The organism is Streptomyces sp. NPDC004435 (assembly GCF_042873895.1).
GTDB lineage: Bacteria > Actinomycetota > Actinomycetes > Streptomycetales > Streptomycetaceae > Streptomyces.
This window is the reverse complement of sequence record NZ_JBIAMB010000020.1, coordinates 1-112834: the sequence shown is the minus strand read 5'-3', so window position 1 is coordinate 112834 and position 112834 is coordinate 1. Positions and strand designations below refer to the sequence as shown.

The window sequence follows — 112834 nt, the reverse complement described above, 5'->3', positions numbered from 1 at the left end:
AAGACGTCCTTGCCGTCGGGAGGGTCAGAACACCACCAGGGCGCGGCCGCCCTTGCCCGCGAGCATGGCGTCGAAGGCGCCGGGGATGCCGTCCAGGGTGATCCGCTCGGTGACGAGCGAGCCGAGGTCGAAGCTGCCGTCCCGGATGTGACCGGCGATGACGGGCAGGTCGGCGGCCGGGTCCGAGTTGCCGTACACGCAGCCGGCGAGGGTGCGGCCCCAGTGGAAGATCTCCAGCGCGTGGAAGGAGACCTGCTGGTCCTTGCCGCCGATGCCGACGACGGTGGTGCGGCCGCCACGCCGGGTGGACTCCCAGGCGGTCCGGATGGTGACGGCGCGGCCGACGCACTCCACGGCCACGTCGACGCCGTGCCCACCGGACAGCTTCCGGATCTCGCGGGCGGTGTTCTCCGAGGCCACGACGTACTCGGTGGCTCCGGCGGCCCGCGCCAGCCCCTCCTTCTCCGGGGAGACGTCCACGGCGACGATCGTGGACGCCCCGGCGATCCGCGCGGCCTGGAGGGTGGCGAGTCCGACGCCGCCGACACCGAAGACGGCGACGGTCTCGCCCTCACGGACCCGGGCGGAGTGGTGCACCGCGCCCCAGCCGGTGAGGACGGCGCAGCCGAGCAGCGCGGCGTCGGTGAGCGGTACGCCCTCCGGCACGGGCAGCAGGCAGCTTTCGGAGACGACCGTCTCCTCGGCGAAGGCGGCCACGTTGAGGCCCGGATGGAGCTCGCGCCCGTCGACGGCGCGGGCGTGTACGTTCGCCGCACCGTTGAGGGCGTTGACGCAGAGCCACACCTCGCCGAGCGAGCAGGGGTGGCAGGCGCCGCAGGACGGCGCCCAGTTGAGGACGACGCCGTCGCCGGGGGTGACCCGGGTCACCCCCTCGCCGACGGAGACGACGGTGCCGGCGCCCTCGTGGCCGAGGACGGCCGGGACGGGGACGCGCATGGTGCCGTTGGAGAGCGAGAGGTCGGAGTGGCAGACCCCGGCGGCGGCGAGCCGGACCCGGACCTGACCGGGGCCGGGCTCGGGCAGTTCGATGTCGGTGATCTCCAGGGGGGCACCGACGGCGGGCAGGACGGCGGCACGGATCACGGGTGTCTCCTGACTGCGGGCGGGGCGGGGCTCAGAACTGGAGCGACTTGGTCTGGAGGTACTCGGTGAGGCCGTGCGCGCCGAGTTCGCGGCCGACGCCGGACCGCTTCCAGCCGCCGAAGGGGGCGAGCGGGTTGAACCGGCCGCCGTTGATGTCGACCTGCCCGGTCTCCATCCGGCGGGCGAAGGCGACCGCCTCGCTCTCCTCGCCCCAGACCGCGCCGCCGAGACCGTATTCGGTGCCGTTGGCGAGGGCGAGGGCCTCCGCCTCGTCCTCGTACCGGAGGATCGAGAGGACCGGGCCGAAGATCTCCTCCCGCGCGATGGTCATGTCGGGGGTGACGTCGGCGAAGACCGTCGGGGAGACGTAGTAGCCGGTCTCCAGCGGGGCCTCGGGGCCGCCGGCGACGAGCCGGGCGCCCTCCTCGACGCCCCGTTCGATGTAGTCGCGGACCCGGTCGCGCTGGCGGGCGCTGACCAGCGGGCCGAGGCGCTCGCCGGGGACGTACTTGGCGGCGGCCTCGGCGGCGAGGGCGACGGCCTCCTCGTACCGCCCGGCGGGGACCAGCATCCGGGTCCAGGCGCTGCACGTCTGGCCGGAGTTGGCCATGACGTTGCCGACGCCGGCGGCGACGGCCTTGGCGAGGTCGGCGCTGGGCAGGATGACATTGGCGGACTTGCCGCCGAGTTCGAGGGCGACCCGCTTGATCGAGCCTCCGGCGAGGGCGCCGATGCGGCTGCCGACGGCGGTGGAGCCGGTGAAGGAGACCAGGTCGACGCCGGGGTGCTCGGCGAGGGCCTGGCCGGCGACCGTGCCGACGCCGGTGACCAGGTTGAAGACACCGGCCGGGATGCCCGCCTCGTGGACGGCCTCGGCGAAGAGCTGGGCGGAGAGCGGAGTGTTCTCGGCGGGCTTGAGGACGGTGGTGCAGCCGGCGGCGAGGGCCGGGGCGACCTTGGCGACGATCTGGTGGAGCGGGTAGTTCCAGGGCGTGATGGCGGCGACGACGCCGACCGGCTCCGCGTAGACGGTGGAGTTGCCGACCCTCTCCACGAAGGGGTGGGTGGCGGCGAGTTCGGCGTACGTGCCGGCCACCGTGACCGGCAGTCCGGCGTGCACGGCCGCGGCGATCTTCGGCGGGGCCCCGAGCTCGGCGGTGACGGTGGCGGCGATCTCCTCTGCGCGGGCGGCGAGCGCGTCACGCAGGGCGTTGATCCGAGCGGCCCGCTCGGCGGGGGGCGTGGCGGCCCAGCCGGGCAGCGCGGCGCGGGCGGCCCGTACGGCCGCGTCGACGTCCTCGGCGGTGCCGGCCGGCACCCGGGCGATGACCTGCTCGGTGGCGGGATCCACCACGGGGATCGTCTCGGAGGAGGCCGCGGGTCGCCACTCCCCACCGATGTACATCGCGTCGTGGGCCTTCATCAGCGCTTCCCCATTCCCGGTCCGCTCGACCGCTCGACCGCTCGCCTGCGGCGGGGCCGATCCGAGCGACCCCGCCCGCCCAAACTAGCGCTGTTAGTTTTAGGGCGCCAGGGTCTGCCGGAGTGGGGCCGATCTCATCGGCGGTGCCGTCGCGGCCCGACTCGGCCACTGCCGCCGGGCGATATCCGCCGCGCGGAGGACCGCCAGGGGGCGCGGAGCGGCCCCGCGCCGGGGCCGTACGGCCCCTTGGGGGCGACGGTACCCGACGCGGGGCCGGTGCCCGGTCCCGCTGGTTCAGATCGTCTTGTCGACACCGGTGAGGTGCGCGAACACGACGATGTTGGCGTCGTAGCCGGCGCCCCGGTCGTAGGCTCCGCCACAGGTCAGCAGGCGCAGCTCGGGACGGCCGGTGGAGCCGTACACCTCCTTGTCGGGGAAGGCGGACTTCGGGTACGTGCGCACCTTGTCCACGGTGAAGACGGCGACCCGTCCGTCGGCGCGGGCGACCCGGACGGTGTTTCCGGGGCCGAGCGAGTCGAGGTCGAGGAAGACGGCCGGCCCGGTGAGCGTGTCCCGGTGCCCGACCACCACGGCCGTCCCGCGCTCACCGGGCGCGGGGCCGCCCTCGTACCAGCCGACCTTCTGTGGGTCGTCGACGGGCGGCACACCGAGGCGACCTTCCCGGTCGAGCCCGATGTCCAGAACGGGCGCCTCGGTGGTGATCGCGGGCACGGCGACGAGGGTGGGGCGGGAGCGGGCGAGCGGGGCGTGCGACGACGGCGGCGCGGGGGTTGCCGCAGGCCGTGGCTTGGCGCGCGCGCCGGCGCCCGCGCGGCTCCCGGCGGTGTCGCCACGGCTCCCGGCCGCGCCGGCGGGGGGCCGGACCGCGTCCTTGCCATCGGCGGCGCGGGGGCCGCCCGCGGGCGCGGCGGTGGGGGCGGGCGTCCCGGCCGGAGCCGCCGCGTCGGACTTGGCATCGGCTCCGGCGACGGTCTGCCGGTCGGCGGGGTCTCCGTCGACACCCCACCAAACGCCCCCGGTCACCAGGACCGCGGCGACGGCCACGGTCCTGGTGAGCCGGGCGAGCCGCCGCTGCCGACGCGTGAGGCGGGCGTTACGCCGCGCCATCGTTGCGGCGGCGCGAACGGCGGATCAGCACCAGGCCGACAGTGCCCGCGAGGCCGGCGGCGACGGCCGCTCCGACACCGAAGGTGGAGCCGTCCTCGGCCGCCGCGAGCTCGGCGCTGCCTCCGCCGCCGGCGCCGACCGGGCCCTGCGGGGGCCGCTGGCCGTTGCCCCCGTTGCCGTTCCAGCCGCTGCCATTGCCCCCGTTGCCGCTCTCGCCGCCGCCGTTCCAGCTGTTGCTGTTCTGGCTGTTGCTGTTCTGAGTGGTCTGGCTGTTCTGAGCGTTCTGACTGTTCTGGCCGTTGCTCTCGCCGCCGCCGTTCCAGCCATTGCCGCTCTGACTGTTGCTGTTCTGACCGTTGGTGTTCTGACCGTCGACGTTCTGGCCGTTGGTGTTCTGGCCGTTGGTTCCGTTGCCGTTGGCCCCGTTGCCGCCGGGGCAGTCGACCTGGAAGACCTTGAACTTGCCCGTCGCCTGGGCCCCTTCGAAGGTCCAGGTGAGCCGGTACGTGCCGTCCGGCAGGGCGAGTCGGCCGGTGCGGCCGGCGCCGGTGGCGAGCCTGAGGGTCCCGTCCAAGGTACGGGCGCTCGCACTGGCTGGCTGGGGGGCGATCTCCCATCGCACCCTCTGGACGCTTTCGAAGTTGGAGGCGGCGAGATAGAAGTCGCACACCTTGGGCTCGTTGCGCTGGTCTTCGAGGGGCGTGCCGACGCTGTGGATCTTCACGTCACCGTTGTCGCCGGGGGCGGCGTACGCGGCGGGTGCCCCGCCGGCGAGGGCGAGGCCGGCGAGGGCGAGACCGGAGGCTGCGGCGAGGGGGCGGGCGGTGCGGGCGAGCATGCGGATTCCTCCACGAGGATGTCGTCAGGTACTTGACCGATAATCCGACTATCCGTCACATCTCGAACACGCACCGTAGCGACATGCGTATGGCGCGCCCACGTCCCCCGTCCGGCTCAGGAGGTCAGACGATCCCGAAGAGGACCGCAGCCGCGAGGACGACCAGCGAGGTCAGGGCCGCCCACTTCACCGTGAAGCGGGTGTGGTCGCCGAACTCCACCTTCGCCATGCCGACCAGCACGTACACGGCCGGAACCAGCGGGCTCGACATGTGCAGGGCCTGTCCGACGAGCGAGGCGCGGGCGATCTCCACCGGCGAGACGCCATGGGCGGCGCCGGCCTCGGCGAGGACGGGGAGGACCCCGAAGTAGAAACCGTCGTTCGACATGAAGTAGGTGAGCGGCAGGCTCAGCACACCGGTCACGAGCGCCATGTGCGGGCCCATCCCGTCCGGGATGGCGCCGACCAGCCAGTCCGCCATGTGCTTGACCATGCCGGTGCCGGTGAGGACGCCGGTGAAGACCGCGGCGGCGAAGACCATGCCGGAGACGTTGAGGACGTTCTCCGCGTGGGCGGCCAGGCGCTCCTTCTGGTCGGCGGGGCGGGGGTAGTTCACGGTGAGGGCGAGGGCGGCGCCGATGAGGAAGAGGACCGGGATCGGCAGGACTTCGAGGATCATCGCGGTGAGCAGCGCGACGGTGAGGGCGGCGTTGAACCAGTACAGCCGGGGGCGGAGGGTGGCGCGGTTCGGGTCGAGACCCTGGAAGCCGGAGACTGCGGAGTCCTCGCCCGGCGAACCGGCGGGGGTGCCGCCCGTGGCCGGGGCGTCGCCGGAGGCGCCGCGCATCCGGTCGGCCCGGCCCGTGACCTCGGCCCCGCCCGCTCCCTTGCCCTTGCCCGCGGCCTCGCCCGCAGCTCCACCGGCGCCGACGAGGACGGTGTCCGTGTCGGTGTCGGTATCGGTGGCGAGGGCCTCGTCGAGGGTGAGGTAGCCGATCCGCTTCCGCTCGCGGCGGCCGAGGACGTACGCGAGGGCGATCACGAAGAGCAGGCCGACCGCGAGAGCCGGGATCATCGGGACGAAGATGTCGCCGGCGTCGAGCTTGAGCGCGGTCGCGGCACGGGCGGTCGGCCCGCCCCAGGGCAGGGTGTTCATGACGCCGTTGGCCGTGGCTGCCACGCCGGTGAGGACGACCAGGCTCATCCCGAGCCGCTTGTAGAGCGGGTACATCGCCGAGACGGTGATCATGAAGGTGGTGGAGCCGTCACCGTCGAGGGAGACGATCGCGGCGAGCACCGCGGTGCCGACGACCACCCGGACCGGGTCGGCCTTGCAGAAGCGCAGGATGGCCCGGACGATCGGGTCGAAGAGTCCGACATCGATCATGACGCCGAAGTAGACGATCGCGAACATCAGCATCGCCGCGGTGGGGGCCAGTTTGCCCACGCCGTCGATGACGTAGTCGCCGAGCTGCGCTCCCTGCCCCACGGCGACGCAGAAGAGCGCGGGGACCAGGACGAGCGCCGCGATCGGCGACATCTTCTTCATCATGATCAGGACCAGGAAGGTCGCGATCATGGCGAAGCCGAGGACGGTCAGCATGGAGGCACCTCACGTTCACCGTTGAACAGCCGCCGAGCGGCGGTCCGGATGACCGTAGGTGCCCCCTTCCGGCCTCAACAAGAGGTCCACGCGTGAGCAATACGAGCAAAACCCCAGGTCACAGAAGTGACACCGGTTCCAGCGGGGTCACCTCCACCGGGAAGCCGTTGAGGACGGCGGTCCCGGAGAGCGGGTCGAGCAGGGAGCCGTCGAGGAGCTGGTTGACGTTGACGCCGGGGTGGGCGGCGGCCACGGTGAGCCGGGTGCCGGGGCGGTCGTGGCCCCAGCCGTGCGGGAGGCTGACGACACCGGGCCGCACTGTGTCGGTGACCTCGACCTCCGCCGTGAGCTCGCCGCCCTCGCCCTTGATCCGGGCGGGGGTGCCGTCGGCCAGCCCGAGCCGGCCGGCGTCCTCCGGGTGCACCTGGAGGGTGCAGCGGTTCGAACCCCCGGTGAGGGCGGGGGTGTTGTGCAGCCAGCTGTTGTTGGAGCGGAGGTGGCGGCGGCCCACCAGCTGGAGGGTTCCGGGCTCCGGTACGGCGGTGAGGGCGGCCCGCAGCCGGGGCAGGTCGGCGGCGATCGGCTCCGGAAGCAGTTCGATCCGGCCGCCGCGGGTCCGCAGCACCTCGTCCAGGCGGGGCTTGAGCGGGCCGAGGTCGATGCCGTGCGGGTGGGCCTTGAGCTCGTCGAGGGTGAGACCGTACGGCCCGAGCCGCAGCATCAGGTCGAGCCGCCGCTCGGCCCCGTTGCTCCCGGTGAGTCCGGCGGCGAACTCCTTGGGGTCGGCACCGTACGCGGGCGAGTACGGCTGGGTGACCGCCTTGGCGACGAGGGTGTCGACAGCGAGGTCGTCCACGGCGGAGGGCGGCGCTCCGTGCATGCCGGACGCTGCGAGGACCAGCCGGGCGTGGATCTCGCACTCGTCCATGGCACCGGCCTCCAAGGGGAGGGCGGCCGGCGTGAATCGGGCCTGGTCGCGGACGGCGAGCCCGTTGAAGGCGAAGTCGAAGTGGGCGCTCCGGGAGGGCGGCGGCGGGGGCAGCAGGACGTGGGCATGGCGGGTGGTCTCGTTGAGGTACGGGTCGACGCAGACCAGCAGGTCGAGGCCGTCGAGGGCGGTGTCGAGCCGGAGCCCGTCGGGGGCGGAGAGGACGGGGTTGGCGGCGATGGTGATCAGCGCCCGGATGCGGCCCTCACCCGGGGTGTCGATCTCCTCGGCGAGGGCGGCGAGCGGGAACTCCCCCTTGACCTCGGGGTGTCCGGAGACGCGGCTGTGGCGGCGGCCGAGGATGAAGCCGCGGCCGGGCCCGGCGGGCCGGGGCGCGGGTGCGGTGGCGGAACGGGGGAAGAGGACGCCGCCGGGCCGGTCGAGGTTGCCGGTGAGGACGTTGAGGACGTCGACGAGCCAGTTGGCGAGGGTTCCGTGGGCCACGGTGGAGCTGCCCATCCGCCCGTAGACGGCGGCGGTGGGCGCGGCGGCGAGCTCCCGGGCGACGGCGCGGATCGTGCCGGGGTCGAGCTCGCAGACGGGGGCGACGGCCTCGGGGGTGAACTCCTGCACGGCGTCCCGGACCCGGTCGATGCCCTCGGTGCGGTCGGCGAGGGCGCCGGGGGCGGTGAGGTCCTCGGCGAAGAGGGTGTGGACCAGGGCCGCGAGGAGGAGGGCGTCGGTGCCGGGCCGGGGGGCGAGGTGGCGGTCGGCGAGGCGGGCGGTGCGGGTGCGTCGGGGGTCGACGACGGTGAGGGTGCCGCCGCGGCGGCGCAGCGCGGCGAGCCGGCCGGGGAAGTCGGGGGCGGTGCAGAGACTTCCGTTGGAATCCAGCGGGTTGGCCCCGATGACCAGGAGGTGGTCGGTGCGGTCGAGGTCGGGCACGGGGATCGCGAACGGGTCTCCGAAGAGGAGGCCGCTGGAGACGTGCTTGGGCATCTGGTCGAGCGTGGAGGCCGTGAAGAGGTTGCTCGTGCCCGTGGCGCGGAGGAGGAGGGGCGGGTAGAGCGCTCCGGCCATCGTGTGGACGTTGGGGTTGCCCAGGACGATGCCCAGGGCGTCGGGGCCGTAATCCTCGATCAGCGGGCGGATTCTCGCCGCGATCGTGTCGAACGCCTCCTCCCAGCTCGCCTCCCGCAGTCGGCCGTCCTCTCCCCGGACGAGCGGGGTGCGCAGGCGGTCCGGGTCGGCGTCGACCTGGGGGAAGGCGGCGCCCTTGGGGCAGACGAAGCCTCGGCTGAAGACGTCGTCGCGATCCCCGCGGGCGCCGGTGACGCGGCTGCCGTCGAGGGTCAGGACGAGTCCGCAGGTCGCTTCGCAGAGGGGGCAGATGCGCGGGGCCGTGGTCATGGCGTCTCCCGTGGACGGCGGCGTGCGGCAGGCGGCGGTGCGGCGGATCGACGCGAGCATACCGACCGGTAGGCACGTCGGGGAGGGGTTCGTCCGAGCCGCGTCCGGCGGTCATGCGGCGAGGGAGGGGGCGAGGTAGGCGTGGAGGAGCTGGCGGGTCTCGTCGATGAGGGCGGGGTCGCCGTCGGGGTCGGTCCGGAAGGCGAGGCGGACGAGGGTGTCGGCGGTCTCGACGCCGACGAGGACCTTGCGCCGCAGCGAATCGTCGGAGGTGCGGCCGAGGTGCGTGGCGAGCAGACCGCAGATCCGCTCGGCGACCAGGCCGTTGGGGTCCTCGGCGGCCCCTCCCCCGCCCTCCTCGGCGGCGGGGACGCCGAAGTCGACGAGGGCGAAGCCGGGCACGCTCCGCTTCATCGCGATGAACTCGTCGAGGACGCCGTCGATGGCGGAGTGCGCGTCGAGGACCGGGGTCCGCTCGAAGCGGGCGGAGATGCGGTCGGCGTACCGGTCGAGGTTGCGGTGGGCGAGGGCGGCGACCATGGCCCGCTTGTTGCCGAAGAAGCGGTAGACCGAGCCGATCGGGACGCCGGCGCGGACGGCGACGGCCCGGGTGCTCAGCTTTTCGTAGCCGGTCTCGTCGAGGAGCCCTGCGCAGGCGTCGAGGATGCGGGCGAGCCGCTCGGCGCTGCGCTGCTGGACGGGGGTGCGGCGGAGCGCGGGCGGCGGGCCGTGCGGGCGGGTCTGGGGCACGGGGTCCATGATGCCGTTCCGATCCTGTTCAGGCGATGAGCAGTCCGATGCCGCCGAGCGTGTACGCGATCATCAGCGCGAACAGCGGGAGTTGGCCGGCGACGGCTCGGGCGGGCGGGAAGAGACGGACGGACCGGTCGTGTGCGGCGACGACGCCGAGGACGTGACCGGTGACGATCGCGGAGACCTGGAGGACCGCGAGGCCCGCCGGGCCCAGCGGTGGAGCCGGCGAGGGGGCGTTGTCAGTGCCGGCTGCCATCATGACGGTACGTGGTCCTTCGACTGCGAGGAGTGAGAAGTAGTGGGCGACGAGATAGCCGAGGGCGATGGGCAGCAGTGAGTGGGCGAAGGAGGTGAGGGGCGTGGTGAGGGCGCGGTTCAGGAGGCGGAGGGTGCCGGCGCAGAGCCCGTAGCAGGCTCCGGCGAGGGCGACGGCGGCGAGGAGGCCGAGGGTGGCGGTGACGGTGGGGCCGAGGGAGGAGGTCTGGAGGGCGGTGATCCAGCGGGGGTTGTCGGAGAGGCCGTCGTAGGCGGTGGTGCCGAGGAGGACGCAGACGGTGGCGACGAGTCCGGGGGTCTCGGGGGTGGAGTCGAGGCCGTTGAAGGGGGAGCGGAGCACGAGCCGGCCGTCGGCGCGGCGGCCGAGCGGGGAGAGCCGGGCGAGGAGGGAGGAGTAGACCTCGAAAGGGTCGGCGTGGGCGAACCAGGCGGCGCCGTGGCGGGCGGCGCCGGAGAGCTGGACGGCGAGGTGGACGGCGAGGGCGGCGAGGAGGACGGAACGGGAGGTGTTGTCGGGGGCGACGAGTTCGAGCCAGGCGAAGAGGAGGAGGCCGGCGGCGGCGGGGCGGATGCCGACGGAGGCGGGGACCGGCCGGGGGTTCGCGGGCGGGCGGAGGGAGAGGAGGGCACGGAGCGGGTTGAGGAGGCGCCAGACGGGGCCGAGGAGGAGGGAGGCGGGGACGAGTCCGACCCAGAGGAGGACGTAGAGGGCGCCCGGCGTGGGGTTGCGGTCGGGGTCGTCGGGGCCGAGGAGGAGGTGGGCGAGGAAGAGCAGGGCGAGCGCGGCACCGAGGAGCCGGAGGGCGGTGCGGGTGGCCGGGGCGTCGGCGAGGCGCTGGAAGGAGGCGGGCAGGGGGCGCCCGGCGCGGTCGCCCCGGAAGCGGGAGGTGGACCAGAGCAGGGCGAGGCCGAGAAAGGAGACGAGGAGGGCGGTGAAGGCGCCGGCGTAGGCGTAGAAGGGGGAGAGGGGCAGGTCGTGCTGGGCGCCGACGCCGTGGGCGAGCGGGAGGAGCGGGTCCTGGACGGCGGTCATCGGACGACCAGCTGGGTGAGCACGAGTCCGGACCCGTGCGTCTCCACCTCGAACAGCCCGGTGCGGTCCGCGGTCAGGGCGAGGACGGCCGGGGCGCCGGGCGCGACGGTCGCCTCGCGGTCGTAGCCGTGGACGTGGACGGTGTCGGCGCGGTCCGAGGTGACGCGGAGGGTGAGCCGCTCCCCCTTCTTCACCTCGACGCGCGAGGGCGCCGGGGTGACCGTCGAGCCGGAGACCCGGATGTCGAGGGTGCGGCCGGTGGGAGCGGGGTCCGGGGCGGTGGGCGAGGCGTGGGGCGGAGTGGGCGTGGGCGAGGCGGTGGGCGTGAGGGACGCGGAGGAGGACGGGGCGGGGGTGAGGGCGAGGGTGGTCTGGACGGGCTTGCCGGCGACGGCCCAGACGGTGTGGTCGTCGGCGTGGAGGCGGACCGTGAGGGAGCGGGCGCCGGGCGGGAGGTGGAACCAGGGGCCGTAGGCACGGGCGGCCTCGCGCCCGTCGACGAGGAGGCGGGCGTGCCCCCGGCCGGTGAGGGCGCCGCCGCCGGTGGACTCGGGGGTGAAGCGGAACCTCTCCACGGTGAGGTGGACGTTCCAGCCGCCCTCGCTGTCCGGGCGCGCCTCGGCGCGGACGGAGGGCGCTTCGTCCGCGGGGAGTTCGCGGAGGCGGTGGCCGGACTCGTCGCGGTCCGCGAGCACGGTGCCGTGGGAGGCGGTGGACTGCTCGTGGCTGGTGCCGGGTTTGTGATGGGTGGTGGCCCGGCCTCCGCACCCGGCGGCCAGGAGCAGGACGCCGGCGACGACGGCCGCCGCGAGCGGGGCCGAACGGCGCCGGACGGAGGGCGCGGAGGCACCACGGGTGCGGGCGGAGGGCGCGGAGAGGGCGGCGGCGCTCGGGGTGGAGGCGGCGGGCGGGGCGGAGGCGCCACCGGTGGGGGCGGAGGGTGTGGCGGGAGCTCCGCCGGTGAGGAGGGCGGTGGGGGTGGAGGCGTCACCGGCGGGGGTGGCGGAGGTGGTCATGCGGGTATCCCCTCGGGGTGGTCCTCGGCCGGGCGTTCGGGGTCGGGGGTGGGAGCGGGTGACGGGGCGGGGCGGGCGCCGGCGGCGACGACGGCCCAGAGGACCCAGACGGCACCGAGGAGGAGGCGGAGCCAGGCGGGGCTGACGGAGATGCCGGGGATCATCAGGACGGCCTTGTCGAAGGCGTCGAGGAGGGTGAGGAGACCGAGGGCGACCGTCGTCCAGGCGAAGACGGGGCGGGTGGGGCGCAGGAGGAGGCCGGTGACCGTCCACCAGGCGCCGGTGAGGAGGAGGGCGAGGGCGGGGACATAGGTGGAGGCGAGGGTGAGGGTGGCGCCGGCGACGTCGAGGGCGAGTCCGGCCAGGCCGGTGGCGAGGGCGACGGCGGCGAGGCGGTGGCCGCGCAGGCGGCGCCACCAGAGGGCGGTGCCGACGAGGGCGAGCAGGAGGGAGGCGGCGAGGGCGATCTGGGTCTCGACGCGCTGGAGGCCGCGGGCTCCGTACCAGTCGCAGCCGGCCGGGAGGCGGCGGGCCTGGACGTTGTAGTCGGCGCAGACGAGGAGCTGGGCGAGCTTCACGGGCTCGCCGACCAGCCGGGCGGTGGCGCCGGAGACCTCGCCGCGGGCGGCGCCGCAGGCGGGGAGGGTGCGGGGGCTGGAGGCGCCGGTGTCGTCCTGCCAGCAGTTCGCGCGGCCCTGGCCGTCCCACCAGACGTCGGTGCGGTTGGGGCGGGAGTTGCCGGCCTTGTCGGTGCCGAGGCGGTTGTTCGCGTAGCGGTTGTGATGGGAGGTGTCGGTCTGCTTGGACCAGGCGGACTCGCCGCGGATGAAGGCGGGGACGGCGTTGAGGTAGAAGCCGGTGCGGTCGTGGCCGTAGATCCAGTTGTCCTCGTAGAGGTTCCAGTTGCCGCCCGCGGTGATGATGCCGCTGCCGGGCGGCATGGAGATCTGTGGGCAGACGACGCCGTTCTCGTAGCCGCGTTCGGCAGGGGGACGGGCGCAGGTGCCGTCGGCGACGTGGCGGTAGTAGTCCTGGTTGTTGTCGTGGATCAGGTTCCGCTCGAACTTCGCGTGGTTCTGCGGGAGTCCGGGGTGGCCGGGGAAGGCGGAGTCCATGGAGGCGCCGCCCATGTTGTGGTCGAACTCGTTGTCGTGGACCCAGACGGAGTCCCCGGCGGTGCCCGAGTAGCCGACCATGTTGTGGTGGCTGCGGCAGCCGGTGATCTCGATGGAGTAGCGGGGGACGTCGTAGCCGCGCCCGTCGTTGATGTTCGAGGCCGAGCCGGGGTAGATGCCGGAGTCGCCGTTGCCGTAGGACTCGCAGTTCTTGTAGAGGCCGTGGTCGGAGGCGAAGGTGAGGAAGCCGTACTCGTCGTTCCAGCGGGTGAGGACGTCGTCGATGACGAAGCCGTCGGCGGCGAGGACGTACAGGGAGTTGAAGGTGGTGCGCTGGGCGGTGAAGTTGCGGAAGTAGACGCCGTCGGACTTGTCGGAGCGGATCGCGTTGAGCTTCGTGTACTTGGCGTCGATGACGACGTCGAGGCGGGAGGCGCCGGTGCCCTCGATCTGGAGGTCCTTCTTGCCGAGGATGGCGACGAGGTTCTGGTTGTGCGGGCAGCGCGCCTGCTGCTCGTACGAAAGGATCTGGTAGCCGAAGGAGGACTTCGGGGCGTCCAGGGCGGCGCAGGCGCCGGTGGGCGCGGGCAGCGAGGGCTCCTCCTCGTACAGGCCGGGCAGGATCGCGATGGTCATGCCGGGTCGGTCGACAGCGTCGACGGCCTGCTGGAGGTGGCGGAAGCCGGAGCGGCCGCAGCGGGCGAAGAGGTCGAGGTTGCGGGTCTTGAGGCCGGCGGGGAAGCCGGCGATGCGGCGGTCGAAGTCGGCCCGGTCCGTCTTGCAGACGAGGAGGTCGGGCTCGCCCCTGCGGAGCTGCGGCACGCTGCCGGAGCCGTCGGGGAAAGTGACGGGCCGCTCCTCGTGCGCCTGGGCGCCGGGGGCGGTGAGCAGGGCCGCGGCGAGCACCGCGAGCACGACCGAGAGCACGGAGACGAGCCTTCTGGTCCACGACATGGCCGCGAGAGTAGAGCATTGTTCATCTTTTTGACCCCGCCGTGCGCGAATCGGCCCCACCCTGCGCGAAGCGATCGCAGGCCCTTCACCTCCGCCCCGTTGACGGGAGCGGTCGCGGAATCCTACGGTCATCCATAGGATTCCTTTCAGGACAGGTTCAGGACAGGAGCGGGCGATGACGACCGAGCAGGCCAGGAAGACGGCCGAGGCCCTCACCTACAGCACCGGATTCGGCAACGAGCACGGCTCCGAGGCGCTCCCCGGCGCCCTGCCGGAAGGCCGAAACTCGCCGCAGCGCGCCCCGCTCGGGCTCTACGCCGAGCAGCTCAGCGGCAGTGCGTTCACCGAGCCGCGGGCGCACAACCGCCGCTCGTGGCTGTACCGGATCCGCCCGTCGGCGGCCCATCCGCCGTTCGTCCGGACCGACAACGGCGCGGTCCGGACCGCGCCCTTCACCGAGACCGTCGCCGACCCGAATCGGCTGCGCTGGAACCCGCTGCCCGACCCGGCACCGGGTACCGACTGGCTGGCCGGCCTGTGGACCCTCGGCGGCAACGGCGACGTGACCCAGCGCACCGGCATGGCCGTGCACCTCTACCACGCCAACGCCTCCATGGAACGGGTCTTCGGCGACTCCGACGGCGAGCTGCTGATCGTCCCCGAGCGCGGCGGCCTCCTCCTCCGCACCGAGCTGGGCCTGCTCGCCGCCCACCCGGGCGAGGTGGCGCTGATCCCGCGCGGGGTCCGCTTCCGTGTCGAGCTGCTGGACGAGACCGCGCGCGGGTACGTCTGCGAGAACTACGGCGCCCCGTTCCAGCTTCCCGACCTCGGCCCGATCGGCGCCAACGGCCTGGCGAACGCGCGGGACTTCCGCGCCCCCGTCGCGGCCTACGAGGATGTCGAGGGCCCCGTCGAGGTGGTCAACAAGTTCTGCGGCAACCTCTGGACGGCGACGTACGGCCACTCGCCGCTCGACGTCGTCGCCTGGCACGGCAACCACACCCCGTACGTCTACGACCTGCACCGCTTCAACGTCATCGGGACGATCTCCTACGACCACCCCGACCCGTCCATCTTCACCGTCCTCACCTCGCCCTCCGACACCCCCGGCCTGGCCGGCGTCGACTTCGTGGTCTTCGCCCCGCGCTGGCTGGTCGGCGAGGACACCTTCCGGCCGCCGTACTTCCACCGGAACGTGATGAGCGAGTACATGGGCCTGATCGAGGGCGCGTACGACGCCAAGGCCGAGGGCTTCGTGCCGGGTGGCGGCTCGCTGCACAACATGATGTCCGCGCACGGGCCCGACCGGGAGACCTTCGACAAGGCGAGCGCCGCCGAGCTGAAGCCGCAGAGGATCGACGACGGCCTGGCCTTCATGTTCGAGACCCGCTGGCCGGTGACGGCGACCGGGCAGGCGGCCGGGGCCGACCACCTCCAGCACGGTTACGACGACGTATGGCAGGGTCTGGAGCGTCATTTCCGGCCGTAGAGTCCTGGCTCAACCGCCCCACCCCGTCGTCGTACGGAGAACGCCGTGACCGCCTTCGCCCCCGACTCGCTGGTCCTGAACCGCAAGCTCCCGCTGTGGTACCAGGTCTCGCAGTCCCTGCGCGCCTCCATACTGGGCCGCACCCCTGACGCCTCGCTGCGGCTGCCCACCGAGGAGCAGCTCGCCGCGCACTACGGCGTCAGCGTGCTGACCATGCGACAGGCGCTGAAGGAACTGGAGGAGGAGGGGCTGATCAGCCGGCACCGGCGGCGCGGCACCTTCATCGAGCCGGGCGCCCGGCGCTCCACCCCGCGCCGGCTGCTCGGCTCGATCGACGCGATCGTGGCCCAGCAGTCCGGCGAGCGGACCACCGTCCTCGGCCACGGCCCGGAGCCGGTGCCCGGCGATCTCGCCGAGTACTTCCCGGACGTGGCCGAGGTCGCGACCTACCGCCGGCTGCGCTCCGACGGGGAGAGCGACGAGCCGACCAACTGGGCGGAGAACGCGGTCCGGCCGGAGTTCGCCACCGCGATCGACCCGGCGGACCTGGAGCGCTGGCCGATGACGAAGGTGCTCCGGGACGTCGTCGGGGTACGGATCAGCCGGATCACCGACACCGTCGAGGCCCGCCTCGCCGACCCGGAGACCGCCGACCTCCTCAAGGTCCCGCTGCTCTCGCCGATCCTCCACTACACCGGCGTCACCTACGGCGAGGACGGGCAGGTCGTCGACGTCGCCCGCATCCGCTACCGCGGCGACCGCTTCTCCTTCACGGTGACGGTCGAGGCGCACTGACCCCGAGCGGGGGACCGGGTCCACCGCGCAGAGACTGCCGGGCACACGTCTGCCGCGCGGAGACTGCCGGGCTCCGGCAGGCGAGGTACCCGCGCGCTGCCCGGCTTCCCCGTTCCCCCGCGCGCCCGTGTCGGAGAGACTCGCCCGGGGGGATCACATGAGACACAAGCCGTTCTTCCGATGGGTAGTGACGCTCGGTTTCGTGCTGTTCGCGTGCGGGGTGGGCATCTCCATCCTCCGGCCGGAACCGGAGCTCGTCGCGACGCGCCAGATCGACCTCACGGTGGTCGAGGAGAAGCCCGACGGCACTTGCCGGGTCCAGTGGAGCGACCCGTACGCGCAGAGGGTCCGGGAGGAGCCCCACCGCTGCGACCCCACCCGGAGCGACCGCCTCAAGGCCCCGAACTACAGCGGCAGCCACGGCTACGGGTGGGAGTCCGGGTTCATGTACACGGAGGGTCCGGACCAGGGGGACCTGGAGGATCTCGACGCGGGGGTGAAGTTCGAGAACGACGGCGACCCCGGCGGGACCGTCCTGGCGCTGGGGATCCTGGCCATCGCGGTAGGGCTGGTGGGCGGGAACCTCCGGGCCCTTCCCCGCACCCTCGGCGTGGAGGCACGGCTTGTGCGCCGTGCCGCCGCACTGGCCGAGGCGGCGGGGTGGACCGCCCGGGACCACGCGCGGGCGATGGAGGCGGCACGGGGTGCCGGACGGCAGGCGGAGTTCGGCGCGGTGCCCGACCCCGAACTGGTCCGTGCCCTGTGGGTGCTGCGGGAGGCCGGGCCGGAGAGCCGGCGGACGGCCCAGGCGGCGCAGGAGCTCTCGGACCGGCTGGCGGTGCTGCTGGAGGAGGCCGCCCCCGCGGCCGGGCTGCGGAACAGGCTCCGGTCCGGGCCCGCCGCCCGCGCCGCGGCCGAGACCGCCGTCGCCGAACTGCGCCGGCTGCTCGCCGAAGCCGAACGGGACGGCCTCCAGGAGCGGTTCGCGCAGACCTCCGTCGACCTGCTCCGGGGCCAGGACCCCGAACGGGCCGCCCTCGCTTCCGAGGCGGACTTCGACCGGGACCCCGAGGTGTACCGCCGCCTTTTCGAGGAGCTGACACCGCGCGAACCGGCGGCTCTCCCCGAGCCCCGCCGCTGACCGGTGCCCATCGGCGCGCTGGCCCCGTACGGACGGCGCTCGTTAGCATGCGGGGCGTGACGGACGCCGACGACATCCCCCTCCTGGACGAGCTGATGCCGTGGTCGGTGGCGCCGCTGCGGTTCGGGCGGGCGTGGGTGGTGGCGCCCGACGCGCGGACGCTGCGGCGGCGTTGGGACCGGCTGGTCGCCGCGGAGGGCGGTGAGCGCGAGGCGCTGTTCCGGCCGAGCCGGGCGCGCACCACGGGTACGGCGGTGGCGGCGCTGCCGGGGCAGCGGACCGGGACCGGCCGGTTCGCCCGCGAGAGCGGGCCCTGCCCCGAGCCGGTGCGGGTGCTGGCCGGACCCTTCGACGAACAGTGGCTCCTCCCCGACCACCGGCTGATCGACACCGCCCGCCCCGAGCTGTGGCGGGTGGCGGGCGATCCGCAGCTCTTCGCGGTGGAGCAGGGGCAGGTCCCGGGGGCGGCGGGGCCGGCGCTGCTCGTGAGCGGGGCCCTGCCGGAAGGGCGGTCCCCGGCGGGCCGGCCGGGCCGGATCCGGCCGCTGTTCCGGCGCCCGGGCGGCGCCGAGCCGAACCTGGCGCCGGGGCTGCCCGGCTTCCTGCGCGAGCGGTACGGGGACGCCGACCCGGTGCGGTGGCTCGCCTGGACCGTCGCGGCGGCGGTCCCCTCCCCCGCCGGCTGCCGGGTGCCGCTGCCCGCCGACCCGGCCGTGTGGGCGGCGGGCGTGGCGCTGGGGCGGGAGCTGCTGGACGTCCAGCTGCGGGGCGCGCTGACGGGGACGCGGCCGCGGCTGCCGGGCGGGCGCCGTCCCTATGTGCGGGCGGCGCTCCCGCCGCGCCCGGAGTCGCTGGCGTACGACTCCGAGGGTGAGGTCCTGAGCGTCGGCGAGGGCCGGATCTCGCCGGTTCCCGAGGCGGCCTGGGAGTACCGGGTGGGCGGGGTGCGGGTCCTGGAGCAGTGGTTCGCCCGCCGTACCGCGCCCGCCGAACCGGGCACCCTGGAGGCGATCGGTCCCTCCGCCTGGCCGCAGGAGTGGACCTCCCAACTCCTCGACCTGGTCACGGTGCTGGCGCTGCTCGGCGCGCGCGAGGCGGAGCGCGCGCCGTTCACGGCGGGCGGCGGGCCCGGCCGTTCGGCGCTGCGCGCGGCCGGGGTGCTGCCGGTGCCGGACCGGGCGCGTCGGCCCGCCTCGGTGCTCGACCATCAGGAGGAGGGCCCGGAGGGCCAGTTCATGCTGGTGTGACGGCCCCACCGGCCCCGCCAGCCACGTCGGCCGCTCCGGCCCCACCGGCCCCGTCGGTCCCGTCGACCTCTCCAGCCCCGTCGGCCCCTCCGGCCCCTTCGCCCCCTCCCGCCGGGGCCGCCGGGGCCGCCGGTGCCGCCGGTCCCGCCGGTCCCGCCGCCGCGAAGGAGTCCAGCAGCCGCGCGATGGTCATCGTGAAGATCTCGTCCGCGTCGGCGGGGGCGGCGGACTCGGCGAGCAGCGCGGCGAGGCGCGGGTAGCGTCCGGTGGCCACCTGACCGCTGAGGTAGGCGCCGCGCACGGCCTGTTCCTCCTCCTCGGACCAGGGCAGGCCCCGGGCGCGTTCGGCGATGGCCTGTTCGTTGCGGACGGTGGCCATCACCGTGCCGTTGACCATGGCGATGAGCTGCATCTTCAGCCCGCCGGGCACGTCGAGGGGCTCCAGGCAGCCGAGGCACCACTCCAGGTAGCGCAGGGCGTGCGGGCTGAAGCCGTAGGCGGTCGTCATCACCCGGGAGAGCCACGGGTGGCGGTGCATGATCGCGCGGGTCTGGCGGGCCAGGCCGGTCATGTCGGACCGCCAGTCGCCGCTGGGCCGCTCCGGGAAGGCGTACTCGGCGCTGACCGCGTCGACCATCAGCTCGTACAGGTCCTCCTTGCGGGGGACGTAGTTGTACAGCGACATGGTGCCGCAGCCGAGGTCGGCGGCGACGCGGCGCATGGAGAGCGCGTCGATGCCGTCGGCGTCGGCGATGCGGACGGCGGCGGCGACCACGTCCTGCCTGCTGAACGCGGGCTTGGGGCCGCGGCCCGCACGCTCGGGGCGCGCCCAGATCACTTCGGGTTCGGCCGCTCGGCCCGCCATCTCATCACCTCGCCCCCCATCGTAGTTACGTACACCGTACGTAGTGAGGTACGGTGCCGCCATGACTACTACGTACGCTGTACTTAGTGAGGGTCTGGAGAAGCGGTACGGCGAGGTCCACGCGCTGCGCGGGCTCGACCTCGCCGTACCCGAGGGCACGGTCTGCGGCCTCCTCGGCCCCAACGGCGCCGGCAAGACCACCGCCGTCCGGATCCTCACCACGCTCCTCGCGCCCGACGCCGGGAGCGCCCGGATCGCCGGCCACGACCTGGTCCGCGATCCCGCCGGGGTGCGCGGGCGGATCGCTGTCACCGGCCAGTACGCCTCCGTCGACGGGGACCTCACCGGCGCCGAGAACCTGCGCCTCTTCGCCCGGCTCCTGCGCCTGCCGCGCTCCCGCGCCGACGAACTCCTGGAGGAGTACGGCCTCGACGGGGCCGGGAACCGGCTCGTCCGCACCTACTCCGGCGGCATGCGGCGCCGCCTCGACCTCGCGGCGAGCCTGCTGGCCCGACCCTCGGTCCTCTTCCTCGACGAGCCGACGACCGGCCTCGACCCGCGCAGCCGGGGCGCCGTCTGGGACGCCGTCCGGGCGCTCGCCGGCCAGGGCACCACCGTGCTGCTCACCACCCAGTACCTGGAGGAGGCGGACCGGCTCGCCGACGACATCGTCCTCGTCGAGGACGGCCGGGCGGCCCACCGCGGCACCCCCGCCGGGCTGAAGGCGCTGGTGGGCAGCCGGGCCGAGGTGGTCCTCGCCGGTCCGGGTCCGCTGGAACCCGCCGCCGCGGTGCTCGACCGGCTGACCGGCTCGACCCCGGTCCTGGACGCCGAGCGCCGCACGGTCGGCGCGGTCACCACCGACCCCACCCTCACCCTGCCCCGGCTGGTCCGCGAGATCGACGCCGCCGGGATCCACATCGTCGACGCCTCACTGCGTCCGCCCACCCTCGACGAGGTGTTCCTGCGCCTCACCGGACGGAAGGAGACCGTCGCGTGAACGCCCTCGCCCTCGAAGGCTCGGCCATGGTCGGCCGGCACCTCCGGCGGATCCGGCACGCCCCCGCCATCGCCGTCATGACCCAGACGATGCCGATCGTCTTCCTGCTCTTCTTCGGGTACGTCCTCGGCGGCGCCCTCGCCATGCCGGGCGCCGAGTACCGCTCCTTCCTCGTCCCCGGCCTGCTGGTCGCGACCGCCGCGGGCGGGCTGATGACCGGCATGTTCCAGGCGGCCCAGGACACCCACCGGGGCGTCACCGACCGGTTCCTGACCCTGCCCGTGGGGCGCGCCGCCGTCCCCCTCGGGCAGGCCGTCGCGGACCTCGTCGTCTGCGCGGTCGGCACGGTGCCGCTGGTCCTGGTCGGTTTCGCCATGGGGTGGCGGATCGAGGGCTCCGCGCCGGCGGCGCTCGGCGCCCTCGGGCTGCTGCTGCTCTTCCGTCTCGCCGCGACCTGGGTGGGCATCCTGCTCGGCCTGGCCTCCGAGAGCGAGGAGGCGGCCGGTCAGCTCGGCAGCGCCACGTTCATGCTGCCGCTGCTGTCCAACGCGTACATCCCGACCGACGGGATGCCCGGCTGGCTGCGCACGGTCGCCGAGTGGAACCCGATCTCCGCCGTCACCACCGCCGTGCGCGAGCTCCTCGGCAACGCCTCCGCGCCCGCCGGCGCCGCCTGGCCCGTCGCGCATCCGGTCGCCGGCTCCCTGCTGTGGTCCCTCGGCCTGATCGCGGTCTTCGCCCCGCTCGCCGTCCGGCGGTACGCGCGCCGCTGAGCCGGTGGTGTGAGCCTGCTCCTGATGACAGGGCCCGTCCGGGCGCGGTAGGCAGACGGGCATGAGCACTCAGCCCCTCCCCCTGGACGGGATCACCGTCGTCTCCGTCGAGCAGGCCGTCGCCGCCCCCTTCGCCACCCGCCAGCTCGCCGACCTCGGCGCGCGGGTCATCAAGGTCGAGCGCCCCGACGGCGGCGACTTCGCCCGCGGCTACGACACCGCCGCCCGGGGCCTGGCCTCGCACTTCGTCTGGTGCAACCGCGGCAAGGAGTCGGTCGCCGTCGACCTGAAGGAGCCGCGCGGACGGGAGCTGGCGGGGCGGCTCGTGGCGGACGCCGACGTCTTCGTGCAGAACCTCGCGCACGGGGCGGCGGCCCGGCTCGGCCTCGACGCGGCCACCCTCTGCGCCGCGCACCCGAGGCTGATCGCCGTCGACGTCTCCGGGTACGGGCCGGACGGCCCCTACGCCCACCGGAGGGCGTACGACATGCTCGTGCAGTGCGAGACCGGGCTCGTCTCGGTCACCGGCACCCCCGGACAGCCCGTCAAGTCCGGCATCCCGGCCGCCGACATCGCGGCCGGGATGTACGCGTACGCGGGCGTCCTCGCCGCCCTCGTCCGGCGCGGCACGACGGGCCGGGGCGGGCCGGTGGAGGTCTCGCTGTTCGACGCGCTCGCGGAGTGGATGGGGCACCCGCTGCACCACGGGGCGCACGGAGGTACGGCCCCGGCGCGCACGGGGCTCGCGCACGCCGTGATCGCGCCCTACGACGCCTATCCGACGGCGGACGGAGGACTGGTGCTGCTGTCCGTGCAGAACGACCGGGAGTGGCGGCGGCTCGCCGAACAGGTCCTGGAGCGGCCGGAACTCGCCGGTGACCCGGCGTTCGCGACCAACGCGGCCCGGGTCGAGGGCAGGGCTGCGACCGACGCGGCGGTGGGTGCGGCGCTCGGCGCGCTGCCCGCGGACGAGGCGGTACGGCGCCTGGACGCGGCCGGCATCGCCTGCGCCCGGCTCAACTCGGTGGCGGAGCTGGTGGACCACCCCCAGCTCGCCGCCCGGGACCGCTGGCGCCCGGTGGACTCCCCCGTCGGACCGCTGCCGTCGCTGCTGCCGCCGATCGGCTTCCCCGGCTCCCCGGAGGCGCCGATGGGCGGGATCCCGGCGCTCGGCGAGCACACCGACACGGTCCTCGCGGAGCTGGGCGTCGGGGCGGCGGAGACGAAGGAGCTGCGGGCGGCGGGCGTGATCGCCTGACCGGGACCCGGGTGCGGGTACGACGAAGCGCCGGACGGGCGGGGACGCGTCCGGCGCTCTCGGTGTGCGGGTGGCATTCGGGCTGCGGGCCCGCCGGTGGACCGCGTCGGGGACGCGGCGCGCGGCGGAACGGCTAGTGACGGGCGCCGAAGAGGGTGCGGCGCAGACGGCGGAGCGGGGCGAAGAGCGAGACCCGCGCACGGCCGGCGTGGCCGCTCTGGGCCGGCGCCTCGTGGCGACGCGTCGTCAGTTCCCGCATCAGCAGGGTCGCCTCGGCCACGTCGCGCTGCGGCACGGCGGGTCCGCCGAGCACCGCGAGATGGCGGTCGAGACGCGAACTGGTCGCGCTGCTCCCGCAGGTGATGGCAGGCACACGCGGCCTGCTTCGCATCGTTATCTGTTCCATGTCACTCCCCACCCGTACGAGGGCACCCGGCCCGGGCAGGTTAACCCTATCGCCCCACAGTGACACCCGTGTATCCCGCCGTCCGGATCGACTGCACTCGTACGGGGGTTGACGGTCACTCTACGAATCCATCTGATTCCAGGGCGAGTTGGACAGGGTTCGAACACCTGCCGAACCGTCATGAACCATCCTGCACCCCGGCCGCCCGCCTGCGGCCCCGGAGGCCGGTGTGATCTACGCCACCGAGGACCGTTCGAGTGGGTCGCCACCCGGCGGGGGCGCGGCTACCGTGGGTCCATGACGCTGATCGCGGGCCGTTACCGGCTGCTGGACGCCCTGGCCGAGGGCGCGGCGGGGATCGTCTGGCGCGCCAGGGACGAGGCGCTCGGCCGCGAGGTGGCCGTCAAGGAGGTGCACGCCCCGCCGGGGACGCCCGAGGCGGAGGAGCGGCTGCTGTACGCGCGGGTGGAGCGCGAGGCGCGGGCCGCGGAGGCGATCAGGGATCCCGGCGTGGCCGAGGTGTACGACGTGGCCGTGGAGCGGGGCCGGCCGTGGATCGTGATGGAGCTGGTCCGCGGGCTGACCCTGGCGGAGACGCTGGAGGCGGACGGGCCGCTGCCGGACCGGGAGGCGGCGCGGGTGGCGCTCGGGGTGCTGGCGGCGCTGCGGGCGGCCCGGGAGGCCGGTGTCCCCTATCGCGGGCTCGCCCCGGACCGGGTGTTGCTCGCGAACGACGGGCGGGTGGTGGTGACCGGGGTGGCCACCGGGACCTCGGCGCCGGACGCGCCGCCGCCGGGGCCCGAGGAGGACCTGCGGTCGCTGGGCGCGCTGCTCGGCGGGATGGTGGCGGATCCGCGGTCGGGGCCGCTGGCGCCGGTGGCCGGGGGGCTGGCCGGCCGGGACGCGGCGGTGCGGGCCGGGGCCGTACGGGAGCTGGAGCGGGTGGCCGGGACCGGGGGGCGGCCCCACGGGAGCGCGCCGGCGGACGGATCTGCGGACGTGCCGGAGCGCGGGCCGGGGCATCGGGAGCGGTCGGAGCATCGGGAGCACGACGGCTCCGCGGGGGTGCGCGGGGCGCGTACGGAGGAGCCCGCGCGCTCCGGCGTGCGGCGGCGGCCCCGCAGGAGCACGGTGATCGCGGCCGGGATCGCGGGGCTGCTGGTGATCGTGGCGGCGCTGGTCTGGCAGGCCGTCAGGGACGAGGGTCCGGGCGCCGGTCCGGGCGGGGGCGGGGCGTCGAGCAACGCTCCCGCCGTTCCCGGCGCCGCGGGTACGGGTGCGGAGGTGGGGGGATCCGCCGCTACGCCGCGTTCCTGAACGTGGGCAGGTAGCCGCCCGACTGGCCGGCGGCCGTCGGGTGGTAGGACTCCCCGATGTTGAGCCAGTTGACACTGTGCAGCCAGGCGGAGCCGGAGCAGATCTCATGGCCGGTGAAGGCCGTCACCACACTGGCGAAGGCGAAGCCGTGGTCGGCGGCGCGCTTGGCGACCGCGGCGTTGAGGTGGTCGGAGGCGCCGTTGATGGCTCTGCGCTCGTTCTCGCTGAGTCCGGCGACGCAGGATCCGTTGAGCTGGTAGAAGCGCGGATAGCCGAGGACGACGACCCGGGCGGCCGGGGCCTTGGCCCGGATGGCGTTGTATACGGCGTCGAGCCGGGCGGGCAGGGTCGAGTCGACGTATCCCTTCGCCTGGTTCACCCGATTGACGCAGGTGGTCTCCGACTGGAGCACACAGGTCGTCATGACGTCGGCGAAGCCCGCGTCGTTGCCGCCGATGGTGATCGAGACGAGGTCGGTGGCGGAGGAGAGGGGGCCGAGCTGCTTGCCGGTGACGTCGGTCGTGACGGCGCCGGAGCAGGCCGTGAAGGCGAAGGAGGAGGGGGAGTTGGCGTTGGCCCAGAGGCGCGGGAACGCCTTGGTGGAGCGCTTGCAGTCGCCGCTGGCGCTGTCGTAGCTGCCGGCACCGACGCCGGAGGAGTACGAGTCGCCGAGGGCCACGTAGTCGACGGCGGCGCTCTCGGCGGCCTGCGCGGCTCCCGCCCCGGTGAGGGCGAGGACGGAACCGAGCAGGAGCGAGGACGCGAAGGCCGCGATGCGCGACAGTTTCATGAAACCTCCCTGTAGCAGGATCTCTGCGCTACCAGGAAGTAGCATCGGATCCGCCCCACCGGAAGTGTTCATGTCAAAGTTGCCTCCGGGGAGCGGGTGATGCCTCCTCAGAAATGGGCACTTTCCGGCCATTCGGGGAACCGGAGGATCCGCTCCCGCTTCTGTCCGGATGTGACACGCCCCACCCGCCCGACCCTCCACAGGAGGGCGGCGCACCCCCTCTGTCCTCATAGCGGAAACGGATTGGTCGAATCCGGTCAGGAAGACAGCGCTTTCGATCACGAGTTGTTCGTCAAAGTGCCAGAAACCGGGCCGTACAAGCGGCACTTGCCATACAGTCCCATTCATCAATACCGTCGTACATCTCACCCGCATCGGTTCATCGGCAAGGCGGCTCAGGGGAGAGCCGCCGTAGTCCCGTTGGCGCCGGAGCGGGGCGCGGTAGGGGGGTGCCGTGCTCGGTGCGCTGTGCGCCGAGTCGCGGGTACCGCGCGGCCAGTCATGCCAACTCACCGATCCCGCAAGGAGATCGCTTCCGTGCGGGGATGGCGAGAACCCCCCTTTCGAACCGGACACACGATCGGGCCGCCCAGGGGTGGCGGCCCACCGGACGAGAGGGAAACCGACCATGAGCTCGTTCCTGCGCCCGGCCGTCACGGGCCATGAATTCACCGAGCCGAGTCGAATAGCGGCCCAGTACCGGGCCATCACTTCGCATCTGGCGATCACTCCGCCGGTCAGCGTCGTCATTCCCGCGATGAATGAGGCGGAAAATCTTCCGTACGTGTTCAAGTCGCTGCCGGAATGGATTCACGAAGTCGTCCTCGTCGACGGAAATTCGACGGACGACACCGTCGAGGTGGCCCGCGGGCTCCGGCCCGACGTGAAGGTCGTCAAGCAGGTCGGCAAGGGCAAGGGCGACGCCCTGATCAGCGGCTTCGCCGCCTGCACCGGCGACATCATCGTGATGGTCGACGCCGACGGCTCGGCGGACGGCCAGGAGATCGTCTCCTACGTCTCCGCCCTCGTCGGCGGCGCCGACTTCGCCAAGGGCTCGCGCTTCGCCAACGGCGGCGGCACCGACGACATGACCGGCATCCGCCGACTCGGGAACTGGGCGCTCTGCGCCCTCGTCAACCGGAAGTTCGGCGCCCGCTACACCGACCTCTGCTACGGCTACAACGCCTTCTGGAAGCACTGCCTCGACAAGATCACCCTCGACTGCACCGGCTTCGAGATCGAGACCCTCATCAACATCCGGGTCGTCAAGGCCGGCCTGAAGGTGCAGGAGGTCCCGAGCCACGAATACCTCCGGATCCACGGCGTCAGCAACCTCAACGCGGTGCGCGACGGCATCCGGGTCCTCAAGGTGATCCTCCGCGAGAAGCGCGTCACCAAGGCCGCCCGGGCGCTCCGCCGCCCCGCCGCCTTCTCCGTGAACGTCCCCCGGGGAGAGGTGTCTTGAACGACCGCACGACCCCCGGTCGCTTCTCCGTGGTGATCTGCGTCTACACGGAGGAGCGGTGGGGGGACATCCTCGCCGCCGTCGACTCCGTCCGGAAACAGTCGCTGGCCCCGCTGGAGACCCTGCTCGTCGTCGACCACAACGAGCGGCTCCTGGACCGGCTCACCGAGGAGTACGCGGACGCGCGGAGCCGCGAGGAGGTGCGGGTGCTCGCCAACGCGGGCCCCCGCGGCCTCTCCTCCGGCCGCAACACCGGGATCGCCGCCGCCCGCGGCGAGTTCGTCGCCTTCCTCGACGACGACGCCGTGGCGGAGCGGGACTGGCTCCACCACTTCTCCGCCGGCTACCGGGACCCGGAGGTCGTCGCCGTCGGCGGGCGCACGCTGCCCGCCTGGGCCTCCGGCCGCCGGCCCGTCTGGTTCCCCGAGGAGTTCGACTGGGTCGTCGGCTGCACCTACCGGGGACTGCCCCCGGGCCGCGTGCGGGTCCGCAACGTGCTCGGCGGCAACGCCTCCTTCCGGCGCACCGCCTTCGACGCGGCCGGCGGATTCGCCACCGGCATCGGGCGGGACGGCGACCGGCGACCGCTCGGCTGCGAGGAGACCGAGCTGTGCATCCGGCTCGCCGGCGCGGTGCCCGGCGCGGTCCTGCTCATCGACGACCGGGCGGTCATCCACCACAAGGTGCCCGCCGTCCGCGAGCGGTTCGCCTACTTCCGCACCCGGGTCTACGCCGAGGGCCTGTCCAAGGCCCTCGTCGCCCAGAGCGTCGGCGCGGGCAAGGGCCTGGAGTCCGAACGGCGCTACACCAGCCGGGTGCTCCCCGCCGGCGTCCTGCGCGGGGTGCGGGACACCCTGCTCGGCCGGCCGGGCGGCGCGGGCCGGGCCGGGGCCATCGTCACGGGCGTGGCGCTCGCCGCCGGGGGCTACGCCCTGGGCACGCTCCGCGCCCGCCGCGGCCACTCCCCCTCGTTCTCCTGGGGGCCGATCACCCCGGAGGGCGTCCCCGGGGAGGACCGGGACGCCGGTACGAAGGAGGCGGTCGCGTGAGCGCGTCCCCCGCCGCCGTACCCGCGCCGCCGTCCGCCGCCGTACCCGCGCCGCCGTCCGCACCCGTACCCGCTCCCGTACCCGCTCCGGTACCGATCCTCATGTACCACGCGGTCGCCCCCGATCCCGCGCCCGCGACGCTCGGGCTCTCCGTGACCCCCGAGGCGTTCGCCGCGCAGATGGACGTCCTGGCCGAGCGGGGCTTCGCCCCGGTCACCACCGCCGCGCTCGCCGCGGCCTGGCGCACCGGCGCGGAACTGCCCGCGCGGCCGGTGCTCGTCACCTTCGACGACGGCTACGAGGGCGTGCACCGGTACGCCCTGCCGGTGCTCGCCAAGCACTCCTTCGTGAGCACCGTCTTCGTCACCAGCGGCTGGCTGCCCGGCCGGCACGCCACCGGCGGCGAACTCGACGCCATGCTCAGCTGGGAGCAGGTGCGCGAGCTCGCCGCCGCCGGCACCGAGATCGGCGGGCACAGCCACAGCCACCCGCAACTGGACCAGCTCGACGCGCGGCGGCTGCGGTTCGAGGCGCTGCGCTGCCGGGAGCTGGTCGGCGAGGAGCTCGGCACCGCGCCGGACTCCTTCGCCTACCCCTACGGCTACTCCAGCCGGCGGGTGCGGACCACCGTCCGGGAGGCCGGCTTCACCCAGGCCCTCGCGGTCGGCAACGCGCTCGCCCGGCGCCGCCAGGGGCCGTACGCCCTGGAGCGGGTGACCGTGCGCCGCTCCACGACGGTCGAGCAGTTCGTCCGCCACGTCGAAGGAAGCTCCGTCGCCCGGGACTTCGCCGCCGACCGGGTCCTGACGAAGGGGTACGCCCTCGCCCGCCGGGCCCGCGGCGCGGTGCGCGGGCACTGGATCTGATCCTCGGGGGAGGAGCGCGGTCCGCCGGGGCAAAACCCGGTGCGCGGCCCGGGCGTGCGGTGGATCATGGCGACATGCCAGACACCCCCGCCGTACCGCCCGGGCCGCGCGAGCCGCTGCCGGTCGTGGTCAACCTCGACGACAGCGACTCGCCGAGCGACGTCATGGACGCGCTCTTCCTCGACCGGTTCACGACCGGGTCGCAGCCGCACGCGCACGGCCTCACCCTGGACCGGGCCCGGTCCGACGCGACGCTGCTGCCGCCGGGCGCCCGCGTGCTGTGGGGGGCCAAGGAGGAGGACCGCAGTTCCGTCCTCGCCGAGGGCGAGGGGTGGACGATCCTGTCCTCCCGCTGGAAGCACCGCGCCGACGTCACCGTGACGGCGACCGATCCGGAGCTGGCCGCGCGAATCCTCGCCGAGGCCACCGACGGTGCCAAGGACGAGCCCGAGCCGGAGCCCGAGGACGTCACCATGGGCTTCTGGTACCTGGCGCCGCAGCGCGGGCCGCGCCGGATGACCCGCCCCATCAGCGCGGACACCTGGGAAGAGGCCCGCCCCAACTACACGGCGCCGGTCGCCGAGTCGATGGACCGGCTGATGAAGCTGACGCCGGAGGACGTCACGGGCCGGCTCCTGCTGCTGCACGGCCCGCCCGGCACCGGCAAGACCTCCGCGCTGCGCACCCTCGCCCGCTCCTGGCGCGAGTGGTGCCAGGTGGACTGCGTGCTCGACCCCGAGCGGCTCTTCAACGACATCGGGTACCTGATGGACATCGCCATCGGCGAGGACGACGGCACCGAGAAGGAGCGGTGGCGGCTGCTGCTCCTGGAGGACTGCGACGAGCTGATCCGGGGCGGGGCGAAGGAGGCCACTGGCCAGGCGCTCTCCCGGCTGCTCAACCTGACCGACGGGCTGCTCGGCCAGGGGCGGAACGTGCTGGTGGGCCTCACCACCAACGAGGACCTGGAGCGGCTCCACCCGGCCATCGTGCGCCCCGGCCGCTGCCTGGCGCGGATCGAGGTCGGGCCGCTGACCCGGGCCGAGTCGGTGGCCTGGCTGAGCCGCGAGGACGGGGTGCCGTCCGGGGGCGCCACGCTGGCGGAGCTGTTCGCGCTGCGGCGCGGCGCTTCCCCCGCCGAGCTTCCGGAGCAGCGCACCCCGGCGGCCGGGCTGTATCTGTGAGCCGTGACGGGTCCGCCGGAGCTCCCGGACGGACCCGTCGTCTCACTCGGAGTCGTACGCGGCCCGCAGCGCGTCCCGCACGGCGGCCTCGGCCTCGTCCCGGGTGAGGCCCAGGCGGTACGCCTCCTCGGCGTACTGGGCGGCCGCGGAGGCGGCCCTCCGGCTGGCGGCGTCGCCGGCCGCCGCGACGAAGGTGCCGTGCCGGCCGCGGGTCTCGATGACCCCGTCCGACTCCAGGGCCTTGTACGCCTTGGCGACCGTGTTCGCGGCGAGCCCCAGCTGCTCCGCGAGTCCCCGGACCGTGGGCAGCTTGTAGCCGACCGGGAGTCTTCCCGACCGGGCGCGCTCCGAGATCTGGGCGCGCAGCTGTTCGTAGGGGGCGGTGGTGGACTGGTGGTCCACGGCGAGTGTCAGTGTCACCCACCCGATTCTGCCCCCACCCCACCGGAAAATGGGAGGCGGCGGCGTGGCCCCGGCCGTAGCGTGCGGCCCCATGACTGTGATCGTCCGTGACGTACGGCCCGAGGACGCCGAGGGTTTCGCCCGCGTCCGCCGCGCGGCCCTCCCCTGCATGCTCGCCACCGCGGAGCAGGTGGTCTTCGACTGGGCGCACGCTCACCCCGAGTCCCACGACCGGCCGCTGGTGGCGGTGACCGAGGAGGGCGAGGTGATCGGGACCGCTCAGGTGTCCCTCGCCCACGACTCCCCGGAGCCCGGCATCGGAAGCCTCAACGTGTACGTGGATCCGGCCCGTCGGGGGCTGGGCGCGGGGGCGCTGCTGGTCCGCACGGCCGAGGAGCACCTGGTCGAGCGGGGGGCGACGGCGCTCTACAGCTGGATCCTCGACGGCCCGGAGAACCGGGCCTTCGCGGAGCGGCGGGGGTACGCGCCGAGCCGGTCGGCGCACTTCCTGCGGCTGGACCTGACGGCGGGGCTGCCGCCGCTCCAGGAGCCGCCGGCGGGCGTCGAGCTGGTGTCCGCCGAGGAGTTCGCGGCGGATCCGCGTCCGCTCTTCGAGCTGGACGCGGCGACCACCGCCGACGAGCCGGGCGACGTGAAGGCGGAGCTGGACGACTACCCGCACTGGCTGGAGTCCACCTGGAGCCATCCGCTGCACGCCCGTTCGCTGACGGTGGTGGCGGTGGTGGAGGGGGTGCCGGCCGCGTTCAGCGCCGCGCGGACCGACGGGCTCGGCCGGTACTCCTCGGGGATGACGGGGACGGCCCCGGCCTTCCGCGGGCGCGGTCTGGCGAAGCTCGCCAAGAACGCGTCGCTGCACCGGGCGCGGGCGGCGGGCTGCACGGAGGCGTTCACCGGCAACGACGCCGGGAACGGGCCGATGCTGGCGATCAACGAGTGGTTCGGGTACACGGTCGACGCGACGGAGGTGCGGTATGTCAGGACGCTCGGTTGAGGTGGCGTTGTGGAAGGCGGGGCGGTTGAAGATCCGTTATCCCGCCGAGGTGGTGGCGGAGACGGCGACGCGGCTCTCGGTGCGGGCGCCGTGGGCGGCGGAGGGGGTGCGGGACTTCGGGTTCGTGCGCTTCGAGCCGGGTGACGTCTTCGTGGAGCACTACTGGACGGACCGCTGGTTCACCGTCAAGGAGGTGTGGTCGGCGGAGGGCCGGCTGAAGGGCTGGTACTGCGACATCACCCGGCCGGCCGAGTTCGGGGCGGCCGGGGTGACGGTCGAGGACCTGGACCTGGACCTGTGGGTGTCGGCGGACGGCAGCGAGGTGCTCCGGCTCGACGAGGACGAGTTCGCGGCGAGCGGTCTCGCCGCCGCCGATCCGGAGGCGGCCGGGCGGGCCGTGGCCGCTCTCGACGAGCTCGAACGGCTGGGCCGGCACGGCCTGGTGGCCCTGCTCGGCCGGACCGCCCCCGCCGTCTGACCCGGGAGGAACTGCTGGGCCGGCGGGATCCGGGGGGGGAGACCCTTAGGCGAGGGTCACCGGGGCCTCCTCGACGGCGAGGAAGCCGGGGGTGGGGAGGCCGCCCTGGGCGGTGAGCTGCATCAGGGTGGCCTCGACGCGGGCGTCGCCGGGCTGGTAGGCGGGGTCCTTCACCACCGCGGTGTTGGTCCAGGTGTGGAGGGCGCCGTCGCAGACCGCGCGGGTGCCGCCGATTCCGGCGGAACGGTCCTGCTGACGCAGGGTGGAGCCGACGAGGACCGGGCCCGCGCTGTCGTCGAGGCAGCGGTAGGTGCCGGAGAGGGTGACCGTGCCGTCGGCGCCGAGGAGGCCGGCCCGGTCGACCGTGAGCAGGTCCGCGAACCGTCCGGCCGGATCGACCGTGCGGCCGTCCGCCCCTCCCGCGTGGGCGAGGGGGGCGGCGGCCGCGGCGACGAGGGCGGTGACGGCGAGGACGAGTCGGACGCGCATGGGGGGGGTGTCCCTTCGAGGTGGGGGGAGACTACGCCCGCCAGGGATACCGGATCCCGCCGCCCGTTGTCCGAAACTCACTCCTTCATCGGCGCGTTGGCCGGGTCTCGCCCCTACCGTCGTATCGTCGTACGCCCCCGGCGCTCACGCCTCGGTCCGCTCGCGGGCCACCGCCTTCCGCAGGAACGGCCACACCAGCAGGAGCAGCACGATCGCGTAGACGGATACCGAGAACGGGGTGTTCACCAGCCCGGTGAAGGATCCGTCGCTGATCTGGAGGGCGCGGCGGAGCTGCTGCTCGGCGGCCGGGCCGAGGATGACGCCGATGACCGCCGGCAGCACCGGCAGGCCGTAGCGGCGCATGCCGAGGCCGAGGAGGCCGACCACCAGGAGGACGACGAGGTCGAGGGCCTCGCCGCCGACCGCGTACGCGCCGACGGCGGCGAAGAACAGGATGCCGGCGTAGAGGTACGGGCGCGGGATGCGCAGCAGCTTCGCCCAGACGGGCGCGAGCGGCAGGTTGAGCGCGAGCAGCAGCACCATGCCGACGAAGAGCGAGGCGATGAGGCCCCACACCAGCTCGGGCTCCCGCTCGAAGAGCAGCGGTCCCGGCTGGATGCCGTACTGCTGGAAGGCGGCGAGCATCACCGCGGCGACGGCGGTCGTCGGCAGGCCGAGGGTCAGCATGGAGACGAGGGTGCCGGCGGCGGAGGCGGAGGCGGCCGACTCGGGTCCCGCGACGCCCTCGACGGCGCCCTTGCCGAACTCGTCCTTGTGCTTCGAGAGCCGCTTCTCCGTCACGTACGACAGGAAGGTCGGGATCTCCGCGCCGCCGGCCGGGATCGCGCCGAACGGGAAGCCGATGAACGGGCCGCGCAGCCACGGCTTCCAGGTGCGCCGCAGGTCCTCGCGGCCCAGCCACGGGCGGCCCACCGGGACGGGCCGGCCCGCGGTGCGGCGCAGGTGGGCGGCGCCCCAGAGGGCCTCGCCGATGGCGAAGAGGCCGACCGCGACGATGACGACGTCGATGCCGTCGGCGAGCTGGAGCGAGCCGAAGGTGAGCCGCTGCTGGCCGGTGAGCTGGTCGAGGCCGACCAGGCCGATGGTGAGGCCGATGAGCAGGGAGGCGACGCCGCGGATCCGGGAGGAGCCGAGGACCGAGGTCACGGCGATGAACGCGAGGACCATGAGGGCGAAGTAGTCGGGGGCGCCGATGTCGACGGCGAGCGCCGCGACGGCGGGGGCGAGGGCGACGAGCAGGACGGTGCCGATCATGCCGCCGGTGAAGTGGCCGATGGCGGCGGCGGCGAGCGCCTGCGCGCCCCGCCCGGCCTTGGCCATCGGGTGGCCTTCCATGGCGGCGACGACGGCCGCGCTCTCGCCGGGGGTGTTGAGCAGGATCGAGGTGGTGGAGCCGCCGAACATGGCGCCGTAGTAGATGCCGGCGAACATGATGAAGGCGCCGGTGGGTTCGAGGCCGTACGTCACCGGGAGGAGCAGGGCGACGGCCATGGCGGGGCCGATGCCGGGCAGCACGCCGATCGCGGTGCCGAGGAGCACGCCGACGGCGGCCCACAGCAGGTTGACCGGGGTGAGGGCGGTCCCGAAGCCGTCCATCAGGGAGTTGAGGGATTCCATGGGTCAGAGCACTCCCATCAGCGGCCCGCCGGGCAGCGGAACGCCCAGCAGGCGGTCGAAGACGCCGTAGGTGAGGAGGGAGAGGACGGCCGCGATCAGCAGGTCGCGGGCGGGGTGGCGGCTGCCGAGGGCGTAGGCCGCGCCCCAGAAGAGCAGGGCGCCGGAGACCGGGAAGCCGAGCGGGCCGATGAGGACGGCGAAGCCGAGGAAGACGCCGACGAGGAGCAGGACGGTGCGCCAGTCGGCGGGGGCGTCGAGGTCGATGTCCTCGCCGCCCTCGGCCTCGCCGCGGCCGCCGTGGAGCACGTCGAGGGCGAGGAGGACGGCGACGACGAGGAGGCCGCAGCCGACGACGAGGGGGACGGTCGCCGGGCCGACGGGGCCGCGGGCGGTGAGGTCGACGTCGAGGGTGAGGGCGTCGGTGAGGACGAGGACGCCGAGGAGGAGCAGCAGGGCGCTGACGCCGAGCTCGGAGCGGTCCTTGAGCCGGTCCTTGAGCCGGTCCTGGGGCCGGTCCTTGAGCCGGTCGTGGGGCCGGTCCTGGGGCGAGGGGGGCGGCGGGGTGGTCACAGTCCGAGCTCCTTCAGCACCGTGTCGACGCGGGTGTTCTGTTCGGTGAGGAAGGCGCCGAACTCCTCGCCGGGCAGGAAGGCGTCGGTCCAGCCGTGGGTCTTCAGGGACTCGCGCCACTGGGGCGAGTCGTGCAGCTTCGTGACCAGGGTGACGAGCTTGTCCCGCTCGGCGTCGGTGAGGCCGGGCGGGGCGACGATGCCGCGCCAGTTGGTGAACTCGGTGTCGAGGCCGGCCTCGCGGAGGGTGGGGGCGTCGAGGCCGGGGACCCGCTCGGCGCCGGTGACGGCGAGCAGGCGCAGCTCGCCTGCCTTGATCTGGTCCAGGTACTCGCCGACGCCGGAGACGCCGAAGGCGACCTTGTCGCCGAGGATGGAGGCGAGGAGTTCGCCGCCGCCGTCGAAGGGGATGTAGTTGACCTCCCTGGGCGGGATGCCGGCGGCCTGGGCCATCAGCATCGGGGCGAGGTGGTCGGGGCCGCCGGGCGAGGAACCGCCGCCGACGGGCAGCTTGCCGGGCTCCTTCTTCCAGGCGGCGAGCAGCTCCTGGACGGTGCGGTACGGGGAGTCCTTGGAGACCACGACGATGTCCTGCTCCTCGGTGAGCCGGGCGATCGGGGTGGTGTCGGCGAGGGTCCTGGGGGTCTTGTTGGTGTGGACGGCTCCGACGACACCGAGCCCCATCGACATGGCGACCCGGCCGTCGCCGCGCTCGCCGACGAGCCGGGTGAGGCCGACGGTGCCGCCCGCTCCGGGCAGGTTGAAGACCTCGATGTCGCCGGTGAGACCGGCCTCCTCGGCGTTCTTCGCCGCGGTGCGGGCGGTGATGTCGTAACCGCCGCCGGGAGTGTTGGGGACCATGAACCGCAGGCCGGGTATGTCGGTGCCGGTGTCGGAGGCGCTGCCCGGGGTGAGCAGCGGCGGCCCGACGAGCACCAGCAGCGCCGCCCCGAGCAGGGCGAAGGGGGTGCGAAGACGCAACGCAGCCGCCTCTCGATGGTGGGGTGGGTTCCGGGACGGGCCCGGGAGAAGTGAAGTGGGCCACATGTTGCCCGCGTGTGAGGAAGCTGTCGCTCTTCCGCAACCAACGGACGTTGTGGTCCTTGTGGTCGCGACCTACCGTGTCCGGCGTGACGAAGGTGCTGGTGGTCGACGACGACTTCATGGTGGCCAAGCTGCACAGCCGCTATGTGTCGGCCGTGCCGGGCTTCTCCGTCGTCGGTGTCGCGCACACCGGCGCGGAGGCGCTGCGCGCCGCCCACCGGCTGCGTCCCGACCTGGTGCTCCTGGACATCTTCCTGCCGGACATGGACGGCATCGGGGTGCTGCGGGAGCTGCGCGGGGCGGGCCTGGCGATGGACGCGCTGTTCATCACGGCGGCCCGGGACGCGGGGATGGTCCGGGCGGCGCTGCGGGCCGGCGCGCTGCACTACCTGATCAAGCCCTTCAACCAGGCGGCGCTCCACGAGCAGCTGCGGCACGTGGCCTCGCTGCGTACCCGGCTGGACGGCCTGGACGAGGCGCGGCAGGAGGACGTGGACCAGATCTTCGGCACCCGGCCGCGGGGCTCCCGGGAGCTCCCGAAGGGGCTCGCGGCGCACACGGCGGAGCTGGTGCGGGGCATCCTGCGGGCCCATCCGGAGGGCCTGTCGGCCACGGAGTGCGCGGAGGCGGGCTCGCTCTCGCGGGTCAGCGCCCGGCGCTATCTGGAGCACTTCGCGGCCACGGGCCGCGCCGAGGTGACCCTCCGCTACGGGGGCACGGGGCGCCCGGAGCGGAGGTACCGGCCGGCGGGGTGAGGCGGCCCGTTCCTGAGGGGGCTCTTTCGAGGACCTTAAAGCGACCCTAAGAATCGCCATCTCGCCTTCTCCGGGCGCTTCTTCGGGGATCTCTGGGGCTAGCGTGCGGGGCACCACCCCCCACACCACCCTCGTTCCAGGAGTGTTCCCCCCATGACGTCTCGTCGTACGGTCGCTGTCGCCACCACCGCTCTGGTCCTCGCCGGGCTCGCCGGCGCCCCCGCCTTCGCGCACGGTTCGATGACCGATCCGGTGAGCCGGGTGGCGGCCTGTTACGCGGAGGGGCCCGAGTCTCCGTCGTCGGCCGCGTGCAAGGCGGCGGTGGCGGCGAGCGGGACGCAGGCGTTCTACGACTGGAACGCGGTGAACATCGCGAACGCGGCCGGGCAGCACCGGCAGCTGATCGCGGACGGGAAGCTGTGCAGCGCCGGCAACGACAAGTACCGGGGCCTGGACCTCGCCCGGGCGGACTGGCCGGCGTCGAAGCTGGCGTCCGGCAAGCACACCTTCCGGTACAAGGGGACGGCGCCGCACAAGGGCTCGTTCGAGCTGTACGTGACGAAGGACGGCTACGACCCGTCGAAGCCGCTGAAGTGGTCGGACCTGGAGGCGCAGCCGTTCGTGACGGTGACCGACCCCGGGATGCAGAACGGCGACTACGTCTTCGAGGGGACGGTGCCGAAGAAGTCGGGCCGGCACCTGATCTACTCGATCTGGCAGCGGTCCGACTCCCCCGAGGCGTTCTACACCTGCTCCGACGTGGTGTTCGGCGCCGACAACGGCGGGGCGGCGCCGTCCGCCTCCGCCCCGAGCGACGGTCAGATCGAGGACGGGAAGGACGAGTCCTCCGTCGAGCACGGCGGGCACGGCGACCACGACGCCTCGACGGGGGCGGAGGTCACGGAGGCGGCGCCCGAGCCGACCGGGCGGCCGTCCGCGGAGACGCAGCCGGAGCCGGCCGCGGAGGAGTCGGAGGCCGCCCCGGCGGGCACGCCCGCCGCGACCGCGACCGCGTCGAACGCGCCCGTCGCCGCCGGCGCCGGCGAGTCCGTGGAGCTCGCCGAGACCGGTGGTGACGCCCTCACGCCGTACCTCGCGCTGGGCGGGGCCGGCGTGCTGGCGGCCGGGGCGGCGGTGCTGTTCGGCGCGACCCGGCGGCGGACCCGCCGGGGCTGAGACCGGCGCCGGCACCGGGCCTGAGGCCAGGCTCGGGACCGGGACCGGGCGCGGGGCTGGGCCCCGGTGCTAGCCGATCACCGACAGGCAGGTGGTCGGGGTGGCGCGGGCCGGGTCGAGGGCGTTGGCCACCTCGTGGAAGGTGACCCGGTCCACCGTGCCGATGGCCACGTGCTCGGAGAGGTCGAGGGCGCACTTGTCCTGGATGAGGACGTTGGTGACGTTCGGCCCCGAGAGGAACTGCGAGCGGTACGGCGTGACGACCTGGTCGTACTTGGTCGCGATGACGTGGTAGCGGACGCCGGGCACGGTGTCGCCGCCCTCGTTGAGCTTCGTGAGGAAGGCGGAGCCGGCGATCTGGTCGGCGAGGCCCGGCGTGGTCGCCTTGATGAGGTCCTCGGCGCCGGGGAAGTACGGCAGGAGCTTGGTGAGGCCGAGCAGGGTGGTGCCGTGGTTGTCGGGGGCGATGCCGACGAGCGTGTTCACCTTCTCGGCCCCGCCGAGGAACTTGAGGTACCAGCGGGGCATCATGCCGCCCTGCGAGTGGCCGACGAGGTCGGCCTCGGGGGCGCCGGTGGCGGCGAGGACCCGGTCGACGAAGACGTCGAGCTGGCCGGCGGACTTCTCGATGGGGCCGAGGCCGTGGAAGAAGGGCACGTTCGGCAGCTGGCCGTAGTCGAGCGAGTAGACGCAGTAGCCGCGGTTCACCAGGTAGGGCGCGAGGGCCAGCCAGTTGTCGACGGAGTTCCCGAGGGTTCCGTGGACGAGGACGACCGGGCGCGGGTGGGCGGCGGAGGGCTTGCAGGACCAGTCGTTCCAGCCCCGGCTCGGGGCGGCCTGGGCGGTGGCGGTGGGGGCGAGGACCGCGGCGACCGTCAGGAGCAGGACGGACAGCGCTCTGGTGAGGTTCTTCCAGGGGTTCCGGGGCAGCATCGGGGGATCTCCTTGCGGCTCAAGGGGATGGTGGGGGTGCTGTGCCCTGCGGCCCGGACCACAAGTGGGGATGCGCTTCGGCCACGTTACGCACGGGTGTTACCGGCTGGGAAGTTACGCGTCGGTAAAAACTGGCGTGTCGTCAGACTTTCCTGGTAGGGGGGCCGTTCAGGCGGCCAGCGAGCCCGGGAGGATCGCGCGCGGACCGAACCTGGCGCGGGCCCGGTCGGCCACCGCCTCGATCCGCCGGGCCTTCTCGTCCGCCGGGTCGAAGGTGAGCTGGTGCGAGGCCCGTCCGGCCGGCCCCAGGCCCTCGGCGCGCAGCGCGACACCCCGCACCCGGGCCCGCTGGAGGCCGAGGGAGTCGTGGAGCGCGTACGCGAGAGCGGTGAGCGCCGCGGTGTGGGCGGTCGGTTCGGGCAGCGTACGGCTCCGGCTCGTGGTGCTCCGGTCGGCGTACCGCACCGTGAGCGCGAGGGACCGGCAGACCTGGCTCCCGGTCCGCAGCCGGGTGCCGAGTTCGGCGGCGAGCGAGAGCAGCGCCCGGCGCTGTTCCGTGCGGTCGGTCTCGTCGTACGGGAAGGAGCGCTCGGCGGCCAGGGCCCGGGCGGCGGCGTTCGGCACGACGGGCGTGCGGTCGATGCCCCGGGCACGCTCCCACAGCTCGCGGCCGGCCTTGGCGCCGACGAGCCGCTGGAGCACGGCGAGCGGGGCGTCGGCGACGCGTCCGGCGGAGTCGAGGCCGTAGCCGCAGAGGGTGTGGGCGGTGGCGCGGCCGACGCCGTCGAGCGCGACGACGGGGCGGTCGCGCAGGAAGGCCTCCGGGTCGTCGACGGTCAGGGTGAGGCCGGGCCGGGCCTCGCGGGCGGCCATGCGGGCGAGCATCGGGTTGGGCCCGGCGCCGATGACGCAGTCGACGCCGTACAGGGCGAGGGCGCGGACGCGGATCACGGCGGCGAGTTCGGCGGGGGTGCGGTCGAAGTAGCGCAGCGCGCCGCGCACGTCGGCGAGCGCCTCGTGGGGCGGGGCGGCTTCCACGACGGGGGTGAACTCGCCCAGCAGGTCGACCAGTCGGGGCAGGAGCGCCTCCCCCGCCTCCGGGCCGAAGCGTACGCAGAGGATCATCCGGCGCTCCCCGGGCTGCTGTGCCAGAGCTTGCGCGCGGGGGTGGCGGCGCCGTCCCCGGCGGGCCGGAGGTCGGCCCAGGGGTTCATCTCGTAGCCGGTCTCCATGCGGATCCGGCGCCCGTCGTCGGAGGTCTCCGGCCGCTCGGGCACGCGCTGCTCGGACAGCCGCTCCCCCACCGCGTCGAGGCCGCCGGCGGACCGCAGTTCGACCAGTTCGGCGAGGTTCCAGGCGGCGGCGCCGACGACGCTGACGCTGCGCGGGCCGCGCCGCTGCACCACGCCCCTGACCAGGAGCAGCCAGGAGTGGAAGACGGTGTGGGCGCACCGTTCGTGGGCGTCGTCGAAGAAGGCGAGGTCGACGAGGCCGGTGCCGTCGTCGAGGGTGGTGAAGATGACGCGTTTCCCGGAGCGGATCGGCGGGGTCTGGGTGGCGGCCTTGGCGCCCGCGACGAGGACGGTCCGGCCGTGGGGGGTGGAGCGCAGCCGCTCGGCGGAGACGACGCCGAGTTCGCGGAGGAAGGCGTGGTGGTCGCCCATGAGGTGGCGGGAGGCGTCCATGCCGAGGATGCCGAGTTCGGCGCTGAGGCGCTCCGACTCGTCGAGGTCCGGCAGGCCGACGGGGGCGGTCTTGCGGCCTTTGGCGAGGGGCAGTTGGCCGCCGTAGGAGGCGGCGCCGCGCTGGGTGCGGTGGAGTTCGGTGAGGTGCAGGAGGAGGTCGCGGCGGTTGGCGCCGAAGGCGTCGAGGGCGCCGACCTGGGCGAGGCGTTCGGCGACGGGCCTGGCGGGGCGGGCGCGTTCCCAGAAGTCGAGGAGGGAGGCGTAGGGGCGGCCGGTCTCGATGCGGGCGGACTCGGCCTCGCTGATGCCGTGGACGTCGGTGAGGCCGAGCCGGAGCCCCCACACCGGAGGCTCATCGGACACCAGTTCGATACGGTGGGCGACCGCCGACCGGTTCACGTCCAGCGGCAGCACCGGCACCCCGCGCCGCCGGGCGTCGGCGAGCAGCAGCCGCTTGGGGTACATGCCGGGATCGTGGGTGAGCAGCCCGGCGTAGAAGGCGGCCGGGTGGTGGGCCTTGAGCCAGGCCGACTGGTAGGTGGGCACGGCGAAGGCGACCGCGTGCGCCTTGCAGAAGCCGTACGAGCCGAACGCCTCGACGATCTCCCAGGTGCGGGCGACGACCTCGTCCGCGTACCCCCGGCGCTTCGCCAGCTCGGCGAACCACGCCTTGATCCGGCCCTGCGACTCGGGGTGCGAGAGCCCGCGCCGCACCTGGTCGGCCTCGGCCCGGTCGCAGCCGGTCATGATCCGGACGATCTCGATGATCTGCTCGTGGAAGACGACCACGCCGTACGTCTCGCGCAGGGGTTCCTCCAGGTCGGGGTGGGGGTAGCGGACGGGGGCGCGGCCGTGCCGGGCCTCGATGAAGGGGCGGACCATGTCGGCGGCGACCGGTCCCGGGCGGAAGAGCGAGATGTCCACGACGAGGTCGTGGAAGGTCGCGGGCTGGAGCCGGCCGACCAGGTCGCGCTGGCCGGGGGACTCGATCTGGAAGCAGCCGAGGGTCTCGGTGGAGCGGATCAGGGCGTACGTGTCGGGGTCGCCGGCCGGGACCGCGTCGATGTCCGGGCGGGTGCCGGTGGCGCGTTCGACCTCGGCGACGGCGTGGGCCATCGCGGACTGCATCCGCACGCCGAGCACGTCGAGCTTGAGCAGTCCGAGGTCCTCCACGTCGTCCTTGTCGAACTGGGACATGGGGAAGCCCTCGCCGCTGGTGGGGACCACGGGGGTGCGGGTGAGCAGCGAGGCGTCCGAGAGGAGCACTCCGCAGGGGTGCATGGCGATGCCGCGCGGGAGCGCGTCGAGGGCTTCGACCAGCTCCCAGAGGCGTCCGAACTTCTCGCGTTCGCCCGCGAGTTCGCGCAGTTCGGGGAGTTCGTCGAGGGCGGCGAGGGCGTCCCGGGCGCGGATGTGCGGGAAGGCCTTGGCGATCCGGTCGGTCTCGGCGGGGTCGAGGGAGAGGGCGGCGCCGACGTCCCGGACGGCGTGGCGGACCCGGTAGGTCTCGGGCATGGAGACGGTGGCGACCCGTTCGGCGCCGAAGCGGCCGATGATCGCCCGGTAGACCTCCAGACGGCGGGCGGACTCGACGTCGACGTCGATGTCGGGCAGGGCGGTGCGGCGCTTGGAGAGGAAGCGCTCCATGAGCAGGCCGTGCTCGACGGGGTCGGCGTGGGCGATGCCGAGGAGGTGGTTGACGAGGGAGCCGGCGCCGGAGCCCCGGGCGGCGACCCGGATGCCCAGGGAGCGGACGTCGTCGACGACCTGGGCGACCGTCAGGAAGTAGGTGGCGAAGCCGTGGTGGGCGATGATGTCGAGCTCGCGGTGCATCCGGTCCCAGTAGGCGCCCCGTTTCTCGTACCCCTTGAGGACCATGCCGGCGGCGGCCCGGGAGGCGAGGACGCGCTGGGCGGTGCGGTGCTCGGCGCCGACGAGGTGCGGCTCCGGGAAGTGGGCGGAGCCGATGCCGAGGTCGTCCTCGGGGTCGACCAGGCAGCCGGCGGCGGTCTCGGCGGTCCGGTCGAGCAGTCGGCGGGCCGCGTCGGGGCGGAAGCCGGCGGCCTCGACGATCCGCTCGGCGGCGGCGGTCATCGCGGCGGTGTCCTTGAGCCACGCCTCGCCGCTGTCGAGGCCCTTGCGGGGGTCGACGGGGACGAGCCGGCGGGCGGCGTCGAGGACGTCGGCGACCGGGCCCTGGCCGGGGTCGGCGTAGCGGACGGCGTTGGTGAGCACGGGCGGGACGCCCTGTTCGGCGGCGAGGCCGACGGTGCGGGCGGCGAGCCGCAGGGAGCCGGGGCCTGCGCCGGGGCGCCCGTGGTCGACGGCGGCGAGGCGGAGCGCGTCGCCGTACCGGTCGCGCCAGGGGGCGAGCAGCCGGGCGGCGCGGTCGGGGCGGCCGGCGGCGAGGGCGCGGCCGACGTCGGAGTCGGGGCCGAGCAGGACGAAGAGGCCGGTGCCGGGGTCGGCGGAGGCGGGCAGCAGCGGGCGGCGGTCCTCCCCGGTCCGGGCGTGGGCGGCGGTGACGAGGGCGCAGAGGGAGGCCCAGCCGGCCCGGGAGCGGGCGAGGAAGACGGCCCGGGGCGCGGACTCGTCGACGAAGGCGCCGCCGCGCACGGGGACCCGGCGGGCGGAGGTGAGCCCGTCGCCCGGCTCGCCGGCCGGGGCGGTCAGGGGTTCGTGGGCGAGGTCCACGCCGAAGAGGGGGCGGACGCCCTCCTTCTCGCACGCCTTGGCGAAGCGGATCGCGCCCCCGAGGCTGTCGCGGTCGGTCAGGGCGAGGGCGTCCAGGCCCCGCTCGGCGGCGCGGGCGGCGAGGGCGGCGGGGTGGGAGGCGCCGTACCGGAGGGAGTGGCCCGAGGCGGCGTGCAGATGGGTGAAGCCCGTCATGGCGCACCTCCCGCGTTCCTGCTCCGGCGGTGCTTCCCGCACCGGTATTCGTACAGACGTTCCCACCCCCACCGACCACCCTAGCTCATTTCGAACGTGCGTACGATAAGCGGCGCGCACCTGACCTCCGTCAGCCGTTCGGCCCCTTCCCACCTGCGCGGATGCCCCCTCCCCCGGAGCCTGGGGGGCATGAGTCTCGTCGACGAACTGAAAAGCGCCGTCACCCCCCGAGCCGCCCTGCTCGTCGTCGGGGTCTTCGCCCTCCAGCTCCTCTTCATCACCTCGTACGTCGGGGCCCTGCACAACCCGAAGCCGTCGGACGTGCCCTTCGGTGTGGTCGCGCCCCAGCAGGTGTCCGCCACCCTCGTCGGCGAGCTGGAGAAACTGCCCGGCGACCCGCTCGACCCGCGGACGGTGGCCGGTGCGGACGAGGCCCGGGACCAGATCATGAACCGGGAGATCGACGGCGCCCTGATCGTGAACCCGGCGAGCCGCACCGACACCCTGCTCGTCGCCTCCGGCGGCGGCACCGTGCTCTCCTCCGCCCTGGAGAAGATCCTCACCCAGGTGGAGGCGGCCCAGGGCCGGCAGGTGCGGACGGTCGACGTGGCCCCCGCCTCGCCGCGGGACTTCGACGGACTCTCCGCCTTCTACCTCGTCGTCGGCTGGTGCGTCGGCGGCTACATCTGCGCCGCGATCCTCGCCATCAGCGCCGGCTCCCGGCCCGCCAACCGCGAGCGGGCGATCATCCGGCTCGGCGTCCTCGCGCTCTACTCCGTCCTCGGCGGTCTCGGCGGCGCGATCATCGTCGGCCCGGTCCTGGGCGCCCTGCCCGGCTCCGTCGCCGCCCTGTGGGGGCTCGGCACCCTGGTCGTCTTCGCCGTCGGCGCGGCCACCCTCGCCCTCCAGTCGGTCTTCGGGATCGTCGGCATCGGCCTGGCGATCCTGCTCGTGGTGGTCCTGGGCAACCCGAGCGCCGGCGGCGCCTTCCCCGCGCCGATGCTGCCGCCGTTCTGGAAGGCGATCGGCCCGGCCCTGCCGCCGGGCGCCGGCACCTGGGCGGCGCGCTCGATCGCGTACTTCAAGGGCAACGACATGACCGCCTCGATGCTGGTGCTCTCCGCCTGGGCCGTGGTCGGCGCCGCGGTCACGCTGGTGATGTCCTCGCTGAAGCGGAAGCCGGAGGGCGAGCCGATCGCGGCGGAGGTGGGCGAGCCCCGCGCCTGACTCGGCCGACGGCACGGAAAGCCCCGCGCCCCGGCCGACGGCACGGCGGGCCCCACGCCTGACCCGGCCGACGGCGCGGGAAGCCCTCGCGACCCCGGCCGGAGCACGAGAAGGGCCCGCGCCCCTGCCGAGCGCGGGAAGGCCCCCACGACCCGGCCGGAGCACGAGGAGGCCCCCGCCGCCGCGGGGGCCTCCTCAGGTGTCCGGGCTACTTCCCGTAGTACGCCCGGACCATCAGCTCCTTCATCTCGTCGATCATCGGCATCCGCGGGTTGGCCGGGGCGCACTGGTCGGCGTAGGCGTTCATCGCCTGCTGCGGCAGGGCCTCCATGAAGGCCGCCTCGTCGACGCCCTCGGCCTGGAAGCCCGCCGGGATCCCGCACCGCTCACGCAGCTCCTCGACGGCGCGGGCGTAGGACTCCACGCCCTCCTCGGGGGTCGCGGCCGGCAGGCCGAGCGTCCGGGCGAGCTCCTGGTAGCGCTCGGGCGCCCGGTAGACCTCGGCCTTGGGCCACGGCACGGCCTTGTGGGTGACGGTGCCGTTGTGCCGGATCACGTGCGGGAGGAGCAGCGCGTTGGTGCGTCCGTGGGCGACGTGGAAGGTGTTGCCGAGGGTGTGGGCCATGGCGTGGACCAGGCCGAGGAAGGCGTTGGCGAAGGCCATGCCGGCGATGGTGGACGCGTTGTGCATCTTCTCGCGGGCCTCGGGCGCCTTCGCGCCCTCCTTCACGCAGGTCTCCAGGTTCTCGAAGATCAGCCGGACGGCCTGGAGGCACTGGCCGTCGGTGAAGTCGTTGGCGTAGGCCGAGACGTACGCCTCGGTGGCGTGGGTCAGGGCGTCGAAGCCGGAGTCGGCGGTGACCTTCGGCGGGAGGTGCAGCGGGAGCACCGGGTCGACGATGGCCACGTCCGGGGTGAGCGCGTAGTCGGCGAGCGGGTACTTCTGGGCGGCCTCCGGGTCGGAGATGACGGCGAAGGGGGTGACCTCGCTGCCGGTGCCCGAGGTGGTCGGGATCGCGACCAGCTTCGCCTTCTCGCCGAGCTTCGGGAACTTGTAGGCCCGCTTGCGGATGTCGAAGAACTTCTCCTTGGTGTCCGCGAACTCGACCTCGGGCCGCTCGTACATCAGCCACATGATCTTGGCCGCGTCCATCGGGGAGCCGCCGCCGAGCGCGACGATCGTGTCCGGCCGGAAGTCCCGCATGGCGGCGGCGCCGGCCCGGACGGTGGCGAGCTCGGGGTTGGGCTCGACGTCGTCGACGACCTGGATCGCGACGGGCTCGGGACGCCCGCTCAGGATGCCGGTGACCTTGGCGAGGAGGCCGATCTCGCCCATGGTCCGGTCGGTGACGACCGTGACCCGGTGGACGCCCTCCATCTCGCCGAGGTAGCGGATCGCGTCGCGCTCGAAGTAGATCTTCGGCGGGATCTTGTACCACTGCATGTTGGTGTTGCGCCGTCCGATCCGCTTGACGTTGATCAGGTTCACCGCGGTGACGTTGTTCGAGACCGAGTTGTGCCCGTAGGAGCCGCAGCCGAGGGTGAGCGAGGGGAGGAAGGCGTTGTAGACGTCGCCGATGCCGCCGAAGGTGGAGGGGGCGTTGACGATGACCCGGACCGCCTTGACCCGCCGGCCGAACTCCTCGGCGAGGGCCTCGTCCTCGGTGTGGATGGCGGCGCTGTGCCCGAGGCCGTGGAACTCGACCATGGCGGCGGACAGTTCGAGGCCGTGCTCGGTGGTGTCGGCGCGCAGCGCGGCGAGGACCGGGGAGAGCTTCTCGCGGGTGAGCGGCTCGTTCTCACCGACCTCGGCGCACTCGGCGAGCAGGATCGAGGTGCCTTCGGGGACCTCGAAGCCGGCCTGTTCGGCGATCCACGCCGGGGACCTGCCGACGACGGCCGAGTTGAGCTTCGCCCCGGCGCAGTCGCTGCCGTAGGCGGTGGCGCCGAAGAGGTACTCCTCCAGCTTGGTCTTCTCGGCGGCGGTGACGACGTGGGCGCCGAGCCGCTCGAACTCGGCGATGCCCGCCTCGTACACCTCGGCGTCGAGGACGACTGCCTGCTCGGAGGCGCAGATCATGCCGTGGTCGAACGCCTTGGAGAGCACGATGTCGTGGATCGCGCGCCGAAGCCTGGCGTCCTTGGCGACGTAGGCGGGGACGTTGCCGGCGCCGACGCCGAGGGCGGGCTTGCCGCAGGAGTAGGCGGCCTCGACCATCGCGTTGCCGCCGGTGGCGAGGATGGTGGAGACGCCGTCGTGGCGCATGAGGAGGCCGGTGGCCTCCATCGAGGGCTCCTCGATCCACTGGACGCAGTCGGCGGGGGCGCCGGCGGCGACGGCGGCGTCACGGACGGTCCGGGCGGCCTCGGCCGAGCACTTCTGCGCGGAGGGGTGGAAGGCGAAGACGATCGGGTTGCGGGTCTTGAGGGCGATCAGCGCCTTGAAGACGGTGGTCGAGGTGGGGTTGGTGACCGGGGTCATCGCGCAGACGACGCCGACGGGTTCGGCGATCTCGGTGATGCCGTTCAGCTCGTCGCGGGAGATGACGCCGACGGTCTTCAGGCCGGCCATCGAGTTCGTCACGTGCTCGCAGGCGAAGAGGTTCTTGACGGCCTTGTCCTCGAAGAGGCCGCGGCCGGTCTCCTCGACGGCGAGGCGGGCCAGTTCGCCGTGGGCGGCGAGCGCGGCGAGCGACGCCTTCCTGACGATGTGGTCGACCTGCTCCTGGTCGAGGGCCTCGAACTCCGCGAGCGCCCCGAGCGCCCGGCCGACGAGTCCTTCCACCATCTCCTTGGCCTCCATGACGGGCCTCCTTCACCGGTCCCTTATTTCTTCGATGCCTCCATTCGACACCCGATGACCTGCGAGAAGGGGCGCGGAAAGACCCTTGGGACGGGGCCGGAAGTCCTTTTGTGAATGGATTCACAAGATCTTGGAAGGGGGTGCCCCCGGCCGGACGGCCGGAGGCGTCCCGCGGGTGGACCGCCGGAGGCGGACCGCGGGTGGTGACCGCCGGAGGTCAGGCGGTCACCACCCGCCGCTCCCCCGCCTCCACCGCCAGGTCCAGCGTGTTGCCCGGCGGCGGGAAGGGGCAGATGAAGTGGTCCACGAAGGCGCACGGCGGGAGCAGCGCGCGGTTGAGGTCCACGGTCACCGAGCCGTCCTCCGCCGGCGCCGCCGGCCGCAGGAACCGGAAGCGGAAGGTGGAGTCGCCGCTGGTGGCGTCCGCGAAGACCGCCCACAGCGTGCCGTCCGCCTCGACCGCCACCTGGAGCGTGTGCACCCGCCCGTCGAGCTCGAAGACGAGCTGCCCGGAGAGGCCGAGCCCGCGCTCCTTGCCGTCGGCGTTCTCCACCCGGACGCTGCGCTCCTCCTCGTACGGCCGGTAGACCCCCGGCACCACCCAGCGCGGGTCGTACGGCGTGGCCTCGATGGACCGGAAGGCGCGCCGCGCCGCCGACTCGGGGTCGAAGTCCCTCACCGCCCAGAGCCCTTCGCGGCGCAGCACCACGATCCGGCGCCCCGCCGACTCGACCCGGGACTCGTGGATCGGCGCGTGGTCGGCGCCGAGCCGGACGGTGCCGGTGAAGGGCTTGCCGTCGACGGTGACGCCGTCCTCCGCGCCCGCCGTCAGGACCAGCTCGTCGCCGTCCTCCCGCCACTGCCCCGGCAGGTCGGGCAGCCGCCCGCCGGGGTGGTCGGCCAGCCAGTGGGTGCCGGTGAGGGAGAGCGGGCCGTACGAGGAGGCCACCGCCGCCTCGCGCTGCTCGTGCCAGTGCTGCCACTCCCCGGCGGCGTCGGCGGTCTCGGTGCTGCTCGTGGTGTCGCTCATGGTGTTCCACCCTTCCACACCGGTGCCGGAAGCCCGAGGTGCGACCGGAGCGTCGTGCCCGTGTACTCCGTACGGAAGACGCCGCGCTCCTGGAGCAGCGGCACCACCCGGTCCACGAAGTCGTCCAGACCGCCCGGGGTGAGGTGCGGGACGAGGATGAAGCCGTCGGCGGCGTCCGTGGCCACGTGCTCCTCCAGGGCGGCGGCGACCGACGCCGGGGTGCCGACGAAGGAGTGCCGGCCGGTGGCCTCGATCACCGTCTCCCTGATCGACAGCCCCTTGGCCTCGGACAGCGCCCGCCAGCGGGCCGCCACGGCGAACGGGTCGGCGACCCGCACCCGGCCCTGGACCAGCGTCGACTCCGGGTCCGGGTCGGTCTCCGGCAGCGGCCCGTCCGGGTCGTGGCCGGACAGGTCCCGGCCCCAGACCTGCTCCGCGGCGAGCAGGGCGTTCTGCGGGGAGATCTGCTGCCGGCTGATCAGCGCGGCCCGCTCCCGCGCCTCCGCCTCGGTGTCGCCGAGGACGTAGGTGACGCCCGGCATGATCTTCAGGTCCTCGGGCCGCCGCCCGTAGCGGGCGAGCCGCCCCTTGACGTCGGCGTGGAAGGCGCGGCCCGCCTCCGGAGTGGAGTGCCGGGAGAAGACCACGTCGGCGGCGGAGGCGGCGAACTCCCGTCCCTCGTCGGAGTCCCCGGCCTGGATGACGACCGGGTGCCCCTGCGGGGGCCGCTCCACGGTCACCTCGCCCTCGATCCGGAAGTGCTGTCCGTCGTGGGCGAAGCGGCGCCGCTCGCCGCCCTCCGGCCAGGAGTCCCACAGTTCGCGCGCGGTGGCGACGAACTCGGCGGCCCGGGTGTACCGGTCGCCCCGGTCCAGGAAGCCGCCGCGCCGGAAGTTCTCGCCGGTGAAGGCGTCGGAGGAGGTGACGACGTTCCAGGCGGCCCGGCCGCCGCTGAGGTGGTCGAGGGAGGCGAGCCGGCGGGCCAGCTCGTAGGGCTCGTTGAAGGTGGCGCTGACGGTGGCGGCGAGGCCGAGCCGGTCGGTGACGGCGGCCAGCGCGTTCAGGACGGTGATCGACTCGGGCCGGCCGACCACGTCGAGGTCGTGGATCCGCCCGCCGTACTCGCGCAGCCGCAGCCCCTCGGCGAGGAAGAAGAAGTCGAAGAGCCCGCGCTCGGCCGTCCGCGCGAGGTGCTCGAAGGAGGAGAAGTCGATCTGCGAGCCGGAGCGCGGATCGGACCACACGGTGGTGGAGTTGACGCCGGGGAAGTGTGCGGCGAGGTGGATCTGCTTCCTGGCCGGACGGGACTCGGTCACGCGTCGGCTCCCTTCGGGGCGTACTGGCTGACGGGCCGGGGCAGCCCGAGGTGGTCGCGCAGAGTGGTGCCCCCGTAGGCGGTACGGAACAGGCCCCGGTCCCGCAGCGGCCCGGCCACCTCGGCGGCGAACCGGGGCAGGTCGCGCCCGGGGTCTGCGGGGACGAGGTGCAGGCCGTCGACGGCGCCGCCGCCGTGCCAGTCGGCGACGAGCCCGGCCAGCGCGGCGGGCCCGCCCGGGTGGGTGTCGAGGTCGGCGGTGAGGGTCAGCAGCACCCGCAGCAGCCCCGGATCGCGGCCGTGCGCCCGGGCGGCCCGGTGCAGTTCGGCGCGGAGCGCGGCCGCCTCCTCGGGCGAGGAGGCCCGGACGAGCGCCACGTCGGCGTGGCGGGCGGCGGTCTCCCGGGCGGCCGGGCGGGTGGCGTCCACCACGACGACCGGGTTGCCCTGCGGGGGCCGGGGCACGATCGAGGGGCCCTTGACGGAGAAGGTGGCGCCCTCGAAGCCGACGTGGTGCAGCTTGCGACGGTCGACGAAGCGGCCGGTGGCCACGTCCCGGATCTCGGCGTCGTCCTCCCAGCTGTCCCACAGCAGGCGGGCCACCTCGGCGGTCTCGCCCGCCTCCTGCCAGAGCGCGTCGGCGGGCGGGGCGGAGCGGCGGCCGAAGAGCCGGGCCTCGGCCTCGCCCGGGGAGACGGCGACCCGCCAGCCGGCCCGGCCCCGGCTCACCCAGTCGAGGGTGGCGACCGCGGCCTGGACGTGGAAGGGCTCGGTGTGGGTGGTGGTGACGGTCGGCACCAGGCCGACCGCGCGGGTCTCGGGGGCGATCCGGGCGAGCACGGCGAGCGCGTCGAGGCCGGGCCGGGCGAAGGAGTCGTCGTGGGTGAGGAAGTCGAGCCCGGCGTCCTCGGCGAGGCGGGCGAGCGCCACTGTCCCGGCGACGGTGCGCGGTCCGGCGCCGGCGGACGCGGGGAGGGGGGCGAGTTCGGCGGCCAGGTGGAGCGGTCGTACTCCGGTCGTCATACGGGGTCCTCGGTGCGGTGGTGGCGTCGTGGTGCGACGGTGGTCAGTTCGCGGTCCGGGGCAGGCCGGGCGGGTTGATCTCGGACTTCGTGACGGCCTCGGTGGACAGGCCCCAGCGGTCCAGGACCTTCGCGTAGGAGCCGTCGGCGATGACGTGGTCGAGGGCGGCGGCGTACGCCTCGACGAGGCCGCTGTCCTTCTTCGTGGTGGCGGCGATCTTGCCCTGGAGGCCGGCGCCCGCCCCGGAGAACTTCCCCACCACCTCGGTCTGTCCGGCCGCGCTCACGTGGTACGCGACGGCCGGGTTGGGGCCCAGGTAGCCGTCGATGCGGCCGGACTGGAGGGCGAGGTAGTAGTCGGTGGGGTTCTGGAAGTACTTGATGTCGACGCCCTCGCGACCGGCCTTCTCGTTCTCCTTCGACCAGTCGACGAGGATCTTCTCCTGGTTGGTGCCGGAGCCGACCGCGATCGTCCTGCCCGCCACGTCCTCGGGGCCCTTCACCGTCCAGCCGGAGCCCTTCTTCGCCTCGAAGGCGAGGTCGTCGAGGCGGTAGGTGGCGAAGTCGTACTTGTCCTTGCGCTCCTCGGTCACCGTCACGTTGGAGAAGACCGCGTCGAACTTGCCGCTGTCGAGGCCGACGAAGAGGTTCTCCCAGGAGACCGCCTGGAAGTCGGCCTCCAGGCCGAGGGTGTCGGCGACCAGGGTGGCGAGGTCGGTCTCCGCGCCGATGAGGGTCTTGTCGTCGGTGGCGTAGAAGGTGAGCGGCGGGTAGCCGCCGGAGCTGACGCCGATGACGAGCGTGCCTCTCTTCCGCACGGCCTCGGGCACCTTGGCGGCGACGGCGTCCACCTTGTCGGCACGGATCCGCTTCTGGTCCGGGCCGAGGTTCACGCCCTTGCCCTGTTTCCCCTCCGGCTTGATCTCGGTGGCGGGGTCGCCCGTGCCGCAGGCGGTGAGGGCCCCGAGGGCGGTGAGCGTGACGGCGGCGAGGAGGGTACGGCGGATACGCATGGCAGAACTCCTTTTCCGTGAGGGGGATCGAGGTCAGAGGACCTTGGAGAGGAAGGCGCGGGTGCGCTCGTGCACGGGGTTGTCGAGGACCTCGGCGGGTGTGCCCCGCTCGACGATCCGGCCCTCGTCCATGAAGACCACGGTGTCGGCGACCTCACGGGCGAAGCCGATCTCGTGGGTGACGACGATCATGGTGGTGCCGGCCGCGGCCAGGTCCCGGATGACGTCGAGGACCTCGCCGACCAGCTCGGGGTCGAGCGCCGAGGTCGGCTCGTCGAAGAGGAGCAGACCGGGTTCGAGGGCGAGCGCGCGGGCGATCGCCACCCGCTGCTGCTGGCCGCCGGAGAGCTGCTTGGGGTACGCCTCCGCCTTGTCGGCGAGCCCGACCCGGGCGAGCAGCTTCCTGGCCGCCTCCTCGGCGGCCCGGCGGGGTCGGCCGAGCGCCGAGACGGGCGCCTCGGTGATGTTCTCCAGCACGGTGAGGTGCGGGAAGAGGTGGAAGTTCTGGAAGACGAAGCCGATCCGGGTGCGCTGCCGGAGCACCTCGCGCTCGCGGAGCTCGTACAGCTTGTTCCCTGAGCGGCGGTAGCCGACGAGGGCGCCGTCGACGCTGACCGTGCCGCCGTCGACCTTCTCCAGGTGGTTGATGGTGCGCAGCAGGGTGGACTTGCCCGAGCCGGAGGGGCCGAGGACGACGGTGACCTCGCCCGCGGCGACGTCGAGGTCGATGCCGCGCAGCACCTCGGTGGCGCCGAAGCTCTTGCGGACGGCGCGGAGTTCGACCGTGGGGACGGGAGCGGTGACGGCGGGCGGGGTGTCGGTGGCGGCACTCATCGGGTGCTCCCCTTCGCGTAGTGGCGTTCGACGTAGTGCTGGACGACGGAGAGCACGGTGGTCAGCAGCACGTACCAGACGGTGGCGACCATCAGCAGGGGCACCACCTGGCCGGTGCGGCCGTAGACGACCTGGACCTGGTAGAAGAGTTCGCCGATGGCCATGACGGAGACGATCGAGGTGCCCTTGAAGAGGGAGACGATCTCGTTGGCGGCGTTGGGCAGGATCGACCGCATGGCCTGCGGCAGCACGATCCGGCGCAGCCGGCGCAGCCGCGGGATGCCGAGCGAGGCGGCGGCCTCCAGCTGTCCGCCGTCGACGGCGAGGACACCGCCGCGGACGATCTCGGCGGCGTAGGCGGCCTGGTGGAGGGCGAGGCCGAGGACGGCCGCGCTCATGGCGCCGACCAGGCCCACGGTGTCGAAGGAGACGAACCCGGGCCCGAACGGGATGCCGATGCTCAGCTCGTCGTACAGGTAGGCGAGGTTGAACCAGAAGAGGAGCTGGACGATGAGCGGGATGGAGCGGAAGGCCCAGACGTAGCCGAAGGAGACGGCCCGCAGGAAGGGGCTGGCCGACAGGCGCATGAAGGCCAGCACCACGCCGAGGGCGAAACCGATGACGGTTCCGTAGAGGGTCAGCTGGAGGGTGACCCAGACGGCGCGGAGGATCGCCTCGGTGGCGAAGTAGCGGGCGAAGACGTCCCACTCCCAGCCGGGGTTGGTGACGAGGCCGTGGCCGAACTGGACGAGCACGACGGCGGTGGCGGCGACCGCGACCCACCGCCAGGGGCGGCGGACGGGCACGATGGTCAGGGCGGTCGGGGCCGGGCCGGTGCCGTCGTCGCCGGGCGGCCGGTGCGCGGTCTTGTCGACCGGTGGGTCACTGGTCAGGGCCATGGTGTTCCTCGGTCCTTCGCTGAGGGGCGGGTACGGGGACGGGCACGGGCGTGCGGGCGGGCGCGGTCGGCCGGTGGCCGCCGTCCCGGAGGAAGGCGAGCGCGGCGCGGGCGGCGGCGTCGTTCTGCGCGAAGGCGACCCCGCCGGTCCGGGGCCGGGTGAAGGCGCCGCCCGCGCGGGCGGTGGTGTGCGGGCCGAGGGCGATCCGGCGGGGGTGGGGGCGGCCGTCCCGCTGGGCGATCCGCCCGTCGGCGGGGTCGACGGCGAGCAGCCCGCCGGCGGTGGACCGGGCGCCGTCCTCGTACAGGCCGCGCAGCAGCGGGCTGGCGGTGCCGGTGACGGTGGGGGCGGGCAGCCGGGCCTCGACGAGGGCGCGGGCCTCGGTGACCGCGCCGGGCACGGCGGGCGAGGAGCCGCGGAAGACGCCGTGCCGTTCGTCGGCGGTGACGGTGAGGCGCGGGCCCAGGAAGCGGACCGTGCCGGCCCGGGAGAGGGCGAGCAGCCGGTGGAGCCTGGGCCCGGGTGGTCCTGAGGCGAGGTAGCTGAAGAAGCCGTGCCACCAGCTGTCGGTGTCGATCCGGTCGCCGAGCCGCACCAGCTGCCCGTAGACGGAGAGGACGGCGTCGAAGACGGCGGCGTCGGCGCTGTGGGCGGGGTCGTGGCGGCGTTCCAGGTCGGCGGTGACGTAGGCCCGCAGCTCGTCCTGGAGCGCGTCGGCGTCCGGGACGCGGAGTCCTTCGAGGGGGTGGTCGAGGGCGTCGGGGTCGAAGCGGTCGGCGGGGTCGGGGACGGCGGCGGCGACCAGGGCGGCGAGGGCGGGGTCGCCGGGGGCGGCACCGGCCCAGGCGGCGGCGAAGGCGTCCCAGGTGCCGGTGGTGCGCTCCGGGTGGGCGGTGAAGAGGCGGTGGTAGTGCGCCCAGCCGAGCTCCCGGGAGACGTGCGGCCACACGTCGCGGCGGAAGTCGAGCGGACCGTCGCGGCGGAGCAGGGCGTCGATCCGGTCGGGGCCGAAGAAGCGGGGCAGCGGCGGCCGTTCGCCGTCGAGGACGTAGCCGAGCTTGGAGTGGTACGGGACGCCCCGGCGGGAACCGACGTACAGCACCGGTTCCTTCCAGGAGGGCACGTAGACGGGCGCGTCCTCGGGGCCCTCGTAGCGCCCGCCGCGGCCCTCGGTGAGGAGGACCATCAGGTCGACGAAGGCGAGGCCGAAGCCCCGGACGAGGACGGGCTCGCCGGCCGGGAGGGCGGAGAGGTCGAGGTCGGCGGTGTGGCCGGGCGGCAGGTGGACGAGGCCGTGGCGGGCGGCGAAGGCGGCCAGTTCCCGCTGCTCGGCGTCGGGTTCGGCGTCGAGGTGGCCGAGGGTGAGGACGACGAGGTCGGCGAGGAGCGGTGCGGCGCGGCCGGCGAGGCGGACGCGCTGCCGGCCGTCGCGGGGGCCGTCCACCCGCAGGGCGGTGGTGCGGTGTTCGTGGAGGGTGACGGTGGCGGGCAGCGCGTCGCGGGCCCGCTCGTACGCCCAGCGCAGATAGGCGCCCTGCTCGGGGCGGGGGGTGAAGCGGCGGCCGTCGGTGCCGGCCCATTCGGCGAGCGTGGGTCCGGGGCGGACCGGTCCTTCGAGGCGGACGGTCTCGTCGGTGAAGACGGTGACGTCCTCGGCCATCGAGTTCATCCAGAGCAGCGGGGACTGGGCGGTGCGCCAGATCCGGCCGGGTCCGGGCGGGTACGGGTCGACGAGGTGGACGTCGAGCGGCCGGTCGCCGTACAGCTCGGGCAGGGCGGCGGCGAGCCGCTCCAGGAAGCCGGTGCCGCGTGGCCCCGCGCCGACGATCACCAGAGAGGCGGGGCGGCTCACCGGCCGGCTCCGGTGCCGCGCGCGTACCGCTTCTCCACGTAGTGCTGGCCGACGCCGAGGACGGAGGTGACGGCGACGTACCAGAGGGTGGCGACGAGCAGGAGCGGGATGACCTCGTAGGTGCGGTGGTAGACGAGCTGGGTGGAGTAGAGCAGGTCCTGCACGGCGATGACGGAGACGATCGAGGTGCCCTTGAGGGTGCCGATGAGCATGTTCCCGGCGGGCGGGACGATGGCGCGCATGGCCTGCGGGAGCACGATCCGGGTGAAGCGCCGGCGGCGGCCGAGGCCCAGCGCCTGGGCGGCCTCGATCTGGCCCCGGTCGACGGAGAGGACGCCGCCGCGCACCACCTCGGCGGCGTAGGCGGCCTCGTGGAGGGTGAGGCCGATCACGGCGACGGCGACCGGACCGAGGAGGTCCACGGTGGAGACGCCGAGGATCCGCGGGTAGAGCATCCCGATGTTGAACCAGAAGAGCAGCTGGACCAGGATCGGCGTGGAGCGGAAGAACCACACGTACCCCCAGGAGACCGCGCGCAGCACCGGGTTGGCGGAGAGCCGGAGGACGGCGAGCAGGGTGCCGAGGGCGAAGCCGAGGACCATGACGGCGGCGGTCAGCCACAGCGTGAGCCCGAGGCCGCGGAGGACGGACGCCGAGGTGAAGTAGCGGGCGACGACGTCCCACTGGAAGGCGTCGTTGCGGACCACCGAGACGAGGCCGAGGGCGAGCAGGACGAGGACGACGGCGGCCGCGGTCCACTGGCCGGTGCGGCGGGCCGGGACGACGACGGGCGCGGCCGGGTCGGTCCTCGCCGGTCCCGCGCTCCTCGGGCGGGCGCCGGGGGGTTCGAGGGTGTCGAGGGGGACGGAAGGCATGCGAAGGCTCCGTGACTGCCAGAGGCGGCGGGTCGAACACGGGAGTGCGCCTTCACACGCACGGCGGTGACGAACGCGGGCCGGGCCCCTCAGCCCGGTGTCCGCCCTGTGAGGCTACGGGGCGACGGCGACCGTCTGTCAAGTCCTGGCGGAAACCGCCCTGTTGGGGACGGGCCCGGCAGGCCCTCCGGATCGGGCGCGGGATCGGGCTCCGGCGCGGGCTGCGGATGAGGCGTACGTCTCCTACCAGTTGACTGGGAAACGGATGCCTGTTCCACTGAGGCCATGCATCCGCAGCAGTTGGTCACGCGCTCCCACATCGACCTCGGTCGTGTGTGGTCCTCTTCCTGTTGAGCCGACCCTCTGCGTTTCCGCAGGTCATCGCACCTGCCCCGCGGCGTCCCCGCTGACGCCGGCCACCCGCGCCTTCACGCACCTCTCCCCTCGCCCCGCCCTGCCTTGCCCTGTCCTCCTCACGCCCGAGGCCGACGCATGTCCTTCACGCCCGGTCGGGTTCCCGCGCTCTCGCTGCGCGCGACGACGCCCGACGACCCACTGGCGCGCCCGCTCCTCGACGAGCTGGCCCACGAGTACCTGACCCGTTACGGCGACTCCTCCGACCTGTCCCGTTTCCCCGCGGCGGAGTTCGCCCCTCCGTACGGCACCTTCCTGCTCCTCCTGGAGGGCGGCGCGGCCGTCGCCGGCGGCGCGTACCGCCGCCACTCCCCCGGCACCGCCGAACTCAAGCGGATCTGGACCCACTCGGCGCACCGCAGGCGCGGTCTCGCCCGCCGGGTGCTGGCCGCCCTCGAAGCGGACGCCGCCGCCCGCGGCTACACCCGCGTGTACCTCACCACCGGTCCGCGCCAGCCGGAGGCCAGGGGCCTCTACCTGGCGACCGGTTACCGCCCGCTCTTCGACGTCACCGCCGATCCCGAGTCGATCGGTGCGCTGCCGTTCGAGAAACACCTGGAGACCCCGGAGCCATGAGCACCCCCCGACGCACCCGCGCCACCGCCCTCGCCCTGACCGCCGCCGTCGCGGCCCTGACGCTCACCGCCTGCTCCGGCGCCGACCCCGCCGCGACCGCCCCGGCCGGCGCGGCGGAGGACGCGCTGCCCACCGAGGACGTGGTGGCGGGGGTCGGCCGGAACGAGGCGGCGGCGAAGCTGCTGCCCGCGGAGGTGCGGGAGCGGGGCACGCTGACGCTCGCCGCCGCGGTCGGCACCCCGCCCAGCTCCGCGTACCTGCCCGACGGGAGGACGGTGGTGGGCCTCGACGCCGACTTCGCGGCCGCCGTCGCGAAGGCGCTCGGCCTGGAGCTGAAGCGCGAGGCGGCCGGGTTCGAGGTGATCCTGCCGGCGCTCGGCAGTGGCAAGTACGACGTCGGCACCGGCAACTTCGGGGTCACCGAGGAGCGCCGCAAGGCGATCGACTTCGTGACCTACATCAACGACGGGCAGGGCTTCGCGGCCCGCGCCGACAGCCCGCTGAAGGCGGTCACCGACCTCACCCAGCTCTGCGGCCTGAAGGTGGCGACGGGCGCCGGCACCACCTTCGAGCAGACCCTGGAGAAGAACAAGGGGCGCTGCGCCGAGGCGGGCAAGGAGCCGTACGAGGTGAACGTCTTCAACGAGACCGGGGCGCCCTGGCTGTCGCTCCGGCAGGGCCGCAGCGACGTGGTGATGAGCACCATCAACGGCATCCGGTACGCGGTGGGCCGGCAGCCCGGCACCAAGTTCCTCAACGAGTACCGGCGCCTCGACGTCGGCTTCGCCTTCCGCAGGGGCACCCCGCTCGCACCGGCCTTCGAGGCCGCGGTGAACGGCCTGAAGGCGGACGGGACGTACGACCGGATCCTGCGGAAGTGGGGGGTGACGGGCTCGGGCATCGAGCGCTCGCGGATCTCGCCGCCGGAGATCCCGGCACCCGTGAAGTAGCGGTACGGGTTCCGCCCGTACCGCTGCGCACCCCGGGCCGCCCCGCCGCCCCAGCGCCCCGGGGTCAGCAGTTGCAGTCGCAGCCGCACCCGTCGCAGCAGCCGCCGTCCTCGCCGCCGCAGGAGCAGCAGTTGGAGCAGCATTCGCATCCGTCGCAGCAGCTGCCGCAGTCGCACTGCTGGCAGAGGCCGTCCTTGCGCTCGCGGCTCCACGGGTCCTCGTAGGTGCCGCAGCACATCTGGCAGGTGCAGGCGAGACCGGCCCAGACCGCGCAACCGGCGATCAGGTTGCGCCGGTTGCGGTGCGGCGGGCCGGGCGGGAAGGGGCCGCCGGGGCCCCCGGGACCAGGGACCCAGGGGCCGCCCGGGCCCGCGGGGCCGCCGGGGCCGCCGGGGCCGGGGGCGTACGGCGTGCCGTGCCCGGGTCCGCCGGGCGCGTACGGGTTCCCCGGCACCGGTCCCTGGCCCGTGCCGGGCGCCCCGTGCGAGCAGGTGGTGGTGCCGAAGGCGCGGTCGACCGAGACGCGCAGTTCGTGGGCGAGGAGCCGGTGGGCGAGCTTGGCGTCGGTGAACTCGGCGTCCCGCAGCGCCAGCCGGATGCCGTGGAGGGCGTCGTCGGCGAGCCTGCGGGCCTCCTCGCGGGAGGTGCCGGTGGCGGTGAGCGGGTTCCAGGCGCCGCTGGCCGCGTCGGCGGCCTGGTCCTCCACGGCGTCGAGGAGGTGGGCGAGGCGGCCGAAGAGCCGGCCCGCCTCAGCGAGCGGCTCGGCGTTCCCGGGCCGGCCGGCGAGGACCGCGGTGTGCGCGAAGGCGGCGGCGGTGGCGGTCTCGGTGGGTTCGGTGACGACGAGGAGCGAGGTGCCGGGACCGGCGAGGGACTCGATCCCGGTCTGCCGGTCCACGGCGTCGACGAGGACGGCGGTGTCGAAGCCGACGGCCCGGCCCGCGCGGGCGCCGGCCTTGTCCCAGGAGCGGGCGACCCGTCGGGCCGCGGCGGCGACCGGCCGGCGGGCCAGCAGGCCGTCCCGGTCGGCGACGTGGTCGCGCACCTTGGCCGAGGCGAGGACGAGCGAGACCGCTCCGGCGAGCCGGGCGCCCTCGCCGCGGGCGACCGGCGCGGTGCGCATGGCGCGCAGCGGGCAGGGGCCCGCGGTGCGCCGGCCCTCGTCGGTGACGCCGGTCTGAGCCTCCGTCAGGACCGAGACGATGAGCCCGTCGTAGTTGGTGACGACCCGGGCGAACTGGCCGTGGTCGGCACGCAGAGCCAGACACAGTCCGCAGAGGTGGGCCATCCACTGGGTCTTCAGGTGATCGGTGAGCCGGTGCGTGCAGGGCCTCACTATTCCGAACAATGCCATCCCCCGTGGTGCGGTACGAGAACAGGCCGTCCGACGGCCTCGCGGCATCGTAGCGAGGGGTGCGTTCACCCGTACGCGCCCGGCGTCACCCTTCCAGACCGACTTTCATATTTTCAGCAACTTGGCCCTCCGTCAGGCCCGGCATACCCCAAGTTTCCTGACGATTCGCCAGAAACCGGGCCTCACGTTCTGCACCAGTACCGTCACGAATCCCCTGCGCGGCGCCTATCCACTTGGCGCGCGATCCGCATCATGGACGACGATAGGGATATGCGGAACCACAAGTGACCGCAGTGACCGCGTGAAAGGAGGCGTCCATGGGATCGGTGCGCAAGGCGAGCGCCTGGCTGGGACTCGTCGAGGACAACGACGAGCGTTACTACGACGACGAGTACGCCGACGGTGCCGAGAGCGGCGACGCCTGGGTGACGGACCCCCGGGTCCGGGTCGCCACGGACACCGCCGAGGACCGGGGCCGCCGGATCGCGACCGTCTCGCCCGACAGCTTCCGGGACGCCCGGGCCATCGGCGAGCTCTTCCGGGACGGTGTGCCGGTGATCGTGAACCTGACCGCCATGGAGCCGAACGACGCCAAGCGGGTCGTCGACTTCGCCGCCGGTCTCGCCTTCGGGCTCCGCGGCTCGATCGAGCGCGTCGCCACGCGGGTCTTCCTGCTCACCCCCGCCGACACCGAGATCGTCAGCGGCGAGTCCGGCCGCCGTAAGCAGGACGGTTTCTTCAACCAGAGCTGACCCTCCGGCGCCGCACCGCGCCACCCTCCGGATCGCGAACCGATCCCGACCCACGCCACCCCGGCCCGGACCCGCCCCGCGGATCCGGGCCGGTCGCGTCGGGAGCCATCGCGCCACCTCACCGAGCCCGGGCGCCACGCGCCTCACCCGGCCGGGCGGCCACGCACCTCACCGAGCCCGGACCACGCCCGTCACCGCCCCGGTCGCCGCGCCACTGCCCGTCACCGGGCCGCCGCGCCGCTCACCGTACGCAGGTCGCCGCGCCACTGCCCGTCACCGGGTCGCCGCGCCCCTCACCGTCCCCGGGTCGCCGCGCCGCTCATCGTCCCCGTCTGGCCGGCGTCCGGGAGGCGGCGGGAGACGGGCGCTCCCGTCTCTCCCGGGGAACCGGCCGGCTGACCGGGCACCATGCCCGGCCCGACGAGCCCGGCCCGCTCGCCCGCCGCCCGCGACGCGGCACTGTCCGTCGCACTCCCGGGAACCGCCTTCGCGGCCGAGGGCCCGGCCTCCCCGGCCCCGGTCCCCGCCGCCTTCGCGGCACCGGCCCTCGCCGCCTCGGCCTCGGCCGCCGCTTCCACCGCCGCCTCCTCGACCGCCGCCTCGACGTCCACCGGGCACTCCATGACCCGGGGCAGCCGCACGGCCATGGCCGCGCCCGCGAGCAGCAGGCCCGCGCTCACGAAGAGGGTGAGGTGCAGTCCGTCGACGAAGGCGTGGCGCGCGGCCGTGTGGAGGGCCGCGCCGGCCGTGCCGCCGAGCCGGTCGGCGACCTGATACGCCTCGCCGAGCGAGTTGGCCGCGGCATCGCTCGCCGCAGCCGGCACCCCGGGGACGCCGGCCAGACCGGGGGCGTACGCCGCGTTCATGACGCTGCCGAGCAGCGCGATGCCCATGCCGGCGCCGAGCTGGTAGGAGGTCTCGCCGATCGCCGCCGCCCCGCCCGCGCTCCGCGGCGGCGCTTCGCTGAGCATCGACTCGTACGCCGAGAAGAGGGTGGTCTGGAGGCCGAAGCCGAGCAGCACGAAGCCGGCGGTGAGCAGCAGCGGACGGTCGTTCTGGCCCATCAGCGTGAGCAGCAGCACCGCGCCCGCGGTGAGCAGGAAGCCCCAGCCGACCATCCGCCGGGGGCCGATCCTGCGCAGGGTGTACGAGCCGGTGGCGCCGGCCGCCATGGCGGCGAAGGTGAGCGGCAGGAGCCGCAGCCCGGTCTCCAGGGGGCTCAGTCCGAGGACCAGCTGGAGGTACTGGACGGCGATGAGCTCCAGGCCGACCAGGGCCAGCATGGCGAGGACGATGCAGCCGACGGAGGTCGTGAAGGCGGGCCGGGAGAAGAGCCGGGTGTCGATCAGCGGGTGCGGCCTGCGCCGCTGCCGCCGGACGAAGAGGACGAGCAGCAGCGCTCCGGCGAGCAGCGGCGCGGCGGTGGCCGGGGCGAGCAGCGGCTCGCCGGAGCCCGCGCGCTTCACGCCGAGCACGCAGCCGAGGACGCCGGCGGCGGCCATCAGCGCGCCGAGGACGTCCCAGGGGCCTTCGGCGCTGCCCCGGGACTCGGGCAGGAGCCGGCGGGCCAGCGGCAGGATCAGCATCATCAGCGGGATGTTGATGAGGAAGACCGAGCCCCACCAGTAGTGCTCGACGAGGAAGCCGCCGAGCACCGGTCCGGCGGCGGCGCCGATCGCGGCCACCGCCGTCCAGATGCCGATCGCGGTGGCGCGCTCGCGCCGGTCGGGGAAGACCGTCCTGATGATGGAGAGGGTCGCCGGCATGATCATCGCGCCGCCGACGCCGAGCAGGGCGCGGGCCGCGATGAGGACCCAGGGCTCGGTGGCGAGGGCGGCGACGGCCGAGGCGACGCCGAAGATCCCGTAGCCGAGGAGGAGCACCCGGCGACGGCCGATCCGGTCGCCGAGCGTGCCGAAGAGGATCAGGAGCGAGGCGCAGACCAGCGGGTAGGCGTCGACGATCCAGAGCAGCTCGGTGGAGCCGGGGTTCAGGTTCTCGGTCAGCGAGGGGACGGCGACGTGGAGGATGGTCGCGTCGAGGGCGACCAGGAGAAGGCTGACGCAGAGCACGACGAGGACGGCCCAGCGGTTCGCGCCGCCGCCGGCGGCACGCCGTCCGGCTCGGGCCGTGGTCGTCCGCGACATGTACGTACCTCCAAGTGACGCTCTCGCCCTCGGCAGGCGCCGCCGACCAGGGCTGATGTGCGTGCGGCGGCGCGGCGATGAGGGGCGAGTGAGCCGTCAGCGTACGCGAGGACGGGCACCGAGAGGGTGGCGCACCTCTCACCCCGACGAGCGTCCCGGTGTGGCGTACGCCACTCCGTCGGGCCCGCGCGTCGCATGGAATTCCGCACGGACGGGTGTTTGAAGTAATTCCGTGCCACACAAACAGGCTTCCGGAATCACCCCCGGCGGCAATAGGGCTGAAGGTCATCGGATTTTCCGACGGGAGTCCGGAATAGCAGGGCCACTGAGACCCTCTCCACATCACATCGTCATCACGAAGGGAGCGGATCGCGCGGGTCGTCTGCTCACCCCCTGTAACGTCGATTGGGTGCGTACCGACATCTTTGCCCGGCTGGACCGGGAGCCGGTCCCGCCGAAGATAGAGGTCCCGCGGATGACCCGCACGCGTCTCGCCCTCTTCGGCGGGACGTCGGCGTTCTATCTCATCGTCGTGGTGGCGGTGCTGCTGTCCACCTGGCTGGTGACCCTCGACTGGAAGATCATGCTCTTCCGTCCCTACCAGCAGTGGCCGGAGCTGCACGCCTTCCTGGACTACTACGTCGTCCTCGGCCAGCGCGGCCCGACGGCGGTGATGGTGGCGGCCTGGCTGGGCTGGCGCTCCTGGCGCCAGCACACCCTGCGGCCGCTGCTCTCCCTCGGCGCGGCGCTGCTGATCCTCAACGTGACCGTCGGCTCGGTGAAGCTCGGACTCGGCCGGCTCGGCCCCCATTACGCGACACAGGTCGGCTCGGCCGAGCTGTTCGCGGGCGGCGACATATTCCCCTCGGGTCACACCGCGAACGCGGTCGTGACCTGGGGCATCCTGGCCTACCTCGCCACCACCCCGCGGGCCCGGCGCTATCTGTCGGCGCTCTCGGCCGTGGTCGCCCTCGGCGTCGGGCTCACGACGGTCTACCTCGGGACGCACTGGCTCAGCGACGTGCTGCTCGGCTGGGCCGCCGGCCTGCTGATCCTGCTCGCGCTGCCCTGGTGCGAGCCGGTCATCGCCGTGGTGGAGGCATGGATCCTGGACCGGCGGGACCGGATCAGGGAGCGGCTGCGGGCCCGGCGGCGGCTGGTGCCCTCGCTGCCGGTGGCGTCCGGCGGACCGCGTCTCTTCCCCGCCCCGACCGCCCAGGAGGAGCCGTCGCGGGAGGCGGTGGGCGCGGCCACGAGCCACGCCCGCCCGGCCCGGAGCAGGCCGTCCTCGGACCGGCTCACCGCCTGACCCCGTCCCCCGCTCCGCACGCCCCGTACGCGAAGGGCCCCGGCCGAACCCGGCCGGGGCCCTTCGCGCGTCCGGCTCAGCCGATCCAGCAGCGGGTGACGGTGTCGTCCTCGACCTCCAGGTTGAGGCGTCCGTCGAGGTACTCCATGGTGACGATCGCGCCGGGCGGGAGGGTCCTGACGACGCGCCAGCCTCGGATCCTGGCCAGCTGGGCGGCGCCGTCCGCGTCGAGGCCCAGATAGGACTCGGGCGCGTCTCGGGGCGGTTCGGGGATGCGCGGTTCGGGTGCCATGGGGTTCACGTTAGTACCCCGGCGGTCACGCTTGCGTCACAACTTCTCGACGGCCGGCGCGGTCACGGAACGCACACCGGAAGGGTCGCTCCCGGCTTTTTCTCCGGCAATTCGAAAAGGTGGACGGAGGTTCGCACGAACCGTTCGGAAGGCTTTCGCGGCGGGGCGCAATTCGGGCCGGGCGGGGCCGGCCGGAGAAATGTGCGCGGGCCCGCGCGCGGCTCCCTCACCGTTCCCTTACACAATGCTTACGCTGACCGGACGCCGGAGAACCGGAACGCGGGGCGGAGGCACCGATGATCACCGAGGCGGCGAACGGCACGGCCGAATCCACCCGGCAGAGACATGGCCGGATCCTGGTCGACTGGCTGACCACCACCGATCACAAGAAGATCGGTCACCTCTACCTGGCGACCTCGTTCGTCTTCTTCCTGTTCGCCGGTCTGCTGGCGATGGCGATGCGGGCGGAGCTGGCCAGGCCCGGGATCCAGTACCTCTCGAACGAGCAGTTCAACCAGGCGTTCACCCAGCACGGCACGATCATGCTGCTGCTCTTCGCCACCCCGACCTTCGCCGGCTTCGCCAACGAGCTGGTGCCGCTCCAGATCGGCGCGCCCGACGTCGCCTTCCCGCGCCTCAACATGTTCTCGTACTGGCTCTTCCTGCTCGGCGGGCTGATGGTGGTGGGCTCCTTCCTCACCCCCAGCGGGCCGCCCGACTTCGGCTGGACCGCCTACGCCCCGCTGAACAGCGCCGTGCGCTCGCCCGGTATCGGGGCCGACCTGTGGATCATGGGGCTCGCGCTCTCCGGCTTCGGCACGATCCTCACCTCGGTGAACTTCCTCGCCACCATCATCGGGATGCGCGCGCCCGGCATGACCATGTTCCGGATGCCGATCTTCACCTGGAACGTGCTCTTCACCGCGATCCTGGTGCTCGTCGCCTTCCCGGTGCTCGCGGCGGCGCTGCTCGCCCTGGAGGCCGACCGGCGGTTCGGGGCGCTGGTCTTCGCCCCCGGCAACGGCGGGGCGCTGCTCTGGCAGCACCTCTTCTGGTTCTTCGGCCACCCCGAGGTGTACATCATCGCCCTGCCGTTCTTCGGCATCGTCAGCGAGATCATCCCGGTCTTCGCCCGCAAGCCGATCTTCGGCTACCTGAGCCTGGTCGCCGCCACCATGACGATCACCGGCCTGTCGCTGGTGGTCTGGGCGCACCACATGTTCGCGACCGGGGCGGTGCTGCTGCCCTTCTTCTCCTTCCTGTCCTTCCTCATCGCGGTGCCGACCGGGGTGAAGTTCTTCAACTGGACCGGGACCATGGTGCGGGGGTCGCTCTCCTTCGAGACCCCGATGCTGTGGGCGACCGGTTTCCTGGTGTCCTTCCTCTTCGGCGGCCTGACCGGGGTGATCCTGGCCTCGCCGCCGATGGACTTCCACGTCACCGACTCGTACTTCGTCGTCGCCCACTTCCACTACACCGTCTTCGGCACGGTCGTCTTCGCGACCTTCGCCGGCTTCCACTTCTGGTGGCCGAAGTTCACCGGCAAGCTGCTGGACGAACGGCTCGGCAAGATCCACTTCTGGACCCTCTTCACCGGCTTCCACCTGACCTTCCTCGTCCAGCACTGGCTGGGCGCGGAGGGCATGCCCCGGCGGTACGCCGACTACCTGGCCGCCGACGGCTTCACCGCGCTCAACACCGTCTCGTCGATCGGTGCCTTCCTGCTCGGGATCTCGACGCTGCCGTTCCTCTACAACGTCTGGCGGACCTGGCGGTACGCGCCGCGGGTCGAGGGGGACGACCCCTGGGGCTTCGGGCGCTCGCTGGAGTGGGCCACCTCCTGCCCGCCGCCCCGGCACAACTTCACGGCGGTGCCCCGGATCCGCTCCGAGTCGCCCGCCTTCGACCTGCACCACCCGGAGTTCGCCGTCTACGAGCGGATGCGGATCACGAGCCCCCCGCCGACCCGCCAGGACCGCCAGGACCGGCGGGACCGCCAGGACCGGGGGGACCGGGAGGACCAGGGGGACCGCCAGGACCGGGGGGACCTCCCCTAGCCAGAACCTGTCAGCGCAGTCCGAGGCGGCGCAGCGTGCGGCCCGCGGCGGCCTTGGCCGTGTAGACCGCGTCGACGCCCCGGCCGGTCCAGGCGTGCCACGCGGCGGAGGCCGGGGAGTGGGTGCGGCGGCTCGCGGGGCGGTCGAGGAGTCCGGTCCACAGCTCCTCGTGGCGCGCGGCGACGACCGCCGGGTCGAAGCGCTCCGCCGCCGCGAGCGCCGCCCGGCCGGTCTTGGCCCGCAGCTCCTCGTCGTCCATCAGCTCGCGCAGCGCCCGGGCGACCGCCGCGGGGTCGCCGACGGGGACGAGCCGCCCGTCCACCCCGTCCTCGACGATCTCGCGCGGCCCGTGCGGGCAGTCGGCGGCGACCACCGGAAGGCCGCACCGCATCGCCTCCACGATCGTCATGCCGAAGGCCTCCCGCTCGGAGGTGACCGCCGCGATGGAGCCCTTCGCCCACTCCGGCTCCATGGGGTGGACCTGGCCCATCAGCCTCACCTGCCCGCCGAGCCCGCGCGCCTCGATCCGCCGGGCCAGCGCCCCCCGCAGGTCCTGGACGGCATCCCCGCTGCCGTAGATCCGCAGGCTCCAGTCCGGGTGGTCGGCGGCGAGCTCCGCGAAGGCGTCGACGAGGACGTCGAACCGCTTGACCCGGGTGAGCCGGCCGGCGGCGACGACCACGCGGGCGGACGGGTCGGCGGGCGGGACGGTGGCGGTCGGCACGCTGTTCGGCACGGACTCGACGCGGACCGCGGCCGGAAGGCCGAGCCGCCGGTAGGCGCGTGCGTCGGCCTCGGTGACGGTGGTGACGAGGTCGAGCAGCGCGTACTCGTGGGCGATGTCCCGGCGCAGCCGCCTGCTGTGCCCGTCGAGGATCAGGTGCTCCTGGGCGACGCGCAGAGGCCCCGGCCCGGCCTGCCGGGCCAGGTGCACGTTGAGCCCCGGCCGGGTGCCGACGAGGACGTCGGCCTCCACCCCGCGCAGATGGTCGCCGATCCGCGCGTCGGTCAGCGCGCTGTACTGCTTCCAGCGTCCGTCCCCGCGCGGGAAGACCTTCGCGGGGCGGTGGAAGTCGGGGTGGTCGCCGTCGTACCCGGGGTCGCCCTCGCGCAGATCCACGAGGTGACGGAGGGTCACCCCCGAGGGCAGACCGAGGCGGGGACTGTCGCGGTGGCGGAAGACCGAGACGATCTCCACCTCGTGACGTTCCGCCAGTTGTTCGGCGAGGGTGAAGGTGGTCCGGATCGTCCCGCCGAAGTGGTAGCCGTTGTGGAGCAGGAAGGAGATGCGCATCTGCCGGTTCCCCCCGGTCAGTTGGTCGGTCCCGGCGACTGTACTGCTCCGGCCGCGTCCGCCCTCACGGCCGGTAACCGAGCTGGGGGACGGTGGCGCAGTTCCTGGTCATCTCGCCCTGGCTCTCCCAGCCTTCGCCGTCCCGCCAGCGGGCCACGGAGAGACAGGTCTCACGGGTGGCGGGCGGGCGCGGGAGGTGTTCGAAGCGGACGGGCAGCAGCAGTCCGCGGGCGGTGTACGGCTCGGGGCGTTCGAGGTACGCCTCGACGCACGTCCGGGTGAGTCCGCCCCGGTCGGAGCGGGCGAGGCAGGAGCGGGCCGCGTCGGTGAACCACATGGCGGCCGCCCACCCCTCCAGCTGCCACTGGGACAGCTCGCGCTCCCCCATGGCGGCCCGGAAGGCGCGGACCTCCGGGTGGGAGGTGTCGTCGAAGTTGCGGCTCGACCCGGTCACCCAGAGCGCGTCGCGGCACCCCGGTGCCCGGGCGTAGGCGCGCTCCACGGAGGAGGACCAGTTCTGCACGTTCGTCACCTTGGCGTCGACCCGGACGCCGAGCGCCTCCATCGCCTCGCACAGCCGGGTGTTGCCGTGCGCGTCCAGCGCGTCGAGGACGAGGTCCGACCGGGCGGTCTTCCGCCCCTGGCCCGCTCCGGCACCGACCCGGCCCGCGCCCTGGTCGCCTCGACCGGCGTCTTCGTCCTCCTCGTCGGCGCGGCGGTGCTGCTCTGGGGCGGCGGGGCCCGGACCGACGCGCCGGTGCTCCTCGGCGACGACCCGTGGCTCCTGCTCGCCGTGGTGGTGGCGGTGGCCTGCCTGGTGGCGGCGGTGACCCGGTGGACCGGCTTCGGGCGGGAGCTGCGGGCCGTGGTCGACAACCGGCGCCTCGCGGTCCTCGCCGGGGTGGACGCGGACCGGATCGCGGCGGCCGGCTGGGCCTTCGGCGCCTTCACCGCCGGGCTGACGGGCGTCCTCCTCGCCCCGTACGTCCGGCTCGACCCGTACGGGCTGCCGCTGCTCGTGGTGGAGGTGATGGCGGTCGCGGTCATCGCCCGGACGCGCTCGCTGCCGGTCGCCGTCGGCGCCGCGCTGCTCATCGGCGTGACCCAGGCCCAGCTGACCCGCTTCCATCCGGAGGGCTGGGCGGAGCCGCTGGTCAGGGCGGTGGGCGCCAACCTGTTCGTGATCGCGCTGCTGGTCGCGGCGCTGGTGCTGCCCGGCATCGGAGGCAAGGGCGGCGACGCGCTGCCGCCCGCGCCCCGTGCGGGCCGCACCCCGCCGGCGGTGTGGGCGCTCGCCGCCGGCTGCCTGCTGCTCCCCCCGGCCGTCGCGGGCCCCGACCTGCGGACGGCGGTGCAGGTCCCGGCGCCGGCGATCGTCCCGCTCTCGCTGGTCGTGGTCACCGGCCGGGCCGGCCAGATCGCCCTGGGCCAGGCGGCGTACGCGGGCCTCGGCGCGCTCTTCACGGTGCTGCTCACGGCGGCCGGCCTGCCGTCCTGGCGGCGCTGGCGCTCGCGGTGCCGCTGGCCGGCGCGGCCGGTCTGGTCACCGCGGGACCGGCGATCCGCCGCCACGGCCTGGCCCTGGCGCTCGCGACCCTCGCGGTCGGGGTGGCGGTGAGCCGCTTCGTCCTCACCCAGCCGTACGCGACGGCGGGCCTGCCGCCCCCGGCCCGGCCGGCGGGCTTCGTCTCCGACCGCGCCTTCTACCTCCTGGAGCTGCTCCTCCTCGCGGGCGCCCTGCTCCTGGTGGCGGGCCTGCGCCGGGGCCGGGCGGGGCGCGCGCTCGCGGCCCTGCGCGACCACGAGCCGGCCGCGGAGGCGGCCGGCATCGCCTCGACCGCGCTCAAGCTGACGGCCTTCACCCTGGCCGCGGCCCTGGCGGGGCTGGGCGGCGGCCTCCTCGCCCTGGGCGTCCAGGCCCTCGATCCGGCCGCCTGCGACCCGCTCCGGGGTCTCCTCTGGTTCGCCGCGGTGGTGACCCTCGGCGCGGACCACCTGCTCACCCCGCTCCTGGCGGCGCCGCTCCTGCTGGCCCTGGACGCGGCCGGTCCCGCCGGCGCGGCGGCGGTGGTGATCGGCCTCCTGGCCACCCAGACGGGCCGCCTCCCGCCCCTGACCTCCCTCCTCACCGTCCCCGGTCCGGCCCTCCCCGCCACCGCCGCACCCGGCGGCGGACGGCACGCACCCCCCGAAACGGCCGGGACACGGAACGCTCACCGCGGCCCCTCGTCCGCCGGCGCCCCCGCACCGTCCACCGGGAGCCACGCGCCCGGCCCACCCGCGAGCGGCCCCCTCCGCCCGGCCGGAGGCGGGGACGCCCCGCACGGCCCCCCGGCCCCCGGCAGGGCGCGGTCCCGCGCGGGCGGCCGCAGCCCGGCCCGGCTCGCGGCGGAGGGCCTGTGGTTCACGCACCGGGGTGGCGTGACGGCCCTCAGGGAGGCGGGGATCAGCCTGCCGACCGCCCAGGTCACCGCCGTGGTCGGGGCGAACGGCGCGGGCAAGAGCACCCTCTTCGACTGCCTCGCCGGCGCGGCCCGGCCCGACCGCGGCCGGGTTCTGCTGGACGGCACCGACATCACCGGCCGCCCCGCGCACGCCCGGGCCCGTCTGGGCATCGCCCGCACCTTCCAGCGGCCGGCGCTCTTCGCGTCCCTCTCCGTGGAGGAGAACGTCCGGGTGGGCGCCGAGCACGGCCACGACCGCGCCCGGCCCGCCGCCGCCACCGAGCGCGCCCTGCTCCTGACCGGCCTCGCCGGCCCGGTCCGCGCGCTGGCCGGCCGGCCGCACACCCTGCTGCTCGACGAGCCAGCCGCCGGTCTCGACGCGGCCGAGGCGGAGGCCCTGTCCCGGCTGCTCGCCGCGCTCGCCGCCGACGGCCTGACCGTCCTGGTGGTCGAGCACGACCCGGACCTCGTCGCCGCCACCGCCCGCACCGTCCACACGATGGAGGGGGGTCGGCTCCGGTCATGAGCCTCGCGGCCGAACTGCGCGGAGCCCGGGTGCGCTACGGCCCCCTGGAGGCCCTGCACGGCCTCGACCTGCCGGTCCCGGCCGGCACGGTGACCATCCTGACGGGCCGGAACGGCGCCGGCCGCACCACGGCGCTGCGCGCCCTGGCCGGGACGGTACGGCTCGCCGCGGGCCGGGTCCTGTGGCGCGGCGAGGACGTGACCGGGGTGCCGCCGCACGAGCGGGCCCGGGGCGGCCTCTGCTTCGTACCGGACCGCGGGGCGGTGTACGAGGGCCTGACCGTCGCCGAGAACCTGGCCCTCTCGGGACCGGCCGCCCCGCCCCCGTACCCCGAGCTCGTCCCGCTGCTGTCCCGCACGGCGGGGACGCTGTCCGGCGGGGAGCGGCGGATGCTGGCGGTCTCGCGGGCGCTGCTGCGGCCGGCGCGGGTGGTGCTGGTGGACGAGCCGGCGCTGGGCATGGCGCCGCCGGTCGCGGCCCGCACCTACGCGCTGCTCGCCGCGCTCGCCGTGCGGGAGGGCGCGGCGGTGGTGCTGGCCGAGCAGCGGGTGCCGGACGGTCTGCCGGCCGGCACCCTGGTGCACGAGCTCCGGCGCGGCGCCCGCGTGTTCAGCGGCGAGGCGGCGGAGCGGCGGGGCGGCTGACGGGTCAGAGGGGCGCGATCCGCAGCATCGTCCCGACGTACAGCCGGTTCGGGTCGGAACCGACGAGGGTCTTGTTCGCCTCGTACAGGCGCTGCCAGCCGCCCTTGATCGCGAAGCGGCGGGCGATGGAGCCGAGGGTGTCGCCGGCCTGCACGGTGTGGACGCGCCCGCTCAGCCCGTACCGCTTGGAGCAGACGGGCCAGGCGCCCCAGCCCTGCACCCGCAGGACGTCCTCGGCGACGGTGATCTGCTGCTGCCGGGTGGCCAGGTCGGCGCGGCGGGCGTATTTCAGGCCGCCGTAGTCGATCCAGGTCGGCTGCCAGAACTGGAGCCCGCCGTAGTAGCCGTTGCCGGTGTTGACGTCCCAGCGCCCGCTGCTCTCGCACTCGGCGACGCAGCCCCACGGCCACTGGTCCTCCGCGCAGGCGTACGCGGGCACGCCCACCGGCCCCGGCGACGGCGGCGGGGGCACGGCCCCGCCGTCGGCCGCGGCGCCCCGGGCCGCCTCCACGGCCGCCGCGGCGGCGGCGAGCGCGTCGGCCGCGGCCGTGAGCCCGGACTCGGCGGCGGTCCCGGCCACGTCCGGCGGCCCCGGTACGCCGGGGGCCCCGGCCGCTCCGGAGGGGCCGGGCCCGTCGTCGCCGGGCGCGGCGGAGGCGACGGGCGCCTGGTGGAGGGCGAGCAGGGCCGCCGCGGAGGCCGCCGCGAGCGAGCCGGCTGTCCAAAATCGGATCATCGACATCGCCGCAGGCTAGGTCGGCTCCCGTCGGCCCGGCTCCGTGCCGCGCGGAACGGTGTTCACTTCCCACCCGGTCGGAGGCACCGGCACCGCGCCGTCCGGCCCGCCTCCGCACGCGCCGGAGGCAACTTGCCCGCCTTCCGCGCGTGACCCCGCCCGCGCCTGACCCGTTGAACTCGGCATGAGACGCCCGGGAAAGGCCCGGGGCCCGTCCGTACCGAATCCAGGGAGCCCTCCGTGCCGCGCATGCTCGACGTCAGCGAGGACGTACGCGCCGAGATCGGCGACGAAGAAGCCGACCGGCTGCTCATCGGCGACAACGCCCCGGGCAGCTACGACTGCACCTCCTGCCGCACGCCGGGCGACTCCGAGCAGGAGCGCACCAGCACGGTGCTGTTCGTCGGCGACGAGACCGCGGTCCTCGCGTTCGCCCACGCCAGCTGCATCCCGTCGCAGGTGGTCCGGGTCGCCGAGGACCAGCTCCAGGGCGCCGTCGCCTCCATCACCGCGGCGGACGCCGCCGACGCGCTCACGGCCGCCCACCCCGAGCAGGCGGTGCTCGGCGTCACCAGCGGTCTCGTGCTGATCGACGGCGAGCTGCACCCGGCGCTGGTCGTGGAGCCCACCGCGCCGGTGGCCCGGCCCGGTTCCGGCGGCCTCACCGACGAGTTCCTGCCGCTCCTCGCCGAGCAGGGCTTCCACCCGGTCGCCGACCTGAACACCAAGCCGGCCCCGCTGCCCGGCTGGTCGGTCCTGGTCGCCATGGGCCAGCTGCACTCGGTGCTCCAGCCGGGCCTGGGCGGCGCGGGCCAGACCGCCTGGTGGCAGGCGCACCAGCCGCTCCAGGTCACCGAGGGCTGGCGCGCGGCGGCCAACAAGTCGCACACCGTGCTGGTCTTCGCGGCGCCGGTCGGCTCCATCGGCCAGCAGCCGCGCGAGGACCTGCTCCGCGACGCACTGGAGAAGGCCGCGGCGAACGGGCGCCTGGTCGCCGCCGCGATGCCGCTGGCCGGGACCTGATGGACGACGGGCGCCCGGGGATAGGGCCGGTGCGCCGGCCGGGGGTTCCGACCGTGCCGCGCCCCCGGCGGGCCCCCCTTTCGGAGAGCCGCCCGCATCCGACGGTCGGCGGGGTCGTTGGCACCTACGTGCACCCATACGACCCTTTCCCTCAGCCGTATCCGAGTCCGATCCCCGCCATGCGCCCGGCGCAGGACCTTCCGGACGGGTACTCGACGACGCCGATCTTCGATGCCCTGTACTCGGAGTACCGCCGGTCGTTCCGCACGCTCCCGGGTGACCGCAGCGGCGAGGAGGAGCTGGCGTTCCGGGCCTTCGGCACGGCGATGAGCACGGGCCTCTCGGGCTTCTCGGCTTTCTCGGGGGGCCACGGCCACCAGCCCGCGGCGTACCCGCCGGTCTGGACGGCGCAGCACCATCCCCCGCAGGCGGCGCTGCCGCCGGGGCCGCGCAGAGGCGTCTGAGCCCGTCCGGGCACAGGGGAGAACGGCCGGGGGCCGGAGTCGTACGCGACGACTCCGGCCCCCGGCCGTTCGTGTGGAGCGGGCTACTTCTTCCTGCCGCGCTTCTCGCGGACCCGGACGGAGATGTGGATCGGGGTGCCCTCGAAGCCGAACTCCTCGCGCAGCCGGCGCTCGATGAAGCGGCGGTAGCCGGCCTCCAGGAAGCCCGAGGCGAAGAGCACGAAGCGCGGGGGCTTGGTGCCGGCCTGGGTGCCGAAGAGGATGCGGGGCTGCTTGCCGCCGCGGATCGGGTGCGGGTGGGCGGCGACCAGCTCGCCGAGGAAGGCGTTGAGCCGGCCGGTGGGGATGCGGGTCTCCCAGCCGGCGAGGGCGGTCTCGATCGCCGGGACCAGCTTCTCCATGTGGCGGCCGGTCTTCGCGGAGACGTTGACCCGGGGCGCCCAGGCGACCTGCTGCATCTCGGTCTCGATCTCGCGCTCGAGGTAGTAGCGGCGCTCCTCGTCGAGCTCGTCCCACTTGTTGTAGGCGATGACGACGGCGCGGCCGGACTCGACGGCCATCGTGATGATCCGCTGGTCCTGGACCGAGATGTTGTCGGTGGTGTCGATGAGGATGACCGCGACCTCGGCCTTCTCGACGGCGGCGGCCGTGCGGAGGGAGGCGTAGTAGTCGGCGCCGGCCTGGAGGTGGACCTTCTTGCGGATGCCGGCGGTGTCGACGAACTTCCAGGTCACGCCGCCGAGCTCGATCAGCTCGTCGACCGGGTCGCGGGTGGTGCCGGCCAGCTCGTTGACGACCACGCGGTCCTCGCCGGCGACCTTGTTGAGCAGGGAGGACTTGCCGACGTTGGGGCGGCCGATGAGGGCGATGCGGCGGGGGCCGCCGACGGCCTTGCCGAAGGTCTGCTCGGGGGCCTCGGGCAGCTTCCGCAGGACCTCGTCGAGGAGGTCGCCGGTGCCCCGGCCGTGGAGCGAGGAGACGGGGAACGGCTCGCCGAGGCCCAGCGACCAGAGCGTGGCCGCGTCGGCCTCGCCGGACTGGCCGTCCACCTTGTTGGCGGCGAGGACGACCGGCTTGCCGGCACGGCGGAGCAGCTTGACGACGGCCTCGTCGGTGTCGGTGGCGCCGACGGTGGCGTCCACGACGAAGAGGCAGGCGTCGGCGGCCTCGATGGCGTACTCGGCCTGGGTGGCGACGGAGGCGTCGATGCCGAGGACGTCCTGCTCCCAGCCGCCGGTGTCGACGACCTTGAAGCGGCGGCCGGCCCATTCGGCCTCGTAGGTGACGCGGTCGCGGGTGACGCCCGGCTTGTCCTCGACGACGGCCTCGCGGCGCCCGATGATGCGGTTCACCAGGGTCGACTTGCCGACGTTCGGACGGCCGACGACGGCGAGGACGGGGAGCGGGCCGTGCCCGGCCTCCTCGATCGCCTCGCCGACGGCGTCGACGTCGAAGCCCTCTTCCGCGGCGAGCTCCATGAACTCCGCGTACTCGGCGTCGCCAAGTGCCCCGTGGTCGTGCTGGTCGTTCATGAAGTCCGTTCCTTGATCATTCGTGGTCGGTGGTCCCGGCCGGCCGGAGCCGAGGGCCCACTACTGAGAGTGTCGCTCAGCGCCCGGTGAGGCGCCTGGCGTTTTTCAGGTGGTCGGTGAGGTGCTCCTGGATCCGGAGCGTGGCCTCGTCCAGCGCCTTGCGGGTCCGCCGGCCGCTGCCGTCACCGGCGTCGAAGGCGTCCCCGAAGACGACGTCCACCCGGCTGCGGAGGGCCGGCAGCCCCTTCACGAGGCGGCCGGGGCGGTCGGTGCTGCCCAGCACCGCGACCGGGACGATCGGGGCGCCGCTGCGGACGGCGAAGTAGGCGAGACCGGCGCGGAGCGAGGCGAAGTCGCCCTCACCGCGGGTCCCCTCCGGGAAGATCCCGAGGAGCCCGCCCTGCTCCAGCACGCCGAGGGCGTTCCCGATCGCGGTGCGGTCGGTGGAGTCGCGGTCGACCTTGACCTGCCCGATGCCCTCCAGGAAGCCGCCCAGCGGCCCGACGAACGCTTCCTTCTTGATCAGGAAGTGCACGGGGCGCGGGGCGGTGCCCATGAGCATGGGGCCGTCGATGTTGTGCGCGTGGTTCACGGCGAGGATCGCGGGCCCGGAGGCCGGGACCCGCCAGGCCCCGAGCACGCGCGGCTTCCAGAAGCCGTACATCAACCCGATGCCGATCCGACGGCCGACGGCGGCCCCCTTCGCGGAGGGCTGGGTCACTTGGCGCCCGCCCTCTTCTCCTCCACCAGGGTGACGACGCACTCGATGACCTGGTCGAGGGTGAGCTCGGTCGTGTCCACCTCGACGGCGTCGCCGGCCTTGGCGAGCGGGGAGGTCTTACGGCTGGAGTCCGCCGCGTCGCGCTTGACCAGGGCCTCCTGGGTGGCCCGTACGTCGGCGCCCTTCAGCTCGCCGGAGCGGCGGGCGGCGCGGGCCTCGGGCGAGGCGGTGAGGAAGATCTTGAGGTCGGCGTCGGGCAGGACGGTGGTGCCGATGTCCCGGCCCTCGACGACGATGCCGTACTCGGCCTCGCGGGCGATCGTCCGCTGGAGCTCGGTGATGAGCGCGCGGACCTCCGGGACGGCGCTGACCGCGCTGACCTTGGAGGTGACCTCCTCCGTCCGGATCGGGCCGGCGGCGTCGGCGCCGTCGACCGTGATGGTCGGGCGGGACGGGTCGGTGCCGGAGACGAGGGAGGGCTTCCCCGCGGCGGCGGCGACGGCGTCGGCGTCGTGGACGTCGACCCCGTTGGAGATCATCCACCAGGTGATGGCGCGGTACTGGGCGCCGGTGTCCAGGTAGCTCAGCCCCAGCTTGGCGGCGACCGCCTTCGAGGTGCTCGACTTGCCCGTGCCGGAGGGGCCGTCGATGGCGACGATCACGGATTCCACGGTGAGGGGGACCTTCCTGGGTGGGCGGCGGCCCCGGCGGCAGTCCGGGACCCCTACAAGGTTACCGAGTCCCCCACCCCCATCCGGCCCAACGCCTTCCGGCCCCCGCCGGCCCCGCTCCCGGAGGGGGTCAGGGGGTGCGCAGGGACCAGCCCTGGGACTGGAGGGCCTGGGAGAGGGCGGGGGCCGCCTTGGGGTCGACCATCAGCTGGACGAGGCCCGCCTGCTGGCCGGTCGCGTGCTCGATGCGGACGTCCTCGATGTTGACCCCCGCGCGCCCCGCGTCGGCGAAGATGCGCGCGAGCTCGCCGGGCTGGTCGCTGATGAGGACGGCGACGGTCTCGTACGCGGTGGGGGCGGCGCCGTGCTTGCCCGGCACCCGGGCCCGGCCGGCGTTGCCGCGCCGCAGCACGTCCTCGACCCCGGAGGCGCCGTCCCGCCGCTTCTCCTCGTCGGCGGACTGGAGCGAGCGCAGCGCGCGGACGGTCTCGTCCAGGTCGGCGGCGACGCCGGAGAGGACGTCGGCGACCGGCCCGGGGTTGGCCGAGAGGATGTCGATCCACATGCGCGGGTCGGACGCGGCGATCCGCGTCACGTCCCGGATGCCCTGCCCGCACAGCCGTACGGCGGACTCCTCGGCCTCCTCCAGCCGCGCCGCGACCATCGAGGAGACCAGCTGGGGGGTGTGGGAGACGAGCGCGACCGCGCGGTCGTGGGCGTCGGCGTCCATGACGACGGGCACGGCCCGGCACAGGGCGACGAGCTCCAGCGCGAGGTTGAGGACCTCGGTGTCGGTGGAGCGGGTCGGGGTGAGCACCCAGGGCCGTCCCTCGAAGAGGTCGGCGGTGGCGGCGAGCGGGCCGGAGCGCTCCTTGCCGGACATCGGGTGGCTGCCGATGTACGGGGTGAGGTCGAGGCCCAGCTCCTCCAGCTCCCGCTGCGGTCCGCCCTTGACGCTGGCCACGTCGAGGTAGCCGCGGGCGGCCCCGGCGCGCATGGCCTCGGCGAGGGTGGCGGCGACGTGCGCCGGCGGTACGGCGACGATCGCGAGGTCCACCCGGCCCTCGGGCTCGGTGTCGGTGCCCGCGCCGAGCGAGGCCGCGGTCCGGGCGCTCGCCGGGTCGTGGTCGCGCAGGTGGACCGTGACGCCCCGGCCGGCGAGGGCGAGTGCGGCGGAGGTGCCGATCAGTCCGGTTCCGATGACGAGCGCTGTTCTCACGGGGGATGTCCTTGGGGCGCGGGGCGGTAAGGACCCAGCCTAGTCAGCCGCCGTGGGCACGCGCGCGTGCGCCCGCCCTGCGAGACGCGGGACGGGCGCACGCGCGTGCGTGGCTCGGGGCTCCCGAGCGGCGGCGCCTCAGAGCTTCTGCGAGCGGATGATGTCCTCCAGCGACCCGCCCTGCGGGAGCGATCCGCCCGGCGTCAGCTTGTCGACGGCCTGCGGGAGCGACTGCGCGATCTCGTCGGCGGCCTGCTGCGGGGTGACCCCGGCCTCCTGGGCGACCTTCTGGAGGGTCTCGTCGGGCAGCGCCTGGGCGATCTGGGAGCCGTCGACGGGCTTGTTCTCGCCGGTGCCGATCCAGGACTGGGCCTGGTCGGCGAGCCCGGACCTGGTGAGCATGTCGAGGAGCCCGCCGAGCGGGTTCTGCCCGGCGCCGCCGGCCGCTCCGGCGCTCCCCGCCCCGCCGCCCTGACCGCCCGCGAGGGCGCCGAGGAGGGAGCCCAGGATGCCGCCCGCGCCGCCGCCCTGTCCGCCTCCCCCGCCGAGCAGGGAGCCGAGGAGACTGCCGAGATCGTTGCCCGCCATGGTTCTGCCTTTCGTCCGGTTGAGGAACAGCCTCAATCTCACTCATACCGGCCCATTCCGCCACCCGGAGTAGGCGCGGACCGCCGGGCGGGCGGGGCCGAGCGGGTAGAAAGGGCGGATGCTGCTCCATGTCATCCCCTTCGACGAGTGGGCCGAGTGGTCCGCGCACCCCGCTCTCCCCTACGCCCCGCCGTCGCTGGCCGCGGAGGGCTTCGTGCACTGCTCGCCGGACGAGCAGGCGGCGCTGGCGATCGCGGACGCCCACTACCGGGACGTGCCGGGCCCGCTGCTCGTGCTGGTGGTCGACGAGACCCTGCTGTCCGGGGAGGTCCGCTGGGAGGGGTCGGAGGACCGGCTCTTCCCGCACGTGTACGGGCCGGTCGAGCGGTCCGCGGTGACCGCCGTCCTGGAGGTGCTGCGGGACGCGGACGGCCGTGCGAGGGAGTTGGCGCCCTGGGTGTAGGCCGGGTCCGGCGTGTTGCGGGGGCGGCGCGGCGCACAGGGCGAAGCTGGGCCGTATGACTTCACGGACGACACCCCGCCGGACGGTCCTGCTGGCCGCGGCGGCGCTCACGACGGCCACCGCCACGACGACCGCCGGCTGCGGCTCGGACGGCGACGGAGGCGACGGGGGCACGGAGTCGAGCGCCCCGGCCGCGGCGGAGCCCACGGGCGGCGCGACCTCCGGCCCGGCCGGCACCCCGCTGGCGAGCACCTCGGAGATCCCGGTGGGCGGCGGCACGGTCTTCAAGGACCGCAAGGTGGTGGTGACCCAGCCGGTGGAGGGCGAGTTCAAGGCGTTCTCGGCGATCTGCACCCATCAGAACTGCCTGGTGAACAAGGTCGCGGACGGCACGATCGACTGCCCCTGCCACGGCTCGAAGTTCGCCATCACCGACGGGGCGGTCGAGGCCGGGCCCGCCCCTCGTCCGCTGCCCGCCGAGGAGATCACCGTCTCCGGGGAGACGATCAGCCTCGCGTAGCCTGGCCGCCATGGACATGTCCCCCGAGACGCTGGTGCGCGAGCACACCGTCTACGCCTGTGTGATGGGCTCGCGCGCCTTCGGTCTGGCGACCGAGGAGAGCGACACCGACGTGCGGGGCGTCTACCTCGCCCCGACACCGCTCTTCTGGCGGTTCGACAAGCCCCCCGCGCAGGTGGAGGGCCCCGAGCCGGAGCAGTTCAGCTGGGAGCTGGAGCGCTTCTGCGAACTGGCCCTCCGCAACAACCCCAACGTCCTGGAGTGCCTCCACTCCCCGCTCGTCACCCGCACCACCGCGTGGGGGGACGAACTCCTCGCCCTGCGCGGCGCCTTCCTCTCGCGGCAGGCGCACGGCACCTTCGTCCGGTACGCGGGCGGCCAGCGCCGCAAGCTGGAGGCGGACGTCCGCCAGTACGGGCATCCGCGCTGGAAGCACGCCATGCACCTGCTGCGGCTGCTGACCAGCTGCCGTGATCTGCTCCGCACCGGCGAGCTGCGGATCGACGTGGGCGAGGACCGGGAGCGGCTGCTCGCGGTCAAGCGCGGCGAAGTGGCGTGGCCGGAGGTCGAGTCCTGGATGAACCGTCTCCAGGACGACGCCGACGGCTCGCTCGCCGCCTCTCCGCTCCCGTCCGCCCCCGACCACGCGCGCGTGCAGGACTTCCTGGTCCGCGCCCGCCGCTCCTCGGCCCTCCAGGAGGTCTAGAGGGCGTCCAGCCGCTCCTCGGCCCTCCATGAGATCTGGAGGGCGTCCAGCCGGGCGCGGACGACGAGGTCGTGGAGGGCGTCGGCGGCCCGGACCGCGTCCGGCAGCTCCGAGACGGCCTGGGCGGCGTCGAGGACGCCGTGCAGGGCCTCCACCTCGGCCCGTACCTCCTCCGCCGGCACGTCGGCGGCGCCGTGCTCGGCCGTGGTCTTCGCGGCGACCAGGCCGGGGATCCGCGCCGGGGCCTCCGGCACCTCCCCGACGAGGGTCGGCAGATGGGCCTGGACCTCGCCGGAGCGCATCAGGTGGATGCCGGTGAGCAGCGCCCGGTAGGTGTAGAGCAGGGGCTTCAGCTCGCCGCTCTTCTCGAAGAGCCTCCACTGGGTGGCGGCGAAGCCCCGGTAGTGGTGGGCGTGGTGGGTGGTGAGCACCCCGGGCACGAGGGCCGTCAGTTCGGCGTGGACCGGGGTGGTGTGCACGACCAGCGGCGAGGTGAGCTGTTCCAGGACGTAGCCGTTGCGGCGCAGCATCAGCCGGGCGAACTTGCGCAGGTCGTGGGTGACGAGGTCCATCTCGACGCCGTCCCGGTCCCACATCCGGTCCCGGGTCTCCTCGGGCTCGCGGAGCCCGACCAGCGCCTCCGCCGGGAGCAGGTGGACGCCGCGCAGGTCCACGTCGGAGTCGCGGGAGGGGAACCCGTACAGATGGGCGCCGGAGACCGTGGCGAAGAGGAGGGGGTCCGGTTCCCCGGCCACCACGGAGGTCAGGTCGGCCTTGTGGGCCTCGAGGGTGAGCGTCATGGGCCCACAGCCTCCCAGATTCGGCTCACGCGTCCCAGAGGGCCCCGAGGGCCAGCAGCTCGTCCCGGTGCTCGATCCGCGCGGTCCACGCCTCCGGCCAGGCGGCGGCGCCGAGGTGGGCCCCGGCGAACGCGCCGGCGAGGGCGGCGATCGAGTCGGAGTCGCCGCGGGTGCAGGCGGCCCGGCGCAGCGCGGTCAGCGGCTCGTCGGGGAAGAGCAGGAAGCAGAGCAGGCCGGTGGCCAGCGCCTCCTCCGCGATCCAGCCGTCGCCCGTGTACCCGCAGGGGTCGAGCTCGGGGTCGGCGGTGCGCTGCACGGCGTCGAGGCGTTCGAGCACGGCCAGGCACTCGTCCCAGCCGCGCCGGACGAAGTGCAGGGCGTCGGGGTCCTGGGAACGGGTCCACAGGTCGCCGAGCCACCGCTCGTGGTACCGGTCGCGGTTCTCGTAGGCGTACGAGCGCAGCTGCCCGACGAGCCCGGTCGGATCCGCGCCCCGGGCGAGCAGCCACACGGCCCGCGCGGTGAGGTCGGAGGCGGCGAGCCCGGTGGGGTGCCCGTGGGTGAGGGCGGCCTGGAGCTGCGCGGCGCCGGCGGCGGCCTCCCCGTACTCGCCCAGCAGCCCGAGCGGCGCGACCCGCATGTTGGCGCCGCAGCCCTTGGAGTGGATCTGGCTGGCGTCCTGCCAGCGGCGGTCCCCGTCGAGCAGGCCGCAGGCGCGCAGGCAGGTGTTGCCGGGGGCGCGGTTGTTGTCGGGCGAGTGGTACCAGGTGACGAACTCGCGGCGGAGGGTGTCGGCGAACCGTTCGGGACCCGCCACCCCCCGGTCCCCGACCTCCCGGAGGGCGCGGGCGACGGCGAGGGTCATCTGGGTGTCGTCGGTGATCTTGCCGTCCTCGGGGAGCGCCAGCTCCCGCCAGGGCCCGTACAGGCTGATGATCATCGGCACTTCGGAGAACTCCGTGCGGCGGCCGAGCGCGTCCCCCAGCGCCAGCCCCATCAGCGTCCCCGTGGCGGCCTGCTTGGTCGTGCGGATGGTCATGCGGATCGTCCTTCCGGTCGGAGCAGTGGCGGGTGGAGGGCCGTGGCCTCTCCCGCCCGGTAGAGCGCGGCCGGTTTCCCCCGTCCGCCGGTGCGGCGCGGCGGTCCCTCCACGGCCTCGACGAAGCCGGGCGTGGTGAGGACCTTGCGCCGGAAGTTGGGGCGGTCCAGCGGGACGCCCCAGACCGTCTCGTACACCTGCCGGAGCTCGCCGAGGGTGAACTCGGGCGGGCAGAAGGCGGTGGCGAGGCAGGTGTACTCCAGCTTGGCGCCGACGCGTGTCCGGGCGTCGGCGAGGATGCGGTCGTGGTCGAAGGCGAGCGGCGGGACCTCGTCGTAGGGCAGCCAGCGGGCCTCGGCGGCGTCGCCGCCGCCGCGCGGCTCGGGCAGGTCGGGGACGAGCGCCGTGTACGCGACCGAGACGACCCGCATCCTGGGGTCGCGTTCGGGTTCGGTGTAGGTCCGGAGCTGTTCGAGGTGGAGCCCGGCGACGGTGGCGCCGGACAGTCCGGTCTCCTCGGCGAGTTCGCGGCGGGCCGCGGTGCCGGCGGACTCGCGGGGCAGCACGAAGCCGCCGGGGAGCGCCCAGGCGCCGGCGTACGGCTCCTGGCCGCGCTGGACGAGGAGGACGTGCAGCCGGCCGGCGCGGACGGTGAGGACGGCGAGGTCGACGGTGACGGCGAAGGGCTCGAAGGCCCGGGGGTCGTACCCCTCGGGGCGCCGCGGGGTGCTGTTCATCGGCGCTCCGGGAGGGGGTCGGTGAAGTGCCAGCCCTCGGCGAGCAGGGCGTCGACGGCGGCGACGGCGGTGGCGAGGCGTTCCTCGTGGGGGCCGGTGAGGACGACGGTGCGGCGGCCGCTGTGGGCGAGCTGGGTGAGGAAGCGGGCGGTCATCCAGGGGCGGAGGTGTTCGCCGTCGCGGAGCCCGTCGTCCTCGAAGTCGACGCCCCGGTGGTCGGTGAGCAGCCACAGGTGCTGCCGGCCGCGGGCGGCGATCTCGCCGGTGGCGGCGCTGGTGGTGCCCAGGTACCGCTCGTGCCAGATGGTGGTGGCGAAGGCGTCGGTGTCGCAGAGGAGGACGGGCGAGCCGTCGCGGGCGGCCTCCTCCTCCAGCTCGGCCTGGCGCTGGGCGATGACGGGGAAGTCGGCGGTGTGGAAGGCGACCTCGGACCAGTCGGCGCCGGGGCGGACGGCCCGCAGTTCGGCGAGCTTGAGTTCGCTGTACGCGCGGCCGTACTCGGGGACGTACCGGGTGCGCGCCCAGACCCCGCCGCGCCGCCGGTAGTGGTCGGCGAGGGCGAGCGCCAGGGTGGTGGTGCCGGTGGACTCGGCGCCGAGGACGACGACGCGGCGGGTGAGCGCGGCCCGGACGGGTGCGGCGAGGTGGTCCCAGCAGCCCGCGGGGTCGGCGCGGACGGCGGTGCCGGAGACGGGGAAGGCGGTCCGGTCGGGGTCGACGAGGACGGACACGGCGCCGAAGCGGCGGGCGAGTTCCGCGCCGTACGGCTCCGAGCTGAAGACGGCGTCGACGGGCTCGGGGACGGCGGCCCGGAAGACGGCCATGTGGGCGTCCCAGACGTCCGGGTCGGTGAGGTCGACGGGGATGTCGTCGACGGCGCCGACGACGAGGGCGTCGGGGTGGACCTCGCGCATCCAGGCGACCCGCTCCTCCAGCGGCACGGACTCGACGGAGGAGGCGCAGACGAGGACGGTGACGCGCTCGCAGGCGGCGAGGGCGCCGCGGACGAGGTGGTGGTGGCCCGCGTGCGGCGGGTAGAACTTGCCGAGGACGAGGCCGTGGCCGTGGCGGGTGCTCACGCGGCAGCCTCCAGCGGTCGCCGCCCGGCGGCGAGGCCGCGGCTCCAGCCGCGCAGCCCGGCCACGCAGAGGGCCAGGAAGCCGGCGTACAGCAGCGAGGTCAGGTAGAGGCCCTTGTGGGCGTACAGGGGGATGTAGACCACGTCGGCGGCGATCCACAGCCACCAGGACTCCAGGCGCTTGCGGCACTGGCCGTAGGTGGCCATGAGGGAGAGGCCGGTGGTGAGGGCGTCCCAGAAGGGGACGGTGGAGTCGGTGGCGCGGTCGAGCAGGAGGGTGAGGGCGAGGGTCCCCACCGTCCCCGCCGCGAGCAGCCAGGTCCACTCGGTGCGGGTGGTGCGCCGCACCGGAAGGGCCTCGGAAGAACCTGGTCCACCCCCGTGGGTCCAGGTCCACCAGCCGTAGGCGGCGAGGACGATGAAGACGATCTGGAGGCCGGCGTCGGCGTAGAGGCCGGCCTGGGTGAAGAGCAGGACGAAGAAGAGGTTGTTGGCGATGCCGACCGGCCAGTTGGCGAGGTGCTGCCGGGCGACGAGCCAGACGCACAGGGCGCCGCTGCCGAAGCCGAGGACCTCGGTCCAGGCGACCGGGGTGTCCAGCAGCGTGAAGAGGGGCCGCTGGAGGGGTTCGAGTACGTCAGCGAGGCTCACACCCGCCTCCTTAAGAGTCACCCTGACTATAAAAGGTGGCGGGCGCCGCGCACAAGGGAGAACGCGAAGGGCCCCGGATCCGCGATGCGGATACGGGGCCCTTCCGGCCGGGAGGCGGGTCCTACAGGCCGACTTCCTTCATCAGCATGCCGACCTCGGTGTTGGACAGGCGGCGCAGCCAGCCCGACTTCTGGTCGCCCAGGCCGATCGGGCCGAAGGCGGTGCGGACCAGCTTCTCGACCGGGAAGCCCGCCTCGGCGAGCATCCGGCGGACGATGTGCTTGCGGCCCTCGTGGAGCACGACCTCGACCAGGTAGTTCTTGCCGGTCTGCTCGACCACGCGGAAGTGGTCGGCGCGGGCGTAGCCGTCCTCCAGCTCGATGCCGTCCTTGAGCCGCTTGCCGACCTCGCGGGGCAGCGGGCCGGTGATGGCGGCCAGGTACGTCTTCTTCACGCCGTACTTGGGGTGGGTGAGACGGTGGGCCAGCTCGCCGTGGTTGGTGAGCAGGATGATGCCCTCGGTCTCCGTGTCGAGCCGGCCGACGTGGAAGAGCCGGGTCTCGCGGTTGGTGACGTAGTCGCCCAGGCACTGGCGGCCGTCCGGGTCCTCCATGGTGGAGACGACGCCGGCCGGCTTGTTCAGCGCGAAGAACTGGTACGACTGGGTGGCGACGGTCAGGCCGTCGACACGGATCTCGTCCTTCTCCGGGTCCACGCGGAGGCCCTGCTCCAGGACGATCTCGCCGTTGACCTCCACGCGGGCCTGCTCGACCAGCTCCTCGCAGGCACGGCGCGAGCCGTAACCGGCGCGGGCCAGCACCTTCTGCAGCCGCTCGCCCTCCTGCTCGGCGCCCGGGAAGGTCTTGGGGGTCTTGACCTGGGGCTTGTTCGCGTACCGCTCGCGGTTGCGCTCCTCGGTCCTGGCCTCGTACTCGCGCGAGCGCGCCGGGGCCGTGCGGCCGCCGCCCCGCTGCGGCTGCTGCTTCGGGGACTGCCGGGGGCCGCCCTTGGCACCGCCGCGGGCGGCGTCGCCGCGGCCCTTGCGGGGGGCCGAGCCGCCCTTGGCTCCGTCCGAGGGCATGCTCACGTCGTAGCTGCGCTCCTCGGGGCGGGCCTTGCGGGGGCGGCCGGCGCTCTGGCCGCGCTCGTCGCGGCCGTTGCCCGCGCCCCGGTAGTTGTTGCCGCGGCCGCCGCTCTTGGCACCACGGCTCCCGCCGTTGCTTCCGCTGTTCCTGCCGCTGCTGCTTCGCATCACGCTTCCGTCGTCTCTTCGTCCGCTGGTTCGTCCCTGTCGGGATCGAACGACGGAACGCCTTCCAGGGAGTCCGGTTCGACCGCGTCCGCCTCCGGGAGGAAGGGCGCGAGCTCCGGGAGCTCGTCCAGGCCGCGCAGGCCCATCCGCTCCAGGAAGTAGTTCGTCGTCCTGTACAGGATCGCACCTGTTTCGGGTTCCGCGCCCGCCTCCTCCACCAGACCCCGCTGGAGGAGGGTCCGCATCACGCCGTCGCAGTTGACCCCGCGGACGGCGGAGACCCGGGAGCGGCTGACCGGCTGGCGGTACGCGACCACCGCCAGGGTCTCCAGCGCGGCCTGGGTCAGCCGGGCCTGCTGGCCGTCCAGGACGAACGCCTCGACGGCGGCGGCGTGGGCGGGGCGGGTGTAGTAGCGCCAGCCGCCGGCGACCCGCCGCAGCTCGAAGCCGCGCCCGTCGGCGGTGTACTCGTCGGCCAGTTCGTGCAGGGCGTCGGCGACCTCGCGCGGGGTGCGGTCGAGGACCTTGGCGAGGTGGGCCTCGCCGGCGGGCTCGTCGACGACCATCAGGACGGCTTCGAGGGCGGGCTTGAGGTCGCTCATGAGGGCTCCGGTGCTTCCTGGTCGAACTCGGCCGTGACGCGTGTCTCACCGTCGCCGCCGGTCCAGGAGACCGTGAGCTCGCCGAGCGGGTCCTCCTGGTCGAGGGCGACGGCCTTCTCCCGGTAGAGCTCCAGGAGGGCGAGGAAGCGGGCGACGACGGTGAGGGTGTCCCCGGCGTCCTCGACCAGCTCCCGGAAGGAGGCGGCGCCGCGCTCGCGCAGCAGGGCGGCGACGATGCCCGCCTGCTCCTGGACGCTGACCAGCGGGGCGTGGATGTGGTCCACGTAGACCTGCGGCGCGGCCTTGGGCTGCATGGCCTTCACGGCGAGCTTCGCGAAGCCCTCGGCGCCGATCGAGAGGACGACCTCGGGCAGCAGCTCGGCGTGGTGCGGCTCCAGGCCGACGGTCCGCGGCCGGCGCCGGCCCTCCGCCTCCCAGCGCTCGGCGAAGATCTCGGCGATCCGCTTGTACGCGCGGTACTGGAGGAGCCGGGCGAAGAGCAGGTCGCGGGCCTCCAGGAGGGCGAGGTCGGCCTCGTCCTCCACCTCGGCGGCGGGCAGCAGCCGGGCGGCCTTGAGGTCGAGCAGGGTGGCGGCGACGACCAGGAACTCGGTGGTCTGGTCGAGGTCCCCGTCCGGTCCGAGGTTCCGGATGTGGGCCATGAACTCGTCGGTGACCTGGGAGAGCGCGACCTCGGTGACGTCCAGCTTGTGCTTGGTGATCAGCTGGAGCAGCAGATCGAACGGCCCCTCGAAGTTCGCGAGGCGCACCGTGAACCGCCCGTCCCCGACCTCACCGCCCCCGGGCGCACCCTCGCCCGCGGGAGCGGGCTCCGGGGCGGGCTCGGCGGCGGGCTCCGTGACGGGCTCAGTGACGGGTTCCGGGGCAGGCGCCGGGGCGGGCTCCGTGGGCGGCTCCGGCACGGCGGGCTCGGGGCCCGGCTCCTGGACCGCGGGCCCGGGGCCCGGCTCCGTGGCGGTCCGGGACGCCGCGCCGGCCACCGGTCCGGCCTCAGGCGCGGTCTCCGGTCCGGCCTCGGGCGCGGCCACCGGTCCGGCCTCAGGCGCCTCCGCCGGTGCGGACTCCCGCGCCCCGGCCGGTGCGGACCCGGGCAGCCCGCCGCCCCGTCCCAGCGCGCGGCGGCGCGGTGGGCGGGACGTTTCGTCAGCGGGCGGACGCATCGGGGGCGGTTCCAGGGGTACGGGGGCGGTGCCGCCCGCAGGCTACCCTCAGCGGCCGCGCAGACGGCGGACGAGGATGCTCGCGTCGCCGCGGGACTCCAGGTCCGCCAGGACCACGGCGACCGCCTCGCGGACGATCCGCCCGCGGTCGACGGCGAGGCCGTGCTCGCCGCGCAGCACGAGGCGCGCGTGCTCCAGGTCCATCAGCTCCTCGGCGGAGACGTAGACCGTGATCTTCTCGTCGTGGCGCTCCCGTCCGCTGGGACGCCGGTTCGTGGTGCGGCCCCGGCGCCGTGCGGGCGCCGCCGCCTGGGCGGCCGGCTTCGCGGCGGCGGACTGCTGGGCGGGGACCGACTCGGTCTCCCGGGCGCGCGGCCCGTCCGCCTCCGACTCGGCCGCGGCGTGCTCGGCGGAGCCGGAGGCACCGCCGTCCGCGCCGGCCGCCGTGTCGCTCTCGCCCGCCGGAGCGGGAACGGTTCGGCGGGGCGAGGACGACTGCAGCGCCATCCCCCCGGTCGTACGGAAGAGTTCGTCGGCTCCGGGCAGACTCACTCGGCGTGACACCGGGCGAGCACCTCCCTGGCGAGCTGGCGGTAGGCGGCGGCGCCCACGGAGTTGGAGGCGTACGTGGTGATGGGCTCGCCGGCGACCGTGGTCTCCGGGAAGCGCACCGTCCGGCCGATCACCGTGTGGTACACGTGGTCGTCGAAGGCCTCGACGACCCGCGCGAGCACCTCGCGGGAGTGCACGGTCCGGGAGTCGTACATGGTGGCGAGGATGCCGTCGAGCTCCAGCTCGGGGTTGAGCCGCTCCTGCACCTTCTCGATGGTCTCGGTCAGCAGGGCGACACCGCGCAGCGCGAAGAACTCGCACTCCAGCGGGACGATGACCTTGTGGGCCGCCGTCAGCGCGTTCACGGTCAGCAGGCCGAGCGAGGGCTGACAGTCGATCACGATGTAGTCGTAGTCGTTCATCAGCGGCTTGAGGGCGCGCTGGAGCGTGGACTCGCGCGCGACCTCGGAGACCAGCTGCACCTCGGCGGCGGAGAGGTCGATGTTGCTCGGCAGCAGGTCCATGTTGGGGACCGCCGTCTTGAGCAGCACCTCGTCCGCCGACATGCCCCGCTCCATGAGCAGGTTGTAGACGGTGAGGTCGAGCTCCATCGGGTTCACGCCGAGGCCGACCGACAGGGCTCCCTGCGGGTCGAAGTCGACGAGCAGCACCCGTCGTCCGTACTCGGCCAGCGCGGCGCCCAGGTTGATGGTCGACGTGGTCTTGCCGACGCCGCCCTTCTGGTTGCACATCGCGATGATCTTGGCGGGGCCGTGGTCGGTCAGCGGGCCCGGGATCGGGAAGTACGGCAGCGGCCGTCCGGTCGGGCCGATCCGCTCGCGGCGCTGACGGGCAGCGTCGGGCGCGAGGGTGGCCGCGTACTCCGGGTCGGGCTCGTACTCGGCGTCGGGGTCGTAGAAGTGCCCCTCGGGCAGCTCGTCGTAGGCGGCGAAGTGGGTGGACTCTCGGCCCATCTCGTTGCCGGCCGTGGCGTTCACGTGTAGGCCGTCCATCGTCTTCAGCGTGTGGGTTGTCGTCATGGGCTGGTGCGTCGCGAAGGTCCGCACCGCGACGGAGCCGACCGGGGCACCTGGCGCACCGCTCCCGGGAGTAAATGTCGACTCATTCACAAGTCGTCTTACCTCCTTGGATGTGACCAGGAACATTTATCGATCTGTCAGCGTGGCACCATGCCGACGGTTGGCGACTCTATGGCGTGTCACCGGTCCGCAGCAACACAATCGCCCGGACCCGGCCCGTTGTGTCGGCAACCGAACACGCCTCTGTCAAGGGTGCACAGCCATGCATCCACACGTTTCAGGGGTGTGCGAAACGGTTAAAGGGTTACGTTCGACGCGAGTTGACCGAACGTTTTGGCGTGGCCGGAGACACAGCCGGCCGGACCTTGTCGAACAAGGTCCGGCCGGGTGTGTGACATTGACGGTGGGGTTGACGGGGCCGCCCGTCGGACCGCCGGTGGGGCGCCCGAGGGTCAGCCGACGAGGGTGCTCAGCTCGACGTGCTCGTAGCCGTGCGCCTCGGCGACCTCCTTGTAAACCACCTTGCCGTCATGGGTGTTGAGACCCAGGGCGAGGGCGGCGTCGCGGCGGACGGCCTCGACCCAGCCGTTGTTCGCCAGCGACACGATGTAGGGCAGCGTGGCGTTGGTGAGGGCGTAGGTGGAGGTGTTCGGGACCGCGCCGGGCATGTTGGCGACGCAGTAGAAGACCGAGTTGTGGACCTGGAAGGTCGGCTCGGCGTGGGTGGTCGGGTGCGAGTCCTCGAAGCAGCCGCCCTGGTCGATGGCGATGTCGACAAGGACACTTCCGGGCTTCATCTTGGCGACGAGCTCGTTGGTGACCAGCTTCGGGGCCTTGGCGCCCGGGATGAGGACGGCGCCGATGACGAGGTCGGCCTCGACGACGGCCTTCTCCAGCTCGTAGGCGTTGGAGACGATCGTCTGCACCTTGGTGCCGAAGATCTTGTCGGCCTCGCGGAGCTTGTTGATGTCGCGGTCGAGCAGGGTCACGTGGAAGCCCATGCCGACGGCGATCTGGGTGGCGTTCCAGCCGGAGACGCCGCCGCCGATCACGACCGCCTTGCCGGCGTGGGTGCCGGGGACGCCGCCGGGGAGCACGCCGCGGCCGCCGGCCGAGCGCATCAGGTGGTAGGCGCCGACCTGCGGGGCCAGGCGGCCCGCGACCTCGGACATCGGGGCGAGCAGCGGGAGCGCGCGGTTCGCGGTCTCGACCGTCTCGTACGCGATGGCGGTGGTGCCGGACTCCAGGAGGGCGTCCGTGCACTCCTTGGAGGCGGCGAGGTGCAGGTAGGTGAAGAGCGTCTGGTCCTTGCGGAGGCGGTGGTACTCCTCCGCGATCGGCTCCTTGACCTTGAGGAGCAGGTCGGCGGTGGCCCAGACCTCGTCCGCGGTCGCGAGGATCGCGGCGCCCGCGGCGACGTACTCCTCGTCCGTGATCGAGGAGCCGACGCCGGCGTTCTGCTCGATGAAGACCTGGTGGCCGTTGCGGACGAGCTCGTGGACACCGGCGGGGGTGATGGCCACGCGGAACTCGTTGTTCTTGACCTCGCGGGGGATGCCGACCTTCATCGTCGATCACGGTCCTTGAATCAGGGGGGATAACTGGTGCACTGCGATACATACCCGGATGCACTGCGGCACACCGAGGCAGACCACGCTCGAACGCGGCAGAACCAGTCTAATGAAGGAGTTCCCGCTGTCTAGCCTTTCAAAGTACTAATCTTCTGCGGACCCACTGCGGATTTCGTAGGCAAAGCGTTCCGTTTCCAGAAGACGATCAGCCGCAGCCCGGTGCAGCCGGGCCGCCGCGGGGTCCCCGAGCCGGTCGAGGGTGTCGGCGAGCCGGAGCTGGAGCGCCGCCTGGAGCCGGGTGTCCCGGGCCCGGCGCGCCCACTCGACCGCCTCCTCGCAGGTCCGCAGCGACTCCTCCGGCCGCCCCGCGTACTCCTGCACGCGCGCCGCCTCGCTCAACGCCCGTGCGTGGCCCGGGAGATCGCCGAGCCTGCGGTATCCGGCCGCGGCCGCCCGCCAGTGCCGCAGCGCCTCCCCGTACCGCCCGGCATAGGTCTGTACGGCGCCGAGGCGGGCGTACAGGCGCGCCTGGTCGGCCCGCTCGTCATGGGCGAGGCGCTGGGCGAGGGCGCGGCCGTACCAGTCGCCGGCCCGCTGCCAGTCGCCGAGCTCCTGATAGCTGCCACCTACGGATTCCATTGCGCGACCGGTGGCATACGGATCATTTGCTTGCCTTCCGGCCTCCCATGCCAACCGATATCGCAGCAACGCGTCCTTGGCGCGACCGGTCCCGGCATCGAGGTCGCCGAGGTTCAGGAGGGCGGCCGCCCGCTCGCGGTGCAGCCCGCGCCGCTCGGCGACGTCGAGGACCAGCCCGTGCAGCCCGTAGAGGTCGGGGGCGGCCGCCTCGGCGCCGCCGTGCGCGGTGAGCGCCCGGACCAGGGAGGCGATGAGCCGGCGGGCGAGGGTGTCCAGCTCCCCGTCGGCGACGGCCAGCCGGGCACAGGCGAGCAGCGCGGGCCGCCGTGCGGTGAGCCACCGCGCGGCGTCCTCGGAGGTGGCGAAGCGCAGGGCGCGCGGCAGCCCGGCGAGCCTGCGCCGGGCCGGGGAGCCCTCGGGTTCGGTGACCGCGCGGCAGGACTGGAGGAGCCGCACGGTCCGCTCCAGCATCCGGGCCCGGGCGAGCTGCACCTCGGCGGGCCGGTCGCGCTCCTCCAGCTGGGCGCGGAGCAGGGGGACGAGATGGCCGGGGGCCTCGTACTCCCCGTCCCCGGTCTCGGTGACCAGGCCCAGGCGGGCGAAGTCCGCGAGGGTGGCCGCCGCCGCCGAGACCGAGCAGCCGGCCAGGGCGGAGGCGGTGTGGGCGTCGGCCCGGCCGAGCGGGGCGAGCGCCAGATAGCGCAGTATCCGCGCGGCCGGCTGGGCCAGCGCCTGGTGGGCGAGGAGGAAGGTACGGGTGAGGGGGTCGCCGTTCAGGCCGCGGAGCCGTTTGGCGAGGTCGGCGACGGAGGTCTCCGGCCGGCCGGCCAGCCAGCCGCCGGCCAGCACCACCGCGCCGGGCAGGCCGCCGCACTCCTCGACCAGTGCCTCCGCGGCTTGCGGGTCGACGGTGATGCGGACCGATCCGGTGGCGGAGGTCAGCAGCTCGATGGCCGACTTGGGGTCGAGCCCGCCGAGGGTGCAGGGCCGCACGTCCGGGATCCCGGTGAGCGGCCCCCGGGTCACCGCGACGACGAGGGCGTCGGGGTTGTCGGGGAGCAGCGGGTCGGCCTGTTCGGCGTCGACGGCGTCGTCGAGGAGCAGCACCGCCCGGCGTCCGCCGAGGGCCTCGCGGACCAGTTCGGTCAGTTCGACCTCTGCGGCGCCGGGCGGCTCGGCGACCCCGAGGTCGCGGAGGAGTTCGCGGGCGGCCCGGGCGGTGGGGACGGGCTCGCCGCCGGGCTCGGTGAGCCGGGCCCGGTAGACGCCGTCGGGGTAGCGGCCGGCGACCGAGGCGATCAGTTCCTCGGCGAGCGCGGTGCGGCCGGAGCCCGGCCGGCCCGCGACGAGGAGGACGCGGGCGCGGGGCGCCTTGCGGCCGGTGAGGGTGTCCAGGCCGGTCCGCTCGATGTCGGCGCGGAGGGCCTTCAACTCCCGCTGCCGGCCGTAGAACTGCCGGCTGCCGGCCGCTGCCACCGCCTGATCCGTCACGGGCCACACTCCCGTCCACCTGCGCACGAGCCGATCCCGCGGGGGACTCCGCACGGGCGTGTACGAGCGTAGTTCAGCCCCCGCCACGGACCCGGCGGAGCGCGGCGGACACATCCCCCGATCGGATCAGCAGACAGTCACACCGGTCTGCCCTCTCCGTCGGGGCGCGCGGCCCGCCGGGGCGGGTGGCATGCCCCGGCGGAACGCGGGGCGCTACGCCTCGAAGGGGCGGGCCGGCCAGGGCGCGTCCGCCGGGCGCAGCGCGTCGAGGCCGTCGCCCGCCCGCGCGGCGACCAGCGACAGCACGCCCACGACCAGGCAGTTGTTGTGCAGCTCGCCGGCGAGGACCCCGCGCACCAGCTCGTCCAGCGGGACCCGCGCCACCTCCATGTCGGCCTCCTCCTCGGAGACCTCGTACCGCTCGCCCTCCGCCTCGGCCAGGTCGCGCGCCAGGAAGATCCGTACGGCCTCGTCGCAGCCGCCCGGGGTGGTGTACACGTCCGTGAGCACCCGCCACTCCCCCGCCTTGGCGTGCGCCTCCTCGTACAGCTCGCGCTGGGCGGCGTGCAGCGGGTTCTCGCCGGGCACGTCGAGGAGACCCGCGGGGATCTCCCACAGCTTCTGCCGCACCGGGTGGCGGTACTGACGCAGCACCAGCACCCGGTCCTGGTCGTCCACGGCCAGCACGGCCACGGAGCCCGGGTGGACCTGGTAGTCGCGCCGGACGACCGAGCCGTCCGGCATCACCACGTCGTCCGTGCGGACACTCGTCTTGTTGCCCGTGAAGGGGGTCGTGGTCGCGGCGACCCGCCACTCCTCCGGGGTGTCCTGCACCTGCATCGGTAGTCCTCCCACATACGAAAGCCGGGGTACGGGTCCTCGTGCGAGAACCCGTACCCCGGCTACGTTAACGCTCCGTACTACTTGGCCGTCTTGCGCTCGACGGCCGCCTTGACCAGGCCCGCGAAGAGCGGGTGCGGGCGGGTCGGGCGGGACTTCAGCTCCGGGTGCGCCTGGGTGGCGACCAGGTAGGGGTGGATCTCCTTCGGGTACTCGACGAACTCGACGAGCTTGTTGTCCGGGGAGGTGCCGGAGAAGACCAGGCCGGCCTTCTTCTCCAGCTCGGCGCGGTACGCGTTGTTCACCTCGTAGCGGTGCCGGTGGCGCTCGTCGACGTACGGCTCGTCGGCGTAGGCCGCGCGGACGACCGAACCCTCGGCGAGCTTCGCCGGGTAGAGGCCCAGGCGCATCGTGCCGCCCAGGTCGCCGGCGCCCTCCACGTAGGCGAGCTGCTCCTCCATCGTGGAGACGACGGGGTGCGCGGTGGCCGGGTCGAACTCGGTGGAGTTCGCCTCGGGGATGCCCGCCAGGTTCCGGGCCGCCTCGATGACGATGCACTGGAGGCCGAGGCAGATGCCGAGCAGCGGCACCTTGTTCTCGCGGGCGTACTGGATGGCGCCGACCTTGCCGGACACACCGCGGTCGCCGAAGCCGCCGGGGATCAGGATCGCGTCGCAGTCGCCGAGCTGCTTCTCGGCGCCGGCCTGGGTCTTGCAGTCGTCGGAGGTAACCCACTTGACCTTGACCCGCGCCTTGTTGGCGAAGCCGCCGGCGCGCATGGCCTCGGTGACCGAGAGGTAGGCGTCGGGCAGGTCGATGTACTTGCCGACGAGCGCGACGGTGACCTCGTGGTCGGGGTTGTGGACACGGTCCAGGAGGTCCTCCCAGACGGTCCAGTCCACGTCGCGGAAGGGCAGGTCGAGCTTGCGCACCACGTAGGCGTCGAGGCCCTCGGAGTGCAGCACCTTCGGGATGTCGTAGATCGACTTGGCGTCGATGGCGGCGACCACGGCGGCCTCGTCGACGTCGCACATCAGCGAGATCTTGCGCTTGATGGCGGTCGGGACCTCGCGGTCGGCGCGCAGCACGATCGCGTCGGGCTGGATGCCGATGTTGCGCAGGGCGGCGACCGAGTGCTGGGTCGGCTTGGTCTTCAGCTCGCCGGAGGGGCCGATGTAGGGCAGCAACGAGATGTGCACGACGAAGACGTTGTCGCGGCCGACCTCGTGGCGGACCTGGCGGACGGTCTCCAGGAAGGGCAGCGACTCGATGTCGCCGACGGTGCCGCCGACCTCGGTGATGACCACGTCGACGTCGTCGGTCGCCATGCGGCGGATCCGCGACTTGATCTCGTTGGTGATGTGCGGGATGACCTGCACGGTGTCGCCGAGGTACTCGCCGCGCCGCTCCTTGGCGATGACCTGCGAGTAGACCTGGCCGGTGGTGACGTTGGCCGAGCCGTCGAGGTCGACGTCGAGGAAGCGCTCGTAGTGGCCGATGTCCAGGTCGGTCTCGGCGCCGTCGTTGGTGACGAACACCTCACCGTGCTGGAAGGGGTTCATCGTGCCCGGGTCGACGTTGAGGTACGGGTCGAGCTTCTGCATCGTGACCCGCAGGCCGCGGGCCTTGAGGAGCGCACCCAGGCTGGAGGCGGTCAGGCCCTTGCCGAGGGAGGAGGCGACACCCCCGGTGACGAAGATGTGCTTGGTCGTCGTGGTGTTGGGCGGCATCGCCAAGAGGGGGCTCCCGTGGTCGCGTTCTGGAGGTGCGAAGCGGCTGGTCCTCCGGGAGAATCGGGGGTGCCGTCGCTGCGGTTTCGGGGGTTTCGGCTGGCGCCGTTTCCCACCGGTCCACGGGGTACCAGGGTATCAGTGACATCGGGAGACCGCTTCCGGCCACACGGTCGGCACACCGGCGGACCGCGCGGAACAGCTCCCGGCGGGGCCGTCCGGGGGATCCGGCGGACCGCCCGGTTCCGCCCGGGGCGGGCCTGCGTACCGGACCGGAACCGCCCGGCGTACGGGACCACGAGCGCCTTCGGGACCCGACCGCCGTCAGGGCCCCGACCAGGGGCGGGGGCAGGGAGGAGGCCCAGGGGAAACGTTCGGGCAAACGTCCGGGGAACACCTTGTTCACCCGAGTGGAGCAGCGCGTTACCCTGGCGATCATCACGATCACTAGGGTGCGGACCATCCCGCCCGGCCACGTCCCGGGCGGCCGGCCGACGGCACCACCCCCGCCCGTGGAACCGGACCGGGAGCCGTGTCGCTTCCCTCTCGACCCGCTGTCGGAGCCGGCCATCCCGCACACTGGCACCGCGGGCACCTCTCGCAACTCGCAAGCATTGCTGCACGCGCCCCGAGGGGCGGACAGGCCGTACGACTGGAGTGAAGCACGTGGCCGGGCGTATCGAGGATTACGCACTCATCGGAGACATGCAGACCGCGGCGCTGGTCTGCCGGGACGGCAGTGTCGACTGGCTCTGCCTCCCCCGCTTCGACTCGCACGCGGTCTTCGCGGGTCTGCTCGGCACCGAGGAACACGGCTTCTGGAGAGTGGGCCCGGCGGGCCCCGCCGACGCCGAGCCCGCCCCCGCCGACCGCCGCCGCTACCGGGGCGACTCGCTGGTCCTGGAGTCCGAGTGGGACACCCCGCGCGGCACGGTCCGGGTGACCGACTTCATGCCGCCGCGTGACGGCGCTCCCCAGCTGATCCGGATCGTGGAGGGGATCAGCGGCCGGGTGCGGATGCGCTCCGCCCTGCGGATGCGGTTCAGCTACGGCCGGATCGTGCCCTGGGTCCACAAGGTCGGCGACCGCACGGTCGCGGTGGCCGGGCCCGACTCCGTCTGGTTCGACACCGAGGCGGAGACCCACGGCGAGGACCTCACCACGTACTCCGAGTTCACCGTCACCGCCGGCGAGCGGATCGCCTTCACCCTCTCCTGGCAGCCCTCGCACAAGGAGCCGCCCCCGCTGCCGGACCCGGAGGGCTCGCTCACGGCGACCACCGACTTCTGGCGCGACTGGGTGACGCACTGCACGTACCACGGCCCCTACCGCGAGGCCGTGGTCCGCTCGCTGATCACCCTGAAGGCGCTCACGTACGCGCCGACCGGCGGCATCGTCGCCGCGCCGACCACCTCGCTGCCGGAGGAGATCGGCGGCGTACGGAACTGGGACTACCGCTACACCTGGCTCCGGGACGCGGCCATCACCCTCTCCTCGATGCTGCGCACCGGCTACCGCGAGGAGGCCCGCGCCTGGCGGGACTGGCTGCTCAGGGCGGTCGCCGGCGACCCGGAGAACCTCCAGATCATGTACGGCATCGCCGGCGAGCGGGAGCTCGGCGAGGCGGAGCTGGACTGGCTGCCGGGGTACGAGAACTCCGGCCCGGTCCGGGTCGGCAACGGCGCCGCCAACCAGCTCCAGCTCGACGTGTACGGCGAGGTCACCGAGGCCCTGCACCTGGCCCACATGACGGGCCTGTCCCGCAACGACTACGCGGCCCTGCTCCAGATCAAGCTGATCAACTACCTGGAGAAGAACTGGAACCAGCCCGACGAGGGCATCTGGGAGGTCCGCGGCCCGCGCCGGCACTTCACCCACTCCAAGGTGATGGCCTGGGTGGCGGTGGACCGCACCATCAAGCTGATCGAGTCCGGCGACGCGGACGGCCCCCTCGAGCGCTGGCGCGAGCTGCGCGACGAGATCCACCGGGACGTCTGCGAGAAGGGCTACGACAAGGAGCGGAACACCTTCACCCAGTCGTACGGCTCCAAGGAGCTGGACGCCTCGCTGCTGCTGATCCCGCAGATGGGCTTCCTGCCGCCGGACGACAAGCGGGTGATCGGCACCATCGAGGCGATCCAGCGGGAGCTGTCCACCGAGGACGGCTTCGTGCTGCGCTACCCGACGGCCGGCGAGGAGGCGGGCGTCGACGGCCTGGAGGGCGACGAGGGCGCGTTCCTCGCCTGTTCCTTCTGGCTCGCCGACGACCTGGCGATGATCGGCCGGGTCGACGAGGCCCGCACCCTCTTCGAGAAGCTGCTCTCGCTCCGCAACGACCTGGGGCTGCTCGCCGAGGAGTGGGACCCTCGGCTCCAGCGGCAGGTGGGCAACTTCCCGCAGGCGTTCAGCCACGTGCCGCTGATCGACACCGCCCTGCGGCTGACCGCCAGCGGCGCCTACGGCGGCTGACCGGCCGAGCGGCAGGCCCCGGGGGCCGGACCTACCATGAGAGTGTCCCGGCCCCCGTACGAAAGGGGGCGCCCGATGGCTCCCCGGTTCCACGTTCCGGACACCGCCCTCGCCGGCCTCCGCGAGGACCTGGCGGGTGAGGTCCTCGTCCCCGGCGATCCGGGCTACGACGAGGCCAGGCGCATCCACAACGGCATGATCGACCGCCGCCCGGCGGTCATCGCCCGGTGCGCGACCCAGGCCGATGTGGCCAACGCGATCCTCTTCGGGCGGGAGACGGGGCTGACCGTCGCGGTGCGCGGCGGCGGCCACAGCGTCGCCGGCACCTCCGCCGTCGACGACGGCCTGGTGATCGACCTGCGCGCGATGCACGCCGTGGTCGCGGACCCCGAGCACATGACGGTACGGGTCGAGGGCGGCGCCCTGATGAGCCACCTCGACCGGGCCACCCAGCCCTTCCACCTGGCCACCACCGGAGGCAGGGTCTCCACGACCGGCGTCGCCGGCTTCACCCTGGGCGGCGGCTCCGGCTGGCTGGAGCGGAAGTTCGGGCTGGCCTGCGACAACCTGCTCGCCGCCGAGCTGGTCACGGCCGAGGGCAAGCACGTCGTCGCGAACGCCGAGGAGAACCCGGAGCTGTTCTGGGCGCTGCACGGCGGCGGCGGCAACTTCGGCGTGGCGACCTCGCTCACGCTCCGGCTGCACGAACTGCCCGCGATGAGCTTCGCGCTGATGCTGTTCCCGCCGCGCTCCGGGCCCGACGTGGTGGCTGCCTACCGGGCGATGATGGAGACCCTGCCGGACGAGGCGAGCGGCGGCGTGCTGTACTTCCCGGCCCCGCCCGAGCCCTTCGTGCCGCCGCATCTGGTCGGCGAGCTGGTGGTGTCCGCGCTGGTCACCTTCGCCGGGTCGGTGGCGGGCCTCCGGCACCTGGTGGCCCCGCTGTCCGCGCTGCGGCCGGTGGTGGAGCTCGTCCAGGAACTCCCCTACGCGGACCTCCAGTGCATGCTGGACGACCCGCCGGGGCTGCGGAACTACTGGTCGGCGGAGTACCTGGGGTCGCTCCCCGACGAGGCCGTGGACGTCTTCTGCGCCCGCGGTGAGCGGATCCCGGCCGGGACGGCCACCCAGCACGTGCTCTTCCCGCTGGGCGGCGCGGCGGCCCGGGGCCCCTCCGACTACCCGCTGCCGTGGCGCGGCGCCCCCTGGGTCGTCCACCCCTTCGCCACCTGGGAGGACCCGGCGCTCGACGGGGCCGCGATCCAGTGGGTGCACGACGTGCGGACCGACATGCGGCCGTGGACGACGGAGGCGGTGTACCTCAACTTCATCGGCGCGGAGGGCGAGCAGCGCGTCGTCGCCGGGTTCGGCGCCGACAACTACGCCCGGCTCGCCGCCGTGAAGGCCGCCTACGACCCGGACAACGTCTTCCGCCTCAACCACAACATCACCCCGGCCGCCGCGGCCTGAACCCCCTGAGGTGGGTGACGCAGGACACAACCGACAGCCGGTCGCGCAATTCCTGTCACGACACGACGAGTTGTCGCCCCCCTGTACGAAGTGTCCGGTCCCGTGACCATCGGGTGATACCCCGGGAACACCACGGGCGATACCGTCCGCCCATGGACACGCAGGGCGGCATCACCGTACAACGGGCACTCGAACTCCCGGGACTCCGCAGTGGTCTCCCGGAGGTCGTCGCCGGCGCCGACCGGCTCCAGCGGACCGTGCGGTGGGTGCACGCGGGCGAGGTGCCCAACATCGCGTCCCTGCTGAAGGGCGGCGAGCTGCTGCTGACCACCGGTCTCGGACTGGGCACCCGCCCGGCCGAGCAGCGGGCCTTCGTGCGGCGCCTCGCCGACCGGGGCATCGCGGCCCTGGTGGTCGAGCTCGGCCCGCGCTTCGCCCGCCTGCCGGCGACGATAGTGGAGACCGCCCGCTCCGCCGGGCTGCCACTGGTCCAGCTCCACCGCGAGGTGCCGTTCGTCGCGGTCACGGAGGAGATCCACACCGAGATCGTCAACGGCCACTACGCGCTCCAGCGGCAGGCCGAGGAGGTCCACCGGCAGTGCACGGAGGCGCTGCTCGGCGGCGGCGGGGTGCCACAGGTCCTCCGGATCCTCTCCGACTTCGCCGCGAACCCGGTCTTCCTGGAGACCGCCGACGGCCAGCTGCTGTACGCGGCGGGCACCGAGTCGGGACCGGCCGACCCGCTCCAGGTCTGGGACGGGCTCCGCGGCCAGCGCGCGGCCCGGGAGTCCGGCCCGCCGACCGGCACGGTCCTCGTCGACGTCCCCGGCGGAGGCCCCGGGACGGGCTCGGTGCGGGCCCGCCTGGTGCTGCTCGCGGTCTCCGGCGCCCTCTCCCCCGTCCACCGGATGGCCGCCGAGCGGGCCGCGGGCCTCCTCGCCGTCGTCCTGATGCAGGCCCGGCAGGAGGAGGAGCTGGCGGCCCGCGGCCGCGGCGACTTCCTCACCGACCTCGCGGAGGGCCGGATCACCGCGGAGGACGCTCCGGCGCAGGCCCGCGTCCTCGGCTTCCGGCCGGGCGACGGCCCGCTCCTGCCCGTCGTCATGCGGCTCGCCCCCGAACTCTCCCCCTCCGGCAGCTGGGCGCTGCTCGCCCGCGCCGTCCACGAGGAGCTCGCCTCCGTCGGCGTCCCCGCGCTCCTCGGCGTCCGCCCCTTCGAGGGTCGGGTCCCGCTCCTGCTGGGCCTGCGCTCGGAGTCGGAGCGGAACGCGGTGGCCGACCGGGTCGCGGCGGCGCTGCGGGCCGGAGTGGAAAGGGCCGGCCTCGAAGGCGCCGGGACGCACCCTCCGGTCGTGGTGGTCGGCATGGCCGGCGGCTGGGCGGCGGCGTCCGCGGGGCTGCGGCACGCGGCCGAGACGGCCACGGCGGCGCAGGGCCTCACCGACCGCCCCTGGTACGACGCCCGGCGCCTCGACATCGACCTGCTGCTGTGGCGGCTGCGCGACCACCCCGACCTGGCGGCCTTCGTCGACCGGGCGATCGGCCCGCTCCGCGACCACGACCGCGCCTCCCGCCCGCCGCTGCTCCCCACCCTGGAGACGTATCTGGCGCACGCGGGCCGCAAGGCGGAGACGGCCCGCGAGCTCCACCTCAACCGCCAGACCCTCTACAACCGCCTGGCCCGCATCTCCGAACTCCTCGGCACGGACCTGGACGACCCCCAGACGGTCCTGGCGCTCTCCCTGGCCCTCCGGGCCCGCCGGCACACCTCGTGAGTCAGCGGGCGGACAGCTCGTCGTAGACGCTCAGGACGTGGGCGACGGTGTCGTCCTCCGTCGGCCACGTCCCGGCCTGGACGCGCCCCGCCGCCGCCAGGTCCATCCGCCGCTCCGCGTCCTCCAGGAGCCCCCGGACGGCCGCCGCGAGGGCGCCCGCGTCGCCGTACGGCACCAGCTCGGCCGCGTCGCCGACGAGTTCCGGCACTCCGCCGACCGCGGTGGCGACGAGCGGGACGCCGAGCCGGAGCGCCTCCTGCGCCAGCAGGGACCTGGCCTCCCGGCGGGACGGCAGTACGGCGATGTCCGCGGCGGCCAGCAGCTCGGCGACGTCGTCGCGGCGTCCGACGATCCGGACGGCGAGCCCCTCGGCGGCGATCCGCCGCTGGAGCGCGGCCCTCTCGCGCCCCTCCCCGGCGATCACGAGCAGCGGCTGCGGGTCGAGCTCCCGCCACTCCCGGGCGGCGTCGAGCAGCGTCCCGTACCCCCGTCCCGCTTCGAGCGCGCCGACGGCCATGAGCAGCGGCCGGTCGACGGCGCCGAGCTCGGCCCGGGCCTTGCCGTCGTGGAGGCAGACGGGCCACCGCGCGGCGGGCACGGTGACGGGGGCGAGCCGCGCGTCCCTGGCCCCGCGCCGCCGGGCCCGGTCGACGAGTTCGGACGAGGTGCCCAGGACGACGGCGGAAGCGCGCGCGGTGCGGCGCTCCAGGAGCCGTACGAGTCCGCCCATGGCCCCGTCGGTGTGCGGCCGGCCGTGCCAGGTGGTGACGAGCGGGGTGCGGGCGAGCCCGACGCCCCCGGAGACGGCGAGCGCGGCGCGCACGGAGGCGTGCAGCCCGTGCGCGTGGACGACGTCGGCGCCGATGCAGGCGTTGCGGAGCACGCCCACGGTCGCCGGGTCGTTGCGGCGGGGCAGCGGCACGACGTGCGCGCCGACGCCGGAGTAGTCGTAGAGACGGTCGAGTTCGGCCGGAGCGCACACGGTCACCCGAACACCCCTCGCCACCAGCCCCGAGGCGAGTGATCGGACGTGAGCGCTGCTGCCCGCGCTGCCGCCGCCCAGCACCTGGACCGTACGGAGCTGTGTCACGCGCCCAAGGATGCCAGCCCCGGCCCCCACCCGTACGCACGTTCCGCCACCGACACCGCTTCGTGCCCGAAACCTCCGGGCCTCCGCCGCGCCGACCCACCGCCGACTTCACCCGTCCGAGCGAGCGCGCACCCCCGCTCCGCGCGCCCCCCGGATGGTGTCGGGCGACGGCGCCCCCGCCGGGCGGGGGCGCCGGATCAGGCGTCCGCCCTGGCCGTGGCCAGGAGTTCTTCCGCGTGGGCGCGGGCCGTTTCGGAGTCCTCCTGGCCGGCGAGCATGCGGGAGAGTTCGCGGACCCGCTCCTCGCCCTCCAGGACGGTGACGCCCGAGCGGGTGACGGAGCCGTCGTTGGTCTTCTCGACGAGCAGCTGACGGTCGGCGAAGGCGGCCACCTGCGGCAGGTGGGTGACGACGACGACCTGCGCGGTGCGGGCGAGCTTGGCGAGGCGGCGGCCGATCTCCACGGCCGCCTTGCCGCCGACCCCCGCGTCGACCTCGTCGAAGAGGTACGTCGGCACCGGGTCGACCCCGGCGAAGACGACCTCGACGGCGAGCATCACGCGGGACAGCTCACCACCGGACGCGCCCTTGGCGATGGGCCGCGGCGGGGCCCCGGGATGCGGGGCGAGCAGCAGCTCGACCTCGTCGGCGCCGGCCGGCCCGTACGCGACCCGCCGCCCGCCGACCTCGACGCCCGACGCCTCGTCGGCGGCCTCGGTCTGCCGGATGTCGAAGGACACCCGCGCGTGCGGCATGGCGAGCGAGGCCAGCTCGGCGGTGACGGCCCCGGCGAACCGGGCCGCCGCCTCCACCCGCGCGTCGGTGAGCCGCTGCGCGAGGACGGACAGCTCGTCGCGGAGCCGGTCCCGCTCGGCGGTCAGCTCCCCCACCCGGTCGTCGTCGCCGTCCAGCTCCCCGAGCCGCTCGGCGCTCTCCTCCGCCCAGGCCAGGACGGCCCCGACGGACTCGCCGTACTTGCGGGTCAGCTGGGTGAGCGCGGCCCGCCGCTCCTCGACCGCGGCGAGCCGCAGCGGGTCGGCGTCCAGGTCGTCGGCGTACCCCGCCAGTTCCTGCGCCACGTCGGCGAGGAGGATGGAGATCTCCCCCATCCGGTCGGCGAGCGCGGCCAGCGCCGGATCGTGCGACCGCACGCCCTCCAGGGCCCTTCCCGCCCCGGCGACCAGGGTGGTCGCGTCGACGGACTCGGGGTCCTCCGGGTTTCCGGCGAGCGCGGCGTGCGCGAGCGCGGCGGCCGAGGCGAGCGCCTCGGCGTGCCCGAGCCGCTCCGCCTCCGCGGCCAGTTCGGTGTCCTCCCCGGCCCGCGGCGCGACCGCCTCGATCTCGGAGAGCCCGAACCGCAGCAGATCGGCCTCCTGGGCTCGCTCACGTGCCCGGGTGGTGATCTCGTCCAGCTCGGCGGTGACGGCCCGCAGCCGCCGGTACACCTCGCCGTAGGCGGCGAGCGGTCCGGACACCGCCTCGCCCGCGTACCGGTCGAGCGCGCCGCGCTGCCGGGCGGGCTTCAGCAGGCCCTGCTGATCGGTCTGGCCGTGCACGGCGACGAGTTCGTCGGCGAGCTCGGCGAGCAGCCCGACGGGCACCGAGCGCCCGCCGAGGTGCGCCCGCGAGCGGCCCTCGGCGGAGACCGTACGGGTCACCAGCAGGGCGCCCTCGTCGAGCTCCGCCCCGGCCTCCCGGGCCCGCAGCGCGGCGGGCGCGCCGGGCGGCAGGCTGATCCGCCCCTCGACGACCGCCGAGCCCGCCCCGATCCGCACCAGGGCCGGGTCGGCCCGTCCGCCGAGCAGCAGCCCCAGGCTCGTGACGACCATGGTCTTGCCCGCGCCGGTCTCACCCGTCACCGCGGTGAAGCCGGGCGACAGCTCGACCACCGCGTCGTCGATGACCCCGAGCGACCGTATCCGCATCTCCTCCAGCACGCCCCAGACCATACGAGGTTTCCGTGCCGTGACGCGACATCGCCCCCGACACATCGCCCCCGATCCGGGCGGTCAGTGGGGTGCGCCCCGCCACCCCGACACCGGCAGCGCGAACTTGGCGACGAGCCGGTCGGTGAAGGACGCGTGGTGGAGCCGGGCGAGCCGCACCGGGACGGCGCCGCGCCGCACCTCGACACGCGCGCCCGCGGGCAGCTCGACGGTCCGCCGCCCGTCGCACCACAGCACCCCGTGCGGGGTGTGCGGCTCGACCTCGACGGCGAGCACCGAGTCGGGGGTGGTGACCAGCGGCTTGGCGAAGAGCGCGTGCGCCCCGATCGGCACCATGAGCAGTGCCTCCACCTCGGGCCAGACGACCGGGCCGCCGGCCGAGAAGGCGTACGCGGTCGAGCCGGTCGGCGTCGCGCAGATCACCCCGTCGCAGCCGAAGCCGGTGACGGGCCGCCCGTCGATGGCGAGGACGACCTCCAGCATCCGCTCCGGGGACACCTTCTGCACGGCCGCCTCGTTGAGCGCCCAGTCGCGGTGCAGGGCGTCGCCGTTCTGGTAGACGGCGACGTCCAGGGTCATCCGCTCCTCGACCTCGTACGCCTTGGTGACGACCCGGTCGACGACCTTGTCGAGGTCGTCGCGCTCGGCCTCGGCGAGGAAGCCGACCCGCCCCAGGTTGACGCCGAGCATCGGCACGCCGGAGGCGCGGGAGAACTCGGCGCCGCGCAACAGCGTCCCGTCACCGCCGAGGACGATGATCAGCTCGCAGCCGTCGAGCGCCTCGGGGCAGTTGTCGGGGATCTTCTCCACGGAGGGCGGCAGCGGCAGGTCCGCCGCCTCGGCCTCCAGGACGCGGACGCCGATGCCGCTGCGCAGCAGCCCCAGGACGACGAGTTCGGCGCTGCGCACGGCGGCCGGCCGCCCGGTGTGCGCGAGCAGGAAGACGGTGCGTGGTGCCTGTGGTGCCGCTGTCGCTGTCAACGAGGTCCCTCCGCCACGGCGCGGTCGACGTCCGCCGGATCGAGTGCGGGCGCGCCGGCCCGCAGCCACAGAAAGTACTCGACGTTCCCGGACGGCCCGGGCAGCGGGCTGGCGGTGACGCCCGCCACCCCGAGTCCCAGCTCCGCCGCCTGCCGGGCCACGTTCTTCACGGCGTCGGCGCGCAGCTCGGTGCTGCGTACGACTCCGCCGGAGCCGAGCCGGTCCTTGCCCACCTCGAACTGCGGCTTGACCATCAGGACGAGGTCCGCGTCCGGCGCTGTGCAGGCCACCAGGGCGGGCAGCACGAGCCCGAGCGGGATGAAGGAGAGGTCGCCGACGACGAGGTCGGCGGGGACGCCGTCGACCGCGTCGAGGGTCAGTTCGCGCACGTTGGTGCGGTCCTTGACGGTGACCCGCTCGTCGCTCTGGAGCGACCAGGCGAGCTGTCCGTAGCCCACGTCGACGGCGACGACGTGCCCGGCGCCCGCGCGCAGCAGCACGTCGGTGAAGCCGCCGGTGGAAGCCCCGGCGTCGAGCGCCCGCCGGCCCTCCACCTTCAGCCCGAGGGGGACGAAGGCGTCGAGGGCGCCGGCGAGCTTGTGGCCGCCGCGCGAGACGTAGTCGGGGTCGGAGTCGTCCTGGACGACGACGATCGCCGCGGCGGTCTCGACCTGGGTGGCGGGCTTGGTGGCGACCGTCTTGCCGACGGTCACCCGGCCCGCGGCGATCAGCTGGCTGGCGTGCTCGCGCGAGCGGGCGAGTTTGCGCCGGACCAGCTCGGCGTCGAGGCGGCGGCGTGCCACTCCTGCCACGGTGGGTTCAGCTCCTGGGGTCGTGCGGACGGGACGCGGGGGCGGGATGCGCGTCGAGCGAGCTCAGCTCGGCGCGCAGGCCCCGGTGTACATCCTCGTACACCGCGAGGTGTCCGTCCGCCGGGAGGTGGTCGGCCTCGCCGAGACGCTCGACGAGCGCGTCGACGGCGGGCACCCCGGTGGGGTCCCGGGGGAGCCCCAGCGGGGCGGCCGCGGCGGGCTCGTCCGCCTCCGCGGGTACCCCGCCGTCCACCGGGGCCGGGCCGGCTCCCGCCTCCGTCATCGCTTCGTTCATGCCACGACGCTATCGCGAAGCCCTGGGGTACCGTCGACGGCGATGGCGACGATCACTGAGTGCCGTGACGCACTCGACAAGCTGGCGGACAACCTCGCGGGTGCGGACGGCTCGGTCCGGGGCGCGGCCGCGCTCGACCGCACCCTGAGCTGCCACCTCACCGACCTCGACACGACCTTCACCGGCCGGCTCACCGGCGGCCGGATGGTCGTGGAGTCGACGGTGGCCGGCCCGCCGCCGGGGAAGGCCCAGATCCGGCTGGCGATGACCGGCGACGATCTGGTCGCGATGGTGGGCGGCGGGCTGAACTTCGCGAAGGCGTGGGCCTCCGGCCGGGTCAGGCTGGAGGCCGGCTTCCGCGATCTGCTGCGGCTTCGCTCACTTCTGTAGCGCCGGCCTCGGGGCGGTCTCCGGCCCGGGGGCCCTGCGCCGGGCCCGCGCCTGCCGCCCGGCGGGGACGACGAGCGGGGTGCCCGTCTCCGGGTCGTCGATGACCTGGCAGCGCAGCCCGAAGACCCGCTCGACCAGTTCGGCGGTGACCACCTCGGACGGCGGGCCCTCCGCGACGACCTCGCCGCCGCGCACCGCGATCAGGTGGGTGGCGTACCGGGCCGCGTGGTTGAGGTCGTGCAGGACGGCCACGAGCGTCCGCCCCCGCTCCTCGTGGAGCTCGGCGCAGAGGTCGAGGACATCGATCTGGTGCTGGATGTCGAGGTACGTGGTCGGCTCGTCGAGCAGCAGCAGCGGCGTCTGCTGGGCGAGGGCCATGGCGATCCACACGCGCTGGCGCTGGCCGCCGGAGAGCTCGTCGACGAACCGGTCGGCCAGCTCGGCGACGCCGGTGGACTCCATGGACTCCTGGACGACCCGCTCGTCCTCGGGCGACCACTGGCGCAGCAGCCCCTGGTGCGGGTAGCGGCCGCGGGCGACGAGGTCGGCGACGGTGATGCCGTCGGGCGCGATGGACGACTGCGGCAGCAGGCCGAGGGTCCGGGCGACCTTCTTCGCCGGCAGCGAGTGGATCGACTGCCCGTCGAGCAGCACCCGGCCCTGGGCCGGCTTGAGCATCCGGGACAGGGCGCGCAGCAGGGTGGACTTGCCGCAGGCGTTGGGCCCGACGATGACGGTGAAGGAGTTGTCGGGGATCTCGACGGACAGATCGCGGGCGATGACCCGCTGCTCGTACGCGAGGGTGACCGACTCGGCCCCGAGGCGCTGCCGCTGCCGTTCGCTCATGGGGGTGCTCCTGTCGTCCTGGTCCGTGGTGCGGTCGTTCGGGGTGTTCTTGTCCGTGGTCACAGCCGGCCCGCCTTGCGTTCGCTGACGAGCAGCCACAGCAGGTAGCAGCCGCCGAGGATGCCGGTGATGACGCCCACGGGCAGCGTGCGGTCGCCGAAGGCGTTGCCGGCGATCCAGTCGGCGCCGAGCAGCAGCGCGGAGCCCATGACGGCGGAGACCGCGAGGTTGGGGCCCGGCGCGCGGGTGAGCCCGCGCGCCAGCTGCGGGGCGCTGAGGGACACGAAGACGATCGGCCCGGCCGCCGAGGTGGCGACGGCGACGAGCAGCACCGCGGAGGCCATGAGGACGATCCGGGTCCGCTCGACCTTCACGCCGAGCGCGTACGCGGCGTCGTCGCCCATCTCCAGCATCCGCAGCGCCCGGCCGTGGCCGAGGATCAGCGGCACCAGCACGCAGCAGACGGCGAGCAGCGGCCAGAACTGGGTCCAGTCGCGCCCTTCGAGGGAGCCGGTCATCCACACGGTGGCGCGGGTGGCGTCCACCAGGTCGGCCTTGGTGATGAGGTAGTGGATGACGGAGGTCAGCATGGCGGCGGCGCCGATGCCGACGAGCACGAGCCGGTAGCCGTGCACCCCGCGCTTCCAGGCGAGCAGGTAGATCGCGGCGCCGGTGACGACACCGCCGACGACGGCGCCGAGCGCGGTGGTGACGGCGCTGCCCTGGAAGAGGACGATGACGACGAGCGCGCCGACGGTGGCGCCCTGGCCGAAGCCGATGACGTCGGGACTGCCGAGCGGGTTGCGGGAGACCGACTGGAAGACGGCCCCGCCGAGGGCGAGCGCGGCGCCGACGAGGATCGCGACCAGGACGCGCGGGAGCCGCAGCTCCATCACGGCGAACTCCTGGATGACCGTGCCCCTGCCGAGGAGGGTGTCGAGCACTTCGCCCGGCGTCATCGGGAAGTCGCCGGTGCCGACGAGGACGACGCCGAGCCCGAGGGTGAGCAGGATCAGCCCGGCGCCGCAGAGCGCGGCCCGCGGCGCGTACCGTACGGAGACTCCGCCGCCGGTCCGCAGGGTCTTCGTGGTCACAGCTGGGCCATCCTCTTGCGGCGTACGAGTCGGATGAAGACGGGCCCGCCGACGAGCGCCGTCACGATGCCGACCTGGAGTTCGGCGGGCCGGACGACGACCCGGCCGAGGACGTCGGAGCCGAGCAGCAGCACGGGCGCGAGGACCGCCGCGTACGGCAGGATCCAGCGCATGTCGGGCCCGGTGATCGCGCGGACCATGTACGGCACCATCAGGCCGAGGAAGACGATCGGTCCGCAGGCGGCCGTCGCGGCCCCGCACAGCAGGGTGACGGCGAGCATGGCGACGACCCGGGTCCGGTTGATGCCGACGCCGAGGGCGCGCGCGGAGTCGTCGCCCATCTCCATGGCGTTGAGCGGCCGGGCGATGCTCAGCGCCAGCACGGCGCCGACGAGGATGAACGGCGCGACCCGCCCGACGGTGTCCATGTCGGCCGAGGCCAGCGAGCCGACCGTCCAGAAGCGCAGCCGGTCCAGGGCGGCCGAGTTGAGCAGCTGGACGGCGTTGACGAAGCCGTACAGGGCGGCGGTGGCGGCCGTGCCGGCGAGCGCGAGCCGCACCGGGGTGGCACTGCGGCTGCCGCCGAGCACGTACACGAGGACGGAGACGACGGCGGCGCCGACGAAGGCGAACCACACGTAGTCCCGGACGTCGGTGACGCCGAGGAAGGCGATGGCCGAGACCACGGCGGCGGACGCGCCCGCGTTGACGCCGAGCAGTCCGGGCTCCGCCAGCGGGTTGCGGGTCAGCCCCTGCATCACCGCACCGGCCAGACCGAGCGCCAGGCCGACCAGCAGCCCCAGCAGGGTGCGCGGCACCCGCACGTCGTGGATCACGACGTCGTTGCCGACGCCGCTGTTGTGGAACAGCCCGTGCCACACGTCACCGATCGGCACCGGCTTGGCACCGATCATGATGCTGAGGACACAGACAAGCAGCAGGACACCGACGGCCGCCAGCAGTCCGACGGCGCGCACGGAGTTCCGGCGCCTCGGGGACTGCTCTGCCTTCGCCGGCTCCGCGCTCGCACGGGAGGGACTCTCGACCAACACCCGGTTAGGTTAGCCTACCCAATATTCACTCGGCGGGGTCGGTGGACCTCCCTCCGGGAGACCACCGGCACCCCGCGGAGGACCTACAGCCCGAGCCGGGCCAGCGCCTTCCCCGCGTCCAGCCCGCACGCCCCGGAGCCGGCCGAGGTCCACGCCGCTCCGCACAGCGCCCGCAGCCCGTCGAGCGCGTCGGACCCGTCCGCGCCCTCCAGCACGAGCGCGTCCCCGCTCACCGAGGCCCGCCACCCGCCGCACCGGAACCCGCCGTCGCCGTCGGCCTCCACCTCCGGCTGCCCGACGAGCAGCCCCCGCAGGTCGGCCGCCACATACGTCGGCCGGTGCTCCGGCACCGCCGCGAGCAGCGTCGCCGCGTCGGTGACCCCCGTCAGCACCAGCAGCGAGTCGACCCCTCCGGCGAACGCGCCCTCGATGTCGGTGTCCAGCCGGTCGCCGACGACCAGCGGCCGCCGCGCCCCGGTCCGCAGCACCGTCTCCCGGTGCATCGGCGGCCGCGGCTTCCCGGCGACCTTCGGCTCGACCCGCCCGCCGGTCGCGATCCTCACGACCTCGACGGCGGCCCCGTTCCCGGGCGCGATGCCGCGCGCGCCCGGGATCGTGAGGTCGGTGTTGGACGCGTACCAGGGCACGCCCCGCCCGATCGCGTACGCCGCCTCCGCGAACCGGCCCCAGCCCAGCTCCGGGCCGCCGTACCCCTGCACGACGGCCACCGGCTCGTCGTCCGCCGACTCGACGGGCACGAGTCCCCGCTCGCGCAGCGCCACCCGCAGCCCCTCGCCGCCGACGACGAGCACCCGGGAGCCCGCGGGCACGTCCTCGGCGATGAGCCGCGCCACCGCCTGCGCCGAGGTGACGACGTCCTCGGCGGCGGCCGGCACACCCAGCTCGGTGAGGTGCCCGGCCACCGTGTCCGGGGTCCGCAGCGCGTTGTTCGTGACGTACGCCAGCCGCATCCCCCCGTCCCGCGCCGCGACGAGCGCGTCCACGGCGTACGGGATGGCCGCCCCGCCCGCGAAGTACACGACCCCGTCGAGGTCGAGCAGTGCCGTGTCGTACGCCGTGCTCAGCGCGACCGCGCTGCCGCCGGGCCGGCTCCGTTCCGTCCGCCGCTCCTGGCCGTCTCGCGCCATGACCACCCGCTCCTCACTCACCGCCGCTACTCCCCCGATCATCGCTCATCGTCCCCGCGCGCCTACCATGACGAGATGAACTCCTCAGGTCACGCGGCCATCGACGTCCGCGACGACACCGCGGGGCTGCGTCTGCATCCGTTCCGCGGCATCCGGTACGTCCCCGAGCGGGTCGGCAGCCTCGCGGCCGTCACGTCCCCGCCCTACGACGTCGTCGTACGACCTGACGGACTGCTCCACCTGGAGTCCGCCGACCCGCACAACATCGTCCGGCTGATCCTCCCGCAGGCCGTCACGGCGGGCACCCGCCACCGCAAGGCGGCGGTGACGCTGGACCGCTGGCTGGCCGACGGCGTCCTCGCGCCCGACCCGAGCCCGGCGCTGTACGTGTACGAGCAGCGGGGCGACGGCATCCTCCAGCGCGGCATCATCGGCGCCCTCGAACTGACCACGCCCGACGAGGGCGTCGTCCTCCCGCACGAGGACGTGATGCCGCACGTCGTCGAGGACCGCGCCGCCCTGATGCGCACCACGGCCGCGAACCTGGAGCCGCTGCTCCTCACCTATCCGGGCACCGGCGACGGGGCGGACGCGGTCGTGGAGCGGGCGATCCTGCGCGAGCCGCTCCTCGCGACGACGACGGAGGACGGCTTCCACCACCGCCTGTGGGCGGTCACGGACCCGGCCGAGCTGGCGGCGGTCACGGCCGAACTCGCCCGCCACCAGGCGCTGATCGCCGACGGGCACCACCGCTGGGCGACGTATCTGCGGCTCCGTGACGAGCATGCGGCGCCCGGCCCGTGGAGCCGGGGTCTGGTGCTGCTCATCGACACCGTCCGCTATCCGCTGCGGGTCCGCGCGATCCACCGCCTCCTGAGCCGGCTGCCGGTGGCGGACGCGCTGGAGGCGGTCGGGGACGCCTTCCGGGTCCGGCGTGTCGAACGCCCGCTGCCCGAGGCCCTGGAGGCGCTGGCCGGGGCCGCCGAGGAGGGGAACGCCTTCCTGCTGGCCGGCGACGGCGCCTTCCACCTGCTGGACCGCCCGGACCCGGCCCTGCTGGACCGCACCATCCGCGCCGACCGCCCGGAGGCGTGGCGCACCCTGGACGCGACCGTCCTCCACGCCACGCTCCTGGAGCACGTCTGGCGCGTGCCGGACGCCCCCGAGGACATCGCCTACATCCATGACACGGCGGCGGCCGTCGCCCAGGCCGAGCGCCGGGGCGGCACGGCGGTCCTGATGCATCCGGTACGCGAGGAGGTCGTCCGGGACCTGGCCCGACAGGGTGTCACGATGCCCCGCAAGTCGACGTCGTTCGGTCCCAAGCCGGCGACGGGCCTGGTCCTGCGCAGTCTCGAGCTCGACTGACGGGGAGATACGACGAAGGGCGGCACCCACCGGGTGCCGCCCTTCCTCATGTCACGGAGCCTCAGCGCCGGTCGTCGTCCTCGTCGGCGTCGCCGTCGTCCTCGACGTCGTCCGCCTCGTCACCGTCGGCCTCGACCTCGGCTTCGGCCTCGTGCGTGTCCTCGGCCTCGTCCTCGTCCTCGTCGAAGGCGTCGACGAACTCGACCCCGTCCAGCTCGGCGAGCCGGTCGGAGGCGTCCGTGGCGCCGTCCTTGTCGGCTTCCAGGGCCTTGGCGAACCACTCCCGGGCCTCCTGCTCGCGCCCGGCGGCGAGCAGGGCGTCGGCGTAGGCGTAGCGCAGCCGCGCGGTCCACGGGTGGTGGGCGCTGGACGCGAGCTCGGGGCTCTGCAGGGTCACGATGGCGGCCTCCAGCTGCCCCATGTCCCGGCGGGCGCCGGCGGCGACGAGCCGCATCTCGACCTGCCCGGCCTTGTCGAGCTTCTGCACCTCGGGCTCGCCGGCCATGGCGAGGGCCCGCTCGGGCCGGCCGAGACCGCGCTCGCAGTCGGCCATGACGGGCCACAGGTCCACGCCACCGCTCATCCGGCGGGCGGCCCGGAACTCGGCCAGTGCCTCGGAGTACTTCTGGTTGGCGTACGCGGCGAAGCCGGCGGCCTCGCGGACGGCGGCGACGCGGGAGGCGAGCCGGAGCGCGACGCGGGAGTAGCCGTACGCCTTCTCCGGGTCCTCGTCGATGAACTGCGCGACCATGACGAGGTTGCGGGCGACGTCGTCGGCGAGCCCCTTGGGCAGGCTCATCAGTTCCTGGCGCACATCGGGGTCGATCTCCTCACCGGTGACCTCCGGCGGGATCGGCAGACGCTTGATCGGCGCGCGGTCGCTCCGCTCGCCCCGGTCGTCCCGGCGTCCGTAGCCACCCCGGTCGTCGCGCCCGCGGTACCCGCCACGGTCGTCGCGGCCGCGGTCGTCCCGGCCGCGGTAGCCACCGCCGCGGCTGTCGTCGCGGCGGAAGCCGCCGCCGCCCCGGTTGTCGTCACGGCGGAACGACGAGGGACGCTCGTCGCGCCGGTCGTCACGGCGGAACCCGCCGCCACGGTTGTCGTCGCGACGGTCGTCGCGGGGGTAGGAGGGGCGGTCGTCGCGACGGAAGGACGAGGGACGCTCATCGCGCCGGTCGTCCCGACGGAAGCCACCGCCGCCGCGCTGGTCGCCACCACGGTCGTCACGACGGAAACCGCCGCCGCCACCACGGTTGTCGTCCCGCCGGTCATCGCGACGGAAGCCGCCACCGCGCTGGTCCCCACCACGGTCATCGCGACGGAAACCACTGCCGCCACCACGGTTGTCGTCACGCCGGTCGTCCCGACGGTCGTCGCGGGGGAAGGAGGGGCGGTCGTCGCGACGGTAACCGCCACCGCGCTGGTCCCCGCCACGGTCGTCACGGCGGAACCCGTCGCGACGGTCGTCGCGCGGGAAGGAGGGGCGGTCGTCGCGACGGAAGGACGAGGGACGCTCATCACGCCGGTCGTCCCGACGGAAGCCACCGCCGCCGCGCTGGTCCCCACCACGGTCGTCACGACGGAAACCGCCGCCGCCACCACGGTTGTCATCCCGCCGGTCATCGCGACGGAAGCCGCCACCGCGCTGGTCCCCACCACGGTCATCGCGACGGAAGCCACCGCCGCCACCACGGTTGTCGTCACGCCGGTCGTCCCGACGGTCGTCGCGGGGGAAGGAGGGGCGGTCGTCGCGACGGTAACCGCCACCACGCTGGTCCCCACCACGGTCATCGCGACGGAAGCCACCGCCGCCACCACGGTTGTCATCACGCCGGTCATCCCGACGGAAACCGCCACCACGCTGGTCGCCACCACGGTCGTCACGACGGAAGCCACCGCCACCGCCACCGCGCTGGTCGCCACCACGGTCATCCCGGCGGTAACCGCCGCCGCCACCGCCGCGGTTGTCGTCGCGACGGAAGCCGCCACCACGGTTGTCGTCGCGACGCGGCCCACGGAAGCCGCCCCGGTCGCCACCGGCACCGTCCCGGCGACGCGGCTCGCGCTCCGGACGGTCGTCGGGAGAGTTGGTGGACATCGGTGTGACTCCTGTCTTCGGGTACTGCAGTCATTCTCGCGCAGCCGGCACCCGGCCGCGCTTCGGAAAAAGTCGAGCAAAAAACAAAAGGACCCCTGGTCCCAGCGTGAACGCTGGGACCAGGGGTCCTGAAGAATTGTTCGGCGGCGTCCTACTCTCCCACAGGGTCCCCCCTGCAGTACCATCGGCGCTGAAAGGCTTAGCTTCCGGGTTCGGAATGTAACCGGGC

95 protein-coding genes, 1 rRNA gene and 5 pseudogenes are annotated in these 112834 nt (G+C 74.0%); 34 read left to right on the top strand and 67 right to left on the bottom strand.

The genetic code is table 11. From position 1 onward, the window contains the following. Nucleotides 1-24: 24 nt before the first annotated feature. The 10 genes from ACFYT9_RS30550 to ACFYT9_RS30505 form a co-directional block, all read right to left on the bottom strand. On the bottom strand, nt 25-1104 hold the full coding sequence (locus ACFYT9_RS30550; RefSeq protein WP_389168994.1) for a zinc-binding dehydrogenase: 1080 nt from the start codon (nt 1102-1104) through the stop codon (nt 25-27). 31 nt (nt 1105-1135) lie between these two features. Next, nucleotides 1136-2527, bottom strand: coding sequence for an aldehyde dehydrogenase family protein (locus ACFYT9_RS30545; protein ID WP_389168993.1), 1392 nt, complete (start codon nt 2525-2527; stop codon nt 1136-1138). Nucleotides 2528-2821: 294 nt separating this feature from the next. After that, nucleotides 2822-3655 (bottom strand): class F sortase, encoded by an 834-nt coding sequence (locus ACFYT9_RS30540; protein ID WP_389168991.1) that lies wholly within the window; start codon nt 3653-3655, stop codon nt 2822-2824. Next, nucleotides 3642-4493: a hypothetical protein gene (locus ACFYT9_RS30535; RefSeq protein WP_389168989.1), complete on the bottom strand. Its 852-nt coding sequence runs from the start codon at nt 4491-4493 to the stop codon at nt 3642-3644. Before ACFYT9_RS30535 ends, ACFYT9_RS30540 begins: the two co-directional genes overlap by 14 nt. Before the next feature lie 124 nt (nt 4494-4617). After that, entirely contained in the window at nt 4618-6096 is a 1479-nt protein-coding gene (locus ACFYT9_RS30530; RefSeq protein ID WP_389168988.1) for a CitMHS family transporter, read from the bottom strand. Between the two features lie 118 nt (nt 6097-6214). Beyond that, complete coding sequence (locus ACFYT9_RS30525; RefSeq protein WP_389168986.1) at nt 6215-8434, bottom strand: molybdopterin oxidoreductase family protein; 2220 nt, start codon at nt 8432-8434, stop codon at nt 6215-6217. A gap of 111 nt (nt 8435-8545) precedes the next feature. Beyond that, nucleotides 8546-9193, bottom strand: a complete 648-nt coding sequence (locus tag ACFYT9_RS30520) for a TetR family transcriptional regulator (RefSeq protein ID WP_389168984.1) — start codon at nt 9191-9193, stop codon at nt 8546-8548. Between the two features lie 19 nt (nt 9194-9212). Then, the gene (locus ACFYT9_RS30515; RefSeq protein WP_389168982.1) at nt 9213-10496 is read right to left on the bottom strand and encodes a hypothetical protein; all 1284 of its coding nucleotides are present in this window, start codon (nt 10494-10496) and stop codon (nt 9213-9215) included. Next, the gene (locus ACFYT9_RS30510; protein WP_389168980.1) at nt 10493-11512 is read right to left on the bottom strand and encodes a hypothetical protein; all 1020 of its coding nucleotides are present in this window, start codon (nt 11510-11512) and stop codon (nt 10493-10495) included. The genes ACFYT9_RS30515 and ACFYT9_RS30510 overlap by 4 nt, the downstream gene beginning before the upstream one ends. After that, a complete protein-coding gene (locus ACFYT9_RS30505; protein ID WP_389168978.1) occupies nt 11509-13581 on the bottom strand; it encodes a right-handed parallel beta-helix repeat-containing protein in 2073 nt (690 codons plus the stop codon). The genes ACFYT9_RS30510 and ACFYT9_RS30505 overlap by 4 nt, the downstream gene beginning before the upstream one ends. Before the next feature lie 175 nt (nt 13582-13756). On the opposite strand from ACFYT9_RS30505, the gene hmgA reads away from it, so the two are divergent. The 4 genes from hmgA to ACFYT9_RS30485 all read left to right on the top strand — a co-directional run bounded on the left by hmgA (nt 13757) and on the right by ACFYT9_RS30485 (nt 18253). After that, nucleotides 13757-15070, top strand: coding sequence for a homogentisate 1,2-dioxygenase (gene hmgA / locus ACFYT9_RS30500; protein WP_389168976.1), 1314 nt, complete (start codon nt 13757-13759; stop codon nt 15068-15070). 45 nt (nt 15071-15115) lie between these two features. After that, nucleotides 15116-15865 (top strand): GntR family transcriptional regulator, encoded by a 750-nt coding sequence (locus ACFYT9_RS30495; protein WP_387278885.1) that lies wholly within the window; start codon nt 15116-15118, stop codon nt 15863-15865. 202 nt (nt 15866-16067) lie between these two features. After that, nucleotides 16068-17006, top strand: a complete 939-nt coding sequence (locus ACFYT9_RS30490) for a hypothetical protein (protein ID WP_389168975.1) — start codon at nt 16068-16070, stop codon at nt 17004-17006. Nucleotides 17007-17053: 47 nt separating this feature from the next. Continuing rightward, on the top strand, nt 17054-18253 hold the full coding sequence (locus tag ACFYT9_RS30485; protein WP_389168974.1) for a type ISP restriction/modification enzyme: 1200 nt from the start codon (nt 17054-17056) through the stop codon (nt 18251-18253). 151 nt (nt 18254-18404) lie between these two features. Here the strand turns inward: ACFYT9_RS30485 and ACFYT9_RS30480 are convergent. Further along, nucleotides 18405-19118: pseudogene (locus tag ACFYT9_RS30480) on the bottom strand (TetR/AcrR family transcriptional regulator); the annotation flags it as partial. Between the two features lie 61 nt (nt 19119-19179). Between ACFYT9_RS30480 and ACFYT9_RS30475 the strand changes: the two are divergent. From ACFYT9_RS30475 to ACFYT9_RS30465, 3 genes are all read left to right on the top strand, one after another. Further along, nucleotides 19180-20118 carry an ATP-binding cassette domain-containing protein gene (locus ACFYT9_RS30475; protein ID WP_389168973.1) on the top strand — a complete coding sequence of 313 codons (939 nt, stop codon included), beginning with the start codon at nt 19180-19182 and terminating at the stop codon, nt 20116-20118. Next, nucleotides 20115-20891, top strand: a complete 777-nt coding sequence (locus ACFYT9_RS30470) for an ABC transporter permease (RefSeq protein WP_389168972.1) — start codon at nt 20115-20117, stop codon at nt 20889-20891. Before ACFYT9_RS30475 ends, ACFYT9_RS30470 begins: the two co-directional genes overlap by 4 nt. A gap of 61 nt (nt 20892-20952) precedes the next feature. Further along, nucleotides 20953-22149 (top strand): CaiB/BaiF CoA transferase family protein, encoded by a 1197-nt coding sequence (locus ACFYT9_RS30465; protein WP_387278893.1) that lies wholly within the window; start codon nt 20953-20955, stop codon nt 22147-22149. A 133-nt stretch (nt 22150-22282) separates the two neighbouring features. Here the strand turns inward: ACFYT9_RS30465 and ACFYT9_RS30460 are convergent, their stop codons facing one another. Continuing rightward, a complete protein-coding gene (locus ACFYT9_RS30460) occupies nt 22283-22555 on the bottom strand; it encodes a hypothetical protein (RefSeq protein ID WP_376597463.1) in 273 nt (90 codons plus the stop codon). Between the two features lie 297 nt (nt 22556-22852). Between ACFYT9_RS30460 and ACFYT9_RS30455 the strand changes: the two genes are divergently transcribed. Beyond that, a complete protein-coding gene (locus tag ACFYT9_RS30455; RefSeq protein WP_389168971.1) occupies nt 22853-23872 on the top strand; it encodes a protein kinase in 1020 nt (339 codons plus the stop codon). Here ACFYT9_RS30455 and ACFYT9_RS30450 read toward each other — a convergent pair. Further along, a complete protein-coding gene (locus ACFYT9_RS30450) occupies nt 23856-24662 on the bottom strand; it encodes an SGNH/GDSL hydrolase family protein (protein ID WP_376597460.1) in 807 nt (268 codons plus the stop codon). The two genes, ACFYT9_RS30455 and ACFYT9_RS30450, sit on opposite strands and share 17 nt — an antisense overlap. Nucleotides 24663-25290: 628 nt before the next feature. Here ACFYT9_RS30450 and ACFYT9_RS30445 point away from each other — a divergent pair. The 4 genes from ACFYT9_RS30445 (at nt 25291) to ACFYT9_RS30430 (ending at nt 29226) form a co-directional block, all read left to right on the top strand. Further along, nucleotides 25291-26127, top strand: a complete 837-nt coding sequence (locus ACFYT9_RS30445; protein ID WP_376597458.1) for a glycosyltransferase family 2 protein — start codon at nt 25291-25293, stop codon at nt 26125-26127. Continuing rightward, a complete protein-coding gene (locus ACFYT9_RS30440) occupies nt 26124-27176 on the top strand; it encodes a glycosyltransferase family 2 protein (RefSeq protein WP_387278898.1) in 1053 nt (350 codons plus the stop codon). Before ACFYT9_RS30445 ends, ACFYT9_RS30440 begins: the two co-directional genes overlap by 4 nt. A gap of 101 nt (nt 27177-27277) precedes the next feature. After that, nucleotides 27278-28042, top strand: a complete 765-nt coding sequence (locus ACFYT9_RS30435) for a polysaccharide deacetylase family protein (RefSeq protein ID WP_389169040.1) — start codon at nt 27278-27280, stop codon at nt 28040-28042. A gap of 74 nt (nt 28043-28116) precedes the next feature. Then, the gene (locus ACFYT9_RS30430; RefSeq protein ID WP_389168970.1) at nt 28117-29226 is read left to right on the top strand and encodes a DUF5925 domain-containing protein; all 1110 of its coding nucleotides are present in this window, start codon (nt 28117-28119) and stop codon (nt 29224-29226) included. A 42-nt stretch (nt 29227-29268) separates the two neighbouring features. Here the strand turns inward: ACFYT9_RS30430 and ACFYT9_RS30425 are convergent, their stop codons facing one another. Further along, complete coding sequence (locus tag ACFYT9_RS30425) at nt 29269-29646, bottom strand: GntR family transcriptional regulator (RefSeq protein WP_030494480.1); 378 nt, start codon at nt 29644-29646, stop codon at nt 29269-29271. Between the two features lie 73 nt (nt 29647-29719). On the opposite strand from ACFYT9_RS30425, the gene ACFYT9_RS30420 reads away from it, so the two are divergent. Together ACFYT9_RS30420 and ACFYT9_RS30415 are read left to right on the top strand one after the other, a co-directional pair. Continuing rightward, on the top strand, nt 29720-30640 hold the full coding sequence (locus ACFYT9_RS30420; RefSeq protein ID WP_389168969.1) for a GNAT family N-acetyltransferase: 921 nt from the start codon (nt 29720-29722) through the stop codon (nt 30638-30640). Next, the gene (locus tag ACFYT9_RS30415) at nt 30621-31118 is read left to right on the top strand and encodes a DUF402 domain-containing protein (RefSeq protein WP_376602306.1); all 498 of its coding nucleotides are present in this window, start codon (nt 30621-30623) and stop codon (nt 31116-31118) included. Before ACFYT9_RS30420 ends, ACFYT9_RS30415 begins: the two co-directional genes overlap by 20 nt. 45 nt (nt 31119-31163) lie before the next feature. Here ACFYT9_RS30415 and ACFYT9_RS30410 read toward each other — a convergent pair whose 3' ends face one another. The 4 genes from ACFYT9_RS30410 to ACFYT9_RS30395 form a co-directional block, all read right to left on the bottom strand. Beyond that, nucleotides 31164-31607 carry a DUF6299 family protein gene (locus tag ACFYT9_RS30410; RefSeq protein ID WP_389168968.1) on the bottom strand — a complete coding sequence of 148 codons (444 nt, stop codon included), beginning with the start codon at nt 31605-31607 and terminating at the stop codon, nt 31164-31166. Between the two features lie 144 nt (nt 31608-31751). After that, the gene (locus ACFYT9_RS30405; protein ID WP_389168967.1) at nt 31752-33245 is read right to left on the bottom strand and encodes a tripartite tricarboxylate transporter permease; all 1494 of its coding nucleotides are present in this window, start codon (nt 33243-33245) and stop codon (nt 31752-31754) included. Between the two features lie 3 nt (nt 33246-33248). Then, on the bottom strand, nt 33249-33698 hold the full coding sequence (locus ACFYT9_RS30400) for a tripartite tricarboxylate transporter TctB family protein (RefSeq protein WP_389169038.1): 450 nt from the start codon (nt 33696-33698) through the stop codon (nt 33249-33251). Nucleotides 33699-33811: 113 nt separating this feature from the next. Further along, on the bottom strand, nt 33812-34795 hold the full coding sequence (locus ACFYT9_RS30395; RefSeq protein ID WP_389168965.1) for a Bug family tripartite tricarboxylate transporter substrate binding protein: 984 nt from the start codon (nt 34793-34795) through the stop codon (nt 33812-33814). Nucleotides 34796-34944: 149 nt separating this feature from the next. On the opposite strand from ACFYT9_RS30395, the gene ACFYT9_RS30390 reads away from it, so the two are divergent. Both ACFYT9_RS30390 and ACFYT9_RS30385 read left to right on the top strand, forming a co-directional pair. Further along, nucleotides 34945-35613, top strand: a complete 669-nt coding sequence (locus ACFYT9_RS30390; RefSeq protein WP_376602302.1) for a response regulator — start codon at nt 34945-34947, stop codon at nt 35611-35613. Nucleotides 35614-35766: 153 nt separating this feature from the next. Then, nucleotides 35767-36789, top strand: a complete 1023-nt coding sequence (locus ACFYT9_RS30385) for a lytic polysaccharide monooxygenase (protein WP_389168963.1) — start codon at nt 35767-35769, stop codon at nt 36787-36789. 69 nt (nt 36790-36858) lie between these two features. Here the strand turns inward: ACFYT9_RS30385 and ACFYT9_RS30380 are convergent, their stop codons facing one another. From ACFYT9_RS30380 to ACFYT9_RS30370, 3 genes are all read right to left on the bottom strand, one after another. Continuing rightward, nucleotides 36859-37722 carry an esterase/lipase family protein gene (locus ACFYT9_RS30380; RefSeq protein ID WP_389168962.1) on the bottom strand — a complete coding sequence of 288 codons (864 nt, stop codon included), beginning with the start codon at nt 37720-37722 and terminating at the stop codon, nt 36859-36861. Between the two features lie 168 nt (nt 37723-37890). Then, nucleotides 37891-38847, bottom strand: a complete 957-nt coding sequence (locus tag ACFYT9_RS30375; RefSeq protein WP_389168960.1) for a hypothetical protein — start codon at nt 38845-38847, stop codon at nt 37891-37893. After that, nucleotides 38844-42296, bottom strand: a complete 3453-nt coding sequence (locus tag ACFYT9_RS30370) for a DNA polymerase III subunit alpha (RefSeq protein ID WP_389168958.1) — start codon at nt 42294-42296, stop codon at nt 38844-38846. Before ACFYT9_RS30370 ends, ACFYT9_RS30375 begins: the two co-directional genes overlap by 4 nt. A 189-nt stretch (nt 42297-42485) precedes the next feature. On the opposite strand from ACFYT9_RS30370, the gene ACFYT9_RS30365 reads away from it, so the two are divergent. Beyond that, entirely contained in the window at nt 42486-43523 is a 1038-nt protein-coding gene (locus ACFYT9_RS30365) for a DUF3533 domain-containing protein (RefSeq protein ID WP_376603284.1), read from the top strand. Between the two features lie 208 nt (nt 43524-43731). On the opposite strand, the gene adhE is transcribed toward ACFYT9_RS30365, so the two are convergent. The 9 genes from adhE to ACFYT9_RS30320 form a co-directional block, all read right to left on the bottom strand. Beyond that, on the bottom strand, nt 43732-46326 hold the full coding sequence (gene adhE / locus ACFYT9_RS30360) for a bifunctional acetaldehyde-CoA/alcohol dehydrogenase (protein ID WP_389168956.1): 2595 nt from the start codon (nt 46324-46326) through the stop codon (nt 43732-43734). A gap of 217 nt (nt 46327-46543) precedes the next feature. Continuing rightward, on the bottom strand, nt 46544-47356 hold the full coding sequence (locus ACFYT9_RS30355) for a DUF1684 domain-containing protein (protein WP_376600875.1): 813 nt from the start codon (nt 47354-47356) through the stop codon (nt 46544-46546). Continuing rightward, nucleotides 47353-48672 carry an NtaA/DmoA family FMN-dependent monooxygenase gene (locus ACFYT9_RS30350; protein ID WP_387276803.1) on the bottom strand — a complete coding sequence of 440 codons (1320 nt, stop codon included), beginning with the start codon at nt 48670-48672 and terminating at the stop codon, nt 47353-47355. Before ACFYT9_RS30350 ends, ACFYT9_RS30355 begins: the two co-directional genes overlap by 4 nt. Next, the gene (locus ACFYT9_RS30345) at nt 48669-49694 is read right to left on the bottom strand and encodes an LLM class flavin-dependent oxidoreductase (protein ID WP_389168954.1); all 1026 of its coding nucleotides are present in this window, start codon (nt 49692-49694) and stop codon (nt 48669-48671) included. The genes ACFYT9_RS30350 and ACFYT9_RS30345 overlap by 4 nt, the downstream gene beginning before the upstream one ends. Before the next feature lie 43 nt (nt 49695-49737). Continuing rightward, complete coding sequence (locus ACFYT9_RS30340) at nt 49738-50706, bottom strand: ABC transporter substrate-binding protein (RefSeq protein WP_389168952.1); 969 nt, start codon at nt 50704-50706, stop codon at nt 49738-49740. A gap of 33 nt (nt 50707-50739) precedes the next feature. Beyond that, complete coding sequence (locus tag ACFYT9_RS30335) at nt 50740-51540, bottom strand: amino acid ABC transporter ATP-binding protein (RefSeq protein WP_389168950.1); 801 nt, start codon at nt 51538-51540, stop codon at nt 50740-50742. Continuing rightward, nucleotides 51537-52439, bottom strand: a complete 903-nt coding sequence (locus tag ACFYT9_RS30330) for an amino acid ABC transporter permease (RefSeq protein ID WP_389168948.1) — start codon at nt 52437-52439, stop codon at nt 51537-51539. The genes ACFYT9_RS30335 and ACFYT9_RS30330 overlap by 4 nt, the downstream gene beginning before the upstream one ends. Continuing rightward, a complete protein-coding gene (locus ACFYT9_RS30325; RefSeq protein ID WP_389168946.1) occupies nt 52423-54291 on the bottom strand; it encodes an FAD/NAD(P)-binding protein in 1869 nt (622 codons plus the stop codon). Before ACFYT9_RS30325 ends, ACFYT9_RS30330 begins: the two co-directional genes overlap by 17 nt. After that, complete coding sequence (locus ACFYT9_RS30320) at nt 54288-55166, bottom strand: amino acid ABC transporter permease (RefSeq protein ID WP_376600862.1); 879 nt, start codon at nt 55164-55166, stop codon at nt 54288-54290. Before ACFYT9_RS30320 ends, ACFYT9_RS30325 begins: the two co-directional genes overlap by 4 nt. Before the next feature lie 492 nt (nt 55167-55658). On the opposite strand from ACFYT9_RS30320, the gene ACFYT9_RS30315 reads away from it, so the two are divergent. Both ACFYT9_RS30315 and ACFYT9_RS30310 read left to right on the top strand, forming a co-directional pair. Continuing rightward, on the top strand, nt 55659-56156 hold the full coding sequence (locus ACFYT9_RS30315; RefSeq protein ID WP_389168943.1) for a GNAT family N-acetyltransferase: 498 nt from the start codon (nt 55659-55661) through the stop codon (nt 56154-56156). Next, a complete protein-coding gene (locus tag ACFYT9_RS30310; protein ID WP_376600859.1) occupies nt 56153-57106 on the top strand; it encodes an ABC transporter substrate-binding protein in 954 nt (317 codons plus the stop codon). Before ACFYT9_RS30315 ends, ACFYT9_RS30310 begins: the two co-directional genes overlap by 4 nt. A gap of 64 nt (nt 57107-57170) precedes the next feature. Here ACFYT9_RS30310 and ACFYT9_RS30305 read toward each other — a convergent pair whose 3' ends face one another. Further along, nucleotides 57171-58454, bottom strand: coding sequence for a DUF5685 family protein (locus ACFYT9_RS30305; protein ID WP_389168941.1), 1284 nt, complete (start codon nt 58452-58454; stop codon nt 57171-57173). Nucleotides 58455-58777: 323 nt separating this feature from the next. Here ACFYT9_RS30305 and ACFYT9_RS30300 point away from each other — a divergent pair, with 323 nt between their 5' ends. After that, nucleotides 58778-59212 carry a cell division protein SepF gene (locus ACFYT9_RS30300; protein ID WP_376606116.1) on the top strand — a complete coding sequence of 145 codons (435 nt, stop codon included), beginning with the start codon at nt 58778-58780 and terminating at the stop codon, nt 59210-59212. A gap of 293 nt (nt 59213-59505) precedes the next feature. Here ACFYT9_RS30300 and ACFYT9_RS30295 read toward each other — a convergent pair whose 3' ends face one another. Further along, nucleotides 59506-61359, bottom strand: coding sequence for an MFS transporter (locus ACFYT9_RS30295; protein ID WP_389168939.1), 1854 nt, complete (start codon nt 61357-61359; stop codon nt 59506-59508). Between the two features lie 409 nt (nt 61360-61768). Between ACFYT9_RS30295 and ACFYT9_RS30290 the strand changes: the two are divergent. Then, nucleotides 61769-62745 (top strand): annotated as a pseudogene (locus ACFYT9_RS30290) (phosphatase PAP2 family protein); the annotation flags it as partial. Here the strand turns inward: ACFYT9_RS30290 and ACFYT9_RS30285 are convergent. Then, complete coding sequence (locus tag ACFYT9_RS30285) at nt 62745-62960, bottom strand: I78 family peptidase inhibitor (RefSeq protein ID WP_376604262.1); 216 nt, start codon at nt 62958-62960, stop codon at nt 62745-62747. The pseudogene ACFYT9_RS30290 and the gene ACFYT9_RS30285 overlap by 1 nt on opposite strands. A gap of 296 nt (nt 62961-63256) precedes the next feature. On the opposite strand from ACFYT9_RS30285, the gene ctaD reads away from it, so the two are divergent. Then, nucleotides 63257-65017, top strand: coding sequence for a cytochrome c oxidase subunit I (gene ctaD / locus ACFYT9_RS30280; RefSeq protein ID WP_389168937.1), 1761 nt, complete (start codon nt 63257-63259; stop codon nt 65015-65017). 10 nt (nt 65018-65027) lie between these two features. Here ctaD and ACFYT9_RS30275 read toward each other — a convergent pair whose 3' ends face one another. Beyond that, nucleotides 65028-66311, bottom strand: a complete 1284-nt coding sequence (locus ACFYT9_RS30275) for a glycosyltransferase family 4 protein (protein WP_389168935.1) — start codon at nt 66309-66311, stop codon at nt 65028-65030. Nucleotides 66312-66375: 64 nt separating this feature from the next. Next, nucleotides 66376-66933: pseudogene (locus ACFYT9_RS30270) on the bottom strand (ABC transporter substrate-binding protein); the annotation flags it as partial. A gap of 15 nt (nt 66934-66948) precedes the next feature. On the opposite strand from ACFYT9_RS30270, the pseudogene ACFYT9_RS30265 reads away from it, so the two are divergent. Together ACFYT9_RS30265 and ACFYT9_RS30260 are read left to right on the top strand one after the other, a co-directional pair. After that, nucleotides 66949-69281 (top strand): annotated as a pseudogene (locus tag ACFYT9_RS30265) (ATP-binding cassette domain-containing protein); the annotation flags it as partial. Further along, the gene (locus ACFYT9_RS30260; RefSeq protein WP_389168933.1) at nt 69278-69925 is read left to right on the top strand and encodes an ATP-binding cassette domain-containing protein; all 648 of its coding nucleotides are present in this window, start codon (nt 69278-69280) and stop codon (nt 69923-69925) included. The pseudogene ACFYT9_RS30265 and the gene ACFYT9_RS30260, both read left to right, overlap by 4 nt. Before the next feature lie 4 nt (nt 69926-69929). Here the strand turns inward: ACFYT9_RS30260 and ACFYT9_RS30255 are convergent, their stop codons facing one another. Beyond that, a complete protein-coding gene (locus ACFYT9_RS30255) occupies nt 69930-70667 on the bottom strand; it encodes a transglycosylase family protein (RefSeq protein WP_389168931.1) in 738 nt (245 codons plus the stop codon). A gap of 234 nt (nt 70668-70901) precedes the next feature. On the opposite strand from ACFYT9_RS30255, the gene ACFYT9_RS30250 reads away from it, so the two are divergent. Beyond that, entirely contained in the window at nt 70902-71684 is a 783-nt protein-coding gene (locus tag ACFYT9_RS30250) for a hypothetical protein (protein ID WP_376606066.1), read from the top strand. 179 nt (nt 71685-71863) lie between these two features. After that, nucleotides 71864-72148, top strand: coding sequence for a hypothetical protein (locus ACFYT9_RS30245; RefSeq protein WP_376606068.1), 285 nt, complete (start codon nt 71864-71866; stop codon nt 72146-72148). An 83-nt stretch (nt 72149-72231) separates the two neighbouring features. Here ACFYT9_RS30245 and der read toward each other — a convergent pair whose 3' ends face one another. From der to ACFYT9_RS30220, 5 genes are all read right to left on the bottom strand, one after another. Further along, entirely contained in the window at nt 72232-73680 is a 1449-nt protein-coding gene (gene der, locus ACFYT9_RS30240; protein ID WP_376604882.1) for a ribosome biogenesis GTPase Der, read from the bottom strand. 76 nt (nt 73681-73756) lie between these two features. Further along, nucleotides 73757-74344 carry a lysophospholipid acyltransferase family protein gene (locus tag ACFYT9_RS30235; RefSeq protein WP_376604884.1) on the bottom strand — a complete coding sequence of 196 codons (588 nt, stop codon included), beginning with the start codon at nt 74342-74344 and terminating at the stop codon, nt 73757-73759. A gap of 53 nt (nt 74345-74397) precedes the next feature. Then, nucleotides 74398-75072 (bottom strand): (d)CMP kinase, encoded by a 675-nt coding sequence (gene cmk, locus ACFYT9_RS30230; protein WP_376604880.1) that lies wholly within the window; start codon nt 75070-75072, stop codon nt 74398-74400. 130 nt (nt 75073-75202) lie between these two features. Continuing rightward, the gene (locus ACFYT9_RS30225; protein WP_376604878.1) at nt 75203-76291 is read right to left on the bottom strand and encodes a prephenate dehydrogenase; all 1089 of its coding nucleotides are present in this window, start codon (nt 76289-76291) and stop codon (nt 75203-75205) included. Between the two features lie 138 nt (nt 76292-76429). Then, a complete protein-coding gene (locus tag ACFYT9_RS30220; RefSeq protein WP_389168928.1) occupies nt 76430-76879 on the bottom strand; it encodes a YidB family protein in 450 nt (149 codons plus the stop codon). Between the two features lie 118 nt (nt 76880-76997). Here ACFYT9_RS30220 and ACFYT9_RS30215 point away from each other — a divergent pair, with 118 nt between their 5' ends. The 3 genes from ACFYT9_RS30215 to ACFYT9_RS30205 are packed head-to-tail and all read left to right on the top strand — an operon-like array spanning nt 76998 to nt 78568. Beyond that, nucleotides 76998-77342, top strand: a complete 345-nt coding sequence (locus ACFYT9_RS30215) for a DUF952 domain-containing protein (protein WP_376603480.1) — start codon at nt 76998-77000, stop codon at nt 77340-77342. A 55-nt stretch (nt 77343-77397) separates the two neighbouring features. Next, complete coding sequence (locus ACFYT9_RS30210; protein WP_389168926.1) at nt 77398-77862, top strand: Rieske (2Fe-2S) protein; 465 nt, start codon at nt 77398-77400, stop codon at nt 77860-77862. A 16-nt stretch (nt 77863-77878) separates the two neighbouring features. Next, the gene (locus ACFYT9_RS30205; protein ID WP_389169036.1) at nt 77879-78568 is read left to right on the top strand and encodes a DNA polymerase beta superfamily protein; all 690 of its coding nucleotides are present in this window, start codon (nt 77879-77881) and stop codon (nt 78566-78568) included. Here ACFYT9_RS30205 and ACFYT9_RS30200 read toward each other — a convergent pair. From ACFYT9_RS30200 to ACFYT9_RS30135, 14 genes are all read right to left on the bottom strand, one after another. Beyond that, nucleotides 78565-79368 carry a DNA polymerase beta superfamily protein gene (locus ACFYT9_RS30200; RefSeq protein ID WP_389168924.1) on the bottom strand — a complete coding sequence of 268 codons (804 nt, stop codon included), beginning with the start codon at nt 79366-79368 and terminating at the stop codon, nt 78565-78567. The two genes, ACFYT9_RS30205 and ACFYT9_RS30200, sit on opposite strands and share 4 nt — an antisense overlap. Before the next feature lie 25 nt (nt 79369-79393). Next, entirely contained in the window at nt 79394-80407 is a 1014-nt protein-coding gene (locus ACFYT9_RS30195) for an ADP-ribosylglycohydrolase family protein (protein ID WP_387277092.1), read from the bottom strand. Beyond that, on the bottom strand, nt 80404-81144 hold the full coding sequence (locus ACFYT9_RS30190; protein ID WP_389168922.1) for an NUDIX domain-containing protein: 741 nt from the start codon (nt 81142-81144) through the stop codon (nt 80404-80406). The genes ACFYT9_RS30195 and ACFYT9_RS30190 overlap by 4 nt, the downstream gene beginning before the upstream one ends. Beyond that, nucleotides 81141-82223: an AAA family ATPase gene (locus ACFYT9_RS30185; RefSeq protein WP_389168920.1), complete on the bottom strand. Its 1083-nt coding sequence runs from the start codon at nt 82221-82223 to the stop codon at nt 81141-81143. The genes ACFYT9_RS30190 and ACFYT9_RS30185 overlap by 4 nt, the downstream gene beginning before the upstream one ends. Beyond that, on the bottom strand, nt 82220-82873 hold the full coding sequence (gene pnuC, locus ACFYT9_RS30180) for a nicotinamide riboside transporter PnuC (RefSeq protein WP_387277097.1): 654 nt from the start codon (nt 82871-82873) through the stop codon (nt 82220-82222). Before pnuC ends, ACFYT9_RS30185 begins: the two co-directional genes overlap by 4 nt. Before the next feature lie 121 nt (nt 82874-82994). Further along, nucleotides 82995-84125 (bottom strand): pseudouridine synthase, encoded by a 1131-nt coding sequence (locus tag ACFYT9_RS30175; RefSeq protein WP_387277099.1) that lies wholly within the window; start codon nt 84123-84125, stop codon nt 82995-82997. Then, nucleotides 84125-84727, bottom strand: coding sequence for an SMC-Scp complex subunit ScpB (gene scpB / locus ACFYT9_RS30170; protein WP_376602922.1), 603 nt, complete (start codon nt 84725-84727; stop codon nt 84125-84127). The genes ACFYT9_RS30175 and scpB overlap by 1 nt, the downstream gene beginning before the upstream one ends. Next, nucleotides 84724-85908 carry a segregation/condensation protein A gene (locus ACFYT9_RS30165; protein ID WP_389168917.1) on the bottom strand — a complete coding sequence of 395 codons (1185 nt, stop codon included), beginning with the start codon at nt 85906-85908 and terminating at the stop codon, nt 84724-84726. Before ACFYT9_RS30165 ends, scpB begins: the two co-directional genes overlap by 4 nt. A 48-nt stretch (nt 85909-85956) precedes the next feature. Next, on the bottom strand, nt 85957-86415 hold the full coding sequence (locus ACFYT9_RS30160) for a hypothetical protein (protein ID WP_387277103.1): 459 nt from the start codon (nt 86413-86415) through the stop codon (nt 85957-85959). Between the two features lie 41 nt (nt 86416-86456). Beyond that, the gene (locus tag ACFYT9_RS30155; RefSeq protein WP_226651714.1) at nt 86457-87500 is read right to left on the bottom strand and encodes a ParA family protein; all 1044 of its coding nucleotides are present in this window, start codon (nt 87498-87500) and stop codon (nt 86457-86459) included. 452 nt (nt 87501-87952) lie between these two features. Then, nucleotides 87953-89068, bottom strand: a complete 1116-nt coding sequence (gene ald / locus ACFYT9_RS30150; protein ID WP_387277106.1) for an alanine dehydrogenase — start codon at nt 89066-89068, stop codon at nt 87953-87955. A gap of 147 nt (nt 89069-89215) precedes the next feature. Next, nucleotides 89216-91201, bottom strand: a complete 1986-nt coding sequence (locus ACFYT9_RS30145) for a tetratricopeptide repeat protein (protein WP_389168915.1) — start codon at nt 91199-91201, stop codon at nt 89216-89218. 213 nt (nt 91202-91414) lie between these two features. Then, entirely contained in the window at nt 91415-92041 is a 627-nt protein-coding gene (locus ACFYT9_RS30140; RefSeq protein WP_376600116.1) for an NUDIX domain-containing protein, read from the bottom strand. Nucleotides 92042-92121: 80 nt separating this feature from the next. Beyond that, on the bottom strand, nt 92122-93771 hold the full coding sequence (locus ACFYT9_RS30135) for a CTP synthase (protein WP_376600119.1): 1650 nt from the start codon (nt 93769-93771) through the stop codon (nt 92122-92124). 666 nt (nt 93772-94437) lie between these two features. Here ACFYT9_RS30135 and ACFYT9_RS30130 point away from each other — a divergent pair. From ACFYT9_RS30130 to ACFYT9_RS30120, 3 genes are all read left to right on the top strand, one after another. After that, on the top strand, nt 94438-96240 hold the full coding sequence (locus ACFYT9_RS30130) for a glycoside hydrolase family 15 protein (protein WP_376600114.1): 1803 nt from the start codon (nt 94438-94440) through the stop codon (nt 96238-96240). A 75-nt stretch (nt 96241-96315) separates the two neighbouring features. Then, nucleotides 96316-97710, top strand: a complete 1395-nt coding sequence (locus tag ACFYT9_RS30125; protein ID WP_389168913.1) for an FAD-binding oxidoreductase — start codon at nt 96316-96318, stop codon at nt 97708-97710. 152 nt (nt 97711-97862) lie between these two features. After that, nucleotides 97863-99485, top strand: a complete 1623-nt coding sequence (locus tag ACFYT9_RS30120) for a PucR family transcriptional regulator (protein WP_387277113.1) — start codon at nt 97863-97865, stop codon at nt 99483-99485. A 1-nt stretch (nt 99486) separates the two neighbouring features. Here the strand turns inward: ACFYT9_RS30120 and ACFYT9_RS30115 are convergent, their stop codons facing one another. From ACFYT9_RS30115 to ACFYT9_RS30095, 5 genes are all read right to left on the bottom strand, one after another. After that, nucleotides 99487-100575, bottom strand: a complete 1089-nt coding sequence (locus tag ACFYT9_RS30115; RefSeq protein ID WP_376600109.1) for a glycosyltransferase family 4 protein — start codon at nt 100573-100575, stop codon at nt 99487-99489. 197 nt (nt 100576-100772) lie between these two features. Beyond that, complete coding sequence (recN, locus tag ACFYT9_RS30110; RefSeq protein WP_389168911.1) at nt 100773-102524, bottom strand: DNA repair protein RecN; 1752 nt, start codon at nt 102522-102524, stop codon at nt 100773-100775. A gap of 60 nt (nt 102525-102584) precedes the next feature. Beyond that, a complete protein-coding gene (locus tag ACFYT9_RS30105; protein WP_376600105.1) occupies nt 102585-103502 on the bottom strand; it encodes an NAD kinase in 918 nt (305 codons plus the stop codon). Then, nucleotides 103499-104314: a TlyA family RNA methyltransferase gene (locus ACFYT9_RS30100; protein ID WP_389168909.1), complete on the bottom strand. Its 816-nt coding sequence runs from the start codon at nt 104312-104314 to the stop codon at nt 103499-103501. The genes ACFYT9_RS30105 and ACFYT9_RS30100 overlap by 4 nt, the downstream gene beginning before the upstream one ends. 7 nt (nt 104315-104321) lie before the next feature. Continuing rightward, nucleotides 104322-104609, bottom strand: a complete 288-nt coding sequence (locus ACFYT9_RS30095; protein ID WP_387277120.1) for a hypothetical protein — start codon at nt 104607-104609, stop codon at nt 104322-104324. Nucleotides 104610-104651: 42 nt separating this feature from the next. Between ACFYT9_RS30095 and ACFYT9_RS30090 the strand changes: the two genes are divergently transcribed. Next, a complete protein-coding gene (locus ACFYT9_RS30090) occupies nt 104652-104999 on the top strand; it encodes an SCP2 sterol-binding domain-containing protein (protein WP_376600100.1) in 348 nt (115 codons plus the stop codon). On the opposite strand, the gene ACFYT9_RS30085 is transcribed toward ACFYT9_RS30090, so the two are convergent. From ACFYT9_RS30085 to ACFYT9_RS30070, 4 genes are all read right to left on the bottom strand, one after another. Then, nucleotides 104988-105845 carry an ABC transporter ATP-binding protein gene (locus ACFYT9_RS30085; RefSeq protein WP_376600118.1) on the bottom strand — a complete coding sequence of 286 codons (858 nt, stop codon included), beginning with the start codon at nt 105843-105845 and terminating at the stop codon, nt 104988-104990. The genes ACFYT9_RS30090 and ACFYT9_RS30085 overlap by 12 nt on opposite strands. A 59-nt stretch (nt 105846-105904) precedes the next feature. Continuing rightward, complete coding sequence (locus ACFYT9_RS30080) at nt 105905-106939, bottom strand: FecCD family ABC transporter permease (RefSeq protein WP_387277122.1); 1035 nt, start codon at nt 106937-106939, stop codon at nt 105905-105907. Next, nucleotides 106936-107991 carry a FecCD family ABC transporter permease gene (locus ACFYT9_RS30075; RefSeq protein WP_389168907.1) on the bottom strand — a complete coding sequence of 352 codons (1056 nt, stop codon included), beginning with the start codon at nt 107989-107991 and terminating at the stop codon, nt 106936-106938. Before ACFYT9_RS30075 ends, ACFYT9_RS30080 begins: the two co-directional genes overlap by 4 nt. An 83-nt stretch (nt 107992-108074) precedes the next feature. After that, nucleotides 108075-109139: an HAD hydrolase-like protein gene (locus ACFYT9_RS30070; protein ID WP_376604736.1), complete on the bottom strand. Its 1065-nt coding sequence runs from the start codon at nt 109137-109139 to the stop codon at nt 108075-108077. 75 nt (nt 109140-109214) lie between these two features. Between ACFYT9_RS30070 and ACFYT9_RS30065 the strand changes: the two genes are divergently transcribed. Then, nucleotides 109215-110507 carry a DUF1015 domain-containing protein gene (locus tag ACFYT9_RS30065; RefSeq protein WP_387277126.1) on the top strand — a complete coding sequence of 431 codons (1293 nt, stop codon included), beginning with the start codon at nt 109215-109217 and terminating at the stop codon, nt 110505-110507. 61 nt (nt 110508-110568) lie between these two features. Here the strand turns inward: ACFYT9_RS30065 and ACFYT9_RS30060 are convergent, their stop codons facing one another. The 3 genes and pseudogenes from ACFYT9_RS30060 to rrf form a co-directional block, all read right to left on the bottom strand. After that, on the bottom strand, nt 110569-111366 hold the full coding sequence (locus tag ACFYT9_RS30060) for a tetratricopeptide repeat protein (RefSeq protein WP_389169034.1): 798 nt from the start codon (nt 111364-111366) through the stop codon (nt 110569-110571). Nucleotides 111367-111702: 336 nt separating this feature from the next. Further along, nucleotides 111703-112485 (bottom strand): annotated as a pseudogene (locus ACFYT9_RS30055) (hypothetical protein); the annotation flags it as partial. A gap of 258 nt (nt 112486-112743) precedes the next feature. Next, a 5S ribosomal RNA gene (gene rrf, locus ACFYT9_RS30050) occupies nt 112744-112834 on the bottom strand; the annotation flags it as partial.

Coding starts and splice junctions, on each gene's coding strand:
- ACFYT9_RS30545 (WP_389168993.1), bottom strand. CDS start 2,527: ATGAAGGCCCACGACGCGATGTACATCGGTGGGGAGTGGCGACCCGCG.
- ACFYT9_RS30540 (WP_389168991.1), bottom strand. CDS start 3,655: ATGGCGCGGCGTAACGCCCGCCTCACGCGTCGGCAGCGGCGGCTCGCC.
- ACFYT9_RS30535 (WP_389168989.1), bottom strand. CDS start 4,493: ATGCTCGCCCGCACCGCCCGCCCCCTCGCCGCAGCCTCCGGTCTCGCC.
- ACFYT9_RS30530 (WP_389168988.1), bottom strand. CDS start 6,096: ATGCTGACCGTCCTCGGCTTCGCCATGATCGCGACCTTCCTGGTCCTG.
- ACFYT9_RS30525 (WP_389168986.1), bottom strand. CDS start 8,434: ATGACCACGGCCCCGCGCATCTGCCCCCTCTGCGAAGCGACCTGCGGA.
- ACFYT9_RS30520 (WP_389168984.1), bottom strand. CDS start 9,193: ATGGACCCCGTGCCCCAGACCCGCCCGCACGGCCCGCCGCCCGCGCTC.
- ACFYT9_RS30515 (WP_389168982.1), bottom strand. CDS start 10,496: ATGACCGCCGTCCAGGACCCGCTCCTCCCGCTCGCCCACGGCGTCGGC.
- ACFYT9_RS30510 (WP_389168980.1), bottom strand. CDS start 11,512: ATGACCACCTCCGCCACCCCCGCCGGTGACGCCTCCACCCCCACCGCC.
- ACFYT9_RS30505 (WP_389168978.1), bottom strand. CDS start 13,581: ATGTCGTGGACCAGAAGGCTCGTCTCCGTGCTCTCGGTCGTGCTCGCG.
- hmgA (WP_389168976.1), top strand. CDS start 13,757: ATGACGACCGAGCAGGCCAGGAAGACGGCCGAGGCCCTCACCTACAGC.
- ACFYT9_RS30485 (WP_389168974.1), top strand. CDS start 17,054: ATGCGGGGCGTGACGGACGCCGACGACATCCCCCTCCTGGACGAGCTG.
- ACFYT9_RS30475 (WP_389168973.1), top strand. CDS start 19,180: ATGACTACTACGTACGCTGTACTTAGTGAGGGTCTGGAGAAGCGGTAC.
- ACFYT9_RS30465 (WP_387278893.1), top strand. CDS start 20,953: ATGAGCACTCAGCCCCTCCCCCTGGACGGGATCACCGTCGTCTCCGTC.
- ACFYT9_RS30460 (WP_376597463.1), bottom strand. CDS start 22,555: ATGGAACAGATAACGATGCGAAGCAGGCCGCGTGTGCCTGCCATCACC.
- ACFYT9_RS30455 (WP_389168971.1), top strand. CDS start 22,853: ATGACGCTGATCGCGGGCCGTTACCGGCTGCTGGACGCCCTGGCCGAG.
- ACFYT9_RS30450 (WP_376597460.1), bottom strand. CDS start 24,662: ATGAAACTGTCGCGCATCGCGGCCTTCGCGTCCTCGCTCCTGCTCGGT.
- ACFYT9_RS30445 (WP_376597458.1), top strand. CDS start 25,291: ATGAGCTCGTTCCTGCGCCCGGCCGTCACGGGCCATGAATTCACCGAG.
- ACFYT9_RS30435 (WP_389169040.1), top strand. CDS start 27,278: ATGTACCACGCGGTCGCCCCCGATCCCGCGCCCGCGACGCTCGGGCTC.
- ACFYT9_RS30430 (WP_389168970.1), top strand. CDS start 28,117: ATGCCAGACACCCCCGCCGTACCGCCCGGGCCGCGCGAGCCGCTGCCG.
- ACFYT9_RS30420 (WP_389168969.1), top strand. CDS start 29,720: ATGACTGTGATCGTCCGTGACGTACGGCCCGAGGACGCCGAGGGTTTC.
- ACFYT9_RS30415 (WP_376602306.1), top strand. CDS start 30,621: ATGTCAGGACGCTCGGTTGAGGTGGCGTTGTGGAAGGCGGGGCGGTTG.
- ACFYT9_RS30410 (WP_389168968.1), bottom strand. CDS start 31,607: ATGCGCGTCCGACTCGTCCTCGCCGTCACCGCCCTCGTCGCCGCGGCC.
- ACFYT9_RS30405 (WP_389168967.1), bottom strand. CDS start 33,245: ATGGAATCCCTCAACTCCCTGATGGACGGCTTCGGGACCGCCCTCACC.
- ACFYT9_RS30385 (WP_389168963.1), top strand. CDS start 35,767: ATGACGTCTCGTCGTACGGTCGCTGTCGCCACCACCGCTCTGGTCCTC.
- ACFYT9_RS30380 (WP_389168962.1), bottom strand. CDS start 37,722: ATGCTGCCCCGGAACCCCTGGAAGAACCTCACCAGAGCGCTGTCCGTC.
- ACFYT9_RS30375 (WP_389168960.1), bottom strand. CDS start 38,847: ATGATCCTCTGCGTACGCTTCGGCCCGGAGGCGGGGGAGGCGCTCCTG.
- ACFYT9_RS30370 (WP_389168958.1), bottom strand. CDS start 42,296: ATGACGGGCTTCACCCATCTGCACGCCGCCTCGGGCCACTCCCTCCGG.
- ACFYT9_RS30365 (WP_376603284.1), top strand. CDS start 42,486: ATGAGTCTCGTCGACGAACTGAAAAGCGCCGTCACCCCCCGAGCCGCC.
- adhE (WP_389168956.1), bottom strand. CDS start 46,326: ATGGAGGCCAAGGAGATGGTGGAAGGACTCGTCGGCCGGGCGCTCGGG.
- ACFYT9_RS30355 (WP_376600875.1), bottom strand. CDS start 47,356: ATGAGCGACACCACGAGCAGCACCGAGACCGCCGACGCCGCCGGGGAG.
- ACFYT9_RS30345 (WP_389168954.1), bottom strand. CDS start 49,694: ATGACGACCGGAGTACGACCGCTCCACCTGGCCGCCGAACTCGCCCCC.
- ACFYT9_RS30340 (WP_389168952.1), bottom strand. CDS start 50,706: ATGCGTATCCGCCGTACCCTCCTCGCCGCCGTCACGCTCACCGCCCTC.
- ACFYT9_RS30335 (WP_389168950.1), bottom strand. CDS start 51,540: ATGAGTGCCGCCACCGACACCCCGCCCGCCGTCACCGCTCCCGTCCCC.
- ACFYT9_RS30330 (WP_389168948.1), bottom strand. CDS start 52,439: ATGGCCCTGACCAGTGACCCACCGGTCGACAAGACCGCGCACCGGCCG.
- ACFYT9_RS30320 (WP_376600862.1), bottom strand. CDS start 55,166: ATGCCTTCCGTCCCCCTCGACACCCTCGAACCCCCCGGCGCCCGCCCG.
- ACFYT9_RS30315 (WP_389168943.1), top strand. CDS start 55,659: ATGTCCTTCACGCCCGGTCGGGTTCCCGCGCTCTCGCTGCGCGCGACG.
- ACFYT9_RS30310 (WP_376600859.1), top strand. CDS start 56,153: ATGAGCACCCCCCGACGCACCCGCGCCACCGCCCTCGCCCTGACCGCC.
- ACFYT9_RS30300 (WP_376606116.1), top strand. CDS start 58,778: ATGGGATCGGTGCGCAAGGCGAGCGCCTGGCTGGGACTCGTCGAGGAC.
- ACFYT9_RS30295 (WP_389168939.1), bottom strand. CDS start 61,359: ATGTCGCGGACGACCACGGCCCGAGCCGGACGGCGTGCCGCCGGCGGC.
- ACFYT9_RS30285 (WP_376604262.1), bottom strand. CDS start 62,960: ATGGCACCCGAACCGCGCATCCCCGAACCGCCCCGAGACGCGCCCGAG.
- ctaD (WP_389168937.1), top strand. CDS start 63,257: ATGATCACCGAGGCGGCGAACGGCACGGCCGAATCCACCCGGCAGAGA.
- ACFYT9_RS30275 (WP_389168935.1), bottom strand. CDS start 66,311: ATGCGCATCTCCTTCCTGCTCCACAACGGCTACCACTTCGGCGGGACG.
- ACFYT9_RS30260 (WP_389168933.1), top strand. CDS start 69,278: ATGAGCCTCGCGGCCGAACTGCGCGGAGCCCGGGTGCGCTACGGCCCC.
- ACFYT9_RS30255 (WP_389168931.1), bottom strand. CDS start 70,667: ATGTCGATGATCCGATTTTGGACAGCCGGCTCGCTCGCGGCGGCCTCC.
- ACFYT9_RS30245 (WP_376606068.1), top strand. CDS start 71,864: ATGCGCCCGGCGCAGGACCTTCCGGACGGGTACTCGACGACGCCGATC.
- der (WP_376604882.1), bottom strand. CDS start 73,680: ATGAACGACCAGCACGACCACGGGGCACTTGGCGACGCCGAGTACGCG.
- ACFYT9_RS30235 (WP_376604884.1), bottom strand. CDS start 74,344: ATGTACGGCTTCTGGAAGCCGCGCGTGCTCGGGGCCTGGCGGGTCCCG.
- ACFYT9_RS30220 (WP_389168928.1), bottom strand. CDS start 76,879: ATGGCGGGCAACGATCTCGGCAGTCTCCTCGGCTCCCTGCTCGGCGGG.
- ACFYT9_RS30215 (WP_376603480.1), top strand. CDS start 76,998: ATGCTGCTCCATGTCATCCCCTTCGACGAGTGGGCCGAGTGGTCCGCG.
- ACFYT9_RS30210 (WP_389168926.1), top strand. CDS start 77,398: ATGACTTCACGGACGACACCCCGCCGGACGGTCCTGCTGGCCGCGGCG.
- ACFYT9_RS30205 (WP_389169036.1), top strand. CDS start 77,879: ATGTCCCCCGAGACGCTGGTGCGCGAGCACACCGTCTACGCCTGTGTG.
- ACFYT9_RS30200 (WP_389168924.1), bottom strand. CDS start 79,368: ATGACGCTCACCCTCGAGGCCCACAAGGCCGACCTGACCTCCGTGGTG.
- ACFYT9_RS30195 (WP_387277092.1), bottom strand. CDS start 80,407: ATGACCATCCGCACGACCAAGCAGGCCGCCACGGGGACGCTGATGGGG.
- ACFYT9_RS30190 (WP_389168922.1), bottom strand. CDS start 81,144: ATGAACAGCACCCCGCGGCGCCCCGAGGGGTACGACCCCCGGGCCTTC.
- ACFYT9_RS30175 (WP_387277099.1), bottom strand. CDS start 84,125: ATGCGAAGCAGCAGCGGCAGGAACAGCGGAAGCAACGGCGGGAGCCGT.
- scpB (WP_376602922.1), bottom strand. CDS start 84,727: ATGAGCGACCTCAAGCCCGCCCTCGAAGCCGTCCTGATGGTCGTCGAC.
- ACFYT9_RS30165 (WP_389168917.1), bottom strand. CDS start 85,908: ATGCGTCCGCCCGCTGACGAAACGTCCCGCCCACCGCGCCGCCGCGCG.
- ACFYT9_RS30160 (WP_387277103.1), bottom strand. CDS start 86,415: ATGGCGCTGCAGTCGTCCTCGCCCCGCCGAACCGTTCCCGCTCCGGCG.
- ACFYT9_RS30155 (WP_226651714.1), bottom strand. CDS start 87,500: ATGACGACAACCCACACGCTGAAGACGATGGACGGCCTACACGTGAAC.
- ald (WP_387277106.1), bottom strand. CDS start 89,068: ATGAAGGTCGGCATCCCCCGCGAGGTCAAGAACAACGAGTTCCGCGTG.
- ACFYT9_RS30140 (WP_376600116.1), bottom strand. CDS start 92,041: ATGCAGGTGCAGGACACCCCGGAGGAGTGGCGGGTCGCCGCGACCACG.
- ACFYT9_RS30135 (WP_376600119.1), bottom strand. CDS start 93,771: ATGCCGCCCAACACCACGACGACCAAGCACATCTTCGTCACCGGGGGT.
- ACFYT9_RS30125 (WP_389168913.1), top strand. CDS start 96,316: ATGGCTCCCCGGTTCCACGTTCCGGACACCGCCCTCGCCGGCCTCCGC.
- ACFYT9_RS30120 (WP_387277113.1), top strand. CDS start 97,863: ATGGACACGCAGGGCGGCATCACCGTACAACGGGCACTCGAACTCCCG.
- recN (WP_389168911.1), bottom strand. CDS start 102,524: ATGGTCTGGGGCGTGCTGGAGGAGATGCGGATACGGTCGCTCGGGGTC.
- ACFYT9_RS30095 (WP_387277120.1), bottom strand. CDS start 104,609: ATGAACGAAGCGATGACGGAGGCGGGAGCCGGCCCGGCCCCGGTGGAC.
- ACFYT9_RS30090 (WP_376600100.1), top strand. CDS start 104,652: ATGGCGACGATCACTGAGTGCCGTGACGCACTCGACAAGCTGGCGGAC.
- ACFYT9_RS30085 (WP_376600118.1), bottom strand. CDS start 105,845: ATGAGCGAACGGCAGCGGCAGCGCCTCGGGGCCGAGTCGGTCACCCTC.
- ACFYT9_RS30070 (WP_376604736.1), bottom strand. CDS start 109,139: ATGGCGCGAGACGGCCAGGAGCGGCGGACGGAACGGAGCCGGCCCGGC.
- ACFYT9_RS30065 (WP_387277126.1), top strand. CDS start 109,215: ATGAACTCCTCAGGTCACGCGGCCATCGACGTCCGCGACGACACCGCG.